Raw genomic sequence first — 115,343 nt, 5'->3', positions numbered from 1 at the left:
CCTTACAGAGCAGGCATCGTCAGTTGAAGATAACTTGCAGCAATATTTAACCGCGCACCGGGCCAGTAGTGCCATGCAAAAAGATCTGCAGCAGATCATGCGGGATCTGCATGATCATGCTCAGCTTGAAGGCTCGTTGAATCAGCAATCGCATGATCTGTCGGTGCAGCAGCAGGCCTGTGAGACAGCGCGTCAAATGCAGGACGTGGTCGCGCTTGAGGCACTGCAAACCAAAGAGCGATCCCGCTATGCTGAGACACAGCAATGGCGAGATACATTGCGACAGGCAGTGTCTGGGTTAACCGAGTGGCACTCATTGTCTCGTCAGGCTGATAAGGTTGAAGCGGAGTGGCAGCTTGCGACTACTCGTCTGACGGAGGCGGATAAACGGATTGAAGCACTCACCCCGCAGATCGCAACGTTGTCGGTGCAGCATCAAGAAGTGGCATCTTTGCTGAAGCAAAGCCGTGCCGTGATGCAGTTGGATGATTATCGCGCGGAATTGAAAGCGGAAGAAGCGTGTCCACTCTGTGGATCATTGGACCACCCTTATGCCACTGAGAATCCGGTGGTCGATAGTCTGATCCAGACCCAGCAAGTTAGGCTGGATGAGCTGACAGCCCAAAAACAGGCCGCTGAAACAGAGGCCAGTCAGTTACGTCAGCAACAGCTGAGTGAACAGCAGCGCATAACGGATCTTAATGCAGAGCGACAGACATTACGTGATCACATCACTCAGGTGTATCAACAGTACCAAGCTGTGTTCTCATTATTGGAGCAGGTCGCAGCTGCCGATGCAGAGACGGGCGGCTCGGTTGAGGATTCAGTGAATGCCCCCATCAATATTCAGGCTGATACCGGAGCATTAGCGGCATGGTTAACGCAGTGGCAAGTGCAGATCCTTGAGACAGAGACCACTTTGAAACAGTTGCAGCAGGCGGGTGAGCAGCGTCAGCAGCAGATTGAACAGGGGCGTCAACTCGATCGTCAATGGCAGCAATTGCAACAGACGCAGAGCCAGTTGACGCAACAACAGCATGCTCATTCGCAGCAAGCGGTGCAATGGCAATCCCGTCAGCAATCGCTGGAGCAGCAGCAAGCGACACAGCTTGAAATTGTGGTTGCGCGTGCACAGGCACTGAATAGTCAATATGGTGATGAATCCTGGCTGGAACAGTTAAGAGCAGTGGGCGAAGAGGCTTTCCTGACCCAGCTACGTCATCAGATCCAGCAGTTCACAGCCAACCAAGTAGCGTTGGCGGGATCGGAACAGCAGCTGGCAGCGCTTGCGCCACAATTAGCTGAAGCGCAAACCATATTGCGAAATACCGAGCAACGAAGCCGTGAAATTACTGCTGCGATAGCGGCCCTGACAACATCCATTGATCAATTATGGCAACAACGAGTCGCGCTGGTGGGTGAGCAGGATTTGGTGGAACTAGCGACTCAGCATAAGCAGAGAATACAAGCACAACATGTTGCGTTGGAGCAGGCTCAGCAGCAGCAGCGTCAATCTGGTGAAGCGATGGCGGCGGCAGATGCGGCGCGCAAGGCGATTGAGCAGCAGCAAGCGGATACTGAGCAGGCATTAGCCGTACAGCAGGCTGCATGGGAACAATGGCTGACGCGGTTGGAACTGACAGAGGCGGCATTGGCTGCCTTGTTGGCTCACGATGAGGCGTGGTTGGCGCAAGAGCGTGAAGCACTGAAGCAACTTGAACACATGTTGGCGGCGGCACAAACGGTATTGATAGAACGGCAGCAGGCTGTGGTTGAGCATCAACCGATGATGGAGGTGGCACAGCAGTGGCTGGCAGCGCATGAAATAGCTATCGACGATCATGCAGATGAAACCGAGACGGCATCCGTTCCTACTGTTGTTTCGGCATGGCGGGATCAGAAAGGCGAACTGGATGAGCAGATCTTTCAAGGTCGGCAGCGTTTGGCACAGGCAGAGCAAGCCGAAGTACAGTCTGGTACGTTGACTGAACAATTGAAAAATCAGCAAGCTACGACAGAGTTGTGGCTGCAGATGAACGAATTAATTGGTTCGGCAACAGGCAACAAATTCCGTACTCTGGCACAGGGGCTGACGTTGCAGCAGCTGGTTGTTCTGGCCAATGACCATTTGCAGGATCTGGCACCGCGTTATGCGTTGCAACCTGTGCCGAGTAGCCCGTTGGCTTTGCAGGTGATTGACCATGATATGGGCGATGAAGTGCGTAGTGTTGAGTCTCTCTCTGGCGGTGAGAGTTTCTTAGTCTCCTTGTCATTGGCGTTGGCTCTGGCTTCGCTTGCCGCAGATACCCGGCAATTAGGGTCGCTGTTTATTGATGAAGGTTTTGGTACGTTGGATCCTGACAGCCTCGAGATGGCCTTGGCTTGCTTGGATGCCCTACAGGCGGATGGTCGTCAAATCGGGGTAATCTCTCATGTGGGCACTTTGGTTGAGCGCATTGGGGTACAGGTGGCAGTCGAAGCACAAGGTGGCGGTCGAAGCTGCATTGCTATACGCGGATAACCTGCATAATTTGATGACACATAGATGTTCATCTTGTTACACATATCCCGATTGGTCACAAAAGTGTCATACTAAACACACATAATGGCTCTCGAAAGACAGCAACTAGTAGGTATAAAGAAGACTATGGTAAGACGGATTCTTGTTGTAGAGGATGAAGCCCCTATTCGCGAAATGCTTTGTTTTGTCCTTGAACAAAAAGGCTATCAGCCAATAGAAGCAGAAGATTATGACGATGCGCTGGAGAAGATTTGCGAACCGTATCCTGAGCTGATCTTGATGGATTGGATGCTACCCGGTGGTTCTGGCATTAACCTGATTAAGCACTTAAAGCGCGATGAACTGACTCGTCAAATTCCGGTCGTGATGCTGACTGCCCGTGGTGAAGAAGAAGATAAAGTGCGCGGGTTGGAAGTGGGCGCGGATGACTATATTACCAAGCCATTTTCACCGAAAGAGCTGATGGCTAGGCTGAAAGCGGTCATGCGCCGTGTATCACCCACATCATTAGAAGATGTTATTGATGTACAAGGTTTAAAGCTCGACCCGGTTTCACATCGCGTGACATCAAACGATGAGCCGTTGGAGATGGGTCCGACGGAATTCAAGATGTTGCACTTTTTTATGACCCACCAAGAGCGGGTATATAGTCGAGAGCAGTTGCTTAATAATGTATGGGGAACCAACGTCTATGTTGAAGACCGTACCGTTGATGTGCATATTCGGCGTTTGCGTAAAGCATTAGAAGCCGATGGTCATGATAAGCTGGTGCAGACTGTACGCGGTGCGGGTTACCGTTTTTCAACCCGAGTTTAGTTATATTTTATAGGCAGTTTTGACCGCATGGATCAGCGTTATCCCGCGGTGTCGGAGTCATAGATGGTAGAGCGGCTTTCGTGGAAAAAGTTGGTTCTGGAACTGATGTTTTTCTACTTGCCTTGGATAGCACTTGGCATGATTTTTGGCTATATGCCATGGTTTTTACTTGTTGCCACGTGGATCCAGTTAATTTGGCATTTCCATAACCAGTTGAAAATGTCTAACTGGTTATGGAAAGAGCGCAGTTTGATGCCGCCTTCAGGCTCGGGCAGTTGGGAGCCGCTTTTCAACGGGATCTATCGATTACAGCAGCGTAATCGTAGACGCCGTAAAGAGCTGGCTACGTTAATCCGCCGTTTTCGCAGTGGTGCAGAATCACTACCAGATGCGGTGGTGGTCTTTCGTAGTGAAGGAAACATTGTCTGGTGTAACAAACTGGCTCAGCACCTGCTGGGCTTTCGTTGGCCTGATGATGCGGGTCAGCCGATCAGCAATTTGCTCCGCAGTCCGGACTTTGTCCGTTATCTGTCTAAGCAGTCGTTTGACGAGCCGTTAGAAATTACCTCACCAATGAATTACGATCGCACATTGGAATTGCGGATCATGCACTACACCGAAGGGGAATACCTGATGGCGGTGCGTGATGTCTCTCAGGTGAAGCAGCTTGAGGGAATGCGACGTAATTTCTTTGCCAACGTTTCTCATGAATTGCGTACGCCGATGACGGTGCTACAAGGCTATCTTGAAATGTCGAAAGATCCCGAGATGCTGGTTGGCCCAATGTGGGACAAGGCTCACGGGGTGATGACTGAGCAACTAGTACGAATGAACTCGCTGGTGGAGCAGTTGTTAACCCTGTCGAAGATTGAAGCTGCGCCGATCATTGAGCTGGAAGAGATCATTGATGTGCCAGCGATGCTGAGTGGCTTAGAAAAAGAAGCGGTCTCACTCAGTGGTGGTGATGAGCACCTGTTCACGTTTGAGGTTGATACGTCACTCAAGGTGCTGGGGGATGAAGATCAGCTACGTAGTGCCATTTCTAATCTGGTTTACAATGCGGTAAAACATACGCCAACCAATGCTGAAGTGAAAGTGCGCTGGTACTTGTCTGCCGCCGGACCGAGACTGGAAGTCATCGATCGTGGACAAGGCATTGAACCGCAACACATTCATCGATTGACCGAACGCTTTTATCGGGTTGATAAAGCGCGCTCGCGAGAAACGGGGGGTAGCGGGTTGGGGCTGGCGATTGTGAAGCATGCCCTGAGTCATCACGATGCCTACCTTGAAATAGAAAGTGAAGTGGGCGTGGGCAGCACTTTCGCGTTTACTTTGCCAATGCGGTTAGTGGCAAAAGCAGCATAAGTGCGGTACAACAGCGGTTGTGCCTGAATGCGTTTGATAATGATAAGCGGCCTGTTGGCCGCTTTTATTGTAGATAGGGCTGTTGGTCTGGAGTGGCGGGTGAAAAAGGGCTTGATGGAGAGGGAGATAGCGAGATGAATATCACCATGAATTGGAAAAAAATGGGCCTGCGGGGGACTGTATTCAGTGCGATGATGATATCGGTGCTTACAGCTATGTTTGCATCAAGGTCGGTATATGCTGCGCATCACGCATTACCCGCATACCAGAAGGTAAGTGGTATTTCCGGTAATCTCTCTTCTGTCGGCTCGGATACTTTTGCTAATTTGATGACCTATTGGTCGGAAGAATTTAAACGTTATTATCCTAGCGTCAATATTCAAGTACAGGCGGCAGGATCCTCAACCGCACCGACAGCATTGGTTGAGGCGACGGCTCAGTTTGGCCCGATGAGCCGTAAAATGAAGGCCCGAGAAATTGCGGCATTTGAACAGAAGTACGGTTATAAACCAACGGAGATCCGGGTTGCTATTGATGCATTGGCGGTATTTGTTCATCAGGACAACCCATTAAACGGTCTTGATTTCTCTCAGCTTGATGCTATTTATTCCCAGACCTTGCGCTGTGGCGCAGCACACCCTATTACCCGTTGGGGACAATTGGGGTTAACCGGGAGTTGGGCGGCTCGTGATATCCAGTTATTTGGTCGAAACTCCGTGTCAGGCACCTACGGTTATTTTAAGCAAAAAGCATTATGCCATGGTGATTTTCGTAACAATGTGAACGAACAACCGGGATCTGCCTCTGTTGTACAATCGGTTGCCAGTTCACTCAATTCGATAGGCTATTCTGGGGTGGGGTATCAGGCAACTGGGATCCGGGCGCTGCCTATTGCTCGGGAAGGGACGGATTATATTGAACCGACGACAGATAACGCCGCGAGTGGCCGTTATCCGTTATCCCGTTATCTTTATGTCTATATAAATAAGCGACCTGGCCAACCGCTTCCTCCGCTAGAAGCTGAGTTTATCCGCTTTATTTTGTCTCATGATGGTCAGGATTTAGTGGCAAAAGATGGCTATGTCCCTTTACCGGCCAAAACGGTCAATATGGCGCTGGAGCAGCTTGGGTTGCTTTGACCGAATGGCTTTGAGGCGCGTAGTTTATCGCTCCGAAATGTGTAGGTTCCAGCCCGCTTTTTGCCAGTATTCTTGCTCCTTACGTAAATCGGCAGCCAATAATCGGCTGCTTTCTTGCCAGTCTGCAGGCAGTGTAAGCTGCCATTCTTCTTTATCGGCATTGACCGTGATCGGCGGTAAGGGATCGTCACTACGTTGGCCGTTTAGCGCCACGGCTAAACGCAGGGTACGGATCAAAGGGTAGAGGTGCTTACGCTTGTAAATGCTAAGATCCGGCATGTCTTCAAGTTTGATCCCCTTGCGTTGGTAACGAACCAGTGTCGCGAGTACTGTTTGTTGCTCAAGGTTAAATCCCGGCATGGTGCTATAGCGTAGCAGGTAGGCAGAATGACGGTGAAAGCCTGGATAGCTGATGCTGAGACCGACCTCATGCAGCAAGGCCCCCCAACTGAGCAAGGTCACCAGCTCGTCCTTTGCCAGCCCTGGTAAAGGGACTATCTGGTTATAGAGCTGTTCGGCCGTTTTCTTGACTCGATTCGCCTGATTGATATCCACATTGTACTGGGTTGCCATCGCACTGGCCGTTCGTGCCCGAATATCGTGGTGGCGAAACCGGTCTTCCATTTCGTACAGTAATCCTTCGCGAAGTGCGCCGTCAGAATAATTCATCGTCTCAATATTGAGAGACGCAAACACTGCGCTCAAAATGGCGACACCGGAGGCAAAAACGGGCTTGCGATCATCACTAAGTCCGACAAGGTCGAGGGTATCGGCATGCTTATGGGTGAGGATTGTCTCGCTTAATTGACTGAGTCGCTTGGCGGTGATGATCCCATCAGTATGGCCTTGGCCAATCAGTACTTCGCGGATGGCTTTAATGGTTCCAGATGAACCCACCGCATTTTGCCAGCCCATATGGATATATTTACTGGCAATGCTTTCCAGCTTTTGCTCGGCAGCCAGCTGTGCTGCTGCCATATGCTTACGTGATATTTTGCCATCGGGGAAATAGTACTGGTTATAGCTGACACAGCCCATGTGTTTGCTGTAAGCCAATTTAGTGGTGAACTGCTCCCCAATCACCAGCTCGGTACTGCCGCCACCAATATCGACAACCAGCTTTTGACCGCTATCGGGTTGGGTATGAGCCACGCCGAGGTAAATCAGGCGTGCTTCCTCTGTTCCCGGTATGATTTCTATCGGAAAGGGCAGAATAGTTTCTGCTCGCTGGAGAAAAATATGGCCGTTACGGGCCTGACGAAGGGTGTAGGTAGCGGCAATCCTGACGTTATCTGGGGTGAATCCCTGCAGGCGCTCAGCGAACATTGCGAGGCAGCTAAGACCGCGCTGGATAGCAGCATGATCGAGGTTATGGTGCTCATCCAGTCCGGATGCCAAATGGACGCGCTGTTTGTGACGGCTGATGATTTGCAGGCTTTGGCCGACGATACGCGCCACGACCATGTGGAAGCTGTTGGAGCCGATATCAATGGCTGCGATTTCTCGTGGCCGAGCAGGTTCTACTTGTCTGGATTCAGTCATCGGGGTCACCACTCTTTTCTGCTTTTTTCTTTAGCTGCTTCTCAGTGTGTTTGAGGTAATCGTAGATCGCTGTTTGGGCACGAATTTTACGTTTATTACCTCTAGGCACGTATTCGTTGGTCATTTTTTTGTTAATAACCCGCGCTTTGACCGTATCAGAAAGCTGGATATTCAGGATATCAATGATCGTTTGTTTGAGCGCCGGATCATGGATTGGGCAGCCGACTTCGATGCGGTTATCGATATTGCGAGTCATCCAGTCTGCTGACGAGATGTAGACATCTGGTGCGCCGTTATTTTCAAAAACCACCACTCGGGGATGTTCAAGATAGCGGTCGATAATACTGATGGCGCGGATGTTATCGCTGATCCCTTTTATTCCTGGGGTCAGGGTGCACATCCCCCTTACAATCAGCTGCACTTTTACCCCCACACTACTGGCTTGGTACAGCAGGTTAATTAGCCCCTTATCAACCAAATTATTCACCTTTAGTGTAATACCCGAGGGTAGATTTTGCTTGGCGTGGGCAATTTCACGGTCAATCAGATCGTATAGACGAGAACGGGAATTGCTTGGTGATACGATTAACTGTTTAAATTCAACTGGCTGATAAGGATTCTGGATGTAGCTAAATACCATTTTGACTTCATCGGCAATGTCTTTGTTACATGTCATTAGTGCAAAATCGGTATAAACACGGGCGGTTTTTTCATGAAAATTACCGGTTCCAATGTGGGCATAGCGTACCAGTTCCCCTTCTTCGCGACGGGTGATCAGGCACAATTTGGAGTGAATTTTTAGACCAGGGATCCCAAAAACAACCTGTACGCCAGCTTCGGTCAGACGATGAGCCCACTCAATATTCGCTTCTTCATCAAACCGAGCCTGTAGCTCTATCACCACGGTGACCTGCTTGCCATTATTGGCCGCATTGATCATCGAGCCGATGATTAATGAGTGTTTAGCGACCCGGTAAATATTGATTTTAATGCTGTGTACTTTTGGATCATAAGCGGCTTGACGGACCAATTCTGTCATGTGGTTAAAGGTATGGTAGGGGTAATACAGCAGAATATCTTGCTGCTTGATGGCATCAAAGGCATTCGATGCGAGGCAAAAATGAGTACTCTCGATCTGGGGGACAGGCTTGTTTTCTAAATAACTACGACCGACATTTGGAAAATCAATAAAGTCTTTAAAGTTATGGTAGCGGCCACCAGGAAGGATGCTGTCGTAACGGGATACTTTGAGCCGATCACACAGTACATCGACCATGCTTGATGGCATCTCTCGTTGGTAGACAAAGCGAACCGGCATTGCCGTCAGGCGCTGATTGAGTCCTTCTGACATTTGTTCGAGTAAGCTGTGTTCCACCTCCTGACTGAGATCATATTCGGCGTCACGAGTCATTTTCATGGTATAGGCAGAAAGGCTGTCGTAGTCAAAAAAGCCCCGGAAGATATCATCCAAACAAAAACGTATGATGTTATCGAGTAAGATAAGGGTCTTGCGCCGTTTTCCTTTGGGCTCTGGTAGCTGAATAAAGCGAGGAAGTTGTTCTGTGGGGATTTCAATTAAGGCATAGCGGGTGTGGTTTCCTTGTTGGAGTTCAATCGCCAGATACGAGTATTCATCCTTCAGGAATTGGAGTAGTTCTATATCGTCGGTGAGTAATATCGGGGCAATGTGGGGCAGTATTTGAGTGCGAAAATGCTTTCTTAGCCAGCTCTCCTGATAGGTATCAAGCTGCTGTTCATTGACCAAAAAAATATGGTGGCGCGCCATTTCCAGTAAGATTTCATTATACAGGGCGTCGAAGTCCTGATTGAGTTTCAGGACTCGACTTTGAATTTTACTGAGTAGGTGCTTGGTACTTTCTCCGCCCTTTTGCTCCTCTCTGATCAGGATCCGCCGTTTGACATCAGCAAAGCGGACTTTGTAAAACTCATCAGTATTACTGGAAAAAATACCGAGGAAGCGGACTCGTTCAATCAATGGTACCGACTTGTCCGCCGCTTCCTGCAGTACGCGTTCGTTGAAGGATAACCAACTGAGTTCTTTATCGAGATAGAGCGATTCGGTACTCATACTGATCCTAATTTAGCGTGAAAACTAGGGGCTTACTCGTTGTTATCGATATCAATGGTTAAGTCATCGGCGATTTGCTCAAGTGCATCCTGCACCATATCAAGCGTGATGCCGTTGGGTAATTCTAGCTGAAAATCAGCGGTAAAGATTGGATATCCCCAATTGGGTGCACTGTGACTGTCAGTCTTGAGCTTGTTGATATTAATCCCGAGTTGATTGAGCGTGGCGGCAACATCTTTGACGATTCCGGTGCGGTCATTGCCGGTAACCACCAAATTATGCAGGGTTGAAGCTGGGATGCTGTTGCCTTCATTTTCGACAATCAGAATTTGCAGGGCGTGAATATTGCTCAGGGCATGGCTGAGAATGGCGGCGTGTTGCTCGGCGACTTCAACCTGAAGGATCCCGGCAAACTGACCCGCTAATTGACTAAAACTACTGGATAGCCAGTTACCGTGGTTGTGGTAAACCGTGTCAGAGAGGGTGTCGACAAGGCCGGGGCGATCTTTACCAATAATAGTAATGACGAGGTGCTTCATAACGATATCCTTATTCGTTGACATGGCATTATTGAACATTATGTGACCATGTCTGTTGTGTGTCTAGTTTGTCACTTGAGGTTGATGGGGATATTTCAGTAACTTGGGGGTTGAGCATGGCTGTTAATAAGCCATTGTCATATAATTGTCATCTTCAACCAATACTATTGGTAAGCGTGTAAATCTATTGAGGTAATAATGGCAAAGGCCGGTGCATTTTTAATGGGAGAGAGTCCTGGCCGCAAGGTAAAAGACAAGCTAACCCGCTATGGAGTGACGGCTGGTGGTATTTTTGTTCTTATTACCCTTGTTCTTATTTTCTTCTATCTGCTTTATGTGATCATCCCGATTTTCTCCTCAGTCAAAGTGACGCCGATACAGACGTTTACAACGTCATTCTCGGATAAAACGGTTTCCGCCTCCTTAAGTGATCATAACGATTATCTTTTTCGCTTGTCCGATCGCGCCACGTTAAGTGTATTGCCCTTAACTGGCCCCAAGGCGGGTCAGGTTATCTCTCAGTATTCGCTTCTTGACGGGGCAACAAGCCTAGCTCGAACCTTACCTGCAGAAGGTATTTTTGCTGTTGGTGGTGAGCATGGTGAGGTCGCGATTGTAAAGCCTGTTTTTAATGCAGTGAACAGCACGGCTGAACAGCCTGTTTCATTGATTTATCCATTGGGTCAAGCTGCAATCCAGCTTGACCCGGAGCATCAGCCGATTACGGCGCTGGCGGTTTCTGTACGTAGCGAGCGTGCCGGTATTATCGGCGTGACAGCCGATGGTCGTGTTCGGGCAATGGTATTTACCAGCCAAGATGGTCCTCTGGATATGGATCAGCCACAGTGGCATTCATCCTCGTTCGCGATTAAGGGATTACCAACGGAGATTAAAGCCCTTGCGGTGACACCGGATACACGGACAGCCTATGTATTAGCAGGAATGCGTATTTATGTCGTCTCGCTTGATGGGCACGCCGGTGTGATTCGAGAGGTGGTTGAGGTAAGTCGTTCTGACAGTCAACCCGTGCAATTAGAATTGTTATCAGGCGCCAATTCACTGTTGATTAGCCACAGTGATCATTCGGTCTCGCAATGGTTTGATGTATTGCGTGACGGTAAGCGGAAACTGACACTCACACGTGAATTTGAACTGCCGGATAATGCGGTAGTACGTGTCGTACCGGAATATGCCCGTAAGGGCTTTTTTGCTTTGCAGCAGGATGGTCAGCTTTCTGCCTTTTACACCACAATTAAAGGGGCGATATACAGTGAACCAGTTTTCTCGGGAGCACTACCTGATTTACTGGCGATCTCCCCGCGCGCTAATCGTTTGATGGCAGCAACTGGCAATGACTGGCAGCTTTTTCAGGTCGATAATAGTCACCCAGAGATTGGGATAGCTTCGCTATGGCAGAAGATTTGGTATGAAGGTTATCCTGAGCCGGCTTATGTGTGGCAGTCAACTTCCGCCAGTGATGAATTTGAACCTAAATTGAGCTTGGTACCTATCGTATTTGGTACCTTGAAAGCCGCTGTCTATGCGCTGTTTTTTGCGATTCCCATGGCATTGGCCGGGGCCATTTATACCGCGTATTTCATGTCGTCGCGAATGCGTCAGGTGGTGAAGCCCACCATTGAATTGATGGAGGCACTGCCTACGGTGATCCTCGGCTTTCTGGCCGGGATCTGGCTGGCGCCGATTATAGAAGCACACCTGATTGGGATCATGTTGCTATTGGTCATGCTCCCTGCAGCGATGATCACGGTTGGTGCGCTTTGGTCGTTAGTAACTTGGCGCTGGCGTCAGCGTATTCCGAGTGGGCTCCATGTCTTATTGCTTATGCCAGTTATTATCGGGGTGACCTACGCTTGCTTTGCAATCAGTCCATGGATAGAAACGGCTTTTTTTGCTGGTGATGTCCGGGTGTACCTCACGAATGAGTGGGGGCTGGGATACGATCAGCGTAATACCTTGGTCGTGGGGATTGCGATGGGCTTTGCGGTGATACCGACCATTTTTTCAATTGCGGAAGATGCGATTTTTTCAGTGCCAAGCCATTTAACTAATGGTTCGCTGGCTTTAGGGGCGACTCAGTGGCAAACCTTGACCAAGGTGGTTTTGCTGACTGCCAGTCCGGGGATTTTCTCTGCGGTGATGATGGGGTTGGGGCGTGCCGTGGGTGAAACCATGATCGTATTGATGGCAACAGGCAATACCCCAATCATGGATTGGAATGTGTTAGAGGGGATGCGTACCTTAGCGGCGACGATTGCGATTGAGATGCCGGAAAGTGAGGTGGGCAGTTCTCATTACCGTATTATGTTTTTGGCGGCATTTGTGCTGTTTGTGTTTACGTTCTTCTTTAATACCATTGCCGAGCTGGTTCGTCAGCGATTGCGCGAAAAATACAGTTCGCTATAACCCGAAAAGATGACAGAGAAGGGCTGTTTGAGATGAAAAAAATACACCATGGGTAAGTGGTTTAAAACAGGTACGCCGTGGATTTGGTTGACCGCAGGGGCGGTAAGCTTGAGCCTGTTGGCGGTACTGGGATTATTATTGCTAATTGGCTGGAAGGGGCTGAGCTTCTTTTGGCCCGCACCTGTGTATCAGTTCAACATAGAACAGAATGGCCATCACAGCACGGTCATTGGCGAAATTTATGAGCGCCAATCAGTTCCGATCCGTCAGCTGACGGAGGCCGATATTGACACCTCGGGATTTTCTGGCGACAGCGTTGTACGCTATGTGATCAAATCGGGTAACCGGGAGTTACTCGGTAGTGATTTTGTGACTGTGCTGGACCCTTACATTATCAGTCAAGCGCCTGCTGCAGGGGTGGCGGTCATTGATCGGCTTAAAAATGGCCGTTTTTATGGTTTTCCTGTCAAACTTATTGATGACGGGCTTCCCATTCCCTTGTCAAATCTGGCTGATCATCTGACACATACGCAAGCGATTAGGGAGCAGATCCGGACGCTTGAGCAGAATGAATTGTCTGTACTTAATCGCCAGTTTAAGCAACTTCGTCGACAAGTTGAGCGTGATAATGGAGAAGCTGAGAGTACAGTGGCGGAGCACACGTCGCTGGAGCAGCAATTTACCACGTTAGAGCAGAAAATTGTGCAACTGAGGCAACAGATTGCACATGATGCGTTAGTGATCCGTGTGATGACCGGGCAAGAGATCACCTTGCCGTTGGATCAGGTTCTCGATCTCTGGTACCCCAATGAACTTGGGACATGGGGTAAGCTGAGCCACTGGTTGCATCAGCTGGGTAAATTTGTTAGTGAGGCGCCCCGTGAGGCCAATACCGAAGGCGGGGTGTTCCCTGCGATATTTGGTACGGTATTGATGGTGCTGCTGATGAGCGTCATTGTGACTCCGCTGGGTGTGATGGCTGCCGTGTATCTGCATGAGTATGCAGGGAAAAACATGTTTACCAAGCTGATTAGAATTGCCGTGATTAACCTTGCCGGGGTCCCCTCGATTGTGTACGGGGTGTTTGGTTTGGGATTCTTTGTTTATATGGTTGGTGCCCAGATCGATGATCTGTTTTTCTCGACTCAGCTTCCGGCACCCACGTTTGGTACCCCTGGTATTCTTTGGTCGGCACTGACACTGGCAATCCTTACGTTGCCTGTGGTGATTGTGTCGACGGAAGAAGGCCTGGCTCGGATCCCCCATTCCATTCGCCATGGTTCACTGGCTTTAGGGGCGACACAGGCAGAAACCTTATGGCGAATTGTCTTGCCGATGGCAAGTCCGGCAATTATGACCGGATTAATTTTGGCCGTTGCACGTGCGGCTGGTGAAGTGGCCCCCTTGATGTTGGTCGGGGCTGTTAAAATCGCCCCATCACTGCCTCTGGATACCCATTTCCCCTACTTGCACCTTGACCGTAAATTCATGCACCTGGGGTATCATATTTATGATGTGGGCTTTCAGAGTCCGAATGTCGAGGCGGCCAGACCTCTGGTTTATGCAACCTCATTTTTGCTGGTAACCGTGATCGTCGGCTTGAACTTGACGGCCATTGGGATCCGCAATCATCTGCGAGAGAAATTCCGCTCTTTAGAGCAGTAACGGAGTCAGGAAAAAATATGTATTCAATTAATTCACCTATTGGTCTATTTGAACCTGTCGATCTGTCTGTACTGCCTGAGGAAAAGACAGCCTTATCGATTGAGGGGCTGGATCTCCATTATGGTCACCATCAAGCGCTGTATAACATCAATATGCGCATCGCCAAGGGGCAGGTCACCGCATTTATTGGCCCGTCTGGTTGCGGTAAATCAACCTTGTTGCGCTGTATCAACCGAATGAATGAGTTGGTGGAAGGGTGTAGGGTGGATGGCAAGATCATGCTTCATGGCCAGAATATTTATGACAGCAAGGTAGATGCAGCATCACTGCGCCGCCGTGTCGGGATGGTATTCCAGCGGCCGAATCCGTTTCCAAAGTCTATCTATGAAAATGTCATTTATGGACTTCGTCTGCAGGGTGTCAAAGATCGGCGGGTATTGGATGATGCCGTTGAAAGCTCACTGCGCGGGGCTGCATTATGGGATGAAGTTAAAAATCGTCTACATGAAAATGCCTTTGGTTTATCGGGGGGGCAGCAGCAGCGTTTAGTCATTGCTCGTGCCATTGCCATTGAGCCGGAAGTTTTATTGCTTGATGAGCCGACCTCGGCGCTGGATCCGATTTCGACCTTGACGATTGAAGAATTGATCAATGACTTAAAAACCAAATATACCGTGATTATTGTGACGCATAACATGCAGCAAGCCGCTCGAGTGTCAGATAATACTGCGTTCATACACATGGGGGAGCTGGTGGAGTACACTAGCACCAACGATATCTTTACCACCCCGAAAGAGAAACGGACCGAAGATTACATCACGGGCCGTTACGGTTAAGGAGCAACAGATGTTAGACACTTTAAGCCTTGGCCGCCATATTTCCGGCCAGTTCAATGCGGAATTGGAAAGTATTCGTACGCACGTGTTGGCCATGGGCGGCTTGGTAGAGCAACAGCTTGCCGATGCGTTGAAGGCGATGCACAAGCAGGATGCCGAGCTTGCCCGACGGGTGATAAAAGACGATCACAAGGTCAATGCCATGGAAGTGGCCATTGATGAAGCCTGTACTCGGATCATTGCTAAACGCCAACCCACCGCCAGTGATTTGCGGTTGGTGATCGCCATCATTAAGACCATTACTGATTTGGAGCGTATTGGAGATGTCGCAGAGAGCATCGCCAAGGTTGCGTTAGAAAATTTCACCAATAAACAGTACAACCTGCTGGTGTCATTGGAAGCGCTTGGTCAGCATGCGGTACGGATGCTGCACGAAGTATTGGATGCCTTTGCGCGAATGGATGTAAAAGCAGCGATTCAGGTGTATCAGGAAGATGATCGTATTGACCGTGAATATGAAGCGATTATTCGCCAACTGATGACCTATATGATGGAAGATCCGCGATCTATTCCCAATGTACTGCAAGTGATGTGGTCAGCGCGTTCAATTGAGCGAGTGGGGGATCGTTGCCAAAATATTTGTGAATACATCATTTACTTTGTGAAAGGCAAAGATATTCGTCATACCAGCCAGGAAGAGATCGTCAATATTCTAAAATAATGGGCTGATGAAAAGTTTGTTTATCTCCCTGCCTATCAATGTTCAGTTCAATGTTCAGTCAATGAAGACGTTGAATAAAAATTGAAGGGCAGGGATGTGATATTTAGCGCAATGCAGCAACCACTGCGGCAATCTTATCGCTGGATGTCACGGGAATCGCAAAATCATCCACGTCCGCACTGCCCATATAGGCCTCAGCCGAGTAGCCTGTCATCAGGCTTGGGCGGGTACTTTTACCCGACAAATGTACCTCACGCACCCCACTTTCCTGTACGATGCGGGCGACATTCTCAGCGGTCACTCCGGCGCCAGCCATGATACTCAATCGATCGCCGCAGTAATCAACCATGGTTTTGAGCATCGGGATCCCGGCTTCGGCATTGGGTTTGAGTCCTGAGGTCAGAATCCGCTCACAGCCATGGGTCATAATGGTATCTAACGCTGCCATCGGATCCAGACACTGGTCGATGGCACGATGGAATGTTACTCCCATCCCTTTCGCTTCTGTGCACAGCGCTTTGAGTAAATGGCTGTCGACACTGCTGTCTGCATTGAGTACCCCCACCACCACACCGTGTAAACCGGCTTGTTTAGCGGCAAAAATATCAGCCAGCATGATTTCCTTGTCCTGATCGCTGAACAGGAAGTCGCCTTGGCGTGGGCGGATCATGGCATAGACGGGTACAGTGGCGTTCTGTGCGGCAAGTTTCATTAATCCTGCGTTAGGGGTCAGCCCGCCAAGTGCAAGGGATGAGCATAGTTCAATACGGGTAGCGCCGCCTTGCTGGGCGTAATGGAGTGACTCGATGTTATCGATGCAGACTTCTAGGTTTTTGATCATAAGAAATAAAAAATAAAGTGATATTTATCAGAGTGTAATTGAAGCGTTAGAGCGGGGCGAGCCATAAAGCTGTGTCTTGGTTGCCCCTGTTAAATTGTGTGATCTCAGTGACTAAATACGGGGTGAGTTCCCGTTATGTTGTCGCTATAAGGAGTTGATTAAGTCATGATGCTTTGCTGGTTCATTAATGTCATTAGACACTTTGTCTGTGAGTTTATTGACTATTAGCTGTGCCGCAGTTTCGCCATTGATAACTGCGCGTTGTGCCCAATAGAAAGCTAAGGTTTCATCAGTTGGTAATCCACAGTCGCCTGAATAGAAACACATAGCGAGATAGAGTTGACTGTTGGGATGATCTTGTGAGGCTGCTTGATGGATATAGGCATAGCCTTGCTTAATTTTGTTATCTTCAATGTGAATAAGACCGAGTAGTTCTAGTCCGTGTAAGTTACCGTTACCTGCTAGCTGCGTTAGGAGATTGAGTGCTTTTTCTTTATCTGAATCTAGGAGTAATTCCGCTAAACGGTATTGTGCAGCAGGATGATCTTGTTCTGATAATCGAGTGAGTAAATATATAGATTGTGCTCTATCTTTATGATTATGATTTTCTAGTAGCATGATTGCTTGTTGGAAATTTTGTTCTTTTGTATGATTCACATAAAAAATATACGAAAATATACTTAATAAGACTATTGTGATGACAAGAAATTTACCATTCACATAAGACGAAAAGTGATGCCGTGTCATATGCGCCTCTATTATTTAAATTGTTAAAGTCAATGATTTCATTGTATATTTCAAAGTCAGATTTCAACGAGTTGGAGTTTCCACATAGAGATTTAATTTTTTCTTCAACGTAGTTGTAAGGAATGATGTTTTTTGAATAATCAATTAATCCATCAAAATAAACACCTCGAAGATTAGGAGCACGACCGTAGTCTGGGTTTGCTTTTAAATAATATATAGATGCTACTAATACAGCACTTTTAGAATTTGGGTGTTTTGTTTTAACTTTATTTGCAACTTCATTTATAGTCAGTTTTATAACTTTAGTTAAAATCTGGCTTCTTGCTTTTTGTGCCACTATCCCAATAGCCATAGCTTTGCTAGCACTACGTATTGAATGTGATGTCATTGTTGTTGAAGGTTTAATTGGAGCAAATAGTTTTGGTGTTTGATGTACTTGAGGAATGGATGCTTTATTTTTCCAGTGCAATCTATCTTGTATTCCATTTTTGTGTTTATACTGACTTTTATTTGCATGATCGATTTTTTCAAGAAATTTTTGTTTTTTTGATTGTCCATTGATTTCTGGGATAGGTTTTTTCAGGTCTCCTGCATAAGTGTTGATTTGATCTTCTTTAGAAGATTTTGATACACCTACTTCCAATTCAATACTGTAACAGTATATTTTTAGAGAGCTTGAAGGATAGAGGAACTCACAAAAATCAGAACCTAGATTATAGCTTCCATTATGAGTTAAAACTTTTAGTTTCATGTATATCTCCATATTGTTAGAAACAATCTAAAGGAATGATTATTTGATAGCTAACGGAAAAAATACACTTATGAAGATATATCAAAAAATATGTAATTGATAGTATACATATTTCATTAAGATAGTGAGCAGAATTAGTCGGGGGATTTTGTTGGAATTAAACAAAACGGGCCCGGTGTGTCCGGGCCTCATTATTTTGCTTTGAGCTGACTTATTGGCTTTACGCTGTTGCGTTTATTGCCCTAACACCGTGAGCGTGGTGTTAGTGTAGGTAATTACTTACCTAGGTCGGCAGTGTGCTCAGACAGGTAGTCTGCAACACCTTTAGGCGATGCGTCCATACCAGCTTTGCCTTCTTCCCACTGTGCAGGACATACTTCACCGTTTTTCTGGTGGAAGTTTAGTGCGTCAACCATGCGTAGCATTTCATCGATGTTACGGCCTAGTGGCAGGTCGTTAACAACTTGGTGGCGAACTAGGCCATCTTCGTCGATAAGGAAAGAACCACGGAAAGCAACGCCTGCTTCTGGATGCTCAACATCGTAAGCTTTACAGATTTCGTGCTTAATATCAGCAACCAGTGGGTATTTAACCTGACCGATACCGCCGTTTTCAACCGCAGTGTTACGCCATGCGTTGTGAGAGAACTGAGAGTCGATAGAAACACCGATCACTTCAACACCTTTCGCTTGGAAATCTTCAAAGCGCTTATCAAAAGCGATTAGCTCAGAAGGGCACACAAATGTGAAGTCTAGTGGGTAGAAGAAAACTACCGCTTTTTTACCTTTAGTGAATTCTGCAAAGTTGAAGTTTTCAACGATTTCGCCGTTACCTAGAACAGCTGCAGCAGTAAAATCTGGGGCTTGACGACCTACTAGTACCATGATGGTGCTCCTAAAAATTCGTTAATGCCTATCATCTCCGATAAGCTCGATGCTTTGGACGAGACAAACTATAACGAAACTGTTAGATTGAAAAAAGCGGAATAAATAGATTGATACAATCGAAAAATACGATGAATAAGTTTCCTTCACTTAAACAGCTTCATTATTTAGTGACGTTATTTGAAACTCGCCATTTTGGTGAGGCAGCAAAAAAATGTTTTGTTAGTCAGTCAACACTCAGTTCTGGGGTACAGAACCTTGAGGAGTTGATTGGTTGCCAGCTTATTGAAAGGGATAATAAGTCTCTGGTCTTTACCTCAACCGGTGAAGACGTGGTTGTTCGCAGCCGAGAGTTGCTGGCGAGAAGTCAGGATTTAATGGATGTCTCCAACTGCTTGGGGGATGGGATGGATGGTCAGCTGCGTGTTGGTTGTATTCCAACAATCGCCCCGTTTTTGTTGTGTGACTTAGTGCAGGAAGTGAACCGACTTTATCCTAAGCTGAACCTATTATTGCGAGAAGATACAACCACCAACTTGTTGGCGGCGTTGCGTAGTGGTGAGATGGATGTACTGATCCTAGCACTGCCCGTTGAGATTAATGGCATGCATAGCCAGTTGGTGGGTCGTGATGCTTTCAAGATGGTGATAAGTCAGAGTCAGGCTGAGCGAGTGAGTGTGCCGCTGCGTTATGCCGATCTCCCCGATGAATCGGTTTTTTTACTGGAAAAAGAACATTGTCTGACCGATCACGCTGTTTCAGCGTGTAAGTTAACCAGTAAAGAAAAGATCAACCCATTTACTGCGACCAGCTTGCATACACTGGTACAGATGGTGGCAAACGGGTTGGGGACCACCTTTATTCCACAGATGGCCATTGATCATGGTTTACTGCATAACCAAAACCTTGTGGTTGTTGAGCCGCCGGGTCAGGAGGAAGCATACCGTGAAATTGGTCTGGTTTGGCGTCCGACATCAAGCCGTACAAACACCTTTCATAAGCTCGCAGATATCGTAAAAGGGCTTTTATAAGCCCCCATCCTCTGATGTGAATCAAGTGCTGGAATAAATCACGTTATTTCAGCATATTATTCTAATAATACTCTCTAGGCTGGTGTTTTTAATTTGCCTCTTCTGGCTGTCGTGACTTGAGATTTGTAGGTTTATTCTATTTTGCTTTACGAATAAATGAAGCCCGCAGTCTTATCCTAAATTCCTTTCACGTATGAACCTCGTCTGCCTGCTGATAAATAGTGCTTGTATTTTAACCATATGCCAACTAGACATAGACAGTACCTTGTTTGAAACGCAGATCTAAACATGTTTTCTAACTCGGTTGTTCTGTAATTTATATACGTAACTTATTACATTTTTCTCTTATCGATGGAAAGGGTTGATAACCGAGTTTTTCTCTGAAAATTGTTTCAATTTAGTATTTTGAGTTATAGCTCTAATTTTTGTATACCATTGATTATTAGTGATTAATGTTATTTATGTTTGTGATTTTGAAATCATCATGGTTGCAATTCAAGGCGGGTTGCGGCAACGTAAACACAATGTAACGCACTTGGTTGTTACGTTGTGTTTGTACAATTAAAGTAGTGATTAAGTTACAATAGTTAGGGAGCTCGATAAATGGAAAGACATACGCCACCCAGTCATGACGTTAAACTATCACTGCAACAGCCGCTCACGCCTGAGCAGGCCGAAATTCTCACCGATGAGGCATTTTTGTTTCTCGAACGTTTGGTTCAACACTTCGCCCCTCGACTACCTGATCTACTGGCAGCCCGTGAGCTGCGCCAGTTAGCCATTGACGCAGGCCACTTACCTGATTTTTTACCGGACACGCAGGCGATACGGGAGGGAGATTGGTCGATCCAAAATATTCCCGCTGATCTTCAGGATCGCCGCTTGGAAATCACCGGGCCAGTAGAGCGAAAAATGGTTATCAATGCATTGAATGCTGATGTGAAAGTGTTTATGGCTGACTTTGAAGACTCATTTTCTCCCATGTGGGATGAGGTGCTTGATGGCCAGCGCAATTTACGTGATGCCGTGAATGGTACGATATCTTATACCCATCCAGAGACAGGGAAGCAGTACGATCTTTGTGATGATCCTGCGGTTTTGATCTGTCGCGTCAGAGGACTGCACCTACCAGAAAAACACGTTCACTTTCAGGGGGAGGCGATCCCGGGGTGTTTATTTGATTTTGCGTTGTACTTTTACCATAACTATAAGCAGCTACTTGAGAAAGGCAGCGGGCCGTATTTCTATCTGCCAAAGCTTCAGGCTTACCAAGAAGCGGCTTGGTGGAGTGATGTATTCAGTTTTACCGAAGATGAATTTGGTTTGGCGCGGGGAACGATAAAAGCCACGGTGCTGATTGAGACGTTACCTGCGGTGTTTGAGATGGATGAAATCCTGTATAGCCTGAAAGAGCATATTGTCGGGCTTAACTGCGGCCGATGGGACTATATTTTTAGCTACATTAAAACACTGCGTAATCACACTGATCGCATCCTGCCTGACCGTCAAGTGGTGACGATGGAGAAGCCTTTCCTTAATGCTTATTCACGGTTGCTGGTGAAAACATGCCATCACCGGGGAGCGTTTGCAATGGGAGGGATGGCCGCCTTCATCCCTTCAAAAGATCCGGAGCGTAATGCCTGGGTACTGAATAAGATCCAGACCGATAAATCCTTAGAAGCCCGCAATGGTCATGATGGCTCATGGATAGCGCACCCCGGTTTGGCCGGGACGGCGCGCGCAGTCTTTGATCAAGCTTTGGGTAACCGTAGTAACCAGCTTGATGTGACTCGTAATGAAGATGCGCCTATATCAGCTTGTGAGTTACTGGCTCCTTGTGACGGAGAGCGTACCGAGGAGGGGATGCGACACAATATTCGGGTTGCGGTGCAATATATTGAAGCCTGGATCAGAGGTAATGGTTGCGTACCGATTTATGGGCTGATGGAAGATGCCGCCACCGCAGAAATATCACGCGCATCTATCTGGCAGTGGATCAAACATGGTAAAGCGCTCAGTAATGGCAAGATTGTAACTGCTGCTTTATTTGAAAAGATGCTGCAAGAAGAGATGGATGTACTGAAACAGGAGTTAGGTACTCAACGCTTTGACAGTGGTCGTTTTGACGAAGCGGCTGTGATGATGTCGCAGCTCACGACCAGTGATGAGTTGGTCAACTTCCTGACCTTGCCGGGTTATGAATACTTGCAGTAACGAACCAGATCATCGCGAAAACCAGAATGCATAAAAATAACGAGAAAGCTAATAACGAGAAAGTGTCTGCAGTCAGCATCGGCTGCTGTAGACCCATTAACAGTCAGTTTAGCCAATAACCCACTATGTGCGGATTATCGCCAAATGAAACGAGGGACATCATTATGACATTGACTCGCCAGCAACAAATTAACGCTTTGGAAAAAGATTGGGCTGAAAACCCACGTTGGAAGCAGGTAAAGCGGACTTACTCTGCAGAGGAGGTTATTAACCTGCGTGGTTCATTCGCGCCAGCGAATACTATTGCACAGCGCGGTGCGGATAAGCTGTGGGATCTGGTCAATGGCGATGCGAAAAAAGGTTATGTAAACTGCCTTGGCGCCTTGACGGGGGGCCAAGCCGTCCAGCAAGCCAAGGCTGGTATTGAAGCCATTTACCTGTCCGGTTGGCAGGTGGCAGCTGATAACAATACGGCTTCTACAATGTACCCGGACCAATCGCTTTATCCGGTTGATTCGGTGCCAGCTGTTGTTACCAGAATCAATAACTCTTTCCGCCGGGCGGATCAAATTCAGTGGGCTAACGGCGGCAGTCCAGAGGATGGTATTGATTACTTCTTGCCGATTGTTGCGGATGCGGAAGCTGGATTTGGTGGTGTGCTGAACGCTTACGAGTTGATGCGCAATATGATTGATGCTGGTGCGGCAGGTGTGCATTTTGAAGATCAGTTGGCATCGGTGAAGAAATGCGGACATATGGGCGGTAAGGTGTTAGTACCAACCCAAGAAGCCGTGCAAAAGCTGGTCGCAGCTCGTTTGGCGGCAGATGTGGCGGGCACGACAACCTTGGTCATTGCGCGTACAGATGCCAATGCGGCGGATTTGTTGACCTCTGACTGTGATCCTTATGATAAAGATTTTATTGTCGGAGATCGTACGGCGGAAGGATTCTATCGAGTACGTGCCGGGATCGATCAGGCTATCGCTCGCGGTCTCGCTTATGCCCCTTATGCCGATCTTATCTGGTGTGAAACGGCAAAACCATGCTTGGAAGAAGCGCGTAAATTTGCGGAAGCGATCCATGCCCAATATCCGGATCAGTTGTTGGCATATAACTGCTCGCCATCGTTTAACTGGGAAAAAAATCTTGATGCCGACACCATTGCCAAGTTCCAGCAAGAGCTCTCTGACATGGGTTACAAATACCAGTTCATTACCTTGGCCGGTATTCATAATATGTGGTTTAACATGTTTGAATTGGCCCACGCGTACGCGCAAGGTGAAGGAATGCGTCATTATGTAGAGAAAGTACAACGTCCGGAATTTCAGGCAGCTGAGAAAGGGTATACTTTCGTCGCGCACCAGCAAGAAGTGGGTACAGGGTATTTTGACAAGATGACCAATACCATTCAGGGCGGGAATTCTTCCGTTACTGCGCTGACGGGCTCAACCGAAGAAGATCAGTTTTAAGCTCTAGTCATTGTTTACTTAATTTATAAAAGATAAATAATCAAAAGGGGCGCTTAGTGCGCTCCTTTTCGATCTTAATTGGGGGAGGGAGCCGTCTGTTGTTGGCTGTATGTTTTTGCCGCCTGCTGTACTTGCGGATAGATCCGATGGAACTGTTGTTCAAATAAGTGGTAATGGCGCTGAATTACCGCAGGACAGTTAGCCAGTTGGTATAAGCGTGGCCGACGTAAGGCCATTCGTTCTAACGCCCGGTCTATCGTATCTGAATGTTGGTACTGAAGTAGCCATTGCTGGTGCCACATCCTCTCCATTGTTAGGGTAAATGCTTCTGGTTGCTCTTCATCAAATAACGCGATTTCTTGTTGAGCTTGCTGAACAAAGTGGGCTAAAGGCGTTGAGTGATAGCGGTGCCAGTGCTTGGCGAGAAAATGATCCCATGTGATATCAAGGGCGATTCCACTGACACGACGAGTCTCTGGCGTAAAACGTTGTCGACAGCGCAATACTTCAGGTAAAGCATCAATGTAGCTGTCGACGAAACGATGCAGTTTTATACCGTTTGCGACGTTGGAGCTATAGAGACGGTACGGATCGCCACGAATGAAGTCAGCGAGCAGGTTACCCGCAAGGTGGCTATCACACTGTTTTGCGAGATGTAGATGGGCCAGAAAGTTCATGTCATCACTTTCTGGCGGAAAAGATCTTTCTGTTAATTATATCGTTGTTCACTGTTACATTGGCATATAAGTAAGGGATGTAGCCCTAGTATAATTCATACTCACTCTCAATGGGTTCAATCTCCTCTTGTAATTCCAGCAGGTTGATTGCGATAGAAACAAAATCACTGTCAGTAATGATCCCCACTAGTTTGTCTTGGTCGATAATAGGCAAACAGCCAATATGATGCCTCTGCATATACATCGCCGCTTCTTTTAGTCCAGCATTGGGTGTTACGCTGCGTAAATTACGATGCATTGATTGCTCAATTGGGGTATCAAGAGAGGCGATAAACTGTGTTTGGAATCGTTGATCCATGCTTGGTGCTTGTGCAGAGAGAATATCTCTTTGGCTAATAATACCAATAAGGGTGTTATCTTTATTGGTAATAGGAATATGGCGAATATGATGTTTCTCCATCATTCGCTTGGCATCAGCCAATGTGTTGGATGCTATCAGAGTATAAGGGTGAGGGGTCATCATATCAGCAACAGTAAACATATAGCCTCCGAAATACCGGTCTACAATACTTAGTTACCCACTCTTGTTGGGCCTTTGTTTTTCAATTTATTCGGTATACCCACTGACTGTAGCGAATCCTTTCCGTATAACCTATGACACGAATCAAATAATTGACAAGTTATTTATTTGTGTCTCATTTGTTTCTCATAAGTTAAAAATAAAAATGTGTAATATACTTAATAAATAGCATGCTTTAAAGGAATACTTGTAATGCATAAGCTGTTGTTTGTTTTGTTTTTTTGGTCCGTTAGTCTACCGTCATTAGCTAGCGATGATGTCCCTGGTTTTCAGCCTCGAATTATTGGGGGAATAGAGTCAACAAGCGGGGAATTACCGTGGCAGGCATATATTAATATGACCTTTCGCGTTAACAATGACGAGCGAACCTTTATTTGTGGTGGAGTGGTCATCAGCCCTGACGTTATTATTACTGCGGCTCACTGTATGCGTAACGGTTCAACAACGGTAGCGCCTGACGATGTTATGGTCTGGGCAGGTATTACGAGTATATTTAGCGCGAATAGAGCCAGTTCGGTGGCTGTTCGAGAGATCGTTATTCATCCTGCGTATAATTTATCACGGTTCGCTAATGATATTGCCATTCTTAAGTTGTCCGGTCCGTTACCGAATTCCGCACTTCCAATCATGTTAGCTTCAAGCCGCGATCAAGAGAGGGTTGATCTCGCCTTTGCTAATGGTTGGGTCGATAACGGCGAGCGGGTGGCAAACTTGTTGGTATCCGGATGGGGGACCACTCAGCTGAATGAGTCGAATTCAGGGGCGACCCGACTTCGCCAGACGCTGTTATCTGGCATGCCCGACTCACGGTGCGATAGTCTGTGGGGAGGGAACATCCGCCAAGGCGATCATGCCATTTTCCTCTGTGCAGGATCTGTATCACCTGATCTCGCTCGGGACAGTTGCTTTGGTGATTCCGGTGGCCCGCTCGTGTGGCAAGATCCGCAATCCGTTGGTGACCGTGATTTTGGATTACGTCTTGTTGGCTTAGTGAGTTTTGGTGAAGGGTGTGCGGGGCGGTTGCCGGGGGTTTATACAGAAGTGGCACATTATCGGAGTTGGATTGAAAGTGAAGTTGGCGGTGGTGTATTAACCCAGCCTGCCCCAGATTTTACGATTAACCCATTCGTTTCTGATTACACCGGAGCCGGTGAGGACGTTATTGTTATTCCACCTGGCAGCGATCGAAGTGGCGGTCTATCTATGGGATGGGGGGGGCTATTCACTCTTGTCCTACTAGGGATTATACGTAAGCGCCTGAACGGTGAATGAGTTAATGTCGCTCATGGTGTGAACCGTGATCTGGTGAGGTGATCTTTGCTTGATATTGCAGTCTGGCAGCCTATACTAGCGGCCTGCTGTAATTTAGGGCCCTAATGATGCAAGTTTCTGATTTTCACTTTGACCTCCCTGACGAGCTGATTGCTCGCTACCCACAAGCCGAGCGTACGGCAAGCCGTTTGTTGCAACTGACTGGTAATACTGGTGAGCTGGCACATAAAGGTTTTAAAGATGTGCTGGATCTTGTTCAGCCGGGTGATCTGTTGGTATTCAATAATACACGAGTGATCCCCGCGCGTCTGTTTGGCCAAAAGGCCTCGGGCGGAAAACTGGAAGTGTTGGTTGAGCGCATGCTGGATGACAAGAGTATTCTGGCTCATGTTCGTGCATCTAAGTCGCCAAAGCCTGGTAATGAATTGTTATTGGGTGAAAATGGTGAATATCAGGCAGAAATGGTTGCCCGCCATGATACATTGTTTGAGATCCGCTTTTTTAGCGATAAAACCGTGCTGGAAATTTTAGAAGACATCGGCCACATGCCTCTGCCTCCTTATATTGACCGTCCAGATGAAGATGCCGATAAAGAACGTTACCAAACGGTTTACAATGCTAAGCCGGGTGCGGTTGCGGCGCCTACTGCGGGTCTGCATTTCGATGATGCTCTGATGGCAGCATTAAAAGAAAAAGGCGTGAACTTTGCGTTTGTGACCCTGCACGTAGGGGCGGGTACGTTCCAGCCAGTACGTGTGGACAATATCCATGATCACCACATGCATGCGGAATATGTTGAAGTGCCGGAAGAAGTGGTTGAGGCCATTCACACTACCAAAGCCAACGGTGGTCGCGTGGTTGCTGTGGGTACAACCTCTGTACGATCACTGGAAAGTGCGGCGCAAGATGCCCTGAAAAACGGCACAGAACTGAAGCCATTTTTTGGTGATACCGAGATCTTTATTTTTCCAGGTTACCAATTTCAGTTAGTGGATGTGTTGATCACCAATTTTCATTTACCAGAATCAACCTTGATCATGTTGGTGAGCGCCTTTGCCGGCTACGATCACACCATGAATGCGTACCTGCAAGCGGTTGAAAATAAATACCGTTTCTTTAGCTACGGCGATTCAATGTTTATTACGCGACAGACGAATTAATCATTTATTCCGTCATTAAGTCAGTGTTACTTAAGGCTGCATTTGCTAAAATGCAGCCTTTGTGTTTTTCGAACCTTGAAACTGTGATATTCAAGGGATTTTCCGACACAAATCAATTATTCCACTAGGCTTTATGGCTAGGTGGAAAACGTCTGGACATGCGATATCGCATTGCTGGATTTAAAATCGTACATCGGGTAAATCTCCGTTGTATATTTGCATCTCTAGCCCTTGTGGGTTGGGGGGATATGTCAGATTGTTTCTCTGGCTGTTGGAGGCTTTGTGAAATTTGAATTAGATAAAACGCAAGGGCGCGCCCGTCGTGGTCGTTTGCAGTTTGAACGTGGTACTGTTGAAACACCGGCATTTATGCCTGTGGGTACTTACGGCACCGTTAAAGGCATGACGCCGGAAGAAGTGAAAGAGACGGGTGCTCAAATCTTGTTGGGTAACACCTTCCACCTATGGTTACGCCCGGGCCAAGACGTCATGAAACTGCATGGTGATTTGCACGACTTCATGAACTGGCAGGGTCCAATCCTGACTGATTCAGGCGGTTTCCAGGTATTTAGCCTGGGTGCAATGCGTAAGATCACTGAAGAGGGTGTTCATTTCCGTAACCCGGTAAATGGTGACAAGATTTTCATGGATGCAGAGAAATCAATGCAAATCCAATATGATCTTGGCTCTGATATCGTGATGATTTTTGATGAATGTACGCCATATCCTGCGACGCATGATGAAGCGAAAACCTCAATGGAAATGTCTCTGCGCTGGGCACAGCGTAGCCGTAATGAGTTTGACCGCCAAGAAAATCCAAATGCCCTATTTGGTATCGTTCAGGGTGGTGTGTACGAAGATTTACGTGATGTTTCGATTGAAGGCCTGACCAATATTGGTTTTGATGGCTATGCGGTAGGTGGTTTGGCCGTGGGTGAACCAAAAGAAGACATGCATCGTATTCTTGAGCACACCTGTCCAAAACTGCCTGAAGATAAGCCTCGTTACCTGATGGGTGTGGGCAAGCCTGAAGACTTGGTCGAAGGTGTTCGTCGCGGTATTGATATGTTTGATTGCGTGATGCCAACTCGAAATGCACGTAATGGTCACCTATTTGTGACCGGTGGTGTGATCAAGATCCGTAATGCGAAACATAAAACCGATACAACCCCTCTCGATCCGCATTGTGACTGTTACACTTGTCGCAACTATACCAAGGCGTATCTGTACCATCTGGATAAGTGTAATGAAATTCTAGGTGCACGCCTAAATACAATCCATAACTTGCGTTACTACCAGCGTTTGATGGCAAGTATTCGCAAGGCGATTGACGAAGATCGTTTCGATGCTTTTGTAGAAGAATTCTACGCGCGTCGCGACCGTGAAGTTCCACCTTTAAATGACAATAAATAACAGAGGACATTCGTAAATGAGTCTGATTTCTCAAGCACACGCAGCTGCAGAAGGTGCACCACAAGGCGGCAGTATGCAGCTTTTCATCATGCTGGGCCTATTTGCCGTAATTTTCTATTTTATGATTTACCGTCCGCAAGCAAAACGCGTGAAGGATCATAAAACCCTAATGTCTTCAATGGGCAAGGGTGATGAAGTTATGACTAACGGTGGCTTAGTGGGTAAAATCACTAAAGTTGCTGAAGACAATGACTACATCGTTATTGCACTAAACGACACGACTGAAGTTACGATCAAGAAAGACTTCGTATCTGCCGTTTTGCCAAAAGGCACGATGAAGTCTCTGTAACAACTTGCTTTGAAGGATCACAGCAGTGCTAAACCGTTATCCCTTGTGGAAGAACCTGATGGTGGTGTTTACACTGATCATCGGTTTGCTTTATGCACTTCCCAACGTTTACGGTGAAGATCCAGCAATTCAAATCTCCGGGGCGCGTGGCGCCTCGGCAGATATGTCCACGCTGGATGCAGTCACCGAAGATTTAAAACAAAATCACATCTCATACAAATCTATCGCTTTCGAAAAGGGTACTGTATTGGTCCGTTTTAACGATACCGATACCCAAATCAGTGCTCGCGATATTATCAGCCAAGAGCTAGGTGATAATTATATTGTTGCCCTGAATCTTGCCGCCGCAACACCTAAATGGCTTGAATCTATCGGCGCTTCACCCATGAAATTAGGTCTCGACCTACGTGGTGGTGTGCACTTCCTGATGGAAGTTGATATGGATGCCGCGATGGAAAAGTTGCTCGGTCAGCAGGAAGAAACTTTCCGTGTTGAGCTGCGTGAGGCAAAAATTCGTTACCGTGCCATCAGTAAGACAGATTCTTCAGTGGAAGTGCGTTTGCGTAATAGCGAGCAACTAGCTGAAGCGAAATCCGTACTGGCGAAACTACATCCTGATATGGTGTTTAGCGATAGCGAGAGTAATGGTCGATTCGTTCTTTCCGCTCAGTTTACCGATGCCCGTCTTCTGGAAGTTCGTAATTACGCCGTTGATCAAAATATCACTATCCTACGTAATCGTGTGAATGAGTTGGGGGTGGCAGAGCCATTGGTTCAGCGTCAAGGCGCGAATCGTATAGTGGTTGAGCTACCTGGTGTTCAGGATACGGCGCGTGCAAAAGAAATTTTGGGTGCAACTGCAACGCTGGAATTCCGCGAAGTAGATAGCGCTGCAGATTTAGCGGCTGCTGCTTCTGGTCGTGTACCAGCAGGAAGCGAAGTGAAGTTTACTCGTGACCAACGTCCGGTAGTGCTGAAAAAACGAGTCATTCTATCTGGTTCTCATATCACGGATGCTAGCGCAAATGCCGATGAATACGGTCGTCCTCAGGTAAACATCTCGCTTGATAGCGAAGGTGGTAGCAAGATGACGGCATTCTCGCGTAACAACGTTGGCAAGCTGATGGCGACGGTGTTTACCGAGTATAAAGACAGCGGCGAGCGCGATCCGAATGGTAAAGTGATTCTGGAAAAATACGAAGAAGTGATCAACCAAGCGACGATTCAAACGGCGTTGGGGCGTAACTTCCGTATTACTGGTATCGACTCACAAGCAGAAGCGCTTAACTTAGCATTGCTGCTACGTGCTGGTGCTTTGATTGCGCCGATCTCCATTGTTGAAGAGCGTACTATTGGCCCATCAATGGGTCAGCAGAACATCGACATGGGAATTCAGGCGATGATCTGGGGCATGGTAGCCGTTATGCTGTTCACTTTGTTCTATTACCGTCGTTTTGGCTTATTTGCCAATATTGCTCTGATGATGAATTTGGTGTTGATCATTGGTGTGATGTCAATGATCCCAGGTGCAACCATGACCTTGCCGGGTATTGCCGGTATTGTCTTAACGGTTGGTATGGCGGTCGATGCGAACGTATTGATTTTCGAACGTATCCGAGAAGAGCTTCGTGATGGGCGTAGTCCGCAGCATGCCATTCAGCAAGGCTATGCGAATGCCTTTAGTACTATTGCCGATGCGAACTTAACCACCCTAATTACGGCAATCATCCTATTTGCAGTAGGAACAGGGGCAGTGAAAGGTTTCGCGGTAACATTATCTATCGGTATTATTACGTCCATGTTCACGGCCATCGTTGGTACGCGTGCACTGGTTAACTTGGTTTATGGCGGTAAGCGCGTCGATAAGCTGTCGATCTAAGGGGACGCTGACATGTTTCAATTAATGAAAGCGGATAAAACGATCGATTTTATGCGCTGGTCAAAAGGAGCATTCCTCCTTTCTACCATGATGATCATTGCGGCCATTGCTACAGTGACTACTCAAAAACTGAACTGGGGCCTGGATTTTACCGGCGGTACGCTGATCGAAGTAGGCTTTGAATCACCTGCGGATCTGCCCAAAATTCGTGAATCATTGGAAGAGGCTGGTTTTGGTGATGCCATTGTGCAGAACTTCGGTACCGCTCGTGATGTGATGGTTCGCTTACAACCTCGTGAAAATGTGAAAAGTGAAGATTTGGGTAACCAGATCATCGCTGCATTGAAAGAAGGTACGGGGCAAGCAGTTGAAATGCGTCGTATCGAATTCGTTGGTCCAAACGTAGGTGATGAGCTAGCAGAAGCGGGTGGCCTTGCTATTCTGGTTTCCTTGCTGTGTATCTTGTTGTATGTGTCCATTCGTTTTGAATGGCGTTTAGCGGCAGGCGCTGTATTGGCACTGGCACACGACGTGATCATTACGATTGGTATCTTCTCATTTACCCAGATCGAAATTGACCTGACCATTGTCGCAGCGTTGCTGACGGTAGTCGGTTACTCGCTCAACGATACCATTGTGGTCTTTGACCGTATTCGTGAGAATTTCCTCAAGATGCGTAAAGAGGATGCGGTAGAGGTGCTAAACAGCTCAATTACGCAAACATTGAGTCGTACCTTGATCACTTCAGCTACGACCTTGTTCGTGGTTATTGCGCTGTTCCTGAAGGGCGGTAACATGATCCACGGTTTCGCCACAGCGTTGCTGATTGGTATCACTGTTGGTACATACTCTTCAATCTATGTAGCATCAGCCCTGTCATTGAAGTTGGGTATCAAGCGTGAGCACCTAATGCCAACGCCGGTTGATAAAGAAGGTGAAGAGTTCGATGCGATGCCATAAGGCAACACGTTGAATTTAGAGAAAATGATAAACGGAGCCGAAAGGCTCCGTTTTTGTATATAGAAGCAAGGGCGAGGAAGAGCAGGGACGAGGGACGAGTAGGAGCGGGTTAATAACGGAGAAGCAAAAGCGGACCTATGGCCTTAGGTTCTGGGGAGAGCAAGAGCTGGCTATCGTTGTAAATAGATGAGCAAAAAAGGTTTGCTTATTCCTTGCAGGACCACAGGACCAGAAGTTTTTTGCTTTTCCGCTCCTACTCGTCCCTGCTCTTCCTCGCTCCTATGTCGCCAGGCAAAAAAAAGCCCCAGCACACGAAGCGCTGGGGCGTTTTTTATGACTGGTAATCAGGTGATTACTTAGTCAGAGCTTCGCTACCGTTTTCACGGATTTTGCTTAGCAGAGGCTTAACCACGCGAGCGTTACCAGCAACGATGTTGCCAGAAGTCAGGTAGTTAGTATTACCAGTAAAGTCAGTACAGATAGCACCCGCTTCACGCGCGATTAGCTCACCAGCTGCAATTTCCCAAGGCTTAAGGCCTAGCTTGAATACGCCGTCAACACGGCCAGCTGCTAGGTAGCATAGGTCAAGTGCAGAACAACCAGACTGACGCATGTCATCACAGTCGATGAATAGTGCGCTCTGGATTTTAGCGAAGCTTTCAGCATGCTGTTTTGCAGCAAACGGTAGGCTTGTTGCCAGAGTTGTACCAGTAAGGTCACGAGGCTGAGACACACGGATACGCTGGCTGTTAAGCTGAGCGCCAGCACCACGTGTTGCAGTGAAAAGCTCGTTGCGAGAAGGATCGTAAACAGCCGCTACTTCTGTACGGCCACGCATGCGTAGGGCAACAGAAACAGCATAGTGAGGATAACCACGAACAAAGTTCTTGGTGCCATCCACTGGGTCAATGATCCACTGACAATCTTTGTCACGACCTTCTTTATTACTACCTTCCGCGGCAATAATGCAGTGGTCAGGGTAAGATTTCAGAATTGTCTCGATAATTAGCGCTTCTGCTTCTTGATCGATATTGGTAACAACATCATTACCTTTGTTAGCAACCTCGATAGACTGAGGTTTTTCTAGAGATTTAATGACATGGTCACCAGCCTTTCGTACTGCACGAATGGCGATATTAAGCATCGGATGCATAGGATCTTCCCAACGGATGTTAAAGAACTAAAAAGCGGCGGCGAGTATAGCAGAGCTAGAATAAAAGGGAAGTGGTTATTTTTTACCCGGCGGTCTTTAGCCAGTGATTGAGTGGATTTTATTCATATCGTCCTTCCTCCCAGTGTTCGGTACAATGTTTTTATATGTTTTCACCCTTTTTAAAATCTCTGTGTTAAAATCTTTCGGCTTTATTGAAACTGTCGGAAATAGCACATTCTATGTTAGATAAAATCAGCGTGGTTCTTGTTGGTACCTCACACCCGGGCAATATTGGTTCGGCCGCCCGCGCAATGAAAGTGATGGGACTGACCCGCCTCATTCTGGTTAATCCAGCGTGTGAAATTGATGAAACCACTTATGCTCTAGCGGCTGGCGCAGCCGATATTGTCGAAAAGGCCAAGATTGTTCCTACGCTGGATGATGCCATCGCCGATTGTGGTCTGGTGGTGGGCTCGAGTGCGCGTTCTCGGACGCTGGAATGGCCTCAATTAGACCCTCGTGAATGCGGCATCAAAGCGATATCAGAGGTGCCGTCACACAATGTTGCCATCTTATTCGGTCGTGAGCGTACTGGCTTAACCAATGAAGAATTGCAGCATTGCCACTGCCATGTTTATATTCCTGCTAATCCGGATTACAGTTCACTTAATCTGGCGATGGCAGTACAAACAGTGAGCTATGAGATCCGCATGGCTTACCTTGACCTGCAGAAACTAGATCAGGAAAAACAGGTAGATCAGGCTATCACTGAAGAGTACCCCCTCGCGCAAGAACTTGAAATGTTCTACGAGCACCTTGAAAAGGTCACGAGGCAGACTCGCTTTATCAATAAGAAGCATCCCGGTATGGTGATGGCTAAACTTCGTCGTTTATTTACCCGTGCTCGGCCTGAAGCGCAGGAACTACAAATTCTGCGTGGTATCTTATCTTCTGTTGAGAAATCACTTGAGTACAAAGACAAATAGTCATACTGTGCTTAGGGGTAAAAGCCTGACTAAATCAGTCAGGTAAATACTTGACTGATTTAGTCAGGTATGCGACACTCGCACTCATAGATAAACATGGGTAGCGGTGTGTTATGAGATTGACATCAAAAGGAAGATACGCAGTCACAGCCATGTTGGATGTGGCGCTACATTCTCAGGATGGTCCTGTTCCTCTGGCTGATATTTCAGAACGTCAAGGGATCTCACTATCTTACCTAGAGCAGCTATTTTCTCGTTTGCGTAAAGCTGGCCTAGTTGCCAGTGTCCGTGGACCAGGTGGTGGTTATCGGCTCGGTGAGGATGCCAATAAGATTGCTGTAGGCATGGTTATTGCGGCGGTTGATGAATCGGTTGATGCGACTAAGTGTCACGGCAAAGGTGATTGTCAAGGTGGCGTACGCTGTCTGACACACACGCTATGGCGCGATTTAAGCTCCCGAATCAGCGGTTTTTTGAACAACATCACTCTTGGTGAGTTGATGCAAGACAATGACGTACAGCAAATTTCTGATCGTCAGGATCAAGAAATACAGAAAACGTCATTTGGACATAAAAATACACACGACAGCACCACAATCGGTGTCGATGTTCGCTCCTAGAGACTAGACGTCCGTGTTTTCGGAGATGAAGATGAAACTGCCAATATACTTTGATTATTCCGCTACTTGCCCAGTTGATCCACGCGTTGCTGAAAAAATGATGCAATGTCTGACGATGGATGGAACTTTCGGCAACCCGGCTTCTCGTTCTCACCGTTATGGTTGGCAGGCTGAGGAAGCGGTTGATACAGCACGTGAGAATATCGCTGAACTGCTGAACGCTGACCCGCGTGAAATTGTATTTACCTCTGGTGCGACTGAATCAGATAACTTGGCAATTAAAGGCGCAGCCCATTTCTATGCCAAGAAAGGCAAACACGTTATTACCTGTAAGACTGAGCACAAGGCCGTTCTTGATCCTTGCCGTCAGTTAGAGCGCGAAGGTTATGAGGTGACTTACCTTGAGCCTGAGTCAAACGGTTTAGTTGATCTTGCTAAACTGTGCGATGCAATTCGTGAAGATACTGTGCTGCTTTCACTGATGCACGTAAACAACGAAATTGGTGTGATCCAAGATATCGCGACAATTGGTGAAATGTGTCGTGAGAAGAAAGTGATCTTTCACGTTGACGCCGCGCAGTCTGCCGGTAAGCTCCCAATCGATGTGCAGGCAATGAAAGTGGATCTGATTTCCCTGTCAGCGCACAAAATTTACGGCCCTAAGGGTATTGGTGCGTTGTATGTACGCCGCAAGCCACGTATTCGCCTTGAAGCGCAAATGCACGGTGGCGGTCATGAACGTGGTTTCCGTTCAGGTACGCTAGCAACACACCAGATCGTCGGTATGGGCGAAGCATTCCGTATTGCTAAAGAAGATATGGATAAAGATTACCAGCACGCGTTAGCACTGCGTGACCGTCTGCTGTCAGGCCTTGAAGGTATCGAAGCCATGACGATCAACGGTGACATGGCGCAACGTTTGCCAAACAACCTCAATATTAGTTTTGCATTTGTTGAGGGTGAATCACTGCTGATGGCACTGAAAGACCTTGCGGTATCTTCTGGTTCTGCCTGTACATCTGCAAGCTTAGAGCCGTCTTACGTATTGCGCGCTCTGGGTTTGAATGACGAACTGGCACACAGCTCAATCCGCTTCTCTTTTGGTCGCTTCACGACCGAAGAAGAAGTAGACTACGCCGCTTCACAAATCCGCGATGCGGTAGAGAAACTGCGTGACATGTCTCCATTGTGGGATATGTATAAAGAAGGTATTGACTTAGACACGGTCGAGTGGGCGCACCACTAATCTTGCGGTCATCACGTATTCGAGGAAGCTGTCATGGCATATAGTGAAAAAGTTATCGATCATTATGAGAACCCACGTAACGTTGGCTCATTTGACAAAAACGACAAAAATGTAGGTAGCGGCATGGTAGGGGCTCCTGCCTGTGGCGACGTAATGAAACTTCAGATCAAAGTGACTGAAGAAGGCATTATCGAAGATGCTAAGTTCAAAACCTATGGTTGTGGTTCGGCGATTGCATCTAGCTCACTGATTACTGAGTGGGTAAAAGGCAAAACGCTAGACGAAGCTGCGTCAATTAAGAACTCAGCCATTGCTGAAGAACTTGAGCTACCACCGGTAAAAGTGCACTGTTCTATTTTGGCGGAAGACGCGATTAAAGCAGCAGTGAGCGATTACAAAAAGAAACATCAAGAGCAAAATTAATTCCTAAGGGTTGTTGTATGGCCATAACGATTACTGAGGCGGCAGCACATCGCGTCGCTACTTTCCTAGAAAATAGAGGAAAAGGCATCGGCCTGAGGCTAGGAGTCCGGACTTCAGGCTGTTCAGGTATGGCCTATATCCTGGAGTTCGTTGACGAGCTTGATGAAGGCGATCAAATCTTTGAAGAAAAAGGTGTCAAAATTATTGTTGATGCCAAGAGCTTGGTTTACCTCGATGGTACTGAGTTGGATTTCGCCAAAGAAGGCCTCAATGAAGGCTTCCAGTTCAATAACCCTAACGTATCCAGTGAATGCGGTTGTGGTGAAAGCTTCAACGTATAATCGCTGAACTTACTGAACCTGATCGCGGCCATTTGGCTGTTATCAGGTTTAGTCCTTTATAGTTTCAGTATTTACAGATACCCACGCGATATGAACCATTTCGAACTTTTTGGCTTACCTTTCCAGTTTCAGCTGGACGGTAGCCTTCTCGCCACTCAGTTTCGTGAGTTGCAGCGTCGATTTCATCCTGATAACTTTGCCACGGCTTCTGAGCGAGATCGCTTGATGTCAGTGCAAAAAGCCGCTCAGATTAATGACGCATACCAAATTCTGAAAAATCCTATTTCTCGTGCTGAATATATGCTCTCGGAACGCGAGATGGACATTCGTGGCGAGCAAAAAACGCTGCAGGATCCTAGCTTCTTAATGCAACAGATGGAATTGCGAGAGGCGCTAGAGGAGATCCCTGATGCCCCCGATCCTGATGCCGCCTTGATTGATTTTGAGCAGCAGGTATTAGCCCTTTATAAAACACAGCTGGCGGAACTGGAGCAATTACTGCTCGATGAACGCTGGGAAACCGCGGCGGATGCCGTGCGCAAGCTAAAGTTTATTGTTAAGCTGCGTACTGAAGTTGAGCGTCTGGAAGAGAGCTTGCTTGACTAATTTATTCCGATCTCGGTATTAACCTTACAGGAACGACAATGGCATTGTTACAGATTGCTGAACCTGGTCAAAGCGCCGCCCCGCATCAACATAAATTGGCGGTCGGTATTGATTTAGGAACCACTAATTCCCTCGTGGCTGCTGTGCGCAGCGGCGTCCCTGAAACCCTAAAGGATGATCAGGGGAACGCGATTTTGCCGTCAGCGGTATACTATGGTGAGTCTGGAGTGGTTGTTGGCCGTCAGGCCCGTGATATCGCCCAGCAAGATCCGGCTAATAGTATTATTTCTGTCAAGCGAATGATGGGGCGATCTTTGGCTGATATCCAGCAACGCTATCCACAAATGCCTTATCAGTTTGAAGCAACAGATAATGGTCTGCCACAGTTTCTAACCCATGAGGGTAAGGTGAACCCGGTTCAGGTCTCTGCTGAAATATTGAAAACCCTTAACCAGCGAGCTCAGGCGACATTGGGTGGGGAGCTGGAAGGGGTGGTGATCACCGTACCTGCCTATTTTGATGATGCTCAGCGCGCCGGTACGAAAGATGCGGCTAAACTGGCAAATCTTAATGTACTGCGCCTACTCAATGAACCGACAGCGGCTGCGATAGCATATGGTCTAGACTCTGGTCAGGAAGGCGTGATTGCTGTTTATGATCTGGGTGGTGGTACGTTTGATATTTCCATTCTGCGTCTGTCTAAAGGGGTGTTTGAAGTGCTGGCCACCGGAGGCGATTCAGCCCTGGGCGGTGATGACTTTGACCATCTACTTGCTGACTGGATTGCAGAGCAAGCTGGTTTTACGGGCGATCGTAGTGCGCAGCAATACCGAGTGCTACAAGACGTTGCTCAAGCAACCAAAGAAGCCCTTTCGGGAGCGCATGATGTCGAGATCGACGTTTTGGGCTGGCAGGGAAGTGTGACCCGTGAGCAATTGGATGCACTGATACAGCCGTTAGTGAAAAAAACCTTGTTGTCGTGTCGCCGCGCATTGAAAGATGCTGATGTTAGTACGGATGAAGTGATTGAAGTGGTTATGGTCGGTGGCTCGACACGTGTTCCTTTGGTTCGCGAAATGGTAGGTAATTATTTTGGTCAACAACCATTAACATCGATTGACCCGGATCAAGTGGTCGCGATTGGCGCAGCGATTCAGGCTGATATTTTAGCGGGAAATAAACCCGATTCTGACATGTTGCTGCTGGATGTGATCCCATTATCCTTGGGGATCGAAACCATGGGTGGGATGATAGAAAAAATCATTCCGCGCAATACGACCATCCCTGTTGCTCGCGCACAGGAATTCACTACGTTTAAAGATGGCCAGACTGCAATGTCTGTCCATATTGTACAAGGTGAACGAGAGATGGTAAGTGACTGCCGTTCGCTGGCGCGTTTTACCCTGCGTGGCATTCCAGCAATGGCTGCGGGTGCTGCACATATTCGTGTTACTTATCAAGTGGATGCAGACGGCTTGCTGTCTGTGACTGCGATGGAGAAAAGCAGCGAAGTACAGTCAACGATTCAGGTTAAGCCATCCTATGGCCTGACCGATGATGAAATCGCGACGATGATCCGCGATTCAATGACTTTCGCCCAGGATGACAAAGACGCCCGCGCACTTGCCGAGCAACAAGTGGAGGCGGACCGTGTTCTGGAAGGGTTGATCGCTGCACTGGCTCAAGATGGCGAGACCTTATTGAGCATAGAAGAGCGAGAGCAACTGGAAGCCGTAATGATGGAACTGGTTCAATTACGTCAGGGGACGAATCCTAACGCGATTGAGGCTGGTATTAAAAAAACAGATAAAGCGAGTCAGGAATTTGCATCCCGTCGAATGGATAAATCTATTCGCCAGGCTCTGGCTGGCCAGTCGATTGATGAGGTTTAGGCATGCCCAAAATTGTAGTACTACCCCACGAAGAACTTTGCCCGGAAGGGGCGGTGCTGGACGCACAAGAAGGCGAAACGATTCTCGATGTGGCACTGCGCAATGGCATTGAGATTGAACATGCCTGTGAAAAATCCTGTGCCTGTACGACCTGTCACTGTATTGTGCGAGAAGGTTTCGATTCGTTGAATGAGAGTGATGAACTGGAAGACGATATGCTGGATAAAGCTTGGGGTTTAGAACCAGAGTCTCGTCTAAGTTGTCAGGCTAAGGTCGCAGATGAAGATTTAGTGGTAGAAATCCCGAAATATACCCTAAATTTGGCTTCTGAAGGTCACTAAAGAGTCACCCATACCTGCTGGTAGATCATTGCCAGCAGGTTTAGCTAGACTGGTTATATCAATTTCGTTTTTGACCACAGAGGATAAGAGAATGGGCTTGAAGTGGATTGACTCGCGAGAGTTGGCTATTGAACTGTCTGAACGCTATCCGGATGTTGATCCTGTCACCGTGCGTTTTACCGATTTACGTGATTGGATCCTTGAACTGGCCGATTTTGATGATGACCCTGAGCATTGCAGTGAACGGGTGCTTGAAGCGGTACAAATGTACTGGATTGAAGAGGCCGACTAAGCCAATTTATTGTCGAATTCTTCGACGAGATAGCATTTCTAAGATCTCCCCACCTTGCGGATTATCCTCTATTGCTTCACTTTCGGCTGCTGTGAATGGCGGCTTTCTCTCCTCTTTTTGTAAAAAATTGTGCGTATTTTTATAAATCTGCCACAGTAATAAAAATGCTGCTAATTGGCGCAAAATCGAAATATTAAACTCTGTTTCTGCGATTAATTCTGGTTTACTAACCTAGTAATAGTCAAATCATCCCATTACCCCCTTGTAATACATGAATGTGCCCCCATACAAACTGTTATAGACAGTAATGGTGATGTCATTAATTTGTTGCCTGATAGTGTTGGTAAAAAACTATTAGGCGTTAGAATATGTTAATTTTGATTTTTGTTACTCACTGCAGAGCAGGGGCAACAGGCAATCCAAGGAGTCGTATATGTCTGCCAAAATGATCGTTTCTTTATCTCGGGAAGCCGCAAGTGAAAAGTGGGGAGCTAATGCCTTGGTAACCTTTCAAGCGGAAGGGGCGGTGATTCACCTGACAGATGAAAATGTTTTGGCCGCTATTCAGCGTGCTGGACGTAAACTCGATAGTCAAGGCATCAAACAGGTTCAGCTAATCGGGGATAGTTGGGATCTGGAAGCGACATGGGCTTTTATTCAGGGACATCGTAACGCTAAACCTGGCAATACTGTTGCTTGGCCGACATTACCCGAGTTGGACGAGGTCGAGTTACAGGCTCGTCTTATGGCGACGAATTGGGTGCGCGATATTATCAACCAGTCTGCTGAGGTCGTACGTCCTTCTCAGCTTGCTGCACGGGCTGGTGAATTTATCAAATCGCTTGCTCCAGAGAGTGTGACTTACAAAATCGTCAAAGGTAATGATCTCCTTGATGAGGGTTGGAACGGTATTTATACGGTTGGCCGTGGCTCAGAGCGATCACCGGCGATGCTTCGCCTTGACTTCAATCCTACCGGTAATCCAGATGCGCCCGTGCATACCTGCTTGGTCGGTAAGGGGATCACGTTTGATTCTGGTGGTTATAGCCTAAAACCGTCAGCAGGCATGACGGCAATGAAGGCTGATATGGGTGGCTCCGCGATGGTGACGGGGGCGTTGGCTCTGGCAATTGCGCGTGGTACCAACAAGCGGATCAAGCTGATCCTGTGTTGTGCAGAGAATATGGTATCAGGCCGAGCTTTTAAATTGGGTGATATCATTACTTATAAGAATGGCAAAACGGTTGAGATCCTCAATACGGATGCGGAAGGGCGCTTGGTGCTTGCTGATGGCTTAATTTATGCCAGCGCACAGCACCCTGAATTGATCATTGATTGTGCAACGCTGACAGGGTCGGCCAAAAATGCATTGGGAAATGATTATCACGCGCTGTTTAGTTTCGATCATATGCTGGCTCAAAAAGCCCTGATGGCAGCCAATGAAGAGCATGAAGGCCTGTGGCCGTTGCCGTTAGCGCAAGATCACCGAACCATGATGCCATCGTCATTTGCGGATCTGGCAAATATTTCACAAGGTGACTTTACGCCGGGCGCTAGTACCGCCGCTGCTTTCCTCTCTTACTTCGTTGAGGATTATCAGTCTGGCTGGATGCATATCGATGCCAGCGGAACATACCGCAAATCGGCCAGTGACAAGTGGGCGGCTGGTGCCACGGGGATGGGGGTACGTACACTCGCAAATATTCTCTGTGATCACGAAGACTAAGGAAGGAGTATGTTGAGGATTTCGTTATCTGCCAGCAGTGATACTGGGGTGTGGGGAGAAAATGCCCTGCTGTCATATCAAGCAGAGGAGGCAGTGATTCACTACTGTGGTGATTACCCCTTGCGCCGTATTCAGCAAGCTGCTCGACAGCTTCAGTCCCAAGGGGTTGAAAATATCAGCCTTGAAGGAGAGGGGTGGAGTTATGAGCGTCAATGGGCGTTTTATTGTGGTTTTGCTTCAACCAATGGCCATGGCGCACTGCGCTGGGCATCGATTGACGAAGATGAACTGGAGCTGCTGAATGCTCGTCGTCGTTGTGCTGACTGGTTGCGTAATGTGGTTAATGCGACACCTGAAGAGATGTACCCTCAACAACTGGCTGATGCAGCAGTATCATTTTTGACTGATATCGCTGGTGAGGCGATCAGCGCTGAAATGGTTGTGGGTGATGCTCTGCTAGAGCAGGGCTGGATAGGCATTCATAGTGTCGGTCGAGCCAGTCATCGTCCTCCGGTCATGCTGACGATTGATTATAACCCTACAGGTGATAAGGATGCCCCTGTGGCTGCCTGCTTAGTCGGTAAGGGTATTACCTTTGATTCTGGCGGCTACAGTCTCAAATCCAGTGTCGGCATGGTCACGATGAAATGTGATATGGGTGGTGCCGCAACCGTAACGGCAGCACTAGGTTATGCGATAGAGCAAGGTTTGAGTCAGCGTGTGACGTTGATCTTGTGTTGTGCTGAAAACTTAATTGCTGGAAACGCCTATAAGTTGGGTGATGTGCTAACTTACAAGAATGGCCTGACAGTGGAAATTGTAAATACGGATGCTGAAGGACGCTTAGTATTGGCTGATGGGCTGATTGCCGCCAGTGAAACCAAAGCGCCGCTGATCATTGATGCCGCAACGTTAACTGGGGCAGCAATGATGGCCGTAGGAACCGATTACAATGCGCTATTTAGTCTGGATCAAGACCTGCTATTCAATGCACAACGGTTATCCGATTTAGTGAATGAGCCAGCCTGGCCATTACCATTAGAGAAGTGGCACCAATCCAATTGTCCGTCATATTATGCAGATACGGCAAATAGTCGAACGCAGAAAGGAGGCGGTATGGCAGGGGCATCCAATGCTGCAGCTTTCTTGTCCCGCTTTGTTGATACTAAACATAGCCGTTGGTTACACATTGATTTGGCTGCGTGTTTCCGAGATAGCGCAGATAGTCGCTGGTCAGCGGGCGCAACAGGGTTAGGGGTTGCTAATATTGCAGCGCTGTTACTGTAGCGCGGTAACAAATATTTGTCAGAGGAGGCAGCATAAGGATGTTGTTGATCCTCCTTAAGTCCAGGTAAGTTGATTCAAAAGGATATTATAATAATGACTATAGAAAGAACGTTCTCAATCGTAAAACCAGACGCGGTAAAACGTAACTTGATCGGAGCGATTTATCAGCGTATCGAGAGTGCCGGATTGAAAGTGGTTGCGGCAAAAATGATCCACATGGATAGCACAAAAGCGCAAGGTTTTTATGCTGAGCATGATGGTAAGCCTTTCTTTGATGAGCTGGTGGCATTTATGACGTCAGGGCCGGTAATGGTTCAGGTACTCGAAGGGGAAAATGCGATTGCTCGTTATCGTGAGCTAATGGGAAAAACCAATCCTGAAGACGCGGCCTGTGGCACCTTACGTGCTGATTATGCGTTAAGTTTACGTCATAACTCTGTTCATGGTGCTGATAGTCCAATATCGGCTGCGCGTGAAATTGCCTATTTCTTCGCTGACGATGAGCTTCACCCGCGAGATTGAGGCTGACACTGTCTAATCTTGAGTGCGATAACGGGAAGCAAAGGCTTCCCGTTTTATTTTACGCAGTTAGCTAACGAAAAGGGCGGGCGGTTAACTGGTGGAAAGTCAAAGGCAAAGCCTGTACAATTTCGCGCCTTAAAACCAAACTGAATATCATGCGTATTGGTGCATGGGTGTTTGGTGGCTAAAGGTCCTGTCGTATACGCCCATTGGGTTGTGTATCTAAGGCACAGATAACGTCACGTAATTTATAGAGGCAACAACCGATGACAACTGTTAAAACGAATCTGCTGGATTTTGATCGCAAGGGGCTACGTAAGTATTTTGCCGATGAACTGGGTGAAAAAGCCTTCCGTGCCGATCAGCTGATGAAGTGGATTTACCATTTCGGTTGTGATGACTTCGATCAGATGACTAACATCAACAAGAAGTTACGTGAAAAACTGAAACAAGTAGCAGAAATTCGTGCGCCATATGTATCAGAAGCGCAGTACTCGTCAGATGGTACAATTAAATGGGCGATGCGCGTTGGTGATCAGGATGTTGAGACCGTTTACATTCCCGATGAAGATCGAGCAACCTTGTGTGTGTCGTCTCAGGTAGGCTGTGCGCTTGAGTGTAAATTCTGCTCAACGGCGCAACAAGGGTTTAATCGTAACTTGCGAGTGTCTGAGATCATTGGTCAGGTTTGGCGTGCGGCCAAAGAAATTGGCATCGAAAAAGAAACAGGTCGTCGCCCTATTACCAACGTGGTAATGATGGGCATGGGCGAGCCACTTCTTAATATGAAAAACTTGGTTCCAGCGCTGGAAATCATGCTTGATGATCTGGGTTTTGGTTTGTCAAAGCGTCGCGTGACAGTCTCTACCTCTGGTGTGGTGTCAGGCTTGGATCAGATGACAGATAATGGCATTGATGTGGCGCTGGCTATTTCGCTGCATGCGCCAACTGATGAGCTACGCTCTCAGATTATGCCGATCAATAACCGCTGGAATATTGCTGATTTCCTTGCATCAGTGGATCGTTATATCGCCACATCAAATGCGAATCGCGGTCGAGTGACAGTGGAGTACGTGCTGCTTGATCATGTCAATGATGATATGGACCATGCACGACAATTGGCGGTATTATTGAAAAACACGCCAGCCAAGATCAACTTGATCCCATTCAACCCTTATCCGGGCTCACCGTATAAAAAACCAAGTAATTCACGCATTGATCGTTTTATGAAAACATTGATGGAGTATGATTTTACTGTAACGATTCGAAAGACTCGTGGAGATGATATTGATGCGGCTTGCGGACAATTGGTTGGTGATGTGATTGATCGCACGAAACGAACTCAAGCTAAGCTTCAAAATGGTGAACAAATCCCGGTAAAATCAGTCTAAAAGACGACTCCCAGCTAAGCAGAGGTTGGTTTCGCTGGGCATTAATATGGATGTTGATGCGGAGTAAGCATGGCACGATGGATGATGTACCCATTATTGTGTAGTCTAGTGGTCGGCTGTGTTACGGTCGATCAAATGGGCAGCATTAATCAGGGTGTAGACAAAATTGAGGCCTCAGAGGCTCGTATTTCTTTAGGACTTACGTATCTGGAAAAAGGTCAATGGCAGCGGGCGCGTGAAAATTTGGAAATGGCATTAGATTATGCGCCAAAATATTATCGCGCACAGAATGCGATGGCCTATTATTATCAGCGGGTTGATGAACCTGATGCCGCTGAGGCTCTTTATCGCAAAGCGCTCCGAGATTCACCGAAAAACGGTGATGTACGAAACAACTATGGTGTTTTTCTGTGTAGTCAGCAACGTTACGACGAGGCTATCGCTGCATTTGAAGATGCCATTAAGCAACCTTATTATTATCTGACATCGGCCAGTTATGAGAATGCAGCGCTGTGCAGCCTTAAGCAAGGCAGTAAGCCTGAAGCAAAGGGATTCTTTGAGAAGGCCCTTTCTTATGACCCATACCGGCCAAAGTCAATGTTGCAGCTGTCGCAAATGGACATAGAAGCGAATAATCTAAAAGAAGCTCGCGTCAGACTGTTTAAATTTAATAAGAGATACGGGTATAAGCCAGACAGCCTATGGCTGTTGATCCAGCTTGAACATCAATTGGGCAGAGATAGCCTGGTTGCTAAATATGCTGGTATCTTGCAAGAGCAGTTCCCGGACTCCAAGCAATATCAAAATTATCTAGCCAATGAATACTGAACAGAACGAAGAACGATCAACAGAAGACGTCCATCTTCCAGGGGATATGCTGCGTCAGGCTCGTGAGAAGCTAGGCTATTCTCAGAAAGATGTTGCTAGCCGATTGAGACTTCGCCAGTCGGTAGTGAATGACATCGAAAACAATAATTTCGAGGAGACACAACTGGCCACGTTTACCCGTGGTTATGTGCGATCCTATGCCAAATTTGTCGGTCTTGACGAAAACGAGGTTTTGGTCAAGCTGGATTTTCATGGTCATGCCCAGCCTCAAGAGCAGGAAATGCAGAGCTTTTCGCGACGCACCAAGCGGGAGGCACATGATAGCCGTATTATGCGTCTGACATGGGCGTTAGCGGCAGTGTTTATTGGCGTCACCGGGGTGTGGTGGTGGCAGAGCCTGCAAATTGCACCGGATGCTGAACTGGCGGTACCGACCAGTCAGCAGACTCCACCATTGGATGAGTCGCTCGCCAATGCAGGCCGTGATAACACGGTAGCACTAACTCCGAATACTTCGAATGGGAATCCAGAGCTGGCCGTTCATTCGACAGCGGAGCCTGTTACCGAATCTAATACCACCATTGATGTTGCTGCTGAACCACAAGCTCATTTTGATGATAGCTTTACTGCCCCAGAAAACGTGGCAGCTAAAGAGGTTGCAAGCAATGCAGCAAACCCAGAGATGGCGGCTGAGCCCGAGACAGATGTTGCTGCTGAAGATGCAGCGGCTGTTGTCGCCTCAGATCTAGAGCTGACTTTCTCCGGTGATTGCTGGATTGATGTCCGCGATGCGACCGGCAAGCATCTTGATACGGGTATTAAGAAGGCTGGTGATGTTTTGAAACTGGATGGCGATGCGCCATTCAGAGTTGTGCTGGGTGCACCTGGCGTGGTTACAATGAGTTATCAAGGCAAGCCCGTTGATCTGAGCCAATATCCAGCTGGTAAAGTGGCGCGTCTGAAACTGCCGCAGTAAACAGAGTAAATGTAATGCATAACGAGTCTCCCATTATACGCCGCGAATCTACTCGCATTTATGTCGGCAATGTTCCCATTGGCGATGGTGCGCCGATTGCCGTACAGTCTATGACTAACACACGCACAACTGATGTTGCTGCGACGGTTGCGCAAATTAAGGCATTGGAAAAAGTCGGTGCTGATATTGTACGTGTTTCAGTACCCACCATGGATGCGGCGGAAGCATTTAAGCTGATTAAGCAGCAAGTTAATGTGCCGCTGGTGGCTGATATTCACTTTGACTACCGTATCGCCCTACAGGTTGCGGAGTACGGTGTAGATTGCTTACGCATTAATCCGGGTAATATTGGTCGAGAGGATCGTATTCGTGCGGTGGTTGATTGTGCCCGTGATAAGAACATTCCGATCCGCATTGGTGTTAATGGCGGTTCGTTGGAAAAAGACATTCAGCAAAAATACGGTGAGCCAACGCCTGCTGCATTGGTAGAATCTGCTATGCGCCATGTTGATATCCTTGACCGCCTCAACTTTGACCAGTTTAAAGTGAGCGTAAAAGCGTCGGATGTTTTTTTAGCGGTAGAATCTTATCGCCAGTTAGCACGACAGATTAAGCAGCCACTGCACCTTGGTATCACCGAGGCGGGTGGCGCACGTGCGGGCGCGGTTAAATCTGCGGTTGGGCTTGGCATGCTGTTGGCCGAAGGTATTGGTGATACGTTGCGCGTCTCACTGGCTGCTGATCCGGTTGAAGAGATCAAAGTGGGTTTTGATATTTTAAAATCTCTGCGTATCCGTTCTCGCGGCATTAATTTCATTGCTTGCCCGACGTGCTCTCGTCAGGAATTTGATGTTATTAGTACGGTGAATGAACTTGAGCAGCGACTTGAAGATATCACCTTACCCATGGATGTTTCTGTGATTGGCTGTGTTGTGAACGGCCCCGGTGAAGCTGAAGTCTCCCATTTGGGCATTGCAGGTGGAAATCGCAAAAGTGCGTTCTATGAAGACGGTATCCGTCAGAAAGAGCGCTTTGATAACGACAATGTTATTGATCAGCTGGAAGCCAAAATCCGAGCGAAAGCAGCAATGTTAGATACTAACAATCGTATTGACGTGACAGAAAAATAACAAAATAGTGGTGGATTGCGCCTGAAATTATTCGGCGTAGTTCACTCTTTGCGTTATAACCTATATATTCAACTCCATTCCCCATCGGTTAACGAGAATAAACGTGGCGAAACAAATTCAAGCAATTCGAGGCATGAACGACTGCCTACCAACGCAATCTCCACTTTGGCAAAAAGTGGAAGGTACCATTAAACAAGTAGTAAGCGCATACGGTTACAGTGAAGTCCGGATGCCAATCGTAGAATCGACACATTTGTTTAGTCGGGCAATCGGTGAAGTTACGGATGTTGTTGAAAAGGAAATGTATACCTTTGAAGACCGTAACGGCGACAGTTTATCACTACGCCCTGAAGGTACGGCGGGCTGTGTACGTAACGGTATCGAGAACGGCCTATTGTACAATCAGGAGCAGCGCCTGTGGTACACCGGCCCAATGTTCCGTCATGAACGTCCACAGAAAGGGCGATACCGCCAATTCCACCAGTTTGGTGTGGAAGTATTTGGCTTAAACGGTCCGGACGTAGACGCCGAGCTTATTATGATGACTGCGCGTATGTGGCGTCAGCTAGGCATTGATAAGCACGTTCGTCTGGAGCTGAACTCAATTGGCTCGCTAGCGGCACGTGCCACGTACCGTGAAGCGTTAATTGCTTTCCTTGAGCAGCATCTTGATATTTTAGATGAAGACTGCAAGCGTCGAATGTACACCAACCCGTTGCGTGTCCTTGATACCAAGAATGCAGCAGTGCAAGAGATCCTAGTGGATGCACCTAAACTATCAGAATACTTGGATGAAGAATCCAAACAACATTTTGCTGGATTATGTGAACTATTAGACGCTGCTGGCATCGAATACCAAGTAAATGAACGCCTTGTACGTGGTTTAGATTATTATAACCGTACTGTATTTGAGTGGATCACTGAAAGCTTAGGTGCGCAGGGTACCGTTTGTGGCGGCGGCCGTTATGACGGTTTGGTTGAACAGCTAGGCGGTAAAGCGACACCAGCAGTTGGTTTTGCAATGGGTCTTGAGCGTTTGGTGCTCATGATGGAAACCCTTGAGCTGACGGATGTACGTCGTCCTGTTGACGTGTATATTGTAACCGCTGGTGAAGGGACCATGATGGCCGGTATGCAGCTGGCTGAGAAACTACGTGAAGCCGTACCTGAACTTCGTGTGATGAACCACTTTGGTGGTGGTAACTTCAAGAAACAATTTAAACGTGCTGATAACGTCGGCGCGGCAGTTGCACTGGTACTGGGTGAAAATGAAATCGCCGAAAATACCGTGGTAGTTAAAGATCTTCGCGGCGGTGAACAAACCACTATGGCGCAAGACGATGTGGCAGCAAAGCTGGCCGAATTGATTTAAGAGAGGACAGGAAGTGGACGGCAATATCACAGAAGAACAGCAAGTTGAACAGATTAAAGCTTGGTGGAAAGAAAACGGTAAGGCCGTAGTTCTCGGCACTGTGATTGGTCTGGGTGGCTTACTTGGCTGGCGTTATTATCAGTCTGAAGTTCAGTCAGCCAAGGAGCAGGCATCTGATGCGTATACGCAGGTGATCAACGGGCTTGAAGACGGCAATGCGACTGCCGCTGCTGATCTTCAGGCTTTTATTGCGGCGCATGAAAACAGTCAGTATTCAGTACTGGCCGCGCTACAGTTAGCGAAAGTTCAGGTTCAACAAGGTGATCTGGATGCTGCCGCTGAACAACTAAATTGGGCAATCAGTCACACCAAAGATGTGGCGATTCTTCCGCTGGCTCAGACCCATCTTGCGCGTATTTATACCGAGCAGCAAGCCTATGACAAGGCGTTAGCTGAACTGGATAAAGTGACGGCTGAAGGGTGGCAAGCGAAGGTCGCAGAGTTGCGTGGTGATGTATTATTGCAAAAAGGCGATGCTATTGCTGCTCGTGAAGCGTATGTGAGTGCGCAACAGCTAGGTTCATCTCCTGCGTTGCAAATCAAGCTAGACGACTTAGCACAGTAGTAGGGTAATGCGAATGCAGAAGGTGTTGAAGCAAGCTATCTCTGTTGCGTTAGCTGTCAGTATGCTGGCGGGCTGTGCGAGTGACGAAGATACGGTACAGATGGCTCCGTTGCCTGTTGTTGAGAGTAGCTTTACTCCTGTTCAGAGCTGGGATGGTCAGATAGGTAGTGGGATTGATCACTATTTTTCCAAGCTGCGTCCAGCATTGGGTTACGGCAAGTTATTTGTCGCTGATCGTGATGGTGTCGTGAAGGCTCTGGACCCAGAGACGGGAACGGTTATCTGGGAACAGGATCTTGAAACCGATTTTTCAGCTCGACTGGCGGGCGGTATCACTTTGTCTTACGGTAAAGTGTTTATTGGTTCTGAAAATGCCGAGGTCATCGCTCTTGATGAAGAGACGGGAGCATTAAGCTGGCGCGCGGCAGTCGAAGGTGAAGTGCTTTCTAAACCTCTTGTAGACGAAGGGCTGGTGATTGTAAATACCAGCCGTGGTATTTTGCAGGCGTTAGATGCGAATACTGGTGACAGTAAATGGCAGCTAGGCAGTGAAGTACCGACTCTAACCTTACGTGGAGACAGTTCTCCGGTGTCTATCTCTGGTGGTGTTTTCTGGGGGCAGGCAAACGGTCGTCTTGCCGGTGCGATAATGGGTAATGGCCAGTTATTATGGCAGCAACCGATCGCATCACCGAAAGGTGCAACAGAAATTGACCGTCTGGTTGATGTCGATGCAAGCCCTGTGATTGCGGGCGATCGTCTTTACGCGATTGGCTATAATGGTAACTTGGTATCGATTGATTTGCGAACCGGTCAGCCTGCATGGAAACGCAGTTACTCTTCGGCAACGGATTTTGTGATTGAGGGTAATCAGTTATTTCTGATCACCGATCAGGATCATATTGTTGCCGTTGATCCCCGCAGTGGTACTGAGTTGTGGTCTAACAATGCATTAGAGCACCGTTTGCTGAGTGCACCCGCAATCATCGATGGTTATTTGGTGGTTGGTGATAGTGAAGGGTACCTTCACTGGCTTGACCCTGTGAGTGGTGATTTTGTTGCCCAGCAGGAAGTCGGTGGTGATGGTATTGCCGTGCCACCATTGGAGATGCTCGATGGTTATCTAGTCATCACGCGGGATGGGCGTATTAACAAAATGCAAATGCCGTAATATATCGGTATAATACGCACCACTCTAATTTGTCGGCTCCTGCTGTAAATACAGTCAGGGGCCGTTATTGTTATATCCATTCGCGATATTATTGTCGGATGAAGGTCAGAGTTTAGCTCGGCTGGAGGCAAGAATGAATGGTAAAATATGTCAGTAAGACTATGAAAAGTATGAGGTACTTATGATTCCTGTAGTTGCCCTAGTTGGGCGCCCGAACGTGGGTAAATCGACGTTGTTTAACCGTCTTACCCGCACAAGGGATGCGCTGGTAGCTGATTTTCCTGGCCTAACAAGGGATCGTAAATACGGTAGGGCTGAGCTCGAAGAACACGAATTTATTGTGATTGATACCGGTGGTATTGATGGCAGTGAAGAAGGCGTTGAAACAAAAATGGCTGAACAGTCATTAGCCGCGATTGAAGAAGCTGACGTTGTGCTGTTCTTAGTGGATGGTCGTGCTGGTTTGACATCATCAGATGAAGCGATTGCTAAGCATTTACGCAGTCGTGAAAAGCCAACGTTTCTTGTGGTAAACAAAATCGACGGTATCGATGCAGACAGTGCTTGTGCCGATTTCTGGAGCCTAGGCGTTGATGCTATGTATCAAATTGCCGCTTCACAGAACCGTGGTGTAACGGCGTTGATGGAGCGTGCACTCGCGCCTTTCTCTGATGCACTGAATAAAGCGGTTGACGGTGAAGATGGCGAGATGCAGATCGAAGATCTGACCTCGGTAGAAGATATCGAAAAAGCCAATCTGTCAGAAGAAGATGCAGAAGCCGCTTACAAGCGACTACAAGAGCAGCCAATTAAGCTAGCGATTATTGGCCGCCCTAACGTGGGTAAATCCACGCTGACTAACCGTATTTTGGGTGAAGAGCGTGTTGTTGTCTATGATATGCCTGGTACCACCCGTGATTCCATTTACATTCCAATGGAACGTGATGGTCAGGAATATGTTCTGATCGATACTGCTGGTATTCGCCGTCGTAAAAATATGCACCAAGCGGTAGAGAAGTTCTCTGTTATTCAGACGCTAAAAGCGGTTGAAGATGCGAACGTTGTGCTGTTGATCATTGATGCGCGCGAAAATATCTCGGATCAAGACCTTAGCCTATTGGGCTTTGCGCTGAACTCTGGCCGTTCATTGGTCATTGCCGTCAACAAGTGGGATGGTTTGGATAATGACGTTAAAGAGCGTGTGAAATCTGAACTGGATCGTCGCCTAGGTTTCGTTGACTTTGCACGTATCCACTTCATCTCTGCATTGCACGGAACGGGTGTGGGTCACTTGTACGAATCTGTGAAAGAAGCGTATCAGTCTGCGACTAAGCGTATCAGTACGTCGTTGCTAACGCGCATCATGCAAATGGCGCAAGACGATCACCAGCCACCAATGATCCATGGTCGCCGTGTGAAACTGAAATATGCCCACGCAGGTGGTTACAATCCACCAATTATCGTTGTGCATGGTAACCAGGTGAACGAACTACCGGGTTCATACAAGCGTTACTTGATGAACTATTATCGTAAGTCTCTGGAAATGATGGGTACGCCAATCCGTATTCAGTTCCAGAACAGTGAGAACCCATTTGAGACTAAGAAGCAGAAATTGACGATTTCTCAAGAACGTCAGCGTAAGCGTCTGACATCTGCACTGAAAAATCGTTAATCACTGATCACCATTGTTGGACATACTGATCCTAAAGGCATCATGTATGGTAATGACACTGGAATAGAAATCGGAAGCCATGTTGGTTTCCGATTTTTTTTCCACTATATTTAGTTTTTTGTGTAGAAATTGGGAAAGTTATTCCATAGCCGCATAATAAGATTTCAGACCATTTCTGAGAGTTGATTGAGAGTAAAGTGCTATGAGTCATAGAGTCACTTATGAGCATTAGCAATGAAAATAATGCTGCTATGCTTTTATCTGAATAGCTGAGTGCTTCTATATTCATACACTTTATTTTTTCTCTTCTATGTGTTCGTATTATCACGAAACAGATCAGGTCATCATAATGAAAGAAACCAGCCCACACTTTATTCGAAACCTATGCATATCAGGTTTAATGGCCGCCTTACTTGTGGCAGCAGGCTATTTCTATGTACGGCATCAAAATCAGTATCCAAGTACGGATGATGCTTATGTTCATGCCAATATTGTGTATATTGCACCACAAGTTAGCGGCAAAGTGATTGAAACCAATGTTGTGGACTATCAAGCTGTTAATAAAGGGGACTTACTGGTTAAGCTGGATCCCGCGCCTTATCAGGCCAAACTCGATGAAGCACAAGCTGCATACGAATTAGCGACACAAAATAATGAAGCAACGGATGATGCAATTTTAGCGGCTAGTGCCAATGTAAAAACAGCCATGGCTACTTTGGAAGATGCACAAAGCACTTACCGTCGAATTAAAGAGTTAGTCGGTCAAAAATTGCTGCCTCAACAACAACTTGATGATGCAACAGCGAAGCTGTCTAGTGCAGAAAATGGCGTGGAAGCGGCAAGAGCAAACATGTCGCAGTTAATCAAGGCACAAGGGGCGAAAGGTACCGCAGCTCCTGAGGTGAAAAAAGCCGCTGCCGCATTAAGCAGTGCGAGTTTGTCATTATCTTATACCAATATCTTTGCAGATCATGACGGTAGTTTAGGTAAGGTGAGCGTTCATGCAGGCAGTGTCGTGGCACCGGGACAGGCTTTAATGCCATTGGTTGTGGCAAATAGTTTTTGGGTACAAGCTAATTTTAAAGAAGATCAAACGGGGTTATTAAAAGTGGGGATGCCTGCCACTATTGAATTGGATCTTTATCCAGATGTGCAATTTCATGGTGCAGTTGATGCCATTTCTCCGGCCAGTGGCTCCTCTTTCTCATTGTTGCCTCCTGAAAATGCCACAGGTAACTGGGTAAAAGTGCCGCAGCGGTTCCCTGTGCTTATCCGTCTAAATAAAAATCAAGATAGTGCCGCGCATCCACTACGTGTTGGTGCGAGCAGTACCGTTACGGTTGATACTTTAACACTGACGGATGATTCTCAAACGCTAACACAAGGTGAGTGATCATGGCTGAGGTGGCGACCCCAATAGAATCAGCACCAATGGATGACAGTCGTCGTATGTTGGTAACACTGGCCGTGATGCTTTCTGCCATCATGGTGCTGCTCGATATGACCATTGCGAATGTTGCGCTACCTCATATGATGGGGGCACTTGGTGTCACGTCTGAACAGGTGACATGGATTCTGACCTCTTACTCCATGGCTGAGGCGATCTTTATCCCACTTGCGAGCTATTTCGCACTGAAGCTGGGTATTCGCAAGCTATTATTGATTTCTGTTTCTGGATTTATTGTTACGTCAGCACTATGTGGACAAGCCGATTCACTGGCTGAAATGGTGACTTTTCGGATCATGCAAGGTGCGTTTGGTGCATCGGTGATCCCACTGTCACAGTCAATCATGGTGCAGATTTATCCACCATCACAGCGCGGTAAAGCGATGGCATTGTTTAGCGTCGGCGTGTTGTTAGGGCCTATTTTAGGCCCGACATTGGGGGGGATCATTACCGAAAACATGGATTGGCGGTGGATTTTTTACGTTAATCTGCCCGTTGGACTGTTCTGTTTGGCGTTGCTATTTTTCTTCGTGAAAATTGAAGGCAAGGGGGAAACTCGGGTCGACTGGTATTTGGTGACCGCAATGGCTCTGGGCATAGGCTTGCTGCAGATGGTGCTAGATCGTGGTAACGAAGAAGGATGGTTTGAGTCTAATTTGATTTTGTTTGCTGCGGTGATCAGTGCAGTCGCAATGGCCATTTTTATTGCTCGTTCTTTTATTGTTAAAGGCGATATTGCCCCGTTATGGCTATTAAAAGACCGCAATCTTGCGATGTCTTGTTTGGTGATGGCGGGTTTTTCGATGGGCATGTTTGGGATCACCCAGCTGCAGCCTATGATGCTGGAAAAGTTACTGAATTACCCAGTAGAAACCACCGGGTTTGCTATGGCACCCAGAGGATTAACGTCAGCCATTGTGTTACTGGTAATGGCTCGGTTTATGGATAGAATTGACGCGAGATTACTCATTGTAATAGGGCTTTCGCTCAATGCGTTAGGCACCTATTTCATGACACAGTATTCCACTAACATTGATATGTTCTGGATCTTGTTCCCGAGTATTATCCAAGGTGCCGGAATGGGCTTGGTGTTCGCGCCATTGAGTCAGCTCGCTTATGCCACGTTATCGAAAGACGATACTGTGGGCGGTGCGGTAGTGTTTAACTTGTGTCGTACCATTGGTGGTTCATTTGGTATTTCGATCGTAAACACTTATTTTAGTCGGGCCGAACAACGTGAATGGCATGCATTGGGTGGGGATTTGTCATTAACAAATCCAGTCCTCATACAAGCAGCACAGGCACAACATCAACACGTAACCGATCCTAGCTTTTTGGCACAAATTCAAGGTTTACTACTTCAGCAATCAACATTGCTGGCTTTTGTGTATACCTTCGGTTTTTTGATGGTGTCCTATCTGTGTTTAATCCCGTTATTAGCGTTTTTTAAGAAGAAACCACCAGTAGATGATTAATGAGATGGGTAAGCGAGTTAAATTCACTCGTCTGGTGATAGGGTAACCGTCATGATGTTGATGAACTGAGTTATAGCTCGATGTCCTATAATAAATAAAAAAATCGCCGAAAGGCGATTTTTTTTATTTATTATTCAAATGGTTACTTGGTTGTTGAGTCTTGACAGTTTAATTTGACAGAATAGTAAATTTCTCTTGGCTGTAATTTATATAATATCGGATCATAGGGTGTTATTTAGCAGTAGGTAGGTTTTTATCTCGCTAGAAATCCAAATACAGCATATGTAACTTATGCTTTCGGGAAGTGTATTGATAAATATTCTTTTGAAACCAGATCGCTGATCAAGATGGCTTTTAACGTTGATCAGCGGATCCAAGCTTGATCAACGATAGCGATGAGGTGCGTAACTGTTTTTTGAATTAACCGAGATCAAAAATTTATCTTTCCAAGCTACCTCAGGGGAGGCGTTTCGACGAGAATGTACGGACTTGTAATCTAGAGGTAAGTTGGGTACAGACATGGGTTCTATGTGAAATTATCAACATAGGGTCGATGTTATATAACGTGCTCAATCCTCCACCTTTAGGTGATTTGGCGATATTAGATTTAAGGAAGAGACAATGAGTCATAATCTTTGCCCACAATGTAATAGCGAGCTCGCTTGGAAAAATAATCAATATTATTGTGATTTTTGCCAGCATCCAGTGGCTAAAACCGTATTTTGTCCTGATTGCGATACAAAGATGGAGAGGTTACAGGCTTGTGGATCCGCGAGCTATTTTTGTAATTGTTGCAATGAATTGAAATCGAAGAGTCGTATCAAAGTGATCTTTGAGGCAATTTGCTGAGAGCCCGCAATAAAAAACGCCGTAAAAACGGCGTTTTTTACGATGAAGCAATATCAGATCAAGTACCGTTATTCCACGACGATAGAGCGGATTTCACCTTCTGCTAATTTCGTCTGTAGAGTGTCACCCAGTTTCACCTGAGCACAACTTCGGATCACCTGTCCTTTGGCATTACGGGTAATGGAGTAGCCGCGTCCTAATGTTGCCAGTGGGCTGACGGTGTCGAGTTTTTCTGCCGCCATTGCGAGTTTATGACGCGTGTTGAGTAGATATTTATCCATCGCATCCAGGATCATCTGTTGGCGCCGGGCAAGTTGATTCTGTTGGGTCTGAAGGGTACGCACTGGTGAGTACAACGCCAGCTTATAGCGGATACGATCAATATGCTGCTGATGACCTGATAGATGGCGTTGCATGGCTTGTTCTAATCGAGCAGACAGCTCATCAAGCTGCTGTTGCTGTTGATTCAACCGTATTTGCGGGTGTTGTTTATCCAGGCGATGCTGTAATCGTACTGTTAAGGTTTGGCGACCAGTAATATAATGACGCATAGCATGCTGAAGTTGTTGGACTTTCTGGCTTATCTTCTGCGTTTGGTACGTCATGTCCCGACTGATCAACTCAGCAGCTGCAGATGGGGTTGGAGCGCGAACATCTGCGACAAAATCGGCGATAGTGACATCGACTTCATGGCCTACGGCACTGACAATAGGGATCTGGCTGGCGGCAATAGTACGCGCCACAATCTCTTCATTGAATGCCCATAAATCTTCCAGTGAACCGCCCCCTCGCCCCACGATCAGTACATCACATTCCTGACGCGCGTTGGCTCGGCCAATGGCTTGGGCGATAGATATCGCAGCTCCATCGCCTTGGACCATTGTCGGGTAAATGACGACCGGTAGACTCGGATCTCGGCGCTGTAACACATTCAGAATATCATGCAATGCTGCGCCAGTTTTAGACGTGATGATACCAACCCGTTGTGGTTGCTCTGGGAGGGGGCTTTTTAGTGATTGGGCAAACAGGCCTTCAGCGGCCAGTGACATTTTGAGTTGCTCAAATTGCTGTTGCAAGCGGCCATCACCTTCAGGCTGCATACTTTCGATGATCAGCTGGTAGTCCCCGCGGGGCTCATACAAGGATAAGCGTGCTTTAACTAAGACTTGAGCACCATTGGCAGGCTTAAACGTAACATGACGATTGCTGCCTTTGAACATGGCGCATTTTACCTGAGCGCGTGAATCCTTCAGGGTAAAATACCAATGACCTGAAACTGGCATTGAGAAATTAGACAGCTCACCGATCAACCATACAACCCCCATCTCATTTTCAAGAACGAGGCGAACCTGAGCATTGAGACTGGAAACGGTATAGATACGATCGTTTGATTGGGTCTGTTGAGCAAATAGCGTCACGAGACAAGTTACCTGTTTTTGGCGGCGAGAAAGTGTGGCGTGCAGTGCTTTATAGGGGAAAATCCAAAGCCTAGGCGGATCTTTGGACAGATCTTGGTCGTAAAGCACTGACCGTAGCACCGGAAACTTAACCGAAATATACTACACAGCAAGTAAAAAATGTCAATAAAAAAATATAAAAAATTACTGGCCAAACGATTGCACCCTACGTATAATTCGTTCGCAATATTTTATCCTTCTTTAAACCACTACTTAGTGTGAGATATTGCAATGTTACGAATCAAACAAGAAGCTTTGACTTTCGATGATGTTCTACTAGTTCCTGCCCATTCTACTGTACTGCCTAACACTGCCGATCTACGCACTCGCCTGACGAAAGATATTACGCTAAACATTCCTATGGTTTCAGCCTCAATGGATACTGTTACTGAAGGCCGTCTGGCTATCGCCCTTGCTCAAGAAGGCGGTATTGGTTTTATTCACAAGAACATGTCAATTGAGCAGCAAGCCAATGAAGTTCGCATGGTGAAAAAGTTCGAAGCTGGGGTGGTTTCAGAGCCTGTTACCGTTAAACCGTATAACACCATTGAAGACGTTAAGCGTCTAACAATTGAGAACGGTTTTGCGGGCTACCCAGTTATTTCTGATAACAATGAGCTAGTCGGTATTATCACCGGTCGTGATGTGCGTTTTGTGACAGACCTTTCATTGACGGTTGATCAGGTGATGACACCAAAAGACAAATTGGCTTCAGCCAAAGAAGGTGCATCACGTGAAGAAGTAGAAGCTATCATGCAACAGCACCGTGTTGAGAAAGTGCTACTTGTGAATGATGATTTCCAGCTTCGTGGCATGATCACTGCAAAAGACTTCCAAAAAGCAGAGCGTAAGCCAAATGCATGTAAAGATGACCGCGGTCGTCTACGTGTTGGTGCAGCCGTTGGTGCGGGTGCTGGCAACGAAGAACGCGTTGCTGCATTGGTTGAAGCTGGCGTTGACGTACTGCTTATCGACTCTTCGCACGGTCACTCTGAGGGTGTATTGCAACGTATTCGTGAAACCCGTGCTGCATTCCCTAACTTACCAATTGTTGGTGGTAATGTTGCAACTGCAGAAGGTGCCCGTGCACTTATCGACGCAGGTGTAAGCACTGTGAAGGTAGGTATCGGCCCTGGTTCTATCTGTACCACTCGTATCGTAACCGGTGTGGGCGTACCTCAAGTTACCGCGATTGCTGATGCCGTTGCTGTTGCCGATCAGTTCGGTATTCCGGTTATTGCCGATGGTGGTATTCGCTATTCTGGTGATATGTGTAAAGCCATTGCGGCAGGTGCATCTTGCGTCATGGTTGGTTCAATGTTCGCGGGTACCGAAGAAGCACCAGGCGAAGTTGAACTGTATCAAGGCCGTTCATACAAGTCTTACCGAGGTATGGGCTCATTGGGTGCAATGTCTAAAGGCTCTTCTGACCGTTATTTCCAAACCGATAATGCTGCTGACAAACTGGTTCCTGAAGGTATCGAAGGCCGTGTTGCTTATAAGGGCCTGATGAAAGAAATCGTTCATCAGCAAATGGGCGGTCTGCGCTCAAGCATGGGATTGACAGGTTCTGCAACCATTGAAGATTTACGTACCAAAGCTGAGTTTGTACGTATTTCTGGTGCTGGCATGAAAGAGTCACACGTTCACGATGTGACCATAACTAAAGAAGCACCAAACTACCGTTTGGGTTAATTTTCGACAGCCGCATTTGCGATTGACGAAAACGTTTGCCTAAACGGGAAACTTGTATAAGATCGGGGGCGTTTTAGATGCCCCCACATTTCAATTATTTTGAGACAGCTCGATAATGACCACGACCACAAATATTCATGACCAACGTATCCTTATCTTAGACTTTGGTTCTCAGTACACTCAGTTGATTGCACGCCGTATTCGTGAAATTGGTGTTTACTGTGAGCTATGGAGCTGGGACGTTGATGAAGCCGATATCCGTGACTTTAATCCAAACGGTATTATCCTTTCAGGTGGTCCGGAAAGTGTGACTGAAGAAGGTTCACCACGTGCCCCGCAATATGTGTTTGAAGCGGGCGTGCCAGTATTTGGTGTGTGTTACGGCATGCAAACCATGGCTGAGCAGCTAGGCGGCAAAGTGGCCGGTTCGACCGAGCGTGAGTTCGGCTATGCGCAGGTTAATATTGTTGAGCCAACGTCTTTCTTTGAAAATATTGAAGATGCGATTGCTGAAGATGGCACAGCCATGTTGGATGTATGGATGAGCCATGGTGATAAAGTGGTTGAGATCCCATCTGACTTCGTAAAAGTTGCTGAAACAGAAACCTGTCCTTATGCGGCAATGGCCAATGAAGAGAAGCATTTCTACGGCGTACAGTTCCACCCTGAAGTAACGCACACGCGTCAGGGCATGCGTATTATTGAGAATTTTGTTCTGAATATCTGTGGTTGTGAAAAGCTATGGACATCTGCCAACATCATTGATGACGCGATTGCACGTATCAAAGAGCAGGTAGGTGATGACGAAGTGATCCTTGGCCTGTCAGGTGGTGTGGACTCATCTGTTGTCGCAATGCTGATCCACCGCGCGATTGGTGACAAGCTAACGTGTGTGTTTGTTGATAATGGTCTGCTTCGTTTGAACGAAGGTGAGCAAGTCATGGATATGTTCGGTGATCATTTTGGTCTGAACATCGTGCATGTTAAAGCAGAAGATCGTTTCCTTACCGCATTGGCTGGTGTTGATGAGCCAGAAGCAAAGCGTAAAATTATTGGTCACGTATTTGTCGATATCTTTGATGAGGAATCTAAGAAGCTATCGAGTGCTAAGTGGTTAGCACAAGGTACAATTTACCCAGATGTGATTGAATCTGCCGCGTCAAAAACAGGTAAAGCGCATGTGATCAAATCTCACCATAATGTTGGCGGTCTGCCGGATGATATGGAAATGGGTTTGGTTGAGCCATTACGTGAACTGTTTAAAGATGAAGTGCGTAAGATTGGCCTAGAACTTGGCTTGCCTTACAACATGCTTTACCGCCACCCGTTCCCAGGTCCAGGCCTAGGTGTACGAGTGCTGGGTGAAGTGAAGAAAGAATACTGTGATTTGCTGCGCCGTGCGGATGCCATCTTCATCGAAGAGCTGCACAAAGCCGATCTTTACAACAAAGTGTCACAAGCATTTACTGTGTTCCTGCCAGTTCGCTCTGTTGGTGTAATGGGCGATGGTCGTAAATATGATTGGGTTGTATCGCTACGTGCGGTAGAAACCATTGACTTCATGACCGCGCATTGGGCACATCTGCCTTACGACTTCCTGGGTAAGGTATCTAACCGCATCATCAACGAAGTGGATGGTATTTCTCGCGTGGTATATGACGTATCAGGCAAGCCACCAGCAACGATCGAGTGGGAATAAGATTAGGCTAGGCCTAACACCTAACGTATTGTAGTTTAAATATAAGCCTTGATAGGTTCCACATTGTGGTGACTATCAAGGCTTTGTTGTCTCTGAGGTTTTCTGATGTGTATGTTGTTATTTCTCACGGTATAACCGTTAGTTAATATATTGAAGAGGTGCCTTTTTTTTGCATTATGGTCGTTCTTCCAGAAAGGGGTAGTGCTAACTTTTTAGCATATTTGGCTACTGGTCGTTTTTGTTTGCCTGTGTATAAGCTGCTTTTTGTGCTTTTTAATTATATTTCATGCTTGTTGCTGCGTTTGTTTCAAAAGGTTTTGTGTTTGTTGGGTTGATGTTTCGTATTAATATTTTCTTACAATGTATGATAGTGGTTTTTTGTTATTAGTTAGCAGATCGTGCGTTTTTTGTTGGTGTTTTTATTACAATCCTTGGCGGTATTTTCTCTAGTGAGAAATCAGATTGACTGGCGATAAAATCACAACATAGCGCCGCAAACTAACAACATCAATTATCCCCATGGAGTTCCCATGAGTAATCAAGCAGTAAAACAGGCACCAGACGCGCCATCGAGTACGATGGACAAATTTCTGAACGGCATTGAACGTGTCGGTAACAAAATTCCAGACCCAGCTCTTTTATTCTTTTGGGGATTGGTCCTAGTTTGGATTCTTTCCGCAGTACTATCACAATTTGATTTTGGTTTGGTTCATCCGGTGACTCAACAAGCGGTAGAAATTAAAAATCTACTTACCGGTGAGTCGATGGCGAGTTTCCTTGCAAATATGGTGAAAAACTTCACCGGTTTTGCGCCGCTGGGTATCGTATTGGTTGCGATGCTGGGTGTCGGTGTTGCTGAAGCGTCAGGCTTTATCAATACTGGCCTGAAGAAGATGCTTAATGTTACCCCTGTTAAGTTATTAACACCTATGCTGATTTTGGTGGCGATTGTGTCACACACTGCAGCGGATGCGGGTTACGTATTGGTTATTCCTCTAGGTGGTATCATTTTCCATGCTGCTGGTCGTCACCCTCTTGCGGGTATTGCTGCGGCATTTGCGGGTGTTTCTGGTGGTTTCTCTGCGAATTTCATTCCATCGGGTATTGATCCATTATTGGCGGGCTTTACCCAAGAAGCGGCTCGCATTATGGATCCGAGCTACATAGTTAACCCATTAGCCAATATCATCTTTACCGGATTATCTTCATTTATCATCGTGGCGATTGGTTGGTATATCACTGATAAGATCATCGAACCGCGTTTGGCTAAAACAGCTATTGATGAAGATGCTGAAGAAGCCCCTGATATGGGTTCATTTACGGCACTTGAATCAAAAGCATTTTCTCGTGCAGGTTGGGCTATGGTTGCGGGTATCATATTGTTGGTCGCAGCTGTTTACCCTGAATCGTCACCATTGCGTTCTCCTACCGGTGAAATTGCGGCATTTAATGCGCCAGTGATGCAATCTATTGTACCGTTGATTTTCATTCTTTTTGTTATTCCTGGCATTATCTACGGTAAAGTTGCGGGCACATTCAAAGAGAGCCAAGATATCATTAAAGCAATGTCTACCACTATGGCGGGTATGGCAGGATTTATGGTGATGGTATTTTTCATCGCCCAATTCTTGGTGGCATTCACTCAATCTAACATCGGTACGCTACTTGCGCTATCCGGTGCCACACTGCTGCAAGAGATGAATCTGCCAGGTCAAGTTACCATTGTCGGTATGATTCTACTCACCGCATCAGTAAACCTATTAGTGGGTTCGGCATCAGCTAAGTGGGCACTGATTGGTCCAATTATGGTGCCAATGCTAATGGCTGTCGGTATTTCTCCTGAATTGACTCAGGCGGCTTACCGAGTCGGTGACTCTGTATCTAACATTATTTCGCCAATGATGGTGTTCTTCCCACTGGTTGTAGTTTACATGCAGCGTTATGTGAAGAGTTCAGGTATCGGAACGCTAGCATCAATGATGATGCCGTACTCGATCGCAATGCTAGTTGGTTGGACTGTATTCCTATTGGTTTACTGGACAATCGGTATTCCACTGGGCATTCAGGCACCTTACACTTACAGCATGTAATGTAGTTTCATCCTCAATCGGTTGAAATAGAAAAGCCCGCAGCTAATGAGTTGCGGGCTTTTTTTGTTGAAATCTATTGTAATATTGAGGTTTATCGTAAATGTTTGGCGTGAAAACGCAGGTGATCTTCGATAAAGCTAGCGATGAAGTAATAGCTATGATCATAGCCATCTTGCATCCGTAGCTCTAACGGATAGTCCACACTCTCAGCGGCGATAGTCAGTGCTTCTGGCTTGAGTTGTACCTCAAGGAAATCATCTTGTGTGCCTTGATCAACCAGTGCCGGAACGTGTTGTTTTGCCTGACGCATCAGTTCTGTGGTGTCGTACTGTTTCCAGGCACTGCTGTCTTTGCCTAGGTACCCCAGAAAGGCTTTTTGGCCCCATGGACAGTTGATTGGGTTGGTGATCGGGCTAAATGCCGATACCGAGGTATAGCGTGTAGGATTACGCAGGGCAATCATTAGAGCACCGTGACCGCCCATTGAATGGCCGCTGATAGCCCGTTTGTTACTGACCGGGAAATGTTCTTCAACCAGTGCGGGTAACTCATTCACGACATAGTCGTACATCTGGTAGTGACGGTTCCATGGCGCTTCGGTGGCGTTTACATAGAAACCGGCCCCCAAACCAAAATCGTAAGCGCCTTCAGGATCATCATCGACACCTTCACCCCGAGGGCTGGTGTCAGGTGCGACAATAGCGATACCGAGATCGGCAGCCAGACGCTGCGCGCCTGCTTTTTGCATGAAGTTTTCATCCGTACAGGTCAGGCCTGACAGCCAATAAAGGACCGGTACTTTTTCACCTTGAGCGATATGTGGTGGCAGGAATATGGCAAAGCGCATATCACAGCCCAGCACTTCTGAGTGGTGAGTGTATTGTTTGTGCCAGCCTGAGAAGCACTTGTTACAGCTAATATTTTCAATAGTCATTGTGATTCTCTCTCGTCATTGATGGAGTGATACCCAGTATTGGTGCCTGCTGTTGCTATAACAGTAGGTGAGAATTCTTTGGGGGGGAGAACCAATAGCTCAGTTCTCCTTGCCGTTATGATGAAATAGTATATTTATTTCTCGATAATTGATAATTCCCTTATAATGCAAATAACTTTTACGTATGGGTAATAATGGTGGGATATGTTTCTGTGGGAAGGGGTCACGGAGTTCGTTGCGGTTGCTGAAATGGAGAGTTTTACGGCTGCTTCAAAGCAGTTAGGGATCTCTACTGCACAGGTTAGCCGCCAGATCAGCGCATTAGAAAATAGGCTGACGACAAAGCTGTTTTATCGCACCACACGCAAGGTTTCTTTGACGGAAGAAGGCAGTATTTATTACCGCCATTGCCGGCAGGTGATGGATAGTCTTGAAGAAGCGGAGCGTGCGATCAGTGATCGTCGAGGTCGACCACAAGGAAGCCTTAAGTTAACGGCGCCTGTGACCTATGGTGAGCAGTACGTGATGCCGTTGATCATTGATTTTATGCTGCTTTACCCTGAAATCGATGTGGTGATGGATCTGAGTAATCAGACCGTTGATCTGGTTGAAGGTGGGTTTGATCTAGCCATTCGTCTGGGTAAGCTGCCCAGCTCCTCGATGATGGCGAAAAAGCTCACGACGCGGACTCAGTTTGTCTGTGCGGCGCCAGCATATTTAGAGAAGTTTGGTATTCCTCACTCCTTATCAGAGTTACGTCATCATAACTGCTTAGTGGGTAATTATGATCATTGGCGTTTTCAGGAGGGCTCACGGGAGCGCAGTGTCCGGGTATCTGGTTCACTACGCTGTAGCAGTGGTTTTGCATTACGAGATGCCGCCTTAAAGGGGATCGGGTTAATTCAGTTACCGGATTACTATATTGCTGATGACTTGGCGCAGGGGACATTGATTTCTATTTTAGATCAGTATCAGGAACCGGAGGAAGGGATCTGGGCGCTGTATCCTCATAATCGTCATTTATCGCCGAAGGTACGTTTGCTGGTGGACTATTTGGCAGAATCACTGCCTAGTCTTGTGAGAAAGTGAACCTCGCATCTTAAGGTTGTTTGGGTATAATCAGCGGCCGAATAAGATGGTCGAATTATATGGCCGAATACGAACATAATAATGAAGGTGAACGATTACTGATGACTGAATTGACCCCGCCACTTAGAGATGAAGATTTCATGCGCCACGCAATGGAGCTGGCAGCCCGTGCTGAGCAGGATGGTGAAGTACCGGTTGGTGCGGTTGTTGTATACCAAGGCAAGGTCGTGGGAGAGGGATGGAATCGTTCGATCACCCAGCATGATGCTACCGCCCATGCTGAGATTATGGCGTTGCGTCAGGCTGGTACTGTACTTCAGAATTATCGGTTAATCGATGCAACATTATATGTCACGTTAGAGCCGTGCCCGATGTGTGCCGGAGCAATGGTACACAGCCGAATTGGTAAAGTGGTGTTTGGCGCGCATGATCATAAAACTGGGGCGGCAGGCAGTCTTATGAATTTGCTGAGTTATGAGCAAGTCAACCACCATGTTGCGATAGAATCCGGGTTGTTGGCCGAGGAGTGCCGCCAGCAGTTACAAGCTTTTTTCAAACGTCGCAGAGATGAAAAAAAGGCGGAGAAAAAAGCTCGTCAGCGGCTTTCTGATGATCACAGCGCTTAAATGTAAACAGCCCGCATCATGCGGGCTGTTTTTTATTTTACCGAATTTACCTGATTTTTTTGTGGATCACTGGTTCGCCGTTTTAGCCGGTGGAGTAGTCGGATTCGGATCATCACTGTCACTGTCTACGACCAGTGCCGCTTGTGCAGTAGAGATCGTAGTAGAAGGCGGTGTGATAGTCAGCAGGCCATCGACTAGCTCAATATCATCTTGTTGCGGCTGCTGGCTGTGTGCCTGCTCGTAGCCAACAATGCTTTGGTAGTAACGACGGATATTTTCTACATAATTCAGCGCTTCATCCCCGCGGGCATAACCGTAGCGAGTGTGTTTGTAGTATTTGCGCTGACGTAGCTGCGGTAAACGTTGTTTAACATCGCTCCAGGCATCCGGGTTTCCACCTTGGGATTTGGTCAGGCGACGGGCATCCATTAAGTGACCAAAGCCAACGTTGTAGGATGCGAGTGCAAACCAAACTTTTTCATGCTCTTCTACGCTGTCAGGAATGCGATTGATCATTTTACGCAGGTATTCTGTACCACCACGAATACTTTGCTCCGGATCAAGTCGGTCCTGTACCCCCACTGATTTTGCCGTTGGTAGCGTCAGCATCATCATGCCCCGGACACCTGTCGGAGAAATAGCTCGTGGATTCCAGTGGGACTCCTGATAGGAGAGAGCGGCAATCAGGCGCCAGTCAAATTCATTGGCGTATTGCTTAAAGAGTCCTTCCCATCTTGGTAGCTTCCCTTCGATAGCGCGCAGAAAGGCGCGGGTATCGACATAATCAAACTTATCGACATGACCGAAATATTTTTCTTCAAGTTTGGCAAGCTCGCCGCTTTGTTGGATCTCGCCAAAAAACTCAATTAACAGAGCATGAAGGCTGTCATCCTGACCTTTGTTAACAAACCAGGCAATGGGCTCGTCTTCGGTCAATTCCAGTGCGGTGGTGATATCTGGATGGATCCGTTGATTCAGGGCGATATCAACAGAATCAGCCATGGTGTAATCAAGCTCTCCGTCAGCAACCTGACGCAGCAGTTCACCGCTGTCGGTTTCCTCGACCGTTGTCCAGCTTAGGGTTGGGTGTTGTTTCTTCAGTGTAATCAGGGTTTTCTCATGACTGGATCCTTCGACGACGGTTAAGATCCCTTTGCTACCGTTAAGATCATCAAGATCGCGAGGTCGCCACTGGCCTTTTTTATAGACTACTTTCTGGCTCGCATAATAGTAGGCGGGTGCCGCTCGAAACTGCGCAAGGCGATCATCGGTCATGGTCAGGCCTGCGGCAAGGATATCGACATCACCCCGCTTTAGCTCTGGAAACATGCCAGATAGCGTGAACATGGTCTTCATTTCCAGCTTGACCCCGAGCGTCTTAGCAAAGCGGCTTGCCAATTCGTAATCTAGTCCAGTCGGCCCCTCACTGCCAATGTAATAGGACAGTTGGTTATTTAGGGTTCCCACCCGGAGTACGCCTTCTTCTCGAATCCGTTCAAGATCGGTACGTGGCTCTTCTCGCCAGAGACAGCCATTTAAAAACAGCAGGCTCAGCGCTAAGACGATAAAATGCCGGAAGTTTGGATTCAGACGAATAATACTCAACGAAGTATGCTCATGGTAACAGTAAGGTGTTCTTTATACCAAAGCTCGACCTTGAGGCAAAGTTATCGCTGTATTCTTCGTGTTGTATCTTCTTCTTTTACTTGCTGTTGTAATGATGCCAACCCTTGTAAACATTAGCTCTCTGCGGCAATAAATGGGTCATGATGACCTTTTTTTATGATTGAATGAAAAAAAAACACGCAAACGGTTGCGTCAAGAGTTACGTCACAAAAAAATTTCCCTTATACTACGCCACATCATCAGTACCTCGCCTCGGAATATTCTGGGAAACGAGGTGACATTGACGTAATTGTCCCGATCCGTTGTCGGGGATTAGGCCAATATCACCTTCATTCAACTGCTAATCGAGAGACGTACGCACATGGAAATTTTGCGTGGTTCACCCGCTCTGTCTGAGTTTCGCGTTAACAAGCTACTGGCACGCTGTCACGAATTGGATCTGCCTGTGTCAGGCATTTATGCTGAGTTTATGCACTTTGCCGACTTGTCTGTGCCGTTGAGTGCTGACGATCACGATAAGTTGGTCAGCCTGCTGACTTATGGTCCGACGATTGCGGAGCATGAACCATCTGGTCTTCTGCTATTGGTTACCCCGCGTCCGGGCACAATCTCTCCTTGGTCATCGAAATCGACCGACATTGCCCACAACTGTTCTCTGAGCCAAGTGAAGCGCCTTGAGCGTGGCACGGCATATTACGTCGAGACCACTAGCGAACTGTCTGATACGCAATTAAGCGATCTGAAAAGTTTGATCCACGATCGGATGATGGAAGTCGTCTTTAGCGATATGCAATCGGTGCAAGCGCTGTTTAGACAAGCCGATCCTGCCCCTGTACAAAGCATTGATATCCTTACAGGCGGTCGTCAAGCGCTTGAAAACGCAAACGTTACCCTTGGGTTGGCACTGGCAGAAGATGAGATTGACTACTTGGTTGAGAGCTTTACCAAGCTGGGTCGTAATCCACACGATATTGAATTGATGATGTTTGCGCAGGCGAACTCAGAGCATTGCCGTCATAAAATATTCAACGCAGACTGGACTATCGATGGTGTCGAACAAGAGAAATCCTTGTTCAAGATGATCAAAAACACCTTCGAGAAAAACAGTGAATACGTGCTATCAGCTTATAAAGATAATGCCGCAGTAATGGAAGGCTCACAGGCTGGTCGATTCTTTCCCGATCCTGATTCCCGTAAATATAACTACCATCAGGAAGAGACGCATATTCTGATGAAGGTTGAAACCCATAATCACCCAACGGCGATATCCCCATGGCCCGGAGCTGCGACAGGATCTGGAGGCGAGATTCGAGATGAAGGTGCGACGGGTATCGGTGGGAAACCTAAAGCAGGCTTGGTTGGCTTTAGCGTGTCAAACCTGCGAGTACCAGGCTTTGAGCAGCCGTGGGAAACGGATTTTGGAAAGCCAGATCGTATTGTTAATGCGCTCGATATTATGCTGGAAGGGCCACTAGGCGGCGCTGCCTTTAACAATGAATTTGGCCGTCCGAACCTGCTGGGTTACTTCCGTACTTATGAAGAGAAAGTCAGCTCACACAATGGTGAGGAGATTCGGGGATACCACAAACCCATCATGATTGCTGGTGGCTTAGGTAATATCCGTGCTGAACATGTGCAGAAGAAAGAAATTCCGGTTGGTGCAAAACTGATTGTGCTGGGTGGCCCGGCAATGAATATTGGTCTGGGTGGTGGTGCAGCATCTTCCATGGCATCAGGCCAGTCGGCTGAAGATTTAGATTTTGCGTCTGTACAGCGCGAAAACCCGGAAATGGAGCGCCGTTGTCAGGAAGTGATCGACCGTTGCTGGCAGATGGGTGACGATAACCCAATCGCATTCATTCACGATGTGGGTGCCGGTGGGATCTCCAATGCTTTGCCAGAGCTGGTTGATGATGGTGAGCGCGGCGGTAAGTTCCAGCTGCGTAATGTACCCAATGACGAGCCGGGCATGAGCCCGCTAGAAATCTGGTGTAATGAATCACAAGAACGTTATGTGATGGCGGTTGCCTCTGAAAATATGGCGGTATTTGATGCCATCTGCCAGCGTGAGCGTGCACCTTATGCGGTTGTCGGTGAAGCAACGGAAGAGCGTCATCTGACGTTGGAAGACTGCCATTTCGACAACATGCCGATCGACATGCCAATGGATATTCTGTTGGGCAAGACTCCGAAAATGCACCGCGATGTGACGACGCAAAAAGCCCAGAGTCAGGCCATTGACCGTACCGGCATTGAGCTGGAAGAGGCGACGCACCGTATTTTGCGTTTACCTGCCGTTGCCGAGAAGACATTCCTGATCACCATCGGTGACCGTACTGTGACGGGCCTTGTTGCCCGTGATCAGATGGTCGGTCCATGGCAGGTACCGGTTGCCAACTGTGCGGTCACGGCGGCAAGTTACGACACCTACCACGGTGAAGCGATGGCGATGGGCGAGCGTACACCAGTTGCTCTGCTAGATTTTGCCGCATCATCTCGTCTGGCCGTTGGTGAAGCAATCACCAATATTGCCAGTTCAGATATCGGTGATCTAAAGCGTATTAAGTTATCGGCTAACTGGATGTCGCCTGCGGGTCATCCGGGGGAAGATGCAGGGCTTTACGAAGCCGTAAAAGCGGTTGGTGAAGAGCTGTGTCCGGCACTTGGTCTGACTATCCCGGTTGGTAAAGACTCGATGTCGATGAAGACCAAGTGGGAGCAAAACGGCGAAGAGAAAGAAGTCACCTCGCCATTGTCACTGGTGATCACCGCATTTGGTCGTGTTGAAGACATTCGAAAGACAGTGACGCCTCAGCTACGTACCGACAAAGGCGATTCAAGCTTGCTGTTAATTGATCTCGGTTGTGGTCAGAACCGTCTCGGTGCGACAGCACTGGCACAGGTCTATAAGCAACTAGGCGATAAGCCTGCCGATGTTGATAGCCCTGAGTTACTAAAAGGCTTCTTCAATGCGGTACAGGCGCTGATTCGTGATGAGAAACTGCTGGCTTATCATGACCGCGGTGACGGTGGTTTGTATGTCACACTCGCTGAAATGGCGTTTGCTGGCCATACCGGTGTCGAAGTGGATATCAATACCACCAGCAACGATGAATGTACTGATGTGCTGGCGACCTTGTTCAACGAAGAATTGGGAGCGGTGATTCAGGTACGTACTGATCACTTGGATGAAGTGCTGTCGGTATTGGCGGGCAACGGCCTGGAAGCCTGTAGTCATGTAATTGGTACCGTAGTCGACGAAGATGTGGTCCGGATCTGGAATGGTAACGATCGTGTCCTTGAACAAAATCGTACAGAACTGCGCACTATCTGGGCAGAAACAACGTATCAGATGCAGGCGATGCGAGATAATCCAACTGGTGCGCTGCAGGAATTTGAAGCCAAGAAAGACAGTAACGATCCAGGATTGAGTACCACGCTGAGCTTTGACATTAATCAGGATGTTGCGGCACCGTTTATTGCTCCGTCCATTAACATGGGGGCGAAGCCTCAAATGGCGATTTTGCGCGAGCAAGGCGTCAATTCCCATGTCGAAATGGCGGCAGCCTTTGATCGGGCCGGCTTTGAAGCCAAAGATGTTCACATGAGTGATATTCTGTCCGGCAACGTCACATTGGATGGTTTTAATGGCTTGGTTGCGTGTGGCGGATTTTCGTATGGTGACGTACTGGGCGCAGGCGAAGGCTGGGCTAAATCGGTGCTGTTTAATAATATCGCTCGCGATCAATTCGAAAGCTTCTTCCTTCGTCAGAATACGTTTGCTCTTGGGGTCTGTAATGGTTGTCAGATGATGTCTAACCTACGTGATTTGATCCCTAGTGCTGAATTATGGCCACGTTTTGTGCGCAATGAATCAGAGCGTTTTGAAGCTCGATTCAGCTTGGTTGAAGTTCAGCAAAGTGATTCGCTGTTCTTTAATGGCATGGTGGGGTCGCGTATGCCGATTGCCGTTTCTCATGGTGAAGGACGGGTTGAAGTGCGCAACAGTGAGCACCTCGCTGCCATTGAACAATCAGGCACAGTGGCACTACGCTATCTGGATAACTATGGTAATGTGACGCAGCGATACCCGGCGAACCCGAATGGTTCACCCAATGGTATTACCGGCCTGACGACACAAGATGGTCGCGTGACTATCATGATGCCACACCCTGAGCGAGTATTCCGCACTGTCGCGAACTCGTGGCATCCAGATGACTGGAGTGAGAATAGCCCATGGATGCGAATGTTCCGTAACGCACGTGTTAATATTGGCTAGCTCAACATTGCTCGATATGATGAATAAAAAACCGCTCTTTTGAGCGGTTTTTTTGTATGAGCGGTGCAGAGTCATCGTATTGAAGGCATAAATTCGTGGGAACTATTACGCTGCGCGAGGTCAAAAAAGCCATAAATACTATTTAATATCGGTTGTCGTCATTATTATCCCCACATATTATGTGCGATTATTTTGACTGGAACCAATCCAAACCGCTTTCAAGGAAGAGAGATGACGATGGATATCAAACGCCATGGATTAGGGCAAGCTGCAAAGCTATTGGCAGCGTTAGTAGTAATTTGCTTGCTCCGATATGCCGATACTTTTGCCACTATCTTTAGTTTTCAACAAGTGGGTATTGTTCCCAGCTTTATTGCGAGCTTAGTACTGATCTCCGGGATCAGTGCGATTATTGGCTTGTTATGTGGCCGTTACTGGGGGTTTATACCACTCTATTTTTTTATTCCCGCCATCACAATGTTTTTTGGCTATAGCCTGATCCCTTATTTGCCTCAGTTAGTGAGCCCAGAATTCAGGCAGGTTGTTATTGTCGCATTCAACAGCGCAGTGATGCTTTTTGCTGTTTTATTGTTATTGAAAATGATGGATAGTGATTCATACCCAAGCTACGTCAAGATACAGGATTCCGAGTGAGCAGAAACGAGCATCTTGAGGTTGTTTGGTTATAGCCATTACCATCGAAAAATCCTAACCGCCAGTCAACATCCCTCAGTGCATTTGTTATACTGCCAGCAATATTAATCAGGCAGTTGACGACCAGTGACTTCGGTCTCAACCAAACTCTGCTCAGCAAAGGATGATGAGAATGAAAAAAATTGAAGCCATTATTAAGCCATTTAAGCTTGATGATGTTCGTGAAGCCCTCGCCGATGTGGGGATCACGGGTATGACCGTCACTGAAGTAAAAGGCTTTGGTCGCCAAAAAGGTCATACCGAGCTCTATCGCGGTGCCGAGTATATGGTTGATTTTCTGCCAAAAGTGAAGCTAGAAATTGTTGTGACCGATGAAGTGGCTGATCAATGTGTTGATACCATCATCGAAACTGCCCAAACCGGTAAGATCGGTGACGGTAAGATCTTCATGTTCGACGTAGAGCGGGTTGTACGGATCCGGACTGGTGAAGAGGATGAAGACGCGATTTAAATTTGAATGATTGCGTCGTTATTTCGCTCAATAACGGTATCGGGAGTGCTCATTTATGCTTATAAACTCCGCGCTCCCTCTTTTTCGAGAATGACATAAAAAAGACTTGCCACTTGGGCAAGCCTTGTTAATTTCTCGAACCTCGAACCTCGAACCTCGAACCTCGAACCTAGGCCTTCTGCGCAGCCGTACCGCTGTAACGGCCCGGTTTATGGTTCATTGCCAGAACCAGATTCAGTAAAAATGCCCCGATCACCGAATACAGTAAAACCATCGGGCTGACCAAAAAGAACGAAGCCACTAAGATGGAAAAGTCGATCCCCATCTGCAGCTTGCCTGCTGACAGTCCAAACTTCTCTTGCAGATATAAAACCAACACATTGAAGCCTCCCAAGCTGGTTTTATGACGGAATAGGATCAGCATACCTAACCCCATCAGTAGGCCACCAATTGCCGCACAATAGAGAGGGTCAAGTCGGCTGATCTCCAAAACATGATGCAAATTGTCGGTGATGATCGACACCAGTCCGCCGGAAATCACGCTAGTAATGGCAAAACTTTTGCCCATTCGAAACCAAGCCATCAGATAGAAAGGGGTGTTCATCAGGAAATAGAGCTGGCCAAAGGATAAATCGACAAAATGACTTAATAGCAGGGCGAGACCTGTGGTGCCGCCAGTCAGAAGATCGGCCTGTTGAAGAAAGAAAACGCCTTGAGAAACAATGAATGTACCGGTCAAGATCGCAATAATATTTTCTTTCAGTGAATGATGGTAACCACGCAAAACAACACTCCTTATAGTTAATGCGCGCATGATAATGGCCAATGACTGAAATGATGAGTACCTAGGTAAAAAGAGATTGAAATGAGGTGTACATTTTTCTATACGATGTTGTAAAAATATATTTTTGCCTTTCAGGCAGGTCATAAATGAAATTTAAGAATACAAAACAGTAACGAAATAATGAACATTATGAAAACAATTCATCCCTAACTTGAAATAAATACCAGTAAAAAATCAACATTAGTACTACCTGATTTAGATCAATTTCTGTAAAATAGCACGATATCCACAGACACAACGAAAACGTTTGCGCGCCCATGGCGTCTCACTTGGCGGTTTTTGTTTTGTGCCAAAAAAGTGTTTACCCCCCTCTTTGTCAGCGTTGCGATAGAACAGCATGACGATGGCAAAAAGGTTTGAAAATAATCTGAGTCAGGAGATACAGATGCTAAAGCGCGACATGAATATAGCCGATTATGACGCTGAACTATTTGCAGCTATTCAGGAAGAAACTGCGCGTCAGGAAGAGCACATCGAGTTGATTGCTTCTGAAAACTACACCAGTCCACGCGTAATGGAAGCACAAGGTTCTCAGCTTACCAATAAATATGCGGAAGGCTACCCGGGCAAGCGTTATTACGGTGGGTGTGAATATGTCGATAAGGCAGAACAGCTAGCTATTGATCGTGCGTGCCAGCTATTTGGTGCCGAATATGCCAACGTTCAGCCACACTCAGGTTCACAGGCGAATAATGCCGTTTATATGGCCCTGCTCAATGCGGGTGATACGGTTTTGGGTATGAGCCTGGCACATGGTGGTCACTTGACTCATGGTTCACCTGTGAACTTCTCTGGTAAGCTGTATAACATCATTCCTTACGGTATTGATGAGAACGGTCAGATTGATTACGAAGAAATGGAAGCATTGGCGCTTGAGCACAAGCCAAAAATGATCATTGGCGGTTTCTCTGCCTATTCACAGGTCGTTGACTGGAAGCGCATGCGCGAAATCGCGGACAAAGTTGGCGCATATTTATTTGTCGATATGGCTCACGTTGCTGGCTTGATCGCTGCGGGAGTGTATCCTACCCCTCTACCTCATGCACATGTTGTGACCACAACGACACATAAGACGCTGGCTGGTCCTCGTGGTGGCTTGATCTTGTCAAATGAAGGTGAAGACCTGTATAAGAAATTGAACTCTGCAGTTTTCCCTGGAGGCCAAGGTGGCCCGCTCATGCATGTTATCGCCGCAAAAGCCGTGGCATTCAAAGAAGCCATGGAGCCAGAGTTTAAAGAATATCAGGCACGCGTTGTAGAAAACGCCAAAGTGATGGTCGGTGAGTTCCTGGAGCGTGGTTATAACATCGTCTCTGGTAGCACTGAAAACCATCTGTTCCTGGTTGACTTGATTGATAAGGGCATCACAGGTAAAGAAGCCGATGCGGCATTGGGTGCAGCGAACATTACCGTAAATAAGAATAGCGTACCCAATGACCCTCGTAGTCCGTTTGTGACGTCTGGTATCCGCGTGGGTACGCCGTCTATCACACGTCGTGGTTTCACCGCGGAAGATTCTAAGCAACTTGCCGGTTGGATGTGTGATGTGCTGGATAATATCGATAACCCTGAAGTGATTGAAGCGACGAAGGCGAAGGTAGTAGAAATTTGTAAACGTCTACCCGTTTACGCATGATCGCGAGCGTGACTTAATCACTATATAACCAATATAAGGGCTTGACATCAGCAAGCCCTTTTTCATACTACCTCGCACCTCGCACCTCGCACCTCGCACCTCGCACCTCGCACCTCGCACCTTATTTTCAATGTAACTGAATATAAATATCCGGCGAAAAGGCTCTATATGGGAATGAAATGAGTTACACTGGAACGATAATAATTAGGAGGCAAGATGCATTGTCCTTTTTGTGGTGCAAACGACACCAAAGTAATAGATTCACGCTTAGTGGCCGATGGACATCAGGTGCGTCGTCGTCGTCAATGTCTTGCTTGTAACGAGCGTTATACAACGTTCGAAACGGCTGAACTGGTGATGCCACGGGTGATAAAAACCAATGGAAACCGAGACCCGTTCAACGAAGATAAGTTGCGTGGAGGGATTCAGCGGGCACTGGAAAAACGACCAGTGAGTGCCGACGATATTGAACGTGCAATCAATACCATTAAATCACGGCTACGGGCGACGGGTGAACGAGAAGTGCCGTCCGCGATGATTGGCAATCTTGTGATGGATGTGCTGAAAGAACTGGATAAAGTTGCTTACATTCGTTTTGCTTCTGTATATCGTAGTTTTGAAGATATTCGTGAGTTTGGTGAGGAAATCGCCAAGCTGGAAAAATAATTGCGACCGGGGGCTACGCTCCCTGTTAGCCTCAGATAATACTGAAATCAGATGTTCTCACCTAATGACTATGCCATGATGCTTCGAGCCATCAAGTTGGCAAAAAACGGTCAATTTACTACTGCTCCTAATCCCAATGTTGGCTGTGTCATTGCTTTCGGCGATGAGATAGTTGGCGAGGGGTATCATTATCAAGCTGGTCAGCCTCACGCCGAGGTCTTCGCGCTGCGTGCCGCAGGAGAGCGGGCGAAAGGGGCGACAGCATATGTCACGCTGGAACCTTGTTCTCATTATGGTCGTACGCCACCTTGTGCCGAAGCGTTGGTGAAGTCAGGGGTAAGCCGGGTCGTTTGTGCCATGGTTGATCCCAATCCCAAGGTATCCGGACGTGGGGTGAAGATCTTGCAGCGGGCTGGTATCGAGGTACAAACGGGGCTGATGGAGCAAGATGCTGAGGCACTTAATCCTGGCTTCATTAAGCGCATGAAAACCGGACGACCATTTGTTCAGCTTAAGCTCGCAGCGAGTCTCGATGGCAGAACTGCATTGGCCAACGGTGAGAGCAAATGGATCACCGGACCCGCCGCGCGAGCTGATGTTCAGCGTTTTCGTGCCAAGGCCGGGGCGATTTTATCCACCAGTGCTACGGTAATGGCGGATGATCCTTCCCTGAATGTGCGTTGGCAGGAATTGGGTGAGAGCACTCAGGTGAGATATCCGCAAGCCCATTTACGCCAGCCCAAGCGTGTGATTATTGATAGTGCCAATCGAGTTACACTGGCTCATCAATTGATCCATCTTCCGGGTGAAACACTCCTGATACGTACACAGGCGGATGAGCAGTCGTGGCCTGATTCTGTCGAGCAGTTAGTCATACCTGCCTCCTCAAGCAGTACCCAAGTGGATCTGGTGATGTTGATGGAGACATTAGCAGCACAGGAGATTAATCATCTTTGGGTTGAGGCAGGGGCTAGCTTGGCTGGGGCATTGTTGACGGCGGGGTTAGTGGATGAACTGATTTTGTATCAAGCGCCGAAATTGATGGGCAGTGACAGTCGCGGCCTGATTGATTTAACGGGCATGCTCTCAATGGATCAGGTGCCAGAGTTGTCGATAACGGATGTCCGTATGGTTGGTCCTGATATTCGGATCACGGCAAAAATCAAAGACGTTAACGAGTAAAGGTTTATTGTATGTTTACTGGTATTATTGAAGCTGTGGGTACCATCACGGCTCTGACCCCTAAAGGCAAAGATATTTCAGTCACGGTGAATGCTGGCGAGCTTGATTTATCCGACGTGAAATTGGGTGACAGTATCGCGACTAACGGAGTGTGCCTGACGGTGGTTGAACTGACAGGCTCAGGGTATGTGGCAGACTTGTCGCTTGAGACGTTGCAGCGGACCGCTTTTGCTAGCTATAAGGCAGGCCAGAAGGCGAACTTAGAAAAGGCGATGCTGCCGACCACCCGTTTTGGTGGTCATATGGTGTCAGGTCACGTTGATGATGTTGCTGAGATCATCGAGCGCAGTCATACTGGACGCGCCATTGAGTTTTGGGTGAAGGCGCCTGCTCATTTAGCACGTTATATTTCAGAGAAGGGATCGATTTCAATTGATGGTATCAGCCTGACGGTGAACGCGATCCGTGGTGCTGAATTTAAGTTGACTATCGTACCGCACACCGCCGCTGAGACGACAATGGAATCTTTTAAGGTTGGTCGTAAAGTTAATCTTGAGGTGGATGTGATTGCTCGTTATCTTGAACGTCTGATGCTGGGCGATAAAGCGGCAGAGCAGAAACCAGAATTAACGATGGACTTGCTGGCAAGAAGCGGCTTCCTTGGTTAACGACTTCGGATACACAATGAGATAAAAGGGTAATGTTATGGCATTAAGCAGCGCGAAGGACATCATTGAAGACATCCGCCAGGGCAAGATGGTTATCCTGATGGATGATGAAGACCGAGAGAACGAAGGTGATTTGATCATTGCCGCCGAGAAAATCACTCCGGAGGCAATCAACTTTATGGCCAGACATGGCCGAGGTTTGATCTGCCTGACGCTGACCCAATCTCGTTGTAAACAGCTGAACTTGCCTTTAATGGTGCAGGACAATACTGAACAGTTTAGTACTAACTTTACCGTTTCTATTGAAGCGGCTGAAGGGGTGACAACCGGTATTTCAGCAGCAGATCGTGCTCGAACGGTACAAGCCGCTGTTGCTGCTGATGCCTCTGCAGTCGATATCGTCATGCCTGGGCATATTTTTCCATTAATGGCTCAGGATGGGGGGGTATTGACCCGCGCAGGCCATACGGAAGCCGGTTGTGATATCGCGCGTTTAGCTGGTTTAGAGCCCTCCAGTGTCATTGTAGAGATCCTTAACGAAGATGGTACCATGGCTCGTCGTCCCGATTTGGAGGTGTTTGCGCAGCAGCATGGCCTTAAATTGGGCACCATTGCGGATCTGATCGAATACCGCAATAATAATGAGACTACCATTGAGCGCGTTGCACAATGCCAGTTGTCAACGGAATTCGGTGAGTTTGAGATGATCACTTTCCGGGATACCATTGATAACCAAATCCATTATGCTTTACAAAAAGGTGAGATCACCGACGAAACGTTAGTGCGTGTTCATCTGCAAGATACATTTAAGGATATTCTTCATTCCGGTGCTTCCCAATGGACATTGCCTATTGCGATGAAGCGCATCGCTGATGAAGGCGGGGTGCTGGTAATACTGAGCAAGGCTGAGAGCCAAGAGTCAGTGATCACGAAAGTGAAGCATATAGCGGCTAAGAGCGATGGCAAGCCAGCGGTGAAGGTCAACTCGAAAGATCAATCACGTCAAGTGGGTGTCGGTTCACAAATATTAGCGGACCTGGGTGTCACCAAGATGCGTCTGCTATCGGCGACCAATCAGCGTTATCATTCGCTGTCCGGTTTTGGCTTAGATGTCGTCGAATACATTTGCCAATAATAGTCATTTGGATAGATAGGTTGGAGCGTATCGTTTAGCCTATCTATTTATATTTTTCATGATAGAGAAATCGGGACTTGGTATTTCGCAAAAGATGCCAATTGGTATCGCACATAAAGTGTGGTAGACTCCCGCGGTTTCTCGTATCGGACAACATAGTCACAGGAAGGCCCATGAAGGTAATTGAAGGCGCCATCGCGGCACCAAACGCAAAAGTTGCTATCGTAATTGCACGCTTCAACAGCTTTATCAACGAAAGCCTGCTAGCAGGTGCTTTAGATGCATTGAAACGTCAGGGTCAAGTGAGTGATGATAATATCACTGTTGTACGTTGCCCTGGTGCTTATGAGCTTCCGCTTATTGCACAGCAAGTTGCAAAAAGCGATCGTTATGATGCTATCGTTGCGCTTGGCTCTGTGATCCGTGGCGGTACGCCACATTTTGATTATGTTGCCGGCGAGTGTAACAAAGGTCTGGCGCAAGTTGCTCTTGAGTACAATACTCCTGTAGCATTTGGCGTTTTGACTGTAGATTCTATCGAACAAGCCATTGAGCGTGCCGGTACCAAGGCTGGTAATAAAGGGGCAGAGGCTGCACTAAGCGCGCTCGAAATGGTTAATGTCCTGTCCCAAATCGAATCCTAATGGGGGTTACTGTGAAACCAGCCGCACGTCGTAATGCGCGTCAGTTTGCTGTACAAGCAATTTATTCTTGGCAGATCACTAAAGGCAATGTCGCTGACATCGAGATGCATTTCCTTTCTGGCGATAAATTTGAAGAAGAAGAGTTTCAGGCTGAAGCGCCTGTGCTTGCAGCACCGCATACAGACGTTGCTTACTTTCGAGACCTACTAACGGGTGTCGTTCTGAACCATATGGAACTGGACAGCAAGATGCGTCCATACTTGTCTCGTCCGCTGCAGGATCTTGACCAGATGGAACTTGCGCTACTTCGTCTTGCTATGTACGAGATGGTGAAGCGTGATGATGTACCGTATAAAGTGGTGATTAACGAAGCAATCGAGTTGGCAAAAACCTTCGGTGCAGAAGACAGTCACAAGTTTGTAAATGGTGTGCTAGATAAAGCCGCACCAACACTTCGCAAGAAGTAATTACTGATATTACCAAAGGCCAGCATTGCTGGCCTTTTTTCTATCTTATACCTATCAAATAGAAGCATATGGCAACAAACGAATTTGATTTGATTGCTCGATATTTTGAGCACCAAGCGGTCAAGCGTAAAGATGTCCCATTAGCCATTGGTGATGACTGCGCTTTGCTGGAAGTGCCTTCAGGGTGCCAACTGGCCGTTAGTACCGATTCTCTCGTGGCGGGCACCCATTTTCTTCCTGACGCCGATCCTGCCTTGGTTGCCCATAAAGCACTGGCCTCTAACTTGAGTGATTTAGCCGCGATGGGCGCGACCCCTGCTTGGGTCTCTCTGGCGTTGACCTTACCTGAACCCGATGAAGCCTGGCTGGGTAAATTCTGTGAAGGCTTCTTTACTTTGGCGGAGTACTATAACGTCCAGTTGGTTGGGGGAGACACAACCAAAGGGCCGTTGAGTATTACATTGACGGTGCATGGCTTTGTGCCTCAAGGGAAAGCGTTAACCCGTAGTGGTGCCCGATCAGGAGATTGGATCTATGTGACGGGAACACTGGGTGATAGTGCGGCTGGTTTAGCTTTGCTGTTGGGTCAAAAGCAGCTTGATGATCCCGTATTAGCCGCCACCTTAGTTGAACGCCATTATCGTGCTTCCCCTCGGATCCTTGCAGGGCAAGCTTTACGTGGGATTGCTTCTGCTGCACTCGATATTTCTGATGGACTGGTCTCTGATCTTGGCCATATATTAAAGCGATCTGGTGTTGCTGCGGTACTGGAGGTGGATAAATTGCCTCTGTCTTGTGAGTTGACTCGCTTTGAATCTGATACTGTTCGCGCTCAGCAATTAGCGCTGTCCAGTGGTGAAGAGTATGAGTTATGCTTTACCGTACCTGAACTTAATCGGGGGGTAGTTGACACCGCGCTGGTGCACAGTGGTGTGAAGGCTACGTGTGTGGGTCAGTTACGGCCAGGTAGCGGGATCTCTTTGTTGCAGGCTGGACAACCAGTGAATTGGCAGCTTCATGGTTATGATCATTTTGCGGAGTAAAAAGTGGAAAACCCAATCGATAAAATTAATCTAAAGAATCCCTGGCATTTACTGGCGACGGGATTTGGTAGTGGTTTATCCCCGATTGTACCGGGAACCATGGGAACGTTAGCGGCGATTCCGCTTTACCTCCTGATTGTCCAACTGCCGTTTGCGGGCTATTTATTGGTGATACTCCTCGCTGGGTTGGTTGGGATTACTATCTGCCAAAAGACGTCTGATGACATGGGGGTGCATGACCACGGTAGTATTGTCTGGGATGAATTTGTTGGCTTCTGGATCACCATGGCGATAGCACCCGTTGTGAGTTGGCAATGGATATTGGCGGGTTTTATCCTGTTCCGCTTTTTCGATATGCTTAAGCCTTGGCCGATTAGCTGGCTTGATAAGCACATCCATGGCGGGTTTGGTATTATGATTGACGATATTCTGGCTGGCTTCATGGCCATGATTGCGTTGTGGGGAGTCGGATACTGGTTCGGCTGGTAGGTGACTCTCCTATTAAAAGCCCCTCGTATGCTTTGTGCACGAGGGGCTTTTTTGTGGTCATTTTTTGTGATTAAACCGTATTAATTCAAAAGCACCGTCTAGGCTTTATGAAAACAGCCGTTAAGCAGTGGTGCATTATGTGTTGGTTACGTGTTTTTTCTGCAGTGTTAGATGCTGGGTATCTAATTGGTGGCGTAGTGGTGGGGATATCGACCGCAACAGCGCAAGTGTATCCGTCGACTGCGACAGGGTGGGTATTGCCAGGAGAGTGGGAAACTCCGCTAACAGCATCGACCTTAGATATTCCGCAGGATGTAAAAGCGTGGGAAACAAACCATGCTGATGTCATTTTTGGTAGCCTGCAGGATGTAGCACTGAATACGCAGACTATTGCGATGGGCTACATGTATAGTCAGAAATGGGATTGTCGACCCGGCAGAGCGGAAGCATGGTTGAGTCAGCAAGCTATGCAACAAGGGCAGGATCCTGAACAGATGTATTTGCATTATGCCGAGGATACCGTGCTGAAAGTCCCGGTCATTAATGCCGGGATGAAAGAGCTGCTTGATGGCCAGCCATATCATTTGCTGCTGGAACGTGACGGTAATTTTTCGACCGCCCGTTTGCCGTTAACCTTAATGCCAGATGATACGTTATTTGCAATCTCTGCGTATCCGGTCGATCAGGTTGCAGTCAATGCCAATGCGCAACCCAAGATCACATTGAGTCAACCGAATGCAAGCGGTGAGATTGGTCACTGGCAAGCGGCGGATATAGCATGGCGTCATGCGAGGGTGGGTATCAATATTAGTCTTAATATCAACAGTCGCAGTGAGGGCCATATTAAAGCCGATGCGCAATGGTTGGGTACTCGCTCAGACAATCTCTCTTGGTATTCGGCAGTGGCACGATATCAAGGCCGTATGTTGAATTCAGGGCTGACAGCGTTGGACGAAGGGCTGCCCGTATGGGTACTGGCTCTATCGTGGGCAGTGGAAAGTACGGTCACGGCGGTAACATTTCCGCCTTGGATCTCGATGCAAGGGGAGCGCATGTATTTTCCTGGTTGGGATGATAGTAACGATCCGGATGGCGACGGTTGGGTTAATGATGAAGAATGGGCATCACGACCGAATCTCAAAGCTAGCGCCCGTTTTCGCCATCAGGCTAGAGTGATCCCTGCGGCTCACATGTGGCCTAATACGTGCTGGTATCGCACCAACTTTTCTGAGCCTGCTATCAATGCGTTGCATGCCCGTTGGTATCGTTATGACTGGCAGCAGCAAGGGCTCAGTGGTGCTTATAACGATGACATGGCGAAGTTATTGGGTGAGAATCAATTTACTCTGTTGTCTGGTGGTGCATTGGTGGAAATACCACATAGCGTTGGAAATGAACAAGCTGCGACGTATTACGCCGTACAAATGGCGGCTTTTCTACGGTTAGTAAAAAACACCACTGACACGCATTGGCTTGCCGCGAATATCTCAGAATTGAACCTTTGGGAGTACAGCGCCTGGCCCGTGGATTTTCGCAAGGTGATGGATGTGTGGCTTCGTGAGCATTATCTGAGTCCGGCGATGGGGTTAGAGCGATTGCAACGCCGCTGGGACAGTTTTGCGTTGGCAAAACTTGGCGACAAAAGTTTGATCATGGCGACCACTAAAGGGGGATACAGCAGTCAACATCCATTGACGCCCCAAGCGTGGTATCAGGACATTGCCACGGGGCTTGCCTTATATTACTTCTTTAATATTCCGGGGCAGACCTATTATCACAGCTGGAATCAGACGTTTTACTATGGCAGTGGCAACACTCAAGTCACCCCTTCAAATCCGGAAAAATCGAATTGGTACCGTAATGGCGTACCTAAAAATTGGGCTTATCAACCCAGTGCTATGTTGCGGGTGTCTATCGGTGAGCCTATGAGCATCCCCGCTGGATACCAACCCGTATTCTGGCAGAGCCAGGTGGATGAAGTGAAAACCACCGCGACGGCCATTGAGGTACGGGGGGCGGATAATGTTTCCTTAAAGCCGGCTAATTGGTTTTGGTTATACCGCGCAGGCTGGTTCGGCGAGTTCCCGGATGAAGGGGTGATAGCCCGGCAATACAGCGAGGGATTAGTTGTATACCGGGCTAAGCGGGAGCATAACGATACCGCTTTTTTGGGTGCGAAACCGCAGCGGGTTTCATTACCCGGTGAATACCAGCGCGTGAATGCGGATGGGTCGCTCAGTTCTCCCAGCCGCTATATTGAGTTAGGGGGGTATGAAGGTGCTATCCTGAAGAAACACCGTTAGGTGTCATTGATGTTTCGCTACGAGTGTGTCGCTATGGCATCAATGTGCTCATAAACAAAAAACACCTCATACTGATTGCTCAGTCATGAGGTGTTTGGTGCTTTATAGGGATGGAGAGAGTAAGTGAGGCTTAATCAGCGATATATTCGCGAATTTGCTTCTCAATACCCGCCGCATCAAGTTCAAGCATGGCGTGTAGTTCAGCTTGTGTACCTTGTTCAATGAAACGATCCGGTAAACCGATGTTGAGTACTGGCTTGAGCACTTTTCGTTTCATTAGGCACTCATTCACGCCACTACCGGCGCCACCTGCAATGGCATTTTCTTCCACGGTGACCAGTACATCGTGAGTTGTCGCCAACTCTAGGATCAAGGCTTCATCCAGCGGTTTAACAAAGCGCATGTCTGCCACTGTCGCATTCAACTGTTCTGCCGCGTCCAGTGCGTAGCTGAGCATAGTGCCAAAGTTTAGGATAGCAATACTCTGGCCTTCACGACGAACAATACCTTTGCCGATCGGCAGGGCTGTCATCTCAACGTCAGGTGTAATACCGGTACCGCTGCCGCGAGGGTAGCGCACGGCACTTGGCCCTTGATGCTGGTGGCCAGTATAGAGCATCTGGCGGCACTCATTCTCATCGCTCGGGGTCATGATTACCATATTGGGGATACAGCGCATGAAACTGAGATCGAAAGAGCCCTGATGAGTTTGACCGTCTGCACCAACCAAGCCACCACGGTCAATAGCAAACATAACTGGCAGATCCATGATGGCAACATCATGGATTAATTGATCGTAGCCACGCTGCAGGAAGGTCGAATAAATCGCCACCACAGGATGGTAGCCACCGATCGCCATACCGGTGGCGAGTGTGACAGCATGTTGTTCAGCAATCGCAACATCAAAATATTGCTCTGGGAATTCTTTAGAAAAGCGAACCATACCAGAGCCTTCGCGCATCGCGGGCGTGATCGCCATCAGCTTACTGTCTTGCGCTGCCATATCGCAAAGCCAGTCACCAAAAATGTTTGAGAATGTTGGTTGGCTCTTGGCTTTCGGGATCGGGTTTTGGGTTAAGTCAAACTTAGGTACAGCATGGTAGTTGATCGGATCAGCTTCGGCTGGCGCATAGCCCTTGCCTTTCTTGGTCATGATATGCAGGAACTGCGGTCCTTTCAGGTTACGCATGTTCTTAATGGTTTTAACCAGTTCTTCAACATCATGGCCGTCAACCGGGCCGATATAGTTAAAGCCGAGCTCTTCAAACATGGTGCCCGGTACGACCATACCCTTGAGGTGTTCTTCAGCACGTTTGACCAATTCTTTGATTGGTGGCGCGCCAGATAGTACTTTTTTGCCACCTTCACGGATTGTCGTGTACAAACTGCCAGAGAGCAGGCGTGCAAGGTGATTGTTCAGCGCACCGACATTTTCCGAGATCGACATCTCGTTATCATTGAGAATAACCAGCATATTGGGATGGACGTCACCCGCGTGGTTCATTGCTTCAAAGGCCATGCCTGCTGTAATAGCACCATCACCGATCACACTGACGACCTTACGGCCTAAGCCTTCTTTATCTGCAGCAATCGCCATCCCCAGTCCCGCACTGATCGACGTTGATGAGTGACCGACAGACAATACGTCATACTCACTCTCTTCACGCCATGGGAATGGGTGAACCCCTCCTTTCTGACGGATAGTGGTCATCTGATCACGGCGACCCGTCAGAATTTTATGTGGGTAAGCCTGATGGCCAACGTCCCAGATCAAGTGATCAAAAGGGGTATTGTATACATAATGCAGGGCAACAGTCAGTTCCACGGCACCCAGCCCGGAGGCAAAATGGCCGCTACTCTGACTCACTGATTTAAGTAAATAAGTACGTAGTTCATCGCACACTGCAGGTAGGCTCTCTACTGGCAGCAGGCGTAATTCATCCGGAGTATTGGACAGAGCCAGATGAGGGTATTTTGATATATCCAGTGTCATAAGATTCACGGCGCTTTACTGTTATTAGTTATTGCGCTCGATGACGTATCGGGCAAAAACTTCTAATTGATCTGTATTGTAAGGTATCGCATTCAATGCATCTAATGCCTGCTGATACAGTTGTTGAGCTTTTGCCTTGGCGCCATCCAACCCGAGTAGAGCAGGATAGGTACTTTTTTCCAGCTCGATATCAGACCCTTGTGGTTTACCCAGGGTCTGGGTATCACTTATTACATCAAGGATATCGTCTTGAACTTGAAACGCCAACCCAATTGCATTGGCATACTGGTCAAGTAACGGCAAGATGGCAAGTCCCTTGGCGCCTGCTGCCAGTGCGCCCAGTCGGACAGCGCAACGGATCAGGGCGCCGGTCTTGTGGCGATGAATGGTTTCTAATTGCTCAAGACCAACGTGCCGGCCTTCAGCTTCAAGGTCTAGCGCTTGGCCCATACACATACCGCGTGCGCCAGAGGCGTGAGCGAGTTCGGTGATCATTGCGACTCGATTCGCGTTCCCCTCAATGCTCAGTTGTCCGGTTGCTAGCACTTCAAACGCTAAAGTTTGTAGCGCATCACCCGCCAGAATGGCCGTGGCTTCGTCAAAGGCGATATGGCAAGTGGGCTGGCCGCGGCGCAAGTTATCATCATCCATCGCGGGCAGGTCATCATGGATCAGTGAATACGCATGAATACATTCAACAGCCGCTGCCGGTGTATCGAGATCTTCAGTACGCGCGCCCAGCATTTCGCCTGTGGCATACGTCAGGAATGGGCGAGCACGTTTGCCGCCTAATAAGGCGCCGTGCTTCATGGCTTGGATCAGAGACTGGTCAGCAAAAGGCTGTGCGTCAATCCACTGTCCTAACTGCTGGTTGCTACGCAATTGGTAGTCATGCAGAGACTGCGACAGTGACCGCATGTTATTCATTGCCTGCATCAAATTCTGTAAGGGGAGCGTGATCATCTGCTTGAAGCAGAATTTCCACTCGCTGTTCTGCCTGAGTCAGTTTTTGCTGACTGCTTCGTGCTAGTGCAATACCGCGTTCAAATTTTTTCAGCGCATCTTCCAGCGCAATATCTCCGGACTCTAGCTCGTTGACGATGCTATCGAGTTCATCCAGTGCGGCTTCGAAAGCCATATTTTCTGGTTTTTTGGCTGCCATAATGGTGTCGCTTCTTTATTAATGCCCAAAAAAATAACGTAGAGCGTAATCTGGGTCAAATTATCTCACAGTAATCTGTGTCACAGACAGTAATTTTCATCTTTTACCATGAGAAAGCTAAATCAAACGCCGTTTGTGCCGATACATGGGCAAGAGACTTTTTGGTCTGTCTCAGAGGGATCGTTACGGATCGGGTTGAAGATATTCTCCCCATGGTCCGCATTTTAGGTGTGATTCGTGACCGAATGCAGTGCTTTCGGCAGTATGACTTTGAAAGCCTGGTAGCGCCCAGATACAATGCGCCACATAGAACTCATTCAGACAAGTAGCAAATTGGAGACTATCAAGTGGATTTGGCGACGCTTATAGGATTAATTGGATCGTTTGCCTTTGTCATCATGGCGATGGTGCTAGGTGGCAATCTAGGGATGTTTGTTGATACCCAGTCGATCCTGATCGTATGTTGTGGCTCTTTATTTGTTGCCCTGATGCAATACAGTATCGGTCAATTTTTGGGGGCTGCGAAAATTGCGGCTAAGGCTTTCATGTTCAAGATGGATAATCCTGAAGACCTGATAGCCAAAATTGTTGAGATGGCAGATGCTGCTCGTAAAGGAGGCTTTCTCGCTCTGGAAGAAATGGATGTAGAAAATTCATTTTTGCGTAAAGGCGTTGATTTGTTGGTCGATGGTCATGATGCAGATGTTGTGCGTTCAACGTTGCAAAAAGATATCGGATTAACCAACGAGCGTCACGAGGTTGGGATCAGTATTTTTAAGGCATTGGCCGATGTGGCACCTGCGATGGGGATGATTGGTACCTTGATTGGTCTGGTTGCCATGCTATCGAATATGGATGACCCGAAATCTATCGGTCCCGCGATGGCCGTTGCCTTGTTGACCACGCTTTATGGTGCGATTATGGCGAACATGTTGTTACTCCCAATTGCCGCTAAATTGGATTTACGTAAGAACGAGGAAAAGCTGAATCGGCGTTTGATCCTCGACGGTATACTGGCTATTCAGGATGGCCAGAATCCCCGTGTTATTGATGGCTATTTGAAAAATTACCTCAATGAGAAAAAACGTACCATTAGTGGCGAAGATTAAGGCGGGATAATGGACGACGAACAGAAATGCCCCCCACCCGGATTGCCTGCATGGATGGCGACGTTCTCGGATTTGATGACGCTATTGATGTGTTTTTTCGTTCTACTGTTGTCGTTTTCAGAGATGGATGTGCTGAAGTTCAGGCAGATTGCCGGTTCAATGAAATATGCATTTGGTGTCCAGAATATGCTGGAGGTGAAGGATATTCCTAAAGGTACCAGCGTGATCGCACAGGAGTTCCGTCCCGGGCGTCCTGAGCCTACCCCAATAGAAGTGATCATGCAGCAAACCATTGATATGACACAGCGTACACTGGATTTTCATGAGGGCGACTCCGAGCGAGCGGGGGGGACTAAGCGTGAAGCGGGTAAGCTAACCGGAGGGCAAAGTGCTGATGTAGCCACGGAAGAGAGCCAAGACAGTGCGCCTGACGTTGCTGAGGCACAAGAGCAGTTAATGGATGTGTTAAAGCAGGCATTAGAGCGTGAAATAGAAGAAGGGGCGATCGAAATTGAAAACCTTGGGCAGCAAGTGGTCATTCGGATTAAAGAGCAAGGTGCTTTTCCGGAAGGTTCGGCATTCTTGCAACCAAAGTTTAGGCCGCTAGTGAGGCAGGTTGCTGATTTGGTGAAAGGTGTACCGGGGGTTGTGCGGGTAACGGGTAATACAGACAATCAAAAGTTGGATTCGGAATTGTATCGTTCAAATTGGGATCTTTCTGCTCAGCGCGCGGTCTCTGTCGCTCAGGAAATGGAGCAGGTGAAGGGGTTTGATCATCGTCGTCTGCGGGTGGTTGGCTTAGCAGATACGCATCCCTTGAACAATAACCGCACCCCGGAAGAGCGCAAGGAAAACCGGCGGGTTGAGATTTCGATTATGCAAGGTGAGCCACTTTATACTGATCCTGTTAGTAGTGATATTCCGCCACTGAAGTGATCCTCTCGTTTGCTTAACATTCAGCGTCTTTAGGTATAAGGTCAGTGCTTCATCCAGGCTGACCTTGCCTGTCACCATTATCGAGTTAGCGGCAAAATAAAACACGGGCTGAAATTGTGCCTACACTATAGGTAATTGTCCTTGTTCGTCGTTATGGCTATATATCCTTGTTTCGGCAACTGCCTGCTTGCTGTATAATCCGTGCCCTTGATCCTTTTGGTGCGCCTTTTATCCCTTTATCCTTTTGGATATGTTTGGCCCAGTGAAGCGAAGCGTGTTATGAAATTTATCGTTAAACCCCATCCTGAAATTTTTGTAAAAAGTGATTCGGTTAAGAAGCGCTTTATTAAAATTTTGGACTCCAATCTTCGTATTATCCTTCAGCGTTTGTCTGAGTCAGTTGCGGTTATCAACCGTCGTACCTACATTGAAGTATCATCGACAGATGTTAGCCTGCGTGAGCAAATACTGGCAGTATTGACTCAGACGCCAGGCATCCACCATGTCTTGGAAGTTGAGCAAACAGAATTTACTGACCTGCATGATATTTATGAGCAGACGCTACCGCGTGTACGTGATCAGCTAGAAGGTAAAACATTCTGTGTCCGAGCCAAGCGCGTGGGCAAACATGACTTTACCTCTATCGAATTAGAGCGTTACGTTGGTGGTGGTTTGAACCAAGCGGTGGAATCTGCATCGGTTAAACTGAAGAACCCTGATATTACAGTACGTGTTGAAGTGTCTCACCAGCAACTTAACCATGTCCTCGCCCGTCATAAAGGCCTTGGTGGTTTCCCGTTAGGGACACAAGAAGATGTACTGAGTCTGATCTCCGGCGGTTTTGACTCTGGTGTATCGAGCTACCTGCACATCAAACGCGGTAGTAAAGTGCATTATTGCTTCTTTAACCTTGGCGGTCCGGCCCACGAGATCGGTGTTAAGCAAGTGGCCCATTTCTTATGGAAGAAATACGGTTCATCGGCCAAAGTGAAGTTTATCGCCATTGATTTTGATCCTGTTGTTGGTCAAATCCTTGAGAATATCGATGACGGCCAGATGGGCGTTGTGCTGAAGCGGATGTTCATGCGTGCCGCGGGTATGGTGGCGGATAAATTTGGTATTCAAGCTCTCGTGACGGGTGAAGCTCTTGGGCAGGTATCGAGCCAGACGTTGACTAACTTGCGTCAAATTGACGGTGTGACGGAATCATTGATTTTACGTCCGCTGATCAACTGGGACAAAGAAGACATTATCAGCCTTGCGCGTGATATCGGCACTGAAGAATTTGCTAAAACCATGCCAGAGTTCTGTGGTGTGATCTCTAAGAGCCCAACTGTGAAGGCTGTGAAAGCGAAACTTGAAGCTGAAGAAGCAAAGTTTGACTTTTCTATTCTTGAGCGCGTTGTTGCTGAGGCACGTGTGATGGATATTCGAGATATCGAAAAAGAAAGCCAAGAAAAAGCACCTGAAATTGAGTTGGTTGATCATATCGACGCAGGCACTATCGTGTTGGATATTCGTAGTCCGGATGAGGAAGACGAAAACCCACTTGAAATTGATAATGTTGAAGTGAAGCACCTGCCGTTTTATAAACTGGCGACCCAGTTTGGTGATCTGCCGCAGGACAAAACTTACCTGCTGTACTGTGATCGTGGCGTAATGAGTCGTCTGCAGGCACTGTACCTGAAGGAAAATGGCTTCGATAACGTCAAAGTGTATCGTCCGTAAGACGAAATTCGCGTCGCGAGTATCGAGATAAAAAACGAGCGCCTTGGCGCTCGTTTTTTTGTATGGAAAAGGAAATAAGGGGCGAGGAAAAGCGGGAAGAACAGGGACGAGGAAGAGCGGATTAAGAGCGGACCTGTGGCCCTTGGTCTTATGAGAAGCACAATAACAAACACCGTTGTTTTTCGACCATTCTCCAGTTCGGTTCCAGAAGGGCAACTGGATCATAACACTATAAAGCCTCAGGACCTCAGAGCCATAGGACCGCTCTTTCTGCTATTCCGCTTTTAACCCGCTTTTCTCGCTTCTTTATTTCCGCTCTTCCTCGATACTAGTCCCTCGTAAACTCGCCCCTTTGCTGCTGCCCCTGCTTTACTCTTCCCGCATACTGAAATGCATATTAGGCCAGACGACCATCGGCTCTGCGACTTCAGCGGCTTTCTTTTTACCCGCCAAGTGAATAATGATTTCTAAGGCAAATTCTTGAGAAGTACCGGGGCCTTGACTGGTTAACAGATTATTATTGACGTCATAAACAACCCGCTTGTTACGAAAACGAGATTCAGGGATTTGATCATGAAAAGCCGGGTGGGCGGTCATTAGTGCAGAGGGATACATCCCATGGTGCTCCAGCACTACGGCGGGAGCCGCACAGATGGCCGCGACCAGCTTACCGTCATACTTGTGCTGGTTGACAAACTCAATCAGTAACGGACTATCACGGAAGCATTCTGAACCGCCGAGTCCTCCGGGTAAGACCACACAATCAAACGGTTCATCGGCGATATTCACCAGTGCCGTATCGGCAACCAGTTTAATTCCGCGTGATCCCTCGACTATCAATGCACCATCTGATGCTGCACTGGCTGTCGTCACGTCAAATCCGGCACGAAGTAAGATATTGATGGTATTGATCGCTTCCATCTCTTCAGTTCCGGGAGCAATACACACTGCCACCTTGATGGTGGGCTGAGTGGCTTGCTCGGTGGTGATATCATGCGTCATGGTATTGTTGCTCCAATCGTTTAACCTGTTGCCATAGGCGTTGGTTTACCGGGACGGCCAGTTGATGCTCGGCAGCCCGGGTTATGAGATAGCCCGTAATATAGTCGATTTCTGTTGTCCGATGGTGACAAACATCCTGATTCATGGATGAAAAGTTGTCGGCAGTGGCGGCGATGACCTTATCAACTTGCTGGCGTAACTTTTCGTGAGTGGCTGGGTAGCCTTCGGCGTTCATGACCGTCGCCACCTCAAAACAGATTTCGTTTAACGGGTGATGAAATTGGGGGGTGGCCAGTTCACCATTGCGGCACTGGTGTATTGCTGTCAGAGGGTTAATGGCACAGTTAATCGCCAATTTTTGCCACAAGGGGATAAAGATATCTTGATGCCATTGGCAGGGCGGCAAGGCTTGGTTGAGTTCGTCTTGTAGTGATTGATAGTGTGAGCCTTGATCATTCACCGCACCCAGCCAAGTTTGACCAATCCCGGCATGGCAAAGGCGATGAGGCTCAGGGCGAAAAGCCGCTTGTGCAGTGGTAGCATACAATAACGGCTGTTCAGGCAGGAGTGCGATCGCCTGCTGGTGGCTACCCATGCCATTGTGCATAATGATGACGGGAACGCCAGGTGCAAGATATGGTTTGATGGCCAGTAAGGCGTTTTCGACTTGAAAGGCTTTAACCGCGATGATAATGCAGTTGGCGTCTTGGAGCTGTTGGGGTTGATTGGCGCTAAACGTCATGGATTGTTTCAGCGCTGAATGCTTTGAGGTGAACTCAAAAGTAATGTGCGGCGCTTGATTGCGGGTCCAGAAATGAACGGTATGTTTGGCGGCTAGGTGGCATCCCCATAGGCGGCCGATGGCACCAGCACCAACGATCGTTATGTTCACGCGTGGTGATTCCTTGCAAATAAGTGAGGTCTGCGTGAATCATACCACGATGGAGAGCGCGATGGGGGAGGCTCATTGCCTCCCATATGATGATGTGAATTAAAATTTATAGGTTGCCGAGAAGTAGTGACTAATCCCGGTGGATTCAAAGCTACTGCTGTCTCTGATGAGGTAAACATCATTATATAGCTTGAAACCGTAGCCTAACGAATAGCGGTCTGAATGCCAGTAGAAACCATTGAACATCACCCCACCATGATGGGCTTGGGAATTGCCTTTAAAGGTACTGTCTGCACCAAATTGGTAGTCAATGTAGCCCTGATAGGCGATGAAGCTGTCGTTTGCAAAATGGTAGAACGGCTTAAACCAGTTGGTGGAAATCTGGTAGCCATTCCACGCTTTATTGTTAATGTCATATAAGCCATACAGGTTCAGCCCGACCTTTCCAAACCAAGGAACCTGGACATCAGAGCCTAACCCCCAGAATGAATTATTGACCGGCGGAAAGTCACTCTCTTTGTTATAGCCACCATCCCAGTTAAACAGTGTCGCAAAATAGAGTTCCTGTACAGGGCCAAATGAGAGGTCGGTCTTGGTCAGCGCATCCAACGACAGGCGGGGAGCAAATTTCATAAAGATCTTTGCTCGATCATCTTTGTCACTGCCACCATGATTCGTTAAATCGAAGACATCGACATAGCCATAGAGATCGAAGAGGCCGGAACGACCGCCAAACTCCATTTCAAGATAGTCATGTCCTGAATGCGCATCGGGAGATCGAGGCAGTTCCTCCAAGGCGTACATCAGATTGAATTGCAGCCATTTATAATCATTTTTATGGATATCGTCGGAATAGTCGACGGCGAAACAGGTGCCTGAAAAGGCGAAGGTAGAGCCAATACAGAATGTTGTCAGAATCTTCATTATTACGTCTCGCTAACCATTTGCCATTGCTTGTTCTTCTTTCCGAGATCGCCTGAATGTAGCGTAAAAGTAGGGGGAGCATACGTCACTTACCAGAAATGCCTCGGTTTAGAAGCTGTGATTAAAGGGAGAATAAAAAGAACGCCCTTATATACCCAGGTTACTTCAAGGTGCTGGATTCAGAGTGCGCTGGGTATAGTCATAAAGATAGTGGACGATCTTAAGTTTGGAGCTGTGTCTTGTCGGTGCGGCGTAAGGTCAGACTGGTTAATCAGCGAGACAAAGGAAAATACCCATAAAATGAAGCATAAAGGCGTGGCGTCTTGAAAGTGATTTCTATCTTACTATTGAGAGGCGGGGGGGAATTTGTAGAGAACAGAGGGTAAAAAGCACCCTAAGGTGCTTTTTTGCTAAGTATTACTTAGAAGTTGTACTTCAATGTGTAGATCATCGCGTTATCGTGACCTGTCTGGCCTAACTTATTGTACGCGTAACGGTATTGAACGCCTGTCGTTACCGAGTCAGTGATATTCCACCATAGTGCTAGCGCACCGTTAGCGGTTAACTTATCGCTTTCACCTGACAATGCTAGGTATGTATTGTCACGAGCAAATTCAGTTTCGTGCCAGTTAGACACCATGAAACTTTGGCCGAATGCTTTAAAGTTGTACATTGCAGACCAACCCAGCATTCCGCCGTTCAGGCCAGAGAATGAGCCGGTTGCTTCTGGGCCAAATGTTTTCGTGGTGATGGTGTGGTGGAAGCCCACCCATGGGTTAAATGCCCAGTTATCGCCACTGAAGTTGTAAGACAGGCCTGCAACCGTGTTTTGAGCCGTAAAGCTGTTGCTGTTAGTGTTGTATAGCTGGCCGTATACACGCAGTTCTTTTAGACCAGTTTTAGCAGCAATTGAACCTTTGATAGAAGTACGTGCTTCGTCAGCGCCGTTTTCTAGGTTTTCCAGATCTGCGAATCCGTATAATTCACCCCAAGTAAAACCAGCACCACCTTCAAGCTCTAGGTAGCTGAAGTCTTCTTTGCCAGAACGGTTTTCTGTGCCGTTTGACCAGTCTAGGTAGTTTACGCTTACGTTACCAAAACCATACAGATATTCAGCGTGTGCAGGAAGGGCTGCTGTTGCAGAAAGCACACTCAGTGCTACTAGTGATTTGCGCATGGGGAACTCTCGATAATTGTGTTTTATAAGCCGGACTTTTAATGCCCGTGTTCTGTTGGGGGGCGATTCTATGGTTTAAAGTCACAGTTGGGAATGTAACGATTGCGCAATCCTTTGCTAAGTGTGATCTCGATCTTGTGTAATCGATTGCATTTTGATTTCATGGGAATGGATTGTCTGTTTTATGTGCAATGTGTCGTGGGTTTTATGAGCGAAAAATAAGAAAAGGGTCTGAACTGACCCTTTTGTGTGGTTTATTCTGTCTGAGTACGAGACCGCGTCTGGAGTATTGGGGGTATGATTAGAGAATCGGTTGACTTATTTCTTTGTCCGGTTATGGAGTACTAGGCTTGAGGGATTGCTCTTGCCTACTAACCAGATAGATGAGCCCAAGGACGGGAATACCAATCAATGCGGTACTGAAAAAGAAGGCGTTATAGCCGAACAGATCAACGTACAATCCGGAAAATCCCGCAAGAAATTTCGGGAAAAGCAGCATGATGGAACTAAACAGTGCGTATTGCGTTGCAGAAAAGGCAACATTCGTCAGGCTTGACATGAAAGTGATGAAGGCCGCTGTGGCGATCCCTGCGCTGAGGTTATCCAGTGAGATCACAACCGTTAGCATAGGCAGGCTGTTACCGATGTAGGTAAAGAGCATGAATGCCAAATTGGTAAATGCAGACAATATGGCACCCAGCGCCAGAACACGCATGGTCGCATATTTACTGACTAAGATTCCGCCAAGCCCGGCGCCGACTAAGGTCATGATGACACCAAAGATTTTAGAGACAGACGCCACTTCTGTTTTGCTAAAGCCGATATCGACATAGAAGGCGTTGGCCATAACACCCATTACCACATCAGAGATGCGGTAACACCCAATGAGAGCCAGTAGTAAGATGGCTTGTTTACCATAGCGGTCGAAAAAATCTTTAAACGGCATGATTGCCGCAGTATAAAACCAAGCCGAAAGACGGGCCGCGAGTGGAGACAAGCCTTTGTTGAGCAGTTGCTGGCGATAGTCACGCTCGATATGGTCGATAGCAGAGCTATCAATCTGAGGTTCGTGAATACACAGAGCCGTGATTAAGCCGACCAGCATTAGGCTTGCCATGATGAAGTAGGCGAATTGCCAGCCAGCAGGATCATACTCAGTATTTGAGCCAAACCATGCCGCAAAAGCCAGAGCCCCCGCCCCCGCCATGATCATTGCCAGCCGATAACCTGTCATATAAGCGGCGGCGAGTGCGGCTTGTAGCCTTTCGGAGGCCATTTCGATCCGGTAGGCATCAATAACGATATCTTGCGATGCTGATGAAAATGCCACAATCACTGCAAAAACAGCTAATTGGAACAGATCAGCCTGTGGGTTACTGATAGCCATCCCTATGAGGGATGCAATAATAAGTAGTTGGGAAAATACCATCCATCCACGACGACGGCCAAGGAGTGACGATAAAATAGGAACAGGAAAGCGATCGATGAGTGGCGACCAGATCCACTTAAAACCGTAAGCCAGTGCCACCCAACTGAAAAAACCGATGTCGGTACGGCTGACGCCTGCTTCTCGTAGCCAAAAAGAGAGGGTGCCAAAGACCAGAAGCAGGGGGAGACCGGATGAAAAGCCTAGCGCGAGCATAACCAGGACTTTCTTTTCTAAGTAGATTTTCCAGCCCCGAGTGTTGTTTACCAATTGCGCCATATTGCCCTCTGGTGATTCTATCGCGGTATGTGGCGAGCATTATATACTCAAGCGACTGGGGGCTTCAGTAAAAATACCGTTAAAAACCTCCCTGAGAGAGGAAACAGAGTGGACTTACGTGCTAACGCAATGAGAGCGTTTTCCTAGACCCTAGACCCTAGACCCTAGACCCTAGACCCTAGACCCTAGACCCTAGACCCTAGACCCTAGACCTATGGCCGTATCCCTTGCATCTTTTCTTGATGCTCTCCAATTCCCAGCAAATATTGGGCAACAGCGGTAACTTTGAATTGCATAAAGTTATTCCCTAGCAGTTCATGCTCTTCAAGTGATTCCAATAAATGTATCAGATACCAGTATGCTGATTCGTAGCTATCTCGTGGCGGGCCTGATGGGACAGACAGTTTCCACCAATCATAGAGGTGTTCGGTAACGGTGATCTTCATCGAGTCGTAATGGACATCACCGGTAATTGTGCCGAGGGCACTCAGGGCTATCGCTGGGGCGTAGTCGGCAATATGTTGGTTAATGTGAGAGGAGGGTGGTTCGCTGTTAGACGCAATGAGCTTTAGCATATCGGTCACCTGATCATAGGCTAATGATCAGGTGACATTGCCTATGTCTAGTTTTTAATAATTTTCATATCTTTAATAACTATAGGCTGTTGTGGGACATCTTTCATACCCATAGAGCGGATAGTTGTGGTTGGAATCTCAGCCATTTTTTCCAGTACTGAGAAGCCTTTTACCACTTTACCAAACACGGCATAACCCGGGCGGCTTCCTTGTGCGTTGAGGAAGCTGTTATTTTGGTAGTTAATGAAGAACTGGCGGGTTGCTGAATCGGGATCTGACGTTCGAGCAAATGCAACAGTTGCACGGTCATTAGCCAGACCATTTGCTGATTCATTTTTGATTGGTGCATAACTTTGGCGACGTTTAAGATCCTGATCAAATCCCCCGCCTTGAGCCATGAAACCAGGGATCACCCGATGAAAGATGGTGTCATTATAGCTACCATCTTTAACATAGCGCAGAAAGTTTTGGCTGGATATTGGGGCTTTCTCTTCATTGAGCTGGATCACAAAATCACCCAGTGAAGTGGTGACCAACACCTGAGTTGCTGCACTAACAGGGAGTGCAAAGCAGAGTAATAGCGCCAGTAAAAAGCGTGGCATTATAGGTTCTCCTGCATGTAAGTGTTGAGCTCAGTATCGGCGTAGATATCATTTAGCACGGCATTGATCAGGTCGTTCATTGCCAGTTGCATGTCTTCAACCGAAGCACTCATCGCACCGGTACGATCGGATTTACCTGAGTAACGTTTAACAAACTTGCCTTTTGGTGACTCAACCACAAGCTGGAGCTGGAGTTTGCTGATCAGTTCATGGCTCATGATACTGTGTTGAACATTGACCATGGCCTCAAGGATATCAAGGCGAACGGTACCTTTACCGTTTTCTGTGATTCGATAGCCTTGTGAGCTTAGTTGGCGTGACAGTGCATCTTCAAGAGTGACTCGCAGATTTTGCGTCGCATGCAGTGGTTGTACGTTTTGACGGCCACTGTCGACGACCGCAATAAACTGTGCTGTGCGAAGGTCGCGACTGTCGAGTGACAGTGATTGACCGTGTGCGACTGGCTGGCTGGCGATAACTGGCTCTGGTGTGATCGTCAATTGTGGTTCTGATGGTGCTGAACACGCTGTCAGGGCTAGAACAGAAGCAGCAACAAGCATTTTTTTCATGGTGGTGTAATCCTTTAATAGTCAGTGGGCAGCAACTGTTTGTTACTACCCAAAATGGAGCTGATATTTATTGTTTTTTGGATTGATAAATTACAAATTTATTGTTCTTGGCGACAATGTTGACATTATCAAATAAGCGCTTGAGTTTGTCACCATAACCCAGATGACTGTTTCCAATGACGATCAAATGACCTTGAGTTCTTAGTACGTGCTTGGCATCACAGAACATCTGCCAGGCAATGTGGTCAGTGATCGTATTCTGCTGGTGAAACGGAGGGTTACACAGCACCAGATCCGCGCTATGGGCTGGAAAGCCTTCTAGGCAGTTATTGGTTATCGCATGAAGCTGGTCGGGCTGAGTGAGGTTGAGTTGCGCATTGTGCGTGCAAGAGGCGACCGCCATAAAGCTTTCATCAACGCAAAGTACCTTGGCATGTGGATTGAGGCGGGCAGCTTTAATCCCAATAACGCCATTGCCACAGCCAAGATCGACAATATCCTGGAGGTCTGGCTGGCTTGGAATATGTTCAAGTAACAGTCGGGCTCCGATATCTAAGCTTTCGCCAGAAAAGACATTGGCATGATTTGTTAATGTCATATCATGCTCGGGAACAGACCATTGTTGTGCTTCTGGTAGCGGTTTAGCCAATGCCGGATTAGGCTGACTGAAAATAAGGCGGGCTTTTTTTACGGCCAAAGAGGTCTTGGTTTGCCCCAGATATTTCTCAAATAATTTTAAGGTGGAGGAATGAATATCCTTCACTTTCCCTGCGGCAATCATTGTGCAGTCTTCGGGCAGCAAATGGCATAACTGCTGCAGTTGCCATGTGAGTAGTCGATTACTTTTGGGCAGTTTAAGCAATACCAGCTGAGGGTTTTCAGGCAGTGTCGCGAGACAGTCGATGATCTGTACGGCAGGCAGCTGATTGTCATTAAGGTTGGCCAAGCAGGCTTGTTTGGCGATATAGGAGTCGGTAACGTTGGTGACTTTGCCTTTTTGAGCAAACCAACAGCTCAGGGCACCAAAACTATCATTGATGATTAATATTGGGCGTTCTGAGTCAAAGGCTATGTCTGCCTCATTCACATAGTTAATGAGATACTCATCTGCCGCATCCCATGCTTGCAGGGTTTCATTTGTCCTCACCGGGTAGCGCTGGAGGGTTAGCGTACGTTCGTGAAGGGTTAGCTCTGGTTTCATTAATGGGCACTTTACGGTATGTTTACTCACTGGTAGTTATTCTCGCAAAACCAGCCATGACTGCAAACCTATTTTATTCATCGAGTATGCTGAAAAGCGTATCTTGGGACAGTTAGGCATATCTCACACAATAGAGAGGGCACAATGATTAAGGAACGTATAATAGACAAGCTGCACCACGCGTTTTTACCCCTCCATCTTGAGGTTGAGAATGAAAGTTACATGCATAACGTGCCGGCCGGTTCAGAAAGCCACTTTAAGGTTGTGATTGTTTGCGAACAATTTGATGGTATGCGGTTGTTGGCTCGGCATCGAGCGGTTAATGCGGTATTGGCGGATGAGCTGGCCAATAATATTCATGCTTTGGCGATGCATACCTACACTGACAGCGAGTGGCAGAATGTATTGGGGGCCTCTCCGGCCTCTCCAGCGTGCTATGGTGGGTCAAAATTAGGCTAGTTGAGCAGACTCATTATTGAGCTGGAGGAAAAACCGTTATTGATACGGTTTTTTTTGGTCTAAATTTTGAGATTTACAGCATCATTTGTTGAATGTTTTTCGTACTATGGGTGGTCAGGTTGTTAAAGGCGTGATAAGAACGCAGCAATTAGCAAAGTCAGTCTATACTTGGCAAGCTGCTATTTTGTCTTCAGGTTGACAGTGGATAAAGTCCCGAATGTTTGATGCCAACAATATTGCGTGGCGCTGATAAGTCTTAGTCTTATCGACAGTAATAAACTTAGCGATTGGCCAGAATATGCAGAATGGCGCCTGTTACCTGATGGATCCCTCGCGGAATGGGAAGGGATGATCTGGCAAGCGCTGGATCATAAAAAAGCACAGACTCTGTCGTTTGAATGTATCTGCTCATCAGATAGGTCGTTTCTTACAGAGTGCTGATAATGTACAGAACCAATTGATAACGTAGATGAAAAACTTAATTAACATCAAGACAAAATTGAAACAATTCGCAATGGTGATTGTTGTGCATTTGATGCCGTCGCGTGATGATTGTTAATTTTTCACATGCAGGTTGTTATCAGTGAAAAAATAATGCTAAAAAAGAAAATTTTTCACTTTTGAGCGCTGGCTCAAAATAATAGATGAATAAATGTATTGCGTTTAAATAGTTAGCTGATTTTAAGTCTGATTTGCATGGTTTGGCATGGTAAAAACCAGTCATTTAATGCTAAAATTCCGGCCTCAAAATTACTCCAACCAAATAGTGTGAAGAGTAAGTGAATAGGATGTTGCGGTGCTGGTGGCGGATAGAACCGGCTTCGGACGAAGGAAAGTCGTGTCTAATTGCGCAATAGCAAATTTTTTTTCCCGTTAATGTAGTGCAAGTGCGTATGATTACAATAAAAAAGGGTCTGGATATCCCAATTTCAGGGACTCCTACCCAGGCGATAAATGATGGTAAAACCATCACTCGAGTCGCCTTGCTTGGCGAAGAATATGTTGGTATGCGTCCTACAATGCATACTCGCGTAGGGGATGTAGTGAAAAAAGGTCAGGTTCTTTTTGAAGACAAAAAGAATCCAGGCGTTAAATTCACTGCGCCAGCCAGTGGCAAGGTTGCAGAAATCAACCGTGGTGCTAAGCGCGTTCTTCAATCAGTAGTGATTGATATTGAAGGCAACGAGCAAGTTACATTTAACAGCTATGCAGCAGACCAACTCGCTCAACTAGAGCGTTCGGTGATTGTTGAACAGCTTGTTGAGTCTGGTATGTGGACCGCGCTTCGTACGCGCCCTTTCAGCAAGGTGCCTGCCATCGATGCTGAAACTCAGGCTATTTTTGTAACAGCCATTGACACTAACCCTCTAGCTGCTAACCCAGAAGTTGTTATCAACGAGCAAAGTGATGCTTTCGTTGCAGGTCTGACATTACTGTCTCGTCTGACTAACGGTAAAGTACTGGTTTGTAAGTCTGGTGCTAGCCTACCTCGTTCAAATGCCGCAAACATTGAAGAGCACGTATTCAACGGTCCGCACCCAGCAGGCCTTGTAGGTACGCATATTCATACTTTGTTTGGTGCAGATCTGCAGAATGTTGCTTGGCACATCAACTATCAGGACGTGATTGCTTTCGGTAAGCTATTCCTGACGGGTGAACTATTCACTGATCGCGTTGTGGCTCTGGCGGGTCCAGTTGTAAACAACCCTCGTCTAGTGCGTACGCAGATTGGTGCATCTATCGAGCAGCTAGCAGATTCTGAGCTAATGCCTGGTGAGCTACGTATCCTTTCAGGTTCTGTCTTGAATGGTACTAAAGCCGTAGGTCCAGTTGCTTACCTTGGTCGCTACCACCTTCAGGTGTCAGCACTGCGCGAAGGTCGTGAGAAAGAGTTCTTGGGCTGGATTGTTCCAGGTAAAAACAAGTTTTCTGTCACTCGTTCTTTCCTTAGCCAGTTCTTCCCTGGTCAGTTGTTTAACATGACAACAACGACAAATGGTTCTGAACGTGCGATGGTGCCAATCGGTAACTACGAAAGAATTATGCCGCTTGATATCGAGCCGACTCTGCTTCTTCGTGACCTGTGCGCAGGTGATAATGATAGTGCTGCTCAATTGGGTGCACTTGAGCTTGATGAAGAAGATCTAGCGCTATGTACGTTCGTATGTCCAGGTAAGTATGAATTTGGTCCTATGCTACGTCAGTGCCTGGACACAATTGAGAAGGAAGGGTAATTCATGGGTCTCAAGAATTTACTCGAGAAAGTTGAACACCACTTTGAACCAGGTGGTAAGCACGAGAAGTGGTTTGCGCTGTTTGAAGCGTTTGCAACTCTTATGTATACACCGGGTCAGGTGACGCGTTCTGGCTCTCACGTTCGTGATAGCATTGACCTGAAACGTATCATGATCATGGTATGGTTCGCGGTTTTCCCTGCAATGTTCTGGGGTATGTACAACACGGGTCATCAGGCCATTGCTGCACTAAACCACATGTATGTAGGTGAGCAACTAGCTACCATTATTGCAGGCGACTGGCATTACTGGCTAACTCAAATGCTAGGCGGCACCATGTCAGCAGACGCTGGCTGGGGTAGCAAAATGCTACTGGGTGCGACCTATTTCCTTCCTATCTATGCGGTTGTTTTTGCAGTAGGTGGTTTCTGGGAAGTCCTATTCTGTATGGTGCGTAAGCATGAAGTTAACGAAGGTTTCTTTGTTACTTCTATTTTGTTTGCGTTGATCGTACCGCCAACACTACCACTTTGGCAGGCAGCGCTAGGTATCACCTTCGGTGTCGTTGTTGCAAAAGAAATTTTCGGTGGTACTGGTCGTAACTTCCTGAACCCGGCACTTGCAGGCCGTGCATTCCTATTCTTCGCATATCCAGCTCAGATCTCAGGTGATCTAGTTTGGACTGCGGCAGATGGTTTCTCTGGCGCAACGGCACTGAGCCAGTGGGCGCACGGTGGTCAGTCTGCTGTAGTGAATACAGTGAGTGGCAACGCGGTAACGTGGATGGATGCTTTCATCGGTAACATTCCAGGTTCTATCGGCGAAGTGTCTACGCTAGCCATCATCCTGGGTGGTGCGATGCTTGTATTCATGCGTATTGCTTCATGGCGCATCATTGCTGGTACCATGGTGGGTATGGTTGCAACGGCAACACTATTTAACATCATTGGTTCTGATACTAATGCAATGTTTAGCATGCCTTGGCATTGGCACCTAGTTCTAGGTGGCTTCGCATTCGGTATGATGTTCATGGCAACCGACCCAGTGTCTGCATCATTTACTAATAAAGGTAAGTGGTGGTATGGCGCACTTATCGGTGCAATGGCTGTTATGGTACGTGTGATGAACCCTGCGTATCCAGAAGGTATGATGCTAGCAATTCTATTTGCTAACCTATTCGCACCTCTATTTGACAACCTTGTTGTTCAGGGCAATATCAAGCGGAGGCTAGCTCGCCATGTCAAGTAATAACGATAGCATTAAAAAGACGCTAATTGTTGTTGTCGCGCTGAGCCTTGTGTGCTCGATTATCGTATCCGCAGCAGCGGTTGCTTTACGTCCACTTCAGCAGAAAAATGCCGTACTTGATGTGCAGCGTAATATCCTAGCGGTTGCTGGCCTTCTACAAGACGGCACTAATATCCCTGAAGCTTACCAGCAGTTCATTGAACCTAAACTGGTTGACTTAAAAACAGGTGATTTTGTTGCTCAGTCTGAAAAAGGTGTTTCGCCTGCTAACTATAAGCAAAGCGAAGCAGCGAAAGATCCAAGCCAGTCTATTTCTCTATCAGGAGATCAAGACCCAGCGAAGATCATTCGCCGTGCAAACATTGCAACTGTTTATCTTGTGAAAAATGCGAATAATCAAATTGAAAAAGTGATCCTGCCTATCCATGGTAGCGGCCTTTGGTCAATGATGTACGCATTTGTTGCTGTTGAAACCGACGGTAACACCGTAGCGGGTATCACTTACTACCAGCAGGGTGAAACTCCTGGACTTGGTGGCGAGATTGAGAACCCAACATGGCGTGCACAGTTCGTTGGCAAGAAACTGTTCGATGAGAACAACAAGCCAGCTCTTCGTATTGTTAAGGGCGGCGCACCGAAAGGCGATATCTACGGTGTAGATGGCTTGTCTGGTGCAACATTGACAGCGAACGGTGTTCAGCACAGCTTCGACTTCTGGTTGAGTGACATGGGCTTTGGTCCGTTCCTTGCTAAAGTTCGTGGAGGAGAGCTAAACAATGGCTGATACTAAAGAAATGAAAAAGGTCCTGTTTGCGCCGTTTATCGATAATAACCCGATAGCGCTTCAGGTTCTTGGTGTGTGTTCTGCACTGGCAGTAACCACTAAGCTAGAAACAGCTTTCGTAATGACTATAGCGGTAATGTTTGTAACCGCTTTTGCGAACCTGTTTGTTTCTTTAATCCGTAATCACATTCCAAACAGTGTTCGTATCATCGTTCAGATGGCGATTATCGCTTCGTTGGTAATCGTGGTTGACCAGATCCTGAAAGCATATCTGTATGATATTTCTAAACAGCTTTCAGTTTTCGTTGGTCTGATCATCACAAACTGTATCGTAATGGGCCGAGCTGAAGCTTACGCAATGAAATCAGCACCGCTACCATCTTTCCTTGATGGTATCGGTAACGGTTTAGGCTATGGTTTTGTACTGATCACTGTTGGTTTCTTCCGTGAACTATTTGGTACAGGTAAGCTATTCGGTGTAGAAGTGTTGCCGTTAGTGTCTGACGGTGGTTGGTATCAGCCAAACGGTATGATGATTCTAGCACCATCAGCATTCTTCCTGATCGGCTTCATGATCTGGGTAATTCGCACCATCCGTCCAGAACAAATCGAAGCGAAGGAGTAAGGGGAACATGGAACATTATCTAAGCCTTTTTGTTCGTTCGATCTTTATCGAGAACTTGGCACTATCGTTCTTCCTAGGGATGTGTACATTCCTAGCGGTATCGAAAAAAGTGAAAACTTCTTTCGGTCTAGGTGTTGCTGTAACGGTTGTACTTGCAATCTCTGTACCTGCTAACAACCTGATCTACAACTTGCTGTTGAAAGACGGTGCGATTGTTCCGGGTGTTGATCTTAGCTTCCTGAACTTCATCACATTTATCGGTGTGATTGCAGCGCTAGTACAGATCCTGGAAATGGTTCTGGACCGCTTCTTCCCGCCACTGTACAACGCGTTAGGTATTTTCCTGCCATTGATCACAGTTAACTGTGCCATCTTTGGTGGTGTATCTTTCATGGTACAGCGTGATTATAACTTTACTGAATCAGTTGTTTACGGCATTGGTTCAGGTATTGGTTGGACGTTGGCCATCGTTGCACTTGCGGGTATCCGTGAGAAGATGAAGTACTCTGATGTACCTGCAGGCCTACGTGGTCTGGGTATTACATTTATCACCGTTGGTCTAATGGCGTTGGGCTTTATGTCCTTCTCCGGTGTTCAGCTGTAATCAGGATAATAAGGAATAATTAATGGATATTATTCTTGGCGTAGTCATGTTCACCCTGATTATTCTAGCTCTAGTTTTAGTGATCCTATTCGCTAAATCTAAGCTGGTACCATCAGGTGACATTACTATCTCAGTAAATGGCGACCCAGAAAAAGCGATTACAACCGCTGCGGGTAGCAAACTGCTTAATGCACTTTCAGCAAACGGCATCTTCGTTTCGTCTGCTTGCGGTGGCGGTGGTTCATGTGGTCAGTGCCGCGTGAAAGTCAAATCTGGCGGCGGTGATATTCTGCCTACAGAACTTGATCACATCACCAAAGGTGAAGCGCGTGAAGGTGAGCGTCTGGCGTGTCAGGTAAATGTAAAAACTGACATGGACATTGAGCTACCAGAAGAAATCTTCGGTGTTAAGAAGTGGGAATGTACCGTTCTTTCTAACAACAACGAAGCAACCTTCATCAAAGAGCTTGTACTTCAGATCCCTGAAGGTGAAGAAGTACCGTTCCGTGCGGGTGGTTACATTCAGATTGAAGCTGAACCGCATCACATTAAATACGCTGATTTCGATGTTCCTGAAGAATATCGTGGTGACTGGGACAAGTTTAACCTGTTCCGTTACGAGTCAATCGTTAAAGAGCATTCAATCCGTGCTTACTCTATGGCGTCATACCCAGATGAGAAAGGCCTGATTAAGCTTAACGTGCGTATTGCAACGCCGCCGCCGAATAACCCAGATGTGCCACCAGGCGTAATGTCATCTTACATTTGGTCTCTGAAACCAGGTGATAAGTGTACAATTTCTGGTCCATTTGGTGAGTTCTTCGCGAAAGATACTGATAATGAAATGGTATTTATTGGCGGTGGTGCTGGTATGGCGCCAATGCGTTCTCATATCTTTGACCAGCTTCTACGCCTTAAATCTAAGCGTAAGATGACATACTGGTACGGTGCGCGTTCTAAGCGTGAAATGTTCTATATTGAAGATTTCGATACCCTAGCGGCGGACAATGAGAACTTTGAATGGCATGTAGCGCTGTCGGATCCACTTCCAGAAGATAACTGGGATGGTTACACCGGCTTCATTCACAATGTGATTTACGAGAACTACTTACGTGATCACGAAGCACCAGAAGATTGTGAATACTACATGTGTGGTCCACCGATGATGAACGCAGCTGTTATCGGCATGCTGAAAGATCTCGGTGTTGAAGACGAAAACATCCTACTGGATGACTTCGGTGGCTAAGTAGCCATGACCCGTTAAAAATTGGCTGGCTCTGTATAGAGTCAGCCTTTTTTCGTAATAAACGTGGAGTAATTCCACAAATGATATGGGTGTATTGCTGCTCATATCGACGGTATTAAAAGTCTTTCATTTAAGGAGTTGTTAGATGAAGACGTTTCTAAATCGAGCATTGATGATGCTCGTTCTGGCATTTACGCTGTCAGCGTGTAGCGATCAGCGTGAGTTGATCCACCTTAATGGCTCGACCATGGGTACCTATTATTCGATTAAGTTGATTAAGCAGGAAGGCTTACCTTCTGCTGCGGATCTTCAGACAGAAATTGATCGCCGACTAGAGTTGGTAAATGATCAGATGTCGACTTACCGTAAGCATTCCGAGCTCAGCCAATTTAATCAACACCGTTCAAGTGCACCGTTTGAAGTATCCGCGGATACGGCAAAAGTGGTGACTGAAGCACTTCGCATCTCGAAATTAACAGATGGAGCGCTGGACGTTACGGTTGGCCCGATTGTCAACCTGTGGAGTTTCGGCCCTGAAGCGCGCCCAGAGAAAATGCCGACAGATGAGGAGCTGGCCGAGCGGCGTAAAGAAGTGGGTATCGAGCATTTGAGTGTCAACGGTAAGCGCTTAATTAAAGATATTCCGGATCTGTATGTTGACCTGTCTTCTATTGCTAAAGGCTTTGGTGTGGATGTGGTTGCGGACTATTTTGATGAGCTTGGCGTAAAAGACTATCTGGTTGAAATCGGTGGTGAATTGCGTATTAAAGGCAATAATCAGGAAGGCGTGCCTTGGCGTATTGCGATTGAAAAACCAACAGAAGACGGTAGTCGTGCGGTGCAAGAAGTGATTGAACCGGGTAACATGGCTGTGGCAACATCGGGTGATTATCGGAACTATTTTGAAGAAAATGGTGTTCGTTACTCACACCTGATTGATCCTAAACGTGGTATGCCAATTTCCAACCATGTGGTATCCGTGACGGTGTTGCGCCCATCGTGTATGACAGCTGATGCATTAGCGACAGCTTTTTCCGTGATGGGAGAAGAACAAGCACTTGCTTTAGCCAATCAGCAAAATATACCTGTGCTGATGATCGTAAGTACTGATCAGGGCTTTAAGGAATTTGCCTCTGATGCTTTTGTTCCATACATGAAACAGAAATAGAGAATGATTAATGGTTATTTATCTGACAACCTTTGCGGTTTTCTTACTGGTTATTGCGGCAATGGCGGTAGGCTATATTTTCCAGCGTAAAACCGTGAGTGGCAGTTGCGGTGGCCTTGATGGCATCGGTATTGCGAAAGAGTGCGATTGCCCAGAGCCGTGTGATGCCCGTTTGAAGCGTGAAGCACGCGCAGCACGCCAGGCTGAATGGAAAAAGAACCAAATCCTGTAATCCCGCTGTTACTGTGTTAAAAGCCCGGCAGAGTCCGGGCTTTGTTGTCTCTGGTGGTTCTCCCCTTCACAGTTGGTGTCTCTCCCTCTATAATAACTACTGTATAAAAAAACAGCCCCTAGTGATGAACCGTAATGTCTATTTACCCGCTTAGCCCAGTCCATGCCGGGCAGAAAAAAATCATTCATGTTGATATGGATTGTTTTTTTGCGGCGGTAGAAATGCGTGATAACCCCGCATTACGAGATATCCCTATTGCGATTGGTGGCCGCTCAGAGCAGCGCGGCGTTATCAGTACTTGTAATTACTTAGCGCGCAAATATGGCGTACGTTCAGCGATGCCGACCGCGAAAGCCTTACAGCTTTGCCCGCACCTTACGGTTGTTGCTGGTAGGATGGCGGTTTATCGCGAGGTCTCACAGCAAATACGGGCTATCTTCCAACGCTATACCGATAAAATTGAGCCGTTGTCATTGGATGAGGCGTATTTGGATGTCACTGATTGTGAAATGCTGCATGGTTCCGCAACGCTGATTGCTGAAGACATCCGCAGGGCGATCCGTGACGAGCTGAACTTAACAGCATCTGCAGGTATCGCCTCCGTAAAATTCATTGCTAAAATAGCCTCTGATCTGAATAAGCCTGATGGTCAGTATGTGGTGACACCGGATCAAATCCCGGCATTTGTTGATGATCTGAAACTTGAAAAAATTCCCGGCGTGGGAAAAGTGACGATTCAGAAGTTACATGAAAAAGGGCTCTATCTAGGACGGGATGTACAACATTACGATCGCCATCTCTTGTTGCAACAGTTTGGTAAATTTGGTCAGTCACTGTGGTCGCGGGCTCATGGGATTGATGAACGTGAAGTCGTGGTGGAGCGGGAACGGAAATCGGTTGGGGTCGAGCGCACGTTTACAACCAATATCAGTCGCTATGATCAGTGCTGGGATGTGATAGAGCGGCTCTATCCGGAATTAGAAAAACGGCTTAAGCGGGTACGCCCCGAGTTGAACATTGCTAAGCAAGGGGTCAAATTGAAGTTCGCTGACTTTCAACAGACGACAGTGGAGCATACTCAGCCAACGTTGGATAAGCAGCAGTTTATTGGATTACTGCAAGAAGCCCTGACCAGACAGAAAGATCGAGAAATTCGTCTGATTGGTATTAGTGTCGGGCTGGAGTCAGGTACAAAAGCTAAACAGCTTTCTTTTGAGGGGTTTTGATAAGAGCGGAAGAGCAAAAGCGGACCTATGACCCTAAGGTCCTATGGGTAAGAGCAAGATCTAGGAACGGGTTTCTAGGGACGAGTTTCGAGGAAGAGCAGGTTAAGAGCGGAAGGGCAAGAGCCTATGTGTAAGACTAAGGGCGGTTGAGCGGGGTTTAAGGGGCAAGTTTCTAGGAAGAGCGGAATAATAAGGATTGGTATCAGTTAAAATCCCCCCGAAAGGGCAGGGGGATGGCATAGAAAAGACAGGGAGAAGCCTATTTTTTCATGTCTGATTTTATTTAGAAACGGTAACCCAGGCCTAAGGTAAATGTACTTGCATCGTAATGACTGCTAAATGGTACGTATTCATATCCGGCATCAATAACCAAATGATTTGTCACGTTTGCCTGTACACCAAGGCCCGCTGATAACATTGCTTCATCACGTGGTTTGTATGTTTTATTCGTTTTTTTGTTTTCAATTTCAACAAAATAATCAGCATAGCCAACAGTGCTGTAAACGCTGAATATCGGGCTCAGGCGATAAACGGGTCCCAGAGAAAGAGAGCCATACCCGTAAGTGGTCGTTTCTGTTGTTACAAGCGTTCCATTGCCCATATCAGCATAAGACTTGTCATGGCTACGTCCTGTAATTGTCGCTGATGCGATAAAACCTAAACACGCACCACTGTCATAGCGGTATTTAAGGTTCAAACCGTACAGATTTTCAGGCGCGGTATCTAGCTGTGTTTGCGCGACGCCGACAGCCAACGTATGCTCGGCAGCCATTGCCGATGTAGAAAGAGAAACGGCAGTAATAGCGGCAAGAATGATATGTTGTGCTTTTTTCATTATTTTTCTGGTCTAATTACATGAACTTTTAAACGAGGCCACGAATACTCGCACATCAGTACTATTTAGTGCAACTTATTGAATTTATTGATAAGTATTTGTTCTATTAGTGCGAGGTAATTGAACGGTTTGGCTGAAACTTAAACCGCGCTCACAAAAAAGCGAGTTCCAATGGCTTAGAAACTCGCTTTTTATCTTGTTACTCGTCCCTTAAGACTCGTAACTTATATATCGCTCTTCGCGTTTACGCTTTTACCGGAATATTTTTCAGGATCGCGACCATTTGCTCCCAGAACAGGGCAACAGTTTCAATCTGTACTTTCTCATCCGGTGAGTGTGGGAACTTGATGGTTGGGCCGAAAGAGATCATATCCATTTCTGGGTATGGTTCTTTGAACAGGCCACACTCAAGACCCGCGTGGATCACCATGATGTTCGGTACACGACCGTAGATGCCTTCGTACGTCTCACGGAACAAATGCATTACTTCTGAATCAGCATCCGGTTTCCAGCCTGGGTAAGCACCAGCGAATGCGCAGTTAGCGCCAGCTAGTGAAGCCACTGCTTTTAGCATGCCTTCAACATTACTACGACCAGAATCGATCAGTGAACGGATCAGGCACAACACGGTAATTTTGTCCGCTTCAGTGGTGATCACGCCGACGTTCAGTGATGTTTCTACTACACCTTCGATGTCATCACTCATGCGGATCACACCATTCGGGCAAGCGTTAAGCATTGCAATGAAACGCTGCTGATCGGCTTGTGCTAACACACCCGTAGCGGCTTCAACGTGTTCAACAAACACGTTGATATCAGTTTCCACACGGCCAAGTTCTACATTGAGCAACTCTTGATAGTGGGCAAATAGCTCGCTAAGTTTATCCATGTTCGCTGCTGGTAAGGCGACGATGGCATTGGCTTCACGAGGAATAGCATTGCGAAGGCTACCACCAGTGAACGTATTCAAGCGAAGTCCCAGCTCTTCAGCATGGCCAAACAGGAAGCGACCCAGGATCTTGTTTGCATTGCCACGGCCAGTGTGAATATCACAACCAGAGTGGCCGCCTTTTAGGCCTTTAACGACTAGCTTTACGGTTTGGTAGTCAGTAGGTAGCGCCTCGCGGCTAATGTCTAGAGTCAGCGCGCTGTCAACACCGCCCGCACAGCCCATGTAGACCTCACCTTCTTGCTCAGAATCGGTGTTCAGAAGAATATCCCCTTCAAGCCAACCCGCTTGTAGGCCAAAGGCACCCGTCATGCCCGCTTCTTCGTCAATGGTCAGTAGGACTTCTAGTGGGCCATGCTCAATATCTTTTGAAGCCAATACCGCAAGACATGCAGCCATGCCCATTCCGTTATCAGCGCCAAGGGTTGTACCCATTGCTGTCACCCACTCGCCATCTATGTATGGTTTGATTGGGTCTGTCTCGAAATCGTGTTCAGTGTCTTCGTTTTTCTGCGGCACCATATCGATATGCGCTTGTAGTACTACGCCTTTACGGTTTTCCATCCCCGGTGTCGCGGGTTTCTTGATGAATACATTACCCACATCATCACGGCGAACGTCAAGGCCTTCGTTTTGTGCAAAGCTGATGATGTGCTGGGCAAGTAGCTCTTCATGCTTTGATGGATGAGGGATTGAACAGATTTGATCGAAGAATTGCCACACCGGCTGGGGTGACAGTTGACTGATTTCAGACACAGCAGTCTCCTTTATAAACTTTTGGTCTTGTGCGATTTGTTAGCTGAATATTAACGTTGATGCCAATATTTACAGCATTTTTATCTATCGCGATTAACCTCAGGATACCACCGAGCCAGAAACGGTAACAGTGAAATATTATAATCAGCAATGTGAGTTATGCTGATTTCAGTAATCTCGCAACCGTATGGTTTTGGTCGTTAATTGCCTTTATTAGAGTATGAATTGGGATTAATTGCTGAATGGGTATTTGTATATGCTAAGTTGGAATATAAAAGGCCGTCAAGGTGTAATAAAATTACATAAAGTGCTATTTAATGCCAAAATTAACCAATAAATGTGATGTAGTTAAAGAAAATGATTGAAAGTTTATTACGAAAGGGCTATAGTTTAACCATCTTCAGAGTTGAAGATGAATGACATAACAAACGCTCTAGGATGAGCCCGAGATATCGCCTCCAAGGAACCGAGATTAAGTCAGGCCGTCACGGCTGAGCACTATTGTTTATGTGTTTTAATAGCTTAATATTTATGGTGATAAAAATGAAAGTATTTGAATCTGTAGCAAAATTTTGGAATAACCGTTCTGTTTATACTGGTAATTTCCAATACCCGAGTTCATTCGGTTACTAATTTTTGATGCCTTGCTTGGTGCAGTAAATGGACTAGGCAGGGTATGTAAGCAAGATTGTTCATCCCCCTTAATTTGAGAATTCTGATAACCGCATTTCGGTTATAGTCACATTCTTATCGCCACTTCATTTTGGAGTGGCGTTTTTTTTTATCTTTCTATTCCTATTCCTCTTTTCGATGTTGTTCTTGTGGTGCTGTGATATCCCCCGACGATATCGTTCAGTAAGTATTAAATGTTAGGCCTATCGGGCTGATATTAACGTTTGCGTAGCATGTTAGATGTGGCATAAGCCCAAATTAACACCATTGTGATAATCATATAACTTATTGATATATATTGACTTCGAGTGTAACGAATGATTCGCCAGTTGTTTTTTTATCCGATTGTTCCCATTCTTTACTGATAATCACGTTATTTTCTGGAATTTCAGGGGGGGCAAGCATATAATCGGCCCCCGAAAATAGAGCGCGCAATCGTTTTCTATTTTGGTTTTTTCAGTGAGGTGTGGAAGAGGATCATGAGTCTGCTTCGGCACTTTTTGTAAATTACAGTTGCATACCATCTCCAAGGAATCGAGAGCAATGCTTGAGAAACTATTCAAACTCAAAGAGCACGGAACAGATGTACGAACAGAGCTTTTAGCTGGCCTGACGACCTTTTTGACGATGGCTTATATCATCTTTGTTAACCCGACGATGCTGTCGACAACAGGGATGGATCAGGGCGCAGTATTTGTTGCAACCTGTCTGGCTGCCATGGTTGGCTGTTTTATTATGGGTTTTGTGGCTAATTACCCGGTAGCTCAAGCCCCGGGTATGGGTTTGAATGCCTTTTTCACTTATGGCGTTGTCCTTGGTATGGGACACACATGGCAAGTGGCGCTGGCAGCTGTTTTCTTGTCTGGATTGTGTTTTATAGCGCTAAGTGTATTGAAAGTGCGGGAGTGGGTGATTAACGCAATCCCACACTCACTGCGTATCGGTATTTCAGCGGGTATTGGTTTATTCCTCGCGTTTATCGCACTGCAGAGCTCAGGCATTGTGGTTGATAACCCAGCAACACTGGTTCAGGTTGGCGATTTTACTAGCCTTCCTACTGCGTTGGCAGCACTGGGGTTCTTTTTGACGATTGCATTGGTCCACCGTGGTTATAAAGCCGCAGTACTGATTGCCATTCTGGTTATCACGGCACTTGGGATTCTGTTTGGTGATGTACAGTACAATGGTATTATGTCGATGCCACCGAGTATTGCGCCAACATTTATGCAGATGGATTTATCTGGCGCAATGGAAGTGAGTATGATTTCTATTGTGTTCGCTTTTTTGTTTGTCGATTTATTTGATACGGCGGGTACATTAGTCGGCGTTGCGACTAAAGCGGATTTACTGGATAAAGACGGTAAGCTGCCACGTCTGAATCGTGCACTTTTAGCTGATAGTACGGCAACCTCGGTGGGGGCAGTATTGGGTACATCAAATACCACCTCATTTGTTGAAAGTGTGTCAGGGGTTGCCGTTGGCGGTCGAACTGGCCTGACTGCCGTGACCGTTGGTGTTCTTTTCTTACTGGCGCTATTTTTTGCTCCGCTAGCCGGCATGGTACCTGCATATGCAACCGCTGGCGCGTTATTTTATGTGGCCATCCTGATGATGTCGGGTTTGGTGAGCATTGACTGGCGCGACTTAACAGAAGCAGCACCCGTAGTTGTAGTTTGCCTGCTGATGCCGTTAACATATTCGATTGCTGAGGGTATTGGCCTTGGCTTTATTACCTATGCTGCTGTCAAAGTGATGAGTGGTAAAGGACGCGATATAAATATCAGTGTATGGGTTATTGCGACGCTATTTCTTGCTAAAATAATCTTTCTATAACAGTTTATAAATACACCCAGCGGTATAGCCGCTGATTCAGAGGTTCATCGTATATGAGTAATAAGTTCATCATCACATGGGATAACATGCAAATGTATACCCGCCAGCTTGCAGAAAAGCTGCTTCCAGCTGAACAATGGACAGGCATCATTGCTGTTAGTCGTGGTGGTCTAGTCCCTGCTGCGATTCTGGCTCGTGAACTTGGTATTCGTCACATTGATACGGTTTGTATCTCTAGTTATGACCATGATCACCAGCGTGAAATGAAAGTGCTGAAGCAAGCTGACGGCGACGGTGAAGGATTCATTGTTGTTGATGATCTGGTTGATACTGGCGGAACTGCAGAGTTGATCCGTAAAATGTATCCAAAAGCAAAATTTGTCACTGTGTGTGCTAAGCCTGCAGGTAAGCATTTGGTTGATGACTATGTTGTTGATATCCCTCAGGATACATGGATTGAGCAGCCGTGGGATATGGCTATTACATACGTTGATCCAATCGCGAAACAATAAGTATTGCGAGAGTGCACGATAAATGAAAGGAGCCTTTGGGCTCCTTTTTTTGTTTGCCCAGCGAAGCTGGCAAACCCGTCAGGTTGCAAGAAACCTGAATCACCCCGACTGAGGGGAAGATAATCCGAATCGCAAGGGCGTTGCTGGCCAACGGCAGGGTCTGAAGGAAGCGATAGGAAGTTAACAGTACACAACGAAAGTGAACCTGATTCGGCAGTCTAGGTGGGTAAGCGTGCAAAATAACGCAAAGCCCCATACTCAGTCAGACCTATGCGTCTGAAGGAAGCGATAGGAAGTTAACAGTACACAACGAAAGTGAACCTGATTCGGCAGTCTAGGTGGGTAAGCGTGCAAAATAACGCAAAGCCCCATACTCAGTCAGACCTATGC

The 115,343-nt window shown here is 47.2% G+C and carries 103 protein-coding genes (1 of these 103 running past the window's edge); 74 read left to right on the top strand and 29 right to left on the bottom strand.

Annotated features, from left to right (window positions below; genetic code table 11):
• The 4 genes from L4D12_RS10475 to L4D12_RS10460 form a co-directional block, all read left to right on the top strand.
• On the top strand, positions 1-2,521 hold the 3' portion of the coding sequence (locus tag L4D12_RS10475; RefSeq protein WP_428447782.1) for an AAA family ATPase. Its footprint begins 1,319 nt before the window's first position; only the last 2,521 of its 3,840 coding nucleotides appear in the window; its start codon lies off the left edge, out of view; its stop codon occupies positions 2,519-2,521.
• Positions 2,522-2,647: 126 nt separating this feature from the next.
• Entirely contained in the window at positions 2,648-3,337 is a 690-nt protein-coding gene (phoB, locus tag L4D12_RS10470; RefSeq protein WP_428447781.1) for a phosphate regulon transcriptional regulator PhoB, read from the top strand.
• A gap of 63 nt (positions 3,338-3,400) precedes the next feature.
• Positions 3,401-4,705: a phosphate regulon sensor histidine kinase PhoR gene (phoR, locus tag L4D12_RS10465; protein WP_428447780.1), complete on the top strand. Its 1,305-nt coding sequence runs from the start codon at positions 3,401-3,403 to the stop codon at positions 4,703-4,705.
• A 194-nt stretch (positions 4,706-4,899) separates the two neighbouring features.
• A complete protein-coding gene (locus L4D12_RS10460; protein ID WP_428447804.1) occupies positions 4,900-5,844 on the top strand; it encodes a PstS family phosphate ABC transporter substrate-binding protein in 945 nt (314 codons plus the stop codon).
• A 24-nt stretch (positions 5,845-5,868) separates the two neighbouring features.
• Here the strand turns inward: L4D12_RS10460 and ppx are convergent, their stop codons facing one another.
• Genes ppx through L4D12_RS10445 form a run of 3 tightly spaced genes read right to left on the bottom strand, consistent with a single transcriptional unit; the run spans position 5,869 to position 10,014 of the window.
• Positions 5,869-7,386 (bottom strand): exopolyphosphatase, encoded by a 1,518-nt coding sequence (ppx, locus tag L4D12_RS10455; protein WP_428447779.1) that lies wholly within the window; start codon positions 7,384-7,386, stop codon positions 5,869-5,871.
• On the bottom strand, positions 7,379-9,475 hold the full coding sequence (ppk1, locus tag L4D12_RS10450) for a polyphosphate kinase 1 (protein WP_428447778.1): 2,097 nt from the start codon (positions 9,473-9,475) through the stop codon (positions 7,379-7,381). The genes ppx and ppk1 overlap by 8 nt, the downstream gene beginning before the upstream one ends.
• A gap of 32 nt (positions 9,476-9,507) precedes the next feature.
• Entirely contained in the window at positions 9,508-10,014 is a 507-nt protein-coding gene (locus tag L4D12_RS10445) for a glycine cleavage system transcriptional repressor (RefSeq protein ID WP_428447777.1), read from the bottom strand.
• 198 nt (positions 10,015-10,212) lie between these two features.
• On the opposite strand from L4D12_RS10445, the gene L4D12_RS10440 reads away from it, so the two are divergent.
• From L4D12_RS10440 to phoU, 4 genes are read left to right on the top strand one after another with little or no spacing between them, the layout of a single operon-like run.
• Positions 10,213-12,438, top strand: coding sequence for an ABC transporter permease subunit (locus tag L4D12_RS10440; protein WP_428447776.1), 2,226 nt, complete (start codon positions 10,213-10,215; stop codon positions 12,436-12,438).
• 48 nt (positions 12,439-12,486) lie between these two features.
• Positions 12,487-14,103: a phosphate ABC transporter permease PstA gene (pstA, locus tag L4D12_RS10435; protein ID WP_428447775.1), complete on the top strand. Its 1,617-nt coding sequence runs from the start codon at positions 12,487-12,489 to the stop codon at positions 14,101-14,103.
• Between the two features lie 17 nt (positions 14,104-14,120).
• On the top strand, positions 14,121-14,939 hold the full coding sequence (pstB, locus tag L4D12_RS10430) for a phosphate ABC transporter ATP-binding protein PstB (protein WP_428447774.1): 819 nt from the start codon (positions 14,121-14,123) through the stop codon (positions 14,937-14,939).
• A 10-nt stretch (positions 14,940-14,949) separates the two neighbouring features.
• Positions 14,950-15,660 carry a phosphate signaling complex protein PhoU gene (phoU, locus tag L4D12_RS10425; RefSeq protein ID WP_428447773.1) on the top strand — a complete coding sequence of 237 codons (711 nt, stop codon included), beginning with the start codon at positions 14,950-14,952 and terminating at the stop codon, positions 15,658-15,660.
• A gap of 103 nt (positions 15,661-15,763) precedes the next feature.
• On the opposite strand, the gene L4D12_RS10420 is transcribed toward phoU, so the two are convergent.
• From L4D12_RS10420 to L4D12_RS10405, 4 genes are all read right to left on the bottom strand, one after another.
• Positions 15,764-16,501, bottom strand: a complete 738-nt coding sequence (locus L4D12_RS10420; protein WP_428447772.1) for a copper homeostasis protein CutC — start codon at positions 16,499-16,501, stop codon at positions 15,764-15,766.
• A 144-nt stretch (positions 16,502-16,645) separates the two neighbouring features.
• Positions 16,646-17,248 carry a tetratricopeptide repeat protein gene (locus tag L4D12_RS10415; protein WP_428447771.1) on the bottom strand — a complete coding sequence of 201 codons (603 nt, stop codon included), beginning with the start codon at positions 17,246-17,248 and terminating at the stop codon, positions 16,646-16,648.
• The gene (locus L4D12_RS10410) at positions 17,211-17,999 is read right to left on the bottom strand and encodes a hypothetical protein (protein WP_428447770.1); all 789 of its coding nucleotides are present in this window, start codon (positions 17,997-17,999) and stop codon (positions 17,211-17,213) included. Before L4D12_RS10410 ends, L4D12_RS10415 begins: the two co-directional genes overlap by 38 nt.
• 275 nt (positions 18,000-18,274) lie before the next feature.
• Positions 18,275-18,883 (bottom strand): peroxiredoxin C, encoded by a 609-nt coding sequence (locus L4D12_RS10405; protein WP_428447769.1) that lies wholly within the window; start codon positions 18,881-18,883, stop codon positions 18,275-18,277.
• Positions 18,884-19,014: 131 nt separating this feature from the next.
• Between L4D12_RS10405 and L4D12_RS10400 the strand changes: the two genes are divergently transcribed.
• From L4D12_RS10400 to aceA, 3 genes are all read left to right on the top strand, one after another.
• Positions 19,015-19,914, top strand: a complete 900-nt coding sequence (locus L4D12_RS10400; protein WP_428447768.1) for a hydrogen peroxide-inducible genes activator — start codon at positions 19,015-19,017, stop codon at positions 19,912-19,914.
• A 603-nt stretch (positions 19,915-20,517) separates the two neighbouring features.
• On the top strand, positions 20,518-22,128 hold the full coding sequence (aceB, locus tag L4D12_RS10395) for a malate synthase A (RefSeq protein ID WP_428447767.1): 1,611 nt from the start codon (positions 20,518-20,520) through the stop codon (positions 22,126-22,128).
• Positions 22,129-22,292: 164 nt separating this feature from the next.
• Positions 22,293-23,597 carry an isocitrate lyase gene (gene aceA / locus L4D12_RS10390; RefSeq protein ID WP_428447766.1) on the top strand — a complete coding sequence of 435 codons (1,305 nt, stop codon included), beginning with the start codon at positions 22,293-22,295 and terminating at the stop codon, positions 23,595-23,597.
• A 74-nt stretch (positions 23,598-23,671) separates the two neighbouring features.
• Here the strand turns inward: aceA and L4D12_RS10385 are convergent, their stop codons facing one another.
• Both L4D12_RS10385 and L4D12_RS10380 read right to left on the bottom strand, forming a co-directional pair.
• Complete coding sequence (locus L4D12_RS10385; RefSeq protein ID WP_428447765.1) at positions 23,672-24,274, bottom strand: acyl carrier protein phosphodiesterase; 603 nt, start codon at positions 24,272-24,274, stop codon at positions 23,672-23,674.
• Positions 24,275-24,359: 85 nt separating this feature from the next.
• Positions 24,360-24,815: a CBS domain-containing protein gene (locus L4D12_RS10380; RefSeq protein WP_428447764.1), complete on the bottom strand. Its 456-nt coding sequence runs from the start codon at positions 24,813-24,815 to the stop codon at positions 24,360-24,362.
• A gap of 231 nt (positions 24,816-25,046) precedes the next feature.
• Here L4D12_RS10380 and L4D12_RS10375 point away from each other — a divergent pair, with 231 nt between their 5' ends.
• From L4D12_RS10375 to secF, 6 genes are all read left to right on the top strand, one after another.
• Positions 25,047-26,126 carry a S1 family peptidase gene (locus tag L4D12_RS10375; protein ID WP_428447763.1) on the top strand — a complete coding sequence of 360 codons (1,080 nt, stop codon included), beginning with the start codon at positions 25,047-25,049 and terminating at the stop codon, positions 26,124-26,126.
• A 107-nt stretch (positions 26,127-26,233) separates the two neighbouring features.
• On the top strand, positions 26,234-27,286 hold the full coding sequence (queA, locus tag L4D12_RS10370; protein WP_428447803.1) for a tRNA preQ1(34) S-adenosylmethionine ribosyltransferase-isomerase QueA: 1,053 nt from the start codon (positions 26,234-26,236) through the stop codon (positions 27,284-27,286).
• Positions 27,287-27,568: 282 nt separating this feature from the next.
• Complete coding sequence (tgt, locus tag L4D12_RS10365) at positions 27,569-28,699, top strand: tRNA guanosine(34) transglycosylase Tgt (protein WP_428447762.1); 1,131 nt, start codon at positions 27,569-27,571, stop codon at positions 28,697-28,699.
• Between the two features lie 16 nt (positions 28,700-28,715).
• Positions 28,716-29,048, top strand: coding sequence for a preprotein translocase subunit YajC (gene yajC / locus L4D12_RS10360; protein ID WP_428447761.1), 333 nt, complete (start codon positions 28,716-28,718; stop codon positions 29,046-29,048).
• Between the two features lie 25 nt (positions 29,049-29,073).
• Positions 29,074-30,927 carry a protein translocase subunit SecD gene (gene secD / locus L4D12_RS10355; protein ID WP_428447760.1) on the top strand — a complete coding sequence of 618 codons (1,854 nt, stop codon included), beginning with the start codon at positions 29,074-29,076 and terminating at the stop codon, positions 30,925-30,927.
• Positions 30,928-30,939: 12 nt separating this feature from the next.
• The gene (gene secF, locus L4D12_RS10350; protein ID WP_428447759.1) at positions 30,940-31,887 is read left to right on the top strand and encodes a protein translocase subunit SecF; all 948 of its coding nucleotides are present in this window, start codon (positions 30,940-30,942) and stop codon (positions 31,885-31,887) included.
• 352 nt (positions 31,888-32,239) lie between these two features.
• Here secF and suhB read toward each other — a convergent pair whose 3' ends face one another.
• Positions 32,240-33,040, bottom strand: a complete 801-nt coding sequence (gene suhB, locus L4D12_RS10345) for an inositol-1-monophosphatase (RefSeq protein ID WP_428447758.1) — start codon at positions 33,038-33,040, stop codon at positions 32,240-32,242.
• A 239-nt stretch (positions 33,041-33,279) separates the two neighbouring features.
• Between suhB and trmJ the strand changes: the two genes are divergently transcribed.
• From trmJ to L4D12_RS10230, 23 genes are all read left to right on the top strand, one after another.
• Entirely contained in the window at positions 33,280-34,026 is a 747-nt protein-coding gene (trmJ, locus tag L4D12_RS10340; RefSeq protein ID WP_428447757.1) for a tRNA (cytosine(32)/uridine(32)-2'-O)-methyltransferase TrmJ, read from the top strand.
• Positions 34,027-34,139: 113 nt separating this feature from the next.
• On the top strand, positions 34,140-34,646 hold the full coding sequence (gene iscR / locus L4D12_RS10335; RefSeq protein WP_428447756.1) for a Fe-S cluster assembly transcriptional regulator IscR: 507 nt from the start codon (positions 34,140-34,142) through the stop codon (positions 34,644-34,646).
• A gap of 31 nt (positions 34,647-34,677) precedes the next feature.
• Positions 34,678-35,892: an IscS subfamily cysteine desulfurase gene (locus L4D12_RS10330; RefSeq protein WP_428447755.1), complete on the top strand. Its 1,215-nt coding sequence runs from the start codon at positions 34,678-34,680 to the stop codon at positions 35,890-35,892.
• A gap of 33 nt (positions 35,893-35,925) precedes the next feature.
• Complete coding sequence (iscU, locus tag L4D12_RS10325; RefSeq protein WP_428447754.1) at positions 35,926-36,315, top strand: Fe-S cluster assembly scaffold IscU; 390 nt, start codon at positions 35,926-35,928, stop codon at positions 36,313-36,315.
• 17 nt (positions 36,316-36,332) lie between these two features.
• Complete coding sequence (gene iscA, locus L4D12_RS10320; RefSeq protein WP_428447753.1) at positions 36,333-36,656, top strand: iron-sulfur cluster assembly protein IscA; 324 nt, start codon at positions 36,333-36,335, stop codon at positions 36,654-36,656.
• Between the two features lie 90 nt (positions 36,657-36,746).
• Positions 36,747-37,262, top strand: coding sequence for a co-chaperone HscB (gene hscB, locus L4D12_RS10315; protein ID WP_428447752.1), 516 nt, complete (start codon positions 36,747-36,749; stop codon positions 37,260-37,262).
• 38 nt (positions 37,263-37,300) lie between these two features.
• Positions 37,301-39,154 carry a Fe-S protein assembly chaperone HscA gene (hscA, locus tag L4D12_RS10310; protein ID WP_428447751.1) on the top strand — a complete coding sequence of 618 codons (1,854 nt, stop codon included), beginning with the start codon at positions 37,301-37,303 and terminating at the stop codon, positions 39,152-39,154.
• Positions 39,155-39,156: 2 nt separating this feature from the next.
• Positions 39,157-39,495, top strand: coding sequence for an ISC system 2Fe-2S type ferredoxin (gene fdx, locus L4D12_RS10305; RefSeq protein WP_428447750.1), 339 nt, complete (start codon positions 39,157-39,159; stop codon positions 39,493-39,495).
• A 91-nt stretch (positions 39,496-39,586) separates the two neighbouring features.
• Positions 39,587-39,787, top strand: a complete 201-nt coding sequence (gene iscX, locus L4D12_RS10300; protein WP_428447749.1) for a Fe-S cluster assembly protein IscX — start codon at positions 39,587-39,589, stop codon at positions 39,785-39,787.
• A 433-nt stretch (positions 39,788-40,220) separates the two neighbouring features.
• Positions 40,221-41,513 carry an aminopeptidase PepB gene (gene pepB / locus L4D12_RS10295; protein WP_428447748.1) on the top strand — a complete coding sequence of 431 codons (1,293 nt, stop codon included), beginning with the start codon at positions 40,221-40,223 and terminating at the stop codon, positions 41,511-41,513.
• Between the two features lie 9 nt (positions 41,514-41,522).
• Positions 41,523-42,800: an aminopeptidase PepB gene (pepB, locus tag L4D12_RS10290; protein ID WP_428447747.1), complete on the top strand. Its 1,278-nt coding sequence runs from the start codon at positions 41,523-41,525 to the stop codon at positions 42,798-42,800.
• A 93-nt stretch (positions 42,801-42,893) separates the two neighbouring features.
• Positions 42,894-43,322 (top strand): nucleoside-diphosphate kinase, encoded by a 429-nt coding sequence (gene ndk, locus L4D12_RS10285; protein ID WP_428447746.1) that lies wholly within the window; start codon positions 42,894-42,896, stop codon positions 43,320-43,322.
• Positions 43,323-43,588: 266 nt separating this feature from the next.
• Positions 43,589-44,713, top strand: coding sequence for a dual-specificity RNA methyltransferase RlmN (gene rlmN, locus L4D12_RS10280; protein WP_428447745.1), 1,125 nt, complete (start codon positions 43,589-43,591; stop codon positions 44,711-44,713).
• A 69-nt stretch (positions 44,714-44,782) separates the two neighbouring features.
• Complete coding sequence (pilW, locus tag L4D12_RS10275) at positions 44,783-45,541, top strand: type IV pilus biogenesis/stability protein PilW (RefSeq protein WP_428447744.1); 759 nt, start codon at positions 44,783-44,785, stop codon at positions 45,539-45,541.
• A complete protein-coding gene (rodZ, locus tag L4D12_RS10270) occupies positions 45,531-46,517 on the top strand; it encodes a cytoskeleton protein RodZ (protein ID WP_428447743.1) in 987 nt (328 codons plus the stop codon). Before pilW ends, rodZ begins: the two co-directional genes overlap by 11 nt.
• Positions 46,518-46,531: 14 nt before the next feature.
• Positions 46,532-47,647: a flavodoxin-dependent (E)-4-hydroxy-3-methylbut-2-enyl-diphosphate synthase gene (ispG, locus tag L4D12_RS10265; protein WP_428447742.1), complete on the top strand. Its 1,116-nt coding sequence runs from the start codon at positions 46,532-46,534 to the stop codon at positions 47,645-47,647.
• Between the two features lie 103 nt (positions 47,648-47,750).
• On the top strand, positions 47,751-49,019 hold the full coding sequence (gene hisS / locus L4D12_RS10260; RefSeq protein ID WP_428447741.1) for a histidine--tRNA ligase: 1,269 nt from the start codon (positions 47,751-47,753) through the stop codon (positions 49,017-49,019).
• A gap of 13 nt (positions 49,020-49,032) precedes the next feature.
• Positions 49,033-49,644: a YfgM family protein gene (locus L4D12_RS10255; protein ID WP_428447740.1), complete on the top strand. Its 612-nt coding sequence runs from the start codon at positions 49,033-49,035 to the stop codon at positions 49,642-49,644.
• Between the two features lie 13 nt (positions 49,645-49,657).
• Positions 49,658-50,815 (top strand): outer membrane protein assembly factor BamB, encoded by a 1,158-nt coding sequence (gene bamB, locus L4D12_RS10250; RefSeq protein ID WP_428447739.1) that lies wholly within the window; start codon positions 49,658-49,660, stop codon positions 50,813-50,815.
• A gap of 181 nt (positions 50,816-50,996) precedes the next feature.
• On the top strand, positions 50,997-52,487 hold the full coding sequence (gene der, locus L4D12_RS10245; RefSeq protein ID WP_428447738.1) for a ribosome biogenesis GTPase Der: 1,491 nt from the start codon (positions 50,997-50,999) through the stop codon (positions 52,485-52,487).
• A gap of 349 nt (positions 52,488-52,836) precedes the next feature.
• Complete coding sequence (locus tag L4D12_RS10240) at positions 52,837-53,880, top strand: efflux RND transporter periplasmic adaptor subunit (protein ID WP_428447737.1); 1,044 nt, start codon at positions 52,837-52,839, stop codon at positions 53,878-53,880.
• A 2-nt stretch (positions 53,881-53,882) separates the two neighbouring features.
• Positions 53,883-55,409, top strand: coding sequence for a DHA2 family efflux MFS transporter permease subunit (locus L4D12_RS10235; RefSeq protein WP_428447736.1), 1,527 nt, complete (start codon positions 53,883-53,885; stop codon positions 55,407-55,409).
• A gap of 621 nt (positions 55,410-56,030) precedes the next feature.
• Positions 56,031-56,258, top strand: a complete 228-nt coding sequence (locus L4D12_RS10230; RefSeq protein ID WP_428447735.1) for a zinc ribbon domain-containing protein — start codon at positions 56,031-56,033, stop codon at positions 56,256-56,258.
• Positions 56,259-56,326: 68 nt separating this feature from the next.
• Here L4D12_RS10230 and xseA read toward each other — a convergent pair whose 3' ends face one another.
• Complete coding sequence (gene xseA, locus L4D12_RS10225) at positions 56,327-57,676, bottom strand: exodeoxyribonuclease VII large subunit (RefSeq protein ID WP_428447802.1); 1,350 nt, start codon at positions 57,674-57,676, stop codon at positions 56,327-56,329.
• 270 nt (positions 57,677-57,946) lie between these two features.
• Between xseA and guaB the strand changes: the two genes are divergently transcribed.
• From guaB to L4D12_RS10210, 3 genes are all read left to right on the top strand, one after another.
• Entirely contained in the window at positions 57,947-59,410 is a 1,464-nt protein-coding gene (gene guaB, locus L4D12_RS10220) for an IMP dehydrogenase (RefSeq protein WP_428447734.1), read from the top strand.
• A 115-nt stretch (positions 59,411-59,525) separates the two neighbouring features.
• Positions 59,526-61,109, top strand: a complete 1,584-nt coding sequence (gene guaA / locus L4D12_RS10215; protein WP_428447733.1) for a glutamine-hydrolyzing GMP synthase — start codon at positions 59,526-59,528, stop codon at positions 61,107-61,109.
• A 530-nt stretch (positions 61,110-61,639) separates the two neighbouring features.
• Positions 61,640-63,199, top strand: a complete 1,560-nt coding sequence (locus L4D12_RS10210) for an AbgT family transporter (RefSeq protein WP_428447732.1) — start codon at positions 61,640-61,642, stop codon at positions 63,197-63,199.
• Positions 63,200-63,290: 91 nt separating this feature from the next.
• On the opposite strand, the gene fghA is transcribed toward L4D12_RS10210, so the two are convergent.
• On the bottom strand, positions 63,291-64,133 hold the full coding sequence (fghA, locus tag L4D12_RS10205) for an S-formylglutathione hydrolase (protein WP_428447731.1): 843 nt from the start codon (positions 64,131-64,133) through the stop codon (positions 63,291-63,293).
• A 204-nt stretch (positions 64,134-64,337) separates the two neighbouring features.
• On the opposite strand from fghA, the gene L4D12_RS10200 reads away from it, so the two are divergent.
• Complete coding sequence (locus L4D12_RS10200; RefSeq protein ID WP_428447730.1) at positions 64,338-65,222, top strand: LysR substrate-binding domain-containing protein; 885 nt, start codon at positions 64,338-64,340, stop codon at positions 65,220-65,222.
• Between the two features lie 101 nt (positions 65,223-65,323).
• The gene (gene tadA / locus L4D12_RS10195) at positions 65,324-65,848 is read left to right on the top strand and encodes a tRNA adenosine(34) deaminase TadA (RefSeq protein ID WP_428447801.1); all 525 of its coding nucleotides are present in this window, start codon (positions 65,324-65,326) and stop codon (positions 65,846-65,848) included.
• Between the two features lie 66 nt (positions 65,849-65,914).
• Here tadA and mltF read toward each other — a convergent pair whose 3' ends face one another.
• Positions 65,915-67,453: a membrane-bound lytic murein transglycosylase MltF gene (gene mltF / locus L4D12_RS10190; RefSeq protein WP_428447729.1), complete on the bottom strand. Its 1,539-nt coding sequence runs from the start codon at positions 67,451-67,453 to the stop codon at positions 65,915-65,917.
• 382 nt (positions 67,454-67,835) lie between these two features.
• Here mltF and purL point away from each other — a divergent pair, with 382 nt between their 5' ends.
• The 3 genes from purL (at position 67,836) to glnB (ending at position 72,918) form a co-directional block, all read left to right on the top strand.
• Complete coding sequence (gene purL / locus L4D12_RS10185) at positions 67,836-71,753, top strand: phosphoribosylformylglycinamidine synthase (protein ID WP_428447728.1); 3,918 nt, start codon at positions 67,836-67,838, stop codon at positions 71,751-71,753.
• A 231-nt stretch (positions 71,754-71,984) separates the two neighbouring features.
• Positions 71,985-72,407: a hypothetical protein gene (locus tag L4D12_RS10180; protein WP_428447727.1), complete on the top strand. Its 423-nt coding sequence runs from the start codon at positions 71,985-71,987 to the stop codon at positions 72,405-72,407.
• Positions 72,408-72,579: 172 nt separating this feature from the next.
• On the top strand, positions 72,580-72,918 hold the full coding sequence (gene glnB, locus L4D12_RS10175) for a nitrogen regulatory protein P-II (protein WP_428447726.1): 339 nt from the start codon (positions 72,580-72,582) through the stop codon (positions 72,916-72,918).
• A 169-nt stretch (positions 72,919-73,087) separates the two neighbouring features.
• Here the strand turns inward: glnB and L4D12_RS10170 are convergent, their stop codons facing one another.
• Complete coding sequence (locus tag L4D12_RS10170) at positions 73,088-73,702, bottom strand: YitT family protein (RefSeq protein WP_428447725.1); 615 nt, start codon at positions 73,700-73,702, stop codon at positions 73,088-73,090.
• A 445-nt stretch (positions 73,703-74,147) separates the two neighbouring features.
• Here L4D12_RS10170 and glyA point away from each other — a divergent pair, with 445 nt between their 5' ends.
• The 10 genes from glyA to L4D12_RS10120 all read left to right on the top strand — a co-directional run bounded on the left by glyA (position 74,148) and on the right by L4D12_RS10120 (position 83,995).
• Complete coding sequence (gene glyA / locus L4D12_RS10165) at positions 74,148-75,398, top strand: serine hydroxymethyltransferase (RefSeq protein ID WP_428447724.1); 1,251 nt, start codon at positions 74,148-74,150, stop codon at positions 75,396-75,398.
• 216 nt (positions 75,399-75,614) lie between these two features.
• Positions 75,615-76,064, top strand: coding sequence for a transcriptional regulator NrdR (gene nrdR / locus L4D12_RS10160; protein WP_428447723.1), 450 nt, complete (start codon positions 75,615-75,617; stop codon positions 76,062-76,064).
• Between the two features lie 51 nt (positions 76,065-76,115).
• Complete coding sequence (ribD, locus tag L4D12_RS10155; protein ID WP_428447722.1) at positions 76,116-77,246, top strand: bifunctional diaminohydroxyphosphoribosylaminopyrimidine deaminase/5-amino-6-(5-phosphoribosylamino)uracil reductase RibD; 1,131 nt, start codon at positions 76,116-76,118, stop codon at positions 77,244-77,246.
• Between the two features lie 11 nt (positions 77,247-77,257).
• Entirely contained in the window at positions 77,258-77,914 is a 657-nt protein-coding gene (locus L4D12_RS10150; RefSeq protein WP_428447721.1) for a riboflavin synthase, read from the top strand.
• A gap of 37 nt (positions 77,915-77,951) precedes the next feature.
• On the top strand, positions 77,952-79,049 hold the full coding sequence (ribBA, locus tag L4D12_RS10145) for a bifunctional 3,4-dihydroxy-2-butanone-4-phosphate synthase/GTP cyclohydrolase II (protein WP_428447720.1): 1,098 nt from the start codon (positions 77,952-77,954) through the stop codon (positions 79,047-79,049).
• 173 nt (positions 79,050-79,222) lie between these two features.
• Positions 79,223-79,693: a 6,7-dimethyl-8-ribityllumazine synthase gene (ribH, locus tag L4D12_RS10140; protein WP_428447719.1), complete on the top strand. Its 471-nt coding sequence runs from the start codon at positions 79,223-79,225 to the stop codon at positions 79,691-79,693.
• A complete protein-coding gene (nusB, locus tag L4D12_RS10135) occupies positions 79,693-80,160 on the top strand; it encodes a transcription antitermination factor NusB (protein WP_428447718.1) in 468 nt (155 codons plus the stop codon). Before ribH ends, nusB begins: the two co-directional genes overlap by 1 nt.
• 68 nt (positions 80,161-80,228) lie before the next feature.
• A complete protein-coding gene (gene thiL / locus L4D12_RS10130) occupies positions 80,229-81,203 on the top strand; it encodes a thiamine-phosphate kinase (RefSeq protein WP_428447717.1) in 975 nt (324 codons plus the stop codon).
• Positions 81,204-81,206: 3 nt separating this feature from the next.
• Positions 81,207-81,692, top strand: coding sequence for a phosphatidylglycerophosphatase A (pgpA, locus tag L4D12_RS10125; RefSeq protein ID WP_428447716.1), 486 nt, complete (start codon positions 81,207-81,209; stop codon positions 81,690-81,692).
• A 107-nt stretch (positions 81,693-81,799) separates the two neighbouring features.
• Positions 81,800-83,995, top strand: a complete 2,196-nt coding sequence (locus L4D12_RS10120; protein WP_428447715.1) for a hypothetical protein — start codon at positions 81,800-81,802, stop codon at positions 83,993-83,995.
• A 130-nt stretch (positions 83,996-84,125) separates the two neighbouring features.
• On the opposite strand, the gene dxs is transcribed toward L4D12_RS10120, so the two are convergent.
• The 3 genes from dxs to xseB are packed head-to-tail and all read right to left on the bottom strand — an operon-like array spanning position 84,126 to position 87,150.
• Positions 84,126-85,988, bottom strand: coding sequence for a 1-deoxy-D-xylulose-5-phosphate synthase (dxs, locus tag L4D12_RS10115; protein ID WP_428447800.1), 1,863 nt, complete (start codon positions 85,986-85,988; stop codon positions 84,126-84,128).
• Between the two features lie 24 nt (positions 85,989-86,012).
• Complete coding sequence (gene ispA, locus L4D12_RS10110; RefSeq protein WP_428447714.1) at positions 86,013-86,915, bottom strand: (2E,6E)-farnesyl diphosphate synthase; 903 nt, start codon at positions 86,913-86,915, stop codon at positions 86,013-86,015.
• Positions 86,908-87,150 (bottom strand): exodeoxyribonuclease VII small subunit, encoded by a 243-nt coding sequence (xseB, locus tag L4D12_RS10105; protein WP_428447713.1) that lies wholly within the window; start codon positions 87,148-87,150, stop codon positions 86,908-86,910. The genes ispA and xseB overlap by 8 nt, the downstream gene beginning before the upstream one ends.
• A 347-nt stretch (positions 87,151-87,497) precedes the next feature.
• Between xseB and pomA the strand changes: the two genes are divergently transcribed.
• The 3 genes from pomA (at position 87,498) to thiI (ending at position 90,923) form a co-directional block, all read left to right on the top strand.
• A complete protein-coding gene (gene pomA / locus L4D12_RS10100) occupies positions 87,498-88,259 on the top strand; it encodes a flagellar motor protein PomA (protein WP_428447712.1) in 762 nt (253 codons plus the stop codon).
• Positions 88,260-88,268: 9 nt separating this feature from the next.
• On the top strand, positions 88,269-89,195 hold the full coding sequence (locus L4D12_RS10095) for a flagellar motor protein MotB (RefSeq protein WP_428447711.1): 927 nt from the start codon (positions 88,269-88,271) through the stop codon (positions 89,193-89,195).
• Between the two features lie 279 nt (positions 89,196-89,474).
• Positions 89,475-90,923 carry a tRNA uracil 4-sulfurtransferase ThiI gene (gene thiI / locus L4D12_RS10090; protein ID WP_428447710.1) on the top strand — a complete coding sequence of 483 codons (1,449 nt, stop codon included), beginning with the start codon at positions 89,475-89,477 and terminating at the stop codon, positions 90,921-90,923.
• Positions 90,924-91,292: 369 nt separating this feature from the next.
• On the opposite strand, the gene yajL is transcribed toward thiI, so the two are convergent.
• The 9 genes from yajL to L4D12_RS10045 all read right to left on the bottom strand — a co-directional run bounded on the left by yajL (position 91,293) and on the right by L4D12_RS10045 (position 99,570).
• Positions 91,293-91,925 (bottom strand): protein deglycase YajL, encoded by a 633-nt coding sequence (gene yajL, locus L4D12_RS10085; protein ID WP_428447709.1) that lies wholly within the window; start codon positions 91,923-91,925, stop codon positions 91,293-91,295.
• Positions 91,915-92,817 carry a 2-dehydropantoate 2-reductase gene (gene panE / locus L4D12_RS10080; RefSeq protein WP_428447708.1) on the bottom strand — a complete coding sequence of 301 codons (903 nt, stop codon included), beginning with the start codon at positions 92,815-92,817 and terminating at the stop codon, positions 91,915-91,917. The genes yajL and panE overlap by 11 nt, the downstream gene beginning before the upstream one ends.
• A 99-nt stretch (positions 92,818-92,916) precedes the next feature.
• Positions 92,917-93,741 (bottom strand): nucleoside-specific channel-forming Tsx family protein, encoded by an 825-nt coding sequence (locus tag L4D12_RS10075; RefSeq protein WP_428447707.1) that lies wholly within the window; start codon positions 93,739-93,741, stop codon positions 92,917-92,919.
• Between the two features lie 421 nt (positions 93,742-94,162).
• Positions 94,163-94,918 (bottom strand): outer membrane protein OmpK, encoded by a 756-nt coding sequence (locus tag L4D12_RS10070; protein WP_428447706.1) that lies wholly within the window; start codon positions 94,916-94,918, stop codon positions 94,163-94,165.
• 334 nt (positions 94,919-95,252) lie between these two features.
• Complete coding sequence (locus tag L4D12_RS10065; RefSeq protein ID WP_428447705.1) at positions 95,253-96,623, bottom strand: AmpG family muropeptide MFS transporter; 1,371 nt, start codon at positions 96,621-96,623, stop codon at positions 95,253-95,255.
• A 212-nt stretch (positions 96,624-96,835) separates the two neighbouring features.
• A complete protein-coding gene (locus L4D12_RS10060; protein ID WP_428447704.1) occupies positions 96,836-97,198 on the bottom strand; it encodes a hypothetical protein in 363 nt (120 codons plus the stop codon).
• 47 nt (positions 97,199-97,245) lie between these two features.
• A complete protein-coding gene (locus L4D12_RS10055) occupies positions 97,246-97,800 on the bottom strand; it encodes a peptidylprolyl isomerase (protein ID WP_428447703.1) in 555 nt (184 codons plus the stop codon).
• Positions 97,800-98,369 carry a YajG family lipoprotein gene (locus L4D12_RS10050; RefSeq protein WP_428447702.1) on the bottom strand — a complete coding sequence of 190 codons (570 nt, stop codon included), beginning with the start codon at positions 98,367-98,369 and terminating at the stop codon, positions 97,800-97,802. Before L4D12_RS10050 ends, L4D12_RS10055 begins: the two co-directional genes overlap by 1 nt.
• A gap of 67 nt (positions 98,370-98,436) precedes the next feature.
• Positions 98,437-99,570 (bottom strand): methyltransferase, encoded by a 1,134-nt coding sequence (locus L4D12_RS10045; RefSeq protein ID WP_428447701.1) that lies wholly within the window; start codon positions 99,568-99,570, stop codon positions 98,437-98,439.
• A 144-nt stretch (positions 99,571-99,714) separates the two neighbouring features.
• Here L4D12_RS10045 and bolA point away from each other — a divergent pair, with 144 nt between their 5' ends.
• Positions 99,715-100,029, top strand: coding sequence for a transcriptional regulator BolA (gene bolA / locus L4D12_RS10040; RefSeq protein WP_428447700.1), 315 nt, complete (start codon positions 99,715-99,717; stop codon positions 100,027-100,029).
• Between the two features lie 280 nt (positions 100,030-100,309).
• On the opposite strand, the gene L4D12_RS10035 is transcribed toward bolA, so the two are convergent.
• Positions 100,310-100,441 carry a hypothetical protein gene (locus L4D12_RS10035; RefSeq protein WP_428447699.1) on the bottom strand — a complete coding sequence of 44 codons (132 nt, stop codon included), beginning with the start codon at positions 100,439-100,441 and terminating at the stop codon, positions 100,310-100,312.
• Between the two features lie 481 nt (positions 100,442-100,922).
• Between L4D12_RS10035 and L4D12_RS10030 the strand changes: the two genes are divergently transcribed.
• The 9 genes from L4D12_RS10030 (at position 100,923) to dinB (ending at position 109,396) form a co-directional block, all read left to right on the top strand.
• Positions 100,923-102,263 (top strand): Na(+)-translocating NADH-quinone reductase subunit A, encoded by a 1,341-nt coding sequence (locus tag L4D12_RS10030; protein WP_428447698.1) that lies wholly within the window; start codon positions 100,923-100,925, stop codon positions 102,261-102,263.
• Between the two features lie 3 nt (positions 102,264-102,266).
• Positions 102,267-103,511 carry an NADH:ubiquinone reductase (Na(+)-transporting) subunit B gene (locus tag L4D12_RS10025; RefSeq protein ID WP_428447697.1) on the top strand — a complete coding sequence of 415 codons (1,245 nt, stop codon included), beginning with the start codon at positions 102,267-102,269 and terminating at the stop codon, positions 103,509-103,511.
• On the top strand, positions 103,501-104,295 hold the full coding sequence (locus tag L4D12_RS10020; protein ID WP_428447696.1) for a Na(+)-translocating NADH-quinone reductase subunit C: 795 nt from the start codon (positions 103,501-103,503) through the stop codon (positions 104,293-104,295). Before L4D12_RS10025 ends, L4D12_RS10020 begins: the two co-directional genes overlap by 11 nt.
• A complete protein-coding gene (locus L4D12_RS10015) occupies positions 104,288-104,920 on the top strand; it encodes an NADH:ubiquinone reductase (Na(+)-transporting) subunit D (RefSeq protein ID WP_428447695.1) in 633 nt (210 codons plus the stop codon). Before L4D12_RS10020 ends, L4D12_RS10015 begins: the two co-directional genes overlap by 8 nt.
• 7 nt (positions 104,921-104,927) lie before the next feature.
• The gene (gene nqrE, locus L4D12_RS10010) at positions 104,928-105,524 is read left to right on the top strand and encodes an NADH:ubiquinone reductase (Na(+)-transporting) subunit E (RefSeq protein ID WP_428447694.1); all 597 of its coding nucleotides are present in this window, start codon (positions 104,928-104,930) and stop codon (positions 105,522-105,524) included.
• Between the two features lie 22 nt (positions 105,525-105,546).
• Positions 105,547-106,770 (top strand): NADH:ubiquinone reductase (Na(+)-transporting) subunit F, encoded by a 1,224-nt coding sequence (nqrF, locus tag L4D12_RS10005; RefSeq protein WP_428447693.1) that lies wholly within the window; start codon positions 105,547-105,549, stop codon positions 106,768-106,770.
• A 172-nt stretch (positions 106,771-106,942) separates the two neighbouring features.
• Positions 106,943-107,938 carry an FAD:protein FMN transferase gene (locus L4D12_RS10000; RefSeq protein ID WP_428447799.1) on the top strand — a complete coding sequence of 332 codons (996 nt, stop codon included), beginning with the start codon at positions 106,943-106,945 and terminating at the stop codon, positions 107,936-107,938.
• 10 nt (positions 107,939-107,948) lie between these two features.
• Positions 107,949-108,170, top strand: coding sequence for a (Na+)-NQR maturation NqrM (gene nqrM / locus L4D12_RS09995; protein ID WP_428447692.1), 222 nt, complete (start codon positions 107,949-107,951; stop codon positions 108,168-108,170).
• A 134-nt stretch (positions 108,171-108,304) separates the two neighbouring features.
• Entirely contained in the window at positions 108,305-109,396 is a 1,092-nt protein-coding gene (gene dinB, locus L4D12_RS09990) for a DNA polymerase IV (RefSeq protein ID WP_428447691.1), read from the top strand.
• A gap of 283 nt (positions 109,397-109,679) precedes the next feature.
• Here dinB and L4D12_RS09985 read toward each other — a convergent pair whose 3' ends face one another.
• Together L4D12_RS09985 and L4D12_RS09980 are read right to left on the bottom strand one after the other, a co-directional pair.
• Positions 109,680-110,231, bottom strand: a complete 552-nt coding sequence (locus tag L4D12_RS09985; RefSeq protein WP_428447690.1) for an Ail/Lom family outer membrane beta-barrel protein — start codon at positions 110,229-110,231, stop codon at positions 109,680-109,682.
• 244 nt (positions 110,232-110,475) lie between these two features.
• Positions 110,476-111,936 (bottom strand): aminoacyl-histidine dipeptidase, encoded by a 1,461-nt coding sequence (locus L4D12_RS09980; protein WP_428447689.1) that lies wholly within the window; start codon positions 111,934-111,936, stop codon positions 110,476-110,478.
• Positions 111,937-112,443: 507 nt separating this feature from the next.
• Here L4D12_RS09980 and vcdP point away from each other — a divergent pair.
• From vcdP to gpt, 3 genes are all read left to right on the top strand, one after another.
• Positions 112,444-112,569 (top strand): small protein VcdP, encoded by a 126-nt coding sequence (vcdP, locus tag L4D12_RS25550; RefSeq protein ID WP_489685949.1) that lies wholly within the window; start codon positions 112,444-112,446, stop codon positions 112,567-112,569.
• A gap of 582 nt (positions 112,570-113,151) precedes the next feature.
• Complete coding sequence (locus tag L4D12_RS09975; protein WP_428447688.1) at positions 113,152-114,441, top strand: NCS2 family permease; 1,290 nt, start codon at positions 113,152-113,154, stop codon at positions 114,439-114,441.
• A gap of 53 nt (positions 114,442-114,494) precedes the next feature.
• Positions 114,495-114,953, top strand: a complete 459-nt coding sequence (gene gpt / locus L4D12_RS09970; RefSeq protein WP_428447687.1) for a xanthine phosphoribosyltransferase — start codon at positions 114,495-114,497, stop codon at positions 114,951-114,953.
• Positions 114,954-115,343 lie beyond the last annotated feature (390 nt).

The sequence above is a fragment of the Photobacterium nomapromontoriensis genome, assembly GCF_050336815.1.
Lineage (GTDB): Bacteria > Pseudomonadota > Gammaproteobacteria > Enterobacterales > Vibrionaceae > Photobacterium > Photobacterium nomapromontoriensis.
This window is presented reverse-complemented; position numbering and strand designations above follow the sequence as displayed.

Bases quoted from the DNA above. Each gene is read 5' to 3' on its own strand.
- phoB (WP_428447781.1), top strand. From the start codon at position 2,648: ATGGTAAGACGGATTCTTGTTGTAGAGGATGAAGCCCCTATTCGCGAA.
- phoR (WP_428447780.1), top strand. From the start codon at position 3,401: ATGGTAGAGCGGCTTTCGTGGAAAAAGTTGGTTCTGGAACTGATGTTT.
- L4D12_RS10460 (WP_428447804.1), top strand. From the start codon at position 4,900: ATGATATCGGTGCTTACAGCTATGTTTGCATCAAGGTCGGTATATGCT.
- ppx (WP_428447779.1), bottom strand. From the start codon at position 7,386: ATGACTGAATCCAGACAAGTAGAACCTGCTCGGCCACGAGAAATCGCA.
- ppk1 (WP_428447778.1), bottom strand. From the start codon at position 9,475: ATGAGTACCGAATCGCTCTATCTCGATAAAGAACTCAGTTGGTTATCC.
- L4D12_RS10445 (WP_428447777.1), bottom strand. From the start codon at position 10,014: ATGAAGCACCTCGTCATTACTATTATTGGTAAAGATCGCCCCGGCCTT.
- L4D12_RS10440 (WP_428447776.1), top strand. From the start codon at position 10,213: ATGGCAAAGGCCGGTGCATTTTTAATGGGAGAGAGTCCTGGCCGCAAG.
- pstA (WP_428447775.1), top strand. From the start codon at position 12,487: ATGGGTAAGTGGTTTAAAACAGGTACGCCGTGGATTTGGTTGACCGCA.
- pstB (WP_428447774.1), top strand. From the start codon at position 14,121: ATGTATTCAATTAATTCACCTATTGGTCTATTTGAACCTGTCGATCTG.
- phoU (WP_428447773.1), top strand. From the start codon at position 14,950: ATGTTAGACACTTTAAGCCTTGGCCGCCATATTTCCGGCCAGTTCAAT.
- L4D12_RS10420 (WP_428447772.1), bottom strand. From the start codon at position 16,501: ATGATCAAAAACCTAGAAGTCTGCATCGATAACATCGAGTCACTCCAT.
- L4D12_RS10415 (WP_428447771.1), bottom strand. From the start codon at position 17,248: ATGACACGGCATCACTTTTCGTCTTATGTGAATGGTAAATTTCTTGTC.
- L4D12_RS10410 (WP_428447770.1), bottom strand. From the start codon at position 17,999: ATGAAACTAAAAGTTTTAACTCATAATGGAAGCTATAATCTAGGTTCT.
- L4D12_RS10405 (WP_428447769.1), bottom strand. From the start codon at position 18,883: ATGGTACTAGTAGGTCGTCAAGCCCCAGATTTTACTGCTGCAGCTGTT.
- L4D12_RS10400 (WP_428447768.1), top strand. From the start codon at position 19,015: ATGAATAAGTTTCCTTCACTTAAACAGCTTCATTATTTAGTGACGTTA.
- aceB (WP_428447767.1), top strand. From the start codon at position 20,518: ATGGAAAGACATACGCCACCCAGTCATGACGTTAAACTATCACTGCAA.
- aceA (WP_428447766.1), top strand. From the start codon at position 22,293: ATGACATTGACTCGCCAGCAACAAATTAACGCTTTGGAAAAAGATTGG.
- L4D12_RS10385 (WP_428447765.1), bottom strand. From the start codon at position 24,274: ATGAACTTTCTGGCCCATCTACATCTCGCAAAACAGTGTGATAGCCAC.
- L4D12_RS10380 (WP_428447764.1), bottom strand. From the start codon at position 24,815: ATGTTTACTGTTGCTGATATGATGACCCCTCACCCTTATACTCTGATA.
- L4D12_RS10375 (WP_428447763.1), top strand. From the start codon at position 25,047: ATGCATAAGCTGTTGTTTGTTTTGTTTTTTTGGTCCGTTAGTCTACCG.
- queA (WP_428447803.1), top strand. From the start codon at position 26,234: ATGCAAGTTTCTGATTTTCACTTTGACCTCCCTGACGAGCTGATTGCT.
- yajC (WP_428447761.1), top strand. From the start codon at position 28,716: ATGAGTCTGATTTCTCAAGCACACGCAGCTGCAGAAGGTGCACCACAA.
- secF (WP_428447759.1), top strand. From the start codon at position 30,940: ATGTTTCAATTAATGAAAGCGGATAAAACGATCGATTTTATGCGCTGG.
- suhB (WP_428447758.1), bottom strand. From the start codon at position 33,040: ATGCATCCGATGCTTAATATCGCCATTCGTGCAGTACGAAAGGCTGGT.
- trmJ (WP_428447757.1), top strand. From the start codon at position 33,280: ATGTTAGATAAAATCAGCGTGGTTCTTGTTGGTACCTCACACCCGGGC.
- iscR (WP_428447756.1), top strand. From the start codon at position 34,140: ATGAGATTGACATCAAAAGGAAGATACGCAGTCACAGCCATGTTGGAT.
- L4D12_RS10330 (WP_428447755.1), top strand. From the start codon at position 34,678: ATGAAACTGCCAATATACTTTGATTATTCCGCTACTTGCCCAGTTGAT.
- iscU (WP_428447754.1), top strand. From the start codon at position 35,926: ATGGCATATAGTGAAAAAGTTATCGATCATTATGAGAACCCACGTAAC.
- iscA (WP_428447753.1), top strand. From the start codon at position 36,333: ATGGCCATAACGATTACTGAGGCGGCAGCACATCGCGTCGCTACTTTC.
- hscB (WP_428447752.1), top strand. From the start codon at position 36,747: ATGAACCATTTCGAACTTTTTGGCTTACCTTTCCAGTTTCAGCTGGAC.
- hscA (WP_428447751.1), top strand. From the start codon at position 37,301: ATGGCATTGTTACAGATTGCTGAACCTGGTCAAAGCGCCGCCCCGCAT.
- fdx (WP_428447750.1), top strand. From the start codon at position 39,157: ATGCCCAAAATTGTAGTACTACCCCACGAAGAACTTTGCCCGGAAGGG.
- iscX (WP_428447749.1), top strand. From the start codon at position 39,587: ATGGGCTTGAAGTGGATTGACTCGCGAGAGTTGGCTATTGAACTGTCT.
- pepB (WP_428447748.1), top strand. From the start codon at position 40,221: ATGTCTGCCAAAATGATCGTTTCTTTATCTCGGGAAGCCGCAAGTGAA.
- pepB (WP_428447747.1), top strand. From the start codon at position 41,523: ATGTTGAGGATTTCGTTATCTGCCAGCAGTGATACTGGGGTGTGGGGA.
- ndk (WP_428447746.1), top strand. From the start codon at position 42,894: ATGACTATAGAAAGAACGTTCTCAATCGTAAAACCAGACGCGGTAAAA.
- rlmN (WP_428447745.1), top strand. From the start codon at position 43,589: ATGACAACTGTTAAAACGAATCTGCTGGATTTTGATCGCAAGGGGCTA.
- pilW (WP_428447744.1), top strand. From the start codon at position 44,783: ATGGCACGATGGATGATGTACCCATTATTGTGTAGTCTAGTGGTCGGC.
- rodZ (WP_428447743.1), top strand. From the start codon at position 45,531: ATGAATACTGAACAGAACGAAGAACGATCAACAGAAGACGTCCATCTT.
- ispG (WP_428447742.1), top strand. From the start codon at position 46,532: ATGCATAACGAGTCTCCCATTATACGCCGCGAATCTACTCGCATTTAT.
- bamB (WP_428447739.1), top strand. From the start codon at position 49,658: ATGCAGAAGGTGTTGAAGCAAGCTATCTCTGTTGCGTTAGCTGTCAGT.
- der (WP_428447738.1), top strand. From the start codon at position 50,997: ATGATTCCTGTAGTTGCCCTAGTTGGGCGCCCGAACGTGGGTAAATCG.
- L4D12_RS10240 (WP_428447737.1), top strand. From the start codon at position 52,837: ATGAAAGAAACCAGCCCACACTTTATTCGAAACCTATGCATATCAGGT.
- L4D12_RS10235 (WP_428447736.1), top strand. From the start codon at position 53,883: ATGGCTGAGGTGGCGACCCCAATAGAATCAGCACCAATGGATGACAGT.
- L4D12_RS10230 (WP_428447735.1), top strand. From the start codon at position 56,031: ATGAGTCATAATCTTTGCCCACAATGTAATAGCGAGCTCGCTTGGAAA.
- guaB (WP_428447734.1), top strand. From the start codon at position 57,947: ATGTTACGAATCAAACAAGAAGCTTTGACTTTCGATGATGTTCTACTA.
- guaA (WP_428447733.1), top strand. From the start codon at position 59,526: ATGACCACGACCACAAATATTCATGACCAACGTATCCTTATCTTAGAC.
- L4D12_RS10210 (WP_428447732.1), top strand. From the start codon at position 61,640: ATGAGTAATCAAGCAGTAAAACAGGCACCAGACGCGCCATCGAGTACG.
- fghA (WP_428447731.1), bottom strand. From the start codon at position 64,133: ATGACTATTGAAAATATTAGCTGTAACAAGTGCTTCTCAGGCTGGCAC.
- L4D12_RS10200 (WP_428447730.1), top strand. From the start codon at position 64,338: ATGTTTCTGTGGGAAGGGGTCACGGAGTTCGTTGCGGTTGCTGAAATG.
- tadA (WP_428447801.1), top strand. From the start codon at position 65,324: ATGACTGAATTGACCCCGCCACTTAGAGATGAAGATTTCATGCGCCAC.
- purL (WP_428447728.1), top strand. From the start codon at position 67,836: ATGGAAATTTTGCGTGGTTCACCCGCTCTGTCTGAGTTTCGCGTTAAC.
- L4D12_RS10180 (WP_428447727.1), top strand. From the start codon at position 71,985: ATGACGATGGATATCAAACGCCATGGATTAGGGCAAGCTGCAAAGCTA.
- glnB (WP_428447726.1), top strand. From the start codon at position 72,580: ATGAAAAAAATTGAAGCCATTATTAAGCCATTTAAGCTTGATGATGTT.
- glyA (WP_428447724.1), top strand. From the start codon at position 74,148: ATGCTAAAGCGCGACATGAATATAGCCGATTATGACGCTGAACTATTT.
- nrdR (WP_428447723.1), top strand. From the start codon at position 75,615: ATGCATTGTCCTTTTTGTGGTGCAAACGACACCAAAGTAATAGATTCA.
- ribD (WP_428447722.1), top strand. From the start codon at position 76,116: ATGTTCTCACCTAATGACTATGCCATGATGCTTCGAGCCATCAAGTTG.
- L4D12_RS10150 (WP_428447721.1), top strand. From the start codon at position 77,258: ATGTTTACTGGTATTATTGAAGCTGTGGGTACCATCACGGCTCTGACC.
- ribBA (WP_428447720.1), top strand. From the start codon at position 77,952: ATGGCATTAAGCAGCGCGAAGGACATCATTGAAGACATCCGCCAGGGC.
- ribH (WP_428447719.1), top strand. From the start codon at position 79,223: ATGAAGGTAATTGAAGGCGCCATCGCGGCACCAAACGCAAAAGTTGCT.
- nusB (WP_428447718.1), top strand. From the start codon at position 79,693: ATGGGGGTTACTGTGAAACCAGCCGCACGTCGTAATGCGCGTCAGTTT.
- thiL (WP_428447717.1), top strand. From the start codon at position 80,229: ATGGCAACAAACGAATTTGATTTGATTGCTCGATATTTTGAGCACCAA.
- L4D12_RS10120 (WP_428447715.1), top strand. From the start codon at position 81,800: ATGAAAACAGCCGTTAAGCAGTGGTGCATTATGTGTTGGTTACGTGTT.
- dxs (WP_428447800.1), bottom strand. From the start codon at position 85,988: ATGACACTGGATATATCAAAATACCCTCATCTGGCTCTGTCCAATACT.
- ispA (WP_428447714.1), bottom strand. From the start codon at position 86,915: ATGAATAACATGCGGTCACTGTCGCAGTCTCTGCATGACTACCAATTG.
- xseB (WP_428447713.1), bottom strand. From the start codon at position 87,150: ATGGCAGCCAAAAAACCAGAAAATATGGCTTTCGAAGCCGCACTGGAT.
- L4D12_RS10095 (WP_428447711.1), top strand. From the start codon at position 88,269: ATGGACGACGAACAGAAATGCCCCCCACCCGGATTGCCTGCATGGATG.
- thiI (WP_428447710.1), top strand. From the start codon at position 89,475: ATGAAATTTATCGTTAAACCCCATCCTGAAATTTTTGTAAAAAGTGAT.
- yajL (WP_428447709.1), bottom strand. From the start codon at position 91,925: ATGACGCATGATATCACCACCGAGCAAGCCACTCAGCCCACCATCAAG.
- L4D12_RS10075 (WP_428447707.1), bottom strand. From the start codon at position 93,741: ATGAAGATTCTGACAACATTCTGTATTGGCTCTACCTTCGCCTTTTCA.
- L4D12_RS10070 (WP_428447706.1), bottom strand. From the start codon at position 94,918: ATGCGCAAATCACTAGTAGCACTGAGTGTGCTTTCTGCAACAGCAGCC.
- L4D12_RS10065 (WP_428447705.1), bottom strand. From the start codon at position 96,623: ATGGCGCAATTGGTAAACAACACTCGGGGCTGGAAAATCTACTTAGAA.
- L4D12_RS10060 (WP_428447704.1), bottom strand. From the start codon at position 97,198: ATGCTAAAGCTCATTGCGTCTAACAGCGAACCACCCTCCTCTCACATT.
- L4D12_RS10055 (WP_428447703.1), bottom strand. From the start codon at position 97,800: ATGCCACGCTTTTTACTGGCGCTATTACTCTGCTTTGCACTCCCTGTT.
- L4D12_RS10050 (WP_428447702.1), bottom strand. From the start codon at position 98,369: ATGAAAAAAATGCTTGTTGCTGCTTCTGTTCTAGCCCTGACAGCGTGT.
- L4D12_RS10045 (WP_428447701.1), bottom strand. From the start codon at position 99,570: ATGAAACCAGAGCTAACCCTTCACGAACGTACGCTAACCCTCCAGCGC.
- bolA (WP_428447700.1), top strand. From the start codon at position 99,715: ATGATTAAGGAACGTATAATAGACAAGCTGCACCACGCGTTTTTACCC.
- L4D12_RS10035 (WP_428447699.1), bottom strand. From the start codon at position 100,441: ATGAGCAGATACATTCAAACGACAGAGTCTGTGCTTTTTTATGATCCA.
- L4D12_RS10030 (WP_428447698.1), top strand. From the start codon at position 100,923: ATGATTACAATAAAAAAGGGTCTGGATATCCCAATTTCAGGGACTCCT.
- L4D12_RS10025 (WP_428447697.1), top strand. From the start codon at position 102,267: ATGGGTCTCAAGAATTTACTCGAGAAAGTTGAACACCACTTTGAACCA.
- L4D12_RS10020 (WP_428447696.1), top strand. From the start codon at position 103,501: ATGTCAAGTAATAACGATAGCATTAAAAAGACGCTAATTGTTGTTGTC.
- L4D12_RS10015 (WP_428447695.1), top strand. From the start codon at position 104,288: ATGGCTGATACTAAAGAAATGAAAAAGGTCCTGTTTGCGCCGTTTATC.
- nqrE (WP_428447694.1), top strand. From the start codon at position 104,928: ATGGAACATTATCTAAGCCTTTTTGTTCGTTCGATCTTTATCGAGAAC.
- nqrF (WP_428447693.1), top strand. From the start codon at position 105,547: ATGGATATTATTCTTGGCGTAGTCATGTTCACCCTGATTATTCTAGCT.
- L4D12_RS10000 (WP_428447799.1), top strand. From the start codon at position 106,943: ATGATGCTCGTTCTGGCATTTACGCTGTCAGCGTGTAGCGATCAGCGT.
- nqrM (WP_428447692.1), top strand. From the start codon at position 107,949: ATGGTTATTTATCTGACAACCTTTGCGGTTTTCTTACTGGTTATTGCG.
- dinB (WP_428447691.1), top strand. From the start codon at position 108,305: ATGTCTATTTACCCGCTTAGCCCAGTCCATGCCGGGCAGAAAAAAATC.
- L4D12_RS09985 (WP_428447690.1), bottom strand. From the start codon at position 110,231: ATGAAAAAAGCACAACATATCATTCTTGCCGCTATTACTGCCGTTTCT.
- vcdP (WP_489685949.1), top strand. From the start codon at position 112,444: ATGTGTTTTAATAGCTTAATATTTATGGTGATAAAAATGAAAGTATTT.
- L4D12_RS09975 (WP_428447688.1), top strand. From the start codon at position 113,152: ATGCTTGAGAAACTATTCAAACTCAAAGAGCACGGAACAGATGTACGA.
- gpt (WP_428447687.1), top strand. From the start codon at position 114,495: ATGAGTAATAAGTTCATCATCACATGGGATAACATGCAAATGTATACC.